84 protein-coding genes, 1 other RNA gene and 2 pseudogenes (1 of these 87 running past the window's edge) are annotated in these 115343 nt (G+C 46.1%); 49 read left to right on the top strand and 38 right to left on the bottom strand.

Translation table 11 applies throughout. The features are described 5' to 3' along the window. Both DXD78_RS10280 and DXD78_RS10275 read left to right on the top strand, forming a co-directional pair. Positions 1–537, top strand: partial view of a GH92 family glycosyl hydrolase gene (locus DXD78_RS10280; RefSeq protein WP_034529654.1) — the 3' portion only. Its footprint begins 1830 nt before the window's first position; only the last 537 of its 2367 coding nucleotides appear in the window; its start codon lies beyond the left edge, outside the window; the stop codon is at positions 535–537. Positions 538–739: 202 nt separating this feature from the next. Beyond that, positions 740–1712 (top strand): annotated as a pseudogene (locus DXD78_RS10275) (transposase). 227 nt (positions 1713–1939) lie between these two features. Here DXD78_RS10275 and DXD78_RS10270 read toward each other — a convergent pair. After that, positions 1940–3448, bottom strand: a complete 1509-nt coding sequence (locus DXD78_RS10270) for a glycosyl hydrolase family 28 protein (protein ID WP_016272940.1) — start codon at positions 3446–3448, stop codon at positions 1940–1942. Positions 3449–3544: 96 nt separating this feature from the next. Then, positions 3545–5908, bottom strand: coding sequence for a glycoside hydrolase family 3 N-terminal domain-containing protein (locus DXD78_RS10265; protein ID WP_370448312.1), 2364 nt, complete (start codon positions 5906–5908; stop codon positions 3545–3547). Between the two features lie 202 nt (positions 5909–6110). Here DXD78_RS10265 and DXD78_RS10260 point away from each other — a divergent pair, with 202 nt between their 5' ends. After that, positions 6111–7325, top strand: coding sequence for a glycoside hydrolase family 88 protein (locus DXD78_RS10260; protein ID WP_009038053.1), 1215 nt, complete (start codon positions 6111–6113; stop codon positions 7323–7325). Between the two features lie 506 nt (positions 7326–7831). Continuing rightward, positions 7832–8962: pseudogene (locus tag DXD78_RS21185) on the top strand (AAA family ATPase); the annotation flags it as partial. 13 nt (positions 8963–8975) lie between these two features. Here the strand turns inward: DXD78_RS21185 and DXD78_RS10240 are convergent. Next, the gene (locus DXD78_RS10240; RefSeq protein WP_034529542.1) at positions 8976–10433 is read right to left on the bottom strand and encodes a glycosyl hydrolase family 28 protein; all 1458 of its coding nucleotides are present in this window, start codon (positions 10431–10433) and stop codon (positions 8976–8978) included. Between the two features lie 138 nt (positions 10434–10571). Between DXD78_RS10240 and DXD78_RS10235 the strand changes: the two genes are divergently transcribed. The 7 genes from DXD78_RS10235 (at position 10572) to DXD78_RS10205 (ending at position 21753) form a co-directional block, all read left to right on the top strand. After that, positions 10572–11966: a glycosyl hydrolase family 28 protein gene (locus DXD78_RS10235; protein ID WP_005832954.1), complete on the top strand. Its 1395-nt coding sequence runs from the start codon at positions 10572–10574 to the stop codon at positions 11964–11966. A gap of 195 nt (positions 11967–12161) precedes the next feature. Continuing rightward, entirely contained in the window at positions 12162–13793 is a 1632-nt protein-coding gene (locus DXD78_RS10230; protein ID WP_005832952.1) for a hypothetical protein, read from the top strand. Continuing rightward, the gene (locus tag DXD78_RS10225) at positions 13790–15715 is read left to right on the top strand and encodes a glycoside hydrolase family 127 protein (protein WP_005832950.1); all 1926 of its coding nucleotides are present in this window, start codon (positions 13790–13792) and stop codon (positions 15713–15715) included. Before DXD78_RS10230 ends, DXD78_RS10225 begins: the two co-directional genes overlap by 4 nt. Further along, complete coding sequence (locus tag DXD78_RS10220; protein WP_005832948.1) at positions 15716–16807, top strand: serine hydrolase; 1092 nt, start codon at positions 15716–15718, stop codon at positions 16805–16807. Between the two features lie 61 nt (positions 16808–16868). Next, a complete protein-coding gene (locus DXD78_RS10215) occupies positions 16869–18812 on the top strand; it encodes a glycoside hydrolase family 97 protein (protein WP_009038057.1) in 1944 nt (647 codons plus the stop codon). A 63-nt stretch (positions 18813–18875) separates the two neighbouring features. Further along, a complete protein-coding gene (locus DXD78_RS10210; RefSeq protein ID WP_009038058.1) occupies positions 18876–20525 on the top strand; it encodes a glycoside hydrolase 43 family protein in 1650 nt (549 codons plus the stop codon). A 13-nt stretch (positions 20526–20538) separates the two neighbouring features. After that, positions 20539–21753, top strand: coding sequence for a glycoside hydrolase family 88 protein (locus DXD78_RS10205; RefSeq protein ID WP_009038059.1), 1215 nt, complete (start codon positions 20539–20541; stop codon positions 21751–21753). A gap of 78 nt (positions 21754–21831) precedes the next feature. Here DXD78_RS10205 and DXD78_RS10200 read toward each other — a convergent pair whose 3' ends face one another. From DXD78_RS10200 to DXD78_RS10150, 11 genes are all read right to left on the bottom strand, one after another. Further along, complete coding sequence (locus DXD78_RS10200; protein WP_009038060.1) at positions 21832–23037, bottom strand: hypothetical protein; 1206 nt, start codon at positions 23035–23037, stop codon at positions 21832–21834. 11 nt (positions 23038–23048) lie between these two features. After that, positions 23049–23693, bottom strand: coding sequence for an ATP-binding cassette domain-containing protein (locus tag DXD78_RS10195; RefSeq protein ID WP_009038061.1), 645 nt, complete (start codon positions 23691–23693; stop codon positions 23049–23051). A 41-nt stretch (positions 23694–23734) separates the two neighbouring features. Further along, complete coding sequence (locus DXD78_RS10190) at positions 23735–25288, bottom strand: DUF4836 family protein (RefSeq protein WP_005826925.1); 1554 nt, start codon at positions 25286–25288, stop codon at positions 23735–23737. A gap of 22 nt (positions 25289–25310) precedes the next feature. Next, positions 25311–26009 carry a 16S rRNA (uracil(1498)-N(3))-methyltransferase gene (locus DXD78_RS10185; RefSeq protein ID WP_009038062.1) on the bottom strand — a complete coding sequence of 233 codons (699 nt, stop codon included), beginning with the start codon at positions 26007–26009 and terminating at the stop codon, positions 25311–25313. 1 nt (position 26010) lies between these two features. Next, positions 26011–26595 (bottom strand): bifunctional nuclease family protein, encoded by a 585-nt coding sequence (locus DXD78_RS10180; protein WP_005832936.1) that lies wholly within the window; start codon positions 26593–26595, stop codon positions 26011–26013. Positions 26596–26621: 26 nt separating this feature from the next. Further along, positions 26622–27878: a nucleoside permease gene (locus DXD78_RS10175; protein ID WP_009038063.1), complete on the bottom strand. Its 1257-nt coding sequence runs from the start codon at positions 27876–27878 to the stop codon at positions 26622–26624. A 314-nt stretch (positions 27879–28192) separates the two neighbouring features. Then, entirely contained in the window at positions 28193–29374 is a 1182-nt protein-coding gene (locus tag DXD78_RS10170) for a class I SAM-dependent rRNA methyltransferase (RefSeq protein ID WP_009038064.1), read from the bottom strand. 43 nt (positions 29375–29417) lie between these two features. Continuing rightward, entirely contained in the window at positions 29418–30041 is a 624-nt protein-coding gene (locus DXD78_RS10165; protein WP_005826911.1) for a 3'-5' exonuclease, read from the bottom strand. A 3-nt stretch (positions 30042–30044) separates the two neighbouring features. Next, entirely contained in the window at positions 30045–30599 is a 555-nt protein-coding gene (locus tag DXD78_RS10160) for a DUF5063 domain-containing protein (protein WP_008665189.1), read from the bottom strand. Positions 30600–30663: 64 nt separating this feature from the next. Further along, positions 30664–32754, bottom strand: coding sequence for a BT4734/BF3469 family protein (locus DXD78_RS10155; protein WP_117652704.1), 2091 nt, complete (start codon positions 32752–32754; stop codon positions 30664–30666). A 96-nt stretch (positions 32755–32850) separates the two neighbouring features. Next, positions 32851–35670, bottom strand: coding sequence for a glycoside hydrolase (locus DXD78_RS10150; protein WP_117652703.1), 2820 nt, complete (start codon positions 35668–35670; stop codon positions 32851–32853). 427 nt (positions 35671–36097) lie between these two features. Between DXD78_RS10150 and DXD78_RS10145 the strand changes: the two genes are divergently transcribed. The 5 genes from DXD78_RS10145 (at position 36098) to trxB (ending at position 42798) form a co-directional block, all read left to right on the top strand. After that, positions 36098–37441 carry an ATP-binding protein gene (locus tag DXD78_RS10145; protein ID WP_005832925.1) on the top strand — a complete coding sequence of 448 codons (1344 nt, stop codon included), beginning with the start codon at positions 36098–36100 and terminating at the stop codon, positions 37439–37441. Between the two features lie 327 nt (positions 37442–37768). Then, positions 37769–38380 (top strand): winged helix-turn-helix transcriptional regulator, encoded by a 612-nt coding sequence (locus DXD78_RS10135; RefSeq protein WP_005832923.1) that lies wholly within the window; start codon positions 37769–37771, stop codon positions 38378–38380. 271 nt (positions 38381–38651) lie between these two features. Next, positions 38652–41156 carry a DNA translocase FtsK gene (locus tag DXD78_RS10130; RefSeq protein WP_005832921.1) on the top strand — a complete coding sequence of 835 codons (2505 nt, stop codon included), beginning with the start codon at positions 38652–38654 and terminating at the stop codon, positions 41154–41156. A gap of 3 nt (positions 41157–41159) precedes the next feature. Beyond that, positions 41160–41810, top strand: a complete 651-nt coding sequence (locus tag DXD78_RS10125) for a LolA-like putative outer membrane lipoprotein chaperone (RefSeq protein WP_081028736.1) — start codon at positions 41160–41162, stop codon at positions 41808–41810. 37 nt (positions 41811–41847) lie between these two features. Next, complete coding sequence (gene trxB / locus DXD78_RS10120) at positions 41848–42798, top strand: thioredoxin-disulfide reductase (protein ID WP_009038069.1); 951 nt, start codon at positions 41848–41850, stop codon at positions 42796–42798. Between the two features lie 83 nt (positions 42799–42881). Here trxB and DXD78_RS10115 read toward each other — a convergent pair whose 3' ends face one another. Both DXD78_RS10115 and DXD78_RS10110 read right to left on the bottom strand, forming a co-directional pair. Further along, a complete protein-coding gene (locus tag DXD78_RS10115) occupies positions 42882–43583 on the bottom strand; it encodes a Crp/Fnr family transcriptional regulator (protein WP_005832010.1) in 702 nt (233 codons plus the stop codon). A gap of 185 nt (positions 43584–43768) precedes the next feature. Then, positions 43769–45958, bottom strand: coding sequence for a glutamine synthetase III (locus DXD78_RS10110; RefSeq protein WP_009038070.1), 2190 nt, complete (start codon positions 45956–45958; stop codon positions 43769–43771). Between the two features lie 416 nt (positions 45959–46374). Here DXD78_RS10110 and DXD78_RS10105 point away from each other — a divergent pair, with 416 nt between their 5' ends. Continuing rightward, a complete protein-coding gene (locus DXD78_RS10105) occupies positions 46375–48696 on the top strand; it encodes a DUF5686 family protein (protein ID WP_009038071.1) in 2322 nt (773 codons plus the stop codon). Positions 48697–48839: 143 nt separating this feature from the next. Beyond that, the gene (coaW, locus tag DXD78_RS10100; RefSeq protein ID WP_005832001.1) at positions 48840–49670 is read left to right on the top strand and encodes a type II pantothenate kinase; all 831 of its coding nucleotides are present in this window, start codon (positions 48840–48842) and stop codon (positions 49668–49670) included. A 3-nt stretch (positions 49671–49673) separates the two neighbouring features. Here the strand turns inward: coaW and DXD78_RS10095 are convergent, their stop codons facing one another. Further along, positions 49674–50495, bottom strand: coding sequence for an alpha/beta hydrolase (locus DXD78_RS10095; RefSeq protein ID WP_009038072.1), 822 nt, complete (start codon positions 50493–50495; stop codon positions 49674–49676). A gap of 196 nt (positions 50496–50691) precedes the next feature. Between DXD78_RS10095 and rpsA the strand changes: the two genes are divergently transcribed. The 6 genes from rpsA (at position 50692) to DXD78_RS10065 (ending at position 55925) form a co-directional block, all read left to right on the top strand. Beyond that, the gene (gene rpsA, locus DXD78_RS10090; protein WP_005831997.1) at positions 50692–52488 is read left to right on the top strand and encodes a 30S ribosomal protein S1; all 1797 of its coding nucleotides are present in this window, start codon (positions 50692–50694) and stop codon (positions 52486–52488) included. Between the two features lie 175 nt (positions 52489–52663). Continuing rightward, the gene (locus tag DXD78_RS10085) at positions 52664–53455 is read left to right on the top strand and encodes a hypothetical protein (RefSeq protein WP_005831995.1); all 792 of its coding nucleotides are present in this window, start codon (positions 52664–52666) and stop codon (positions 53453–53455) included. 34 nt (positions 53456–53489) lie between these two features. Next, complete coding sequence (locus DXD78_RS10080) at positions 53490–54404, top strand: ribonuclease Z (RefSeq protein WP_005832904.1); 915 nt, start codon at positions 53490–53492, stop codon at positions 54402–54404. A gap of 54 nt (positions 54405–54458) precedes the next feature. Continuing rightward, positions 54459–55013, top strand: a complete 555-nt coding sequence (locus tag DXD78_RS10075) for an RNA polymerase sigma factor (RefSeq protein WP_009038073.1) — start codon at positions 54459–54461, stop codon at positions 55011–55013. 47 nt (positions 55014–55060) lie between these two features. Further along, on the top strand, positions 55061–55426 hold the full coding sequence (locus DXD78_RS10070) for a hypothetical protein (protein WP_008665222.1): 366 nt from the start codon (positions 55061–55063) through the stop codon (positions 55424–55426). Positions 55427–55451: 25 nt separating this feature from the next. Next, positions 55452–55925: a hypothetical protein gene (locus DXD78_RS10065; protein WP_009038074.1), complete on the top strand. Its 474-nt coding sequence runs from the start codon at positions 55452–55454 to the stop codon at positions 55923–55925. Between the two features lie 130 nt (positions 55926–56055). Here DXD78_RS10065 and mazG read toward each other — a convergent pair whose 3' ends face one another. Together mazG and DXD78_RS10055 are read right to left on the bottom strand one after the other, a co-directional pair. Next, positions 56056–56880 carry a nucleoside triphosphate pyrophosphohydrolase gene (mazG, locus tag DXD78_RS10060; RefSeq protein WP_034529656.1) on the bottom strand — a complete coding sequence of 275 codons (825 nt, stop codon included), beginning with the start codon at positions 56878–56880 and terminating at the stop codon, positions 56056–56058. Positions 56881–56888: 8 nt separating this feature from the next. Beyond that, the gene (locus DXD78_RS10055) at positions 56889–57935 is read right to left on the bottom strand and encodes a DUF3810 domain-containing protein (protein ID WP_009038076.1); all 1047 of its coding nucleotides are present in this window, start codon (positions 57933–57935) and stop codon (positions 56889–56891) included. 186 nt (positions 57936–58121) lie between these two features. Here DXD78_RS10055 and DXD78_RS10050 point away from each other — a divergent pair, with 186 nt between their 5' ends. Continuing rightward, positions 58122–60755 (top strand): valine--tRNA ligase, encoded by a 2634-nt coding sequence (locus DXD78_RS10050; RefSeq protein ID WP_009038077.1) that lies wholly within the window; start codon positions 58122–58124, stop codon positions 60753–60755. Between the two features lie 77 nt (positions 60756–60832). Here DXD78_RS10050 and DXD78_RS10045 read toward each other — a convergent pair whose 3' ends face one another. From DXD78_RS10045 to DXD78_RS10030, 4 genes are all read right to left on the bottom strand, one after another. Beyond that, positions 60833–63247, bottom strand: a complete 2415-nt coding sequence (locus DXD78_RS10045) for a glycoside hydrolase family 9 protein (protein ID WP_117652702.1) — start codon at positions 63245–63247, stop codon at positions 60833–60835. A 5-nt stretch (positions 63248–63252) separates the two neighbouring features. Then, complete coding sequence (locus tag DXD78_RS10040; RefSeq protein WP_009038079.1) at positions 63253–64182, bottom strand: ThuA domain-containing protein; 930 nt, start codon at positions 64180–64182, stop codon at positions 63253–63255. Beyond that, positions 64179–64673, bottom strand: a complete 495-nt coding sequence (locus DXD78_RS10035; RefSeq protein WP_008665232.1) for a hypothetical protein — start codon at positions 64671–64673, stop codon at positions 64179–64181. Before DXD78_RS10035 ends, DXD78_RS10040 begins: the two co-directional genes overlap by 4 nt. A 354-nt stretch (positions 64674–65027) precedes the next feature. Next, positions 65028–65606 (bottom strand): RNA polymerase sigma-70 factor, encoded by a 579-nt coding sequence (locus tag DXD78_RS10030; RefSeq protein ID WP_008665234.1) that lies wholly within the window; start codon positions 65604–65606, stop codon positions 65028–65030. Between the two features lie 137 nt (positions 65607–65743). Here DXD78_RS10030 and DXD78_RS10025 point away from each other — a divergent pair, with 137 nt between their 5' ends. The 6 genes from DXD78_RS10025 (at position 65744) to DXD78_RS10000 (ending at position 79258) form a co-directional block, all read left to right on the top strand. Further along, positions 65744–66757: a FecR family protein gene (locus DXD78_RS10025; RefSeq protein WP_008665236.1), complete on the top strand. Its 1014-nt coding sequence runs from the start codon at positions 65744–65746 to the stop codon at positions 66755–66757. A gap of 235 nt (positions 66758–66992) precedes the next feature. Beyond that, entirely contained in the window at positions 66993–70394 is a 3402-nt protein-coding gene (locus tag DXD78_RS10020) for a TonB-dependent receptor (RefSeq protein ID WP_034529659.1), read from the top strand. Between the two features lie 12 nt (positions 70395–70406). Further along, positions 70407–72398 carry a RagB/SusD family nutrient uptake outer membrane protein gene (locus DXD78_RS10015; protein WP_005831973.1) on the top strand — a complete coding sequence of 664 codons (1992 nt, stop codon included), beginning with the start codon at positions 70407–70409 and terminating at the stop codon, positions 72396–72398. 25 nt (positions 72399–72423) lie between these two features. Beyond that, positions 72424–73140: a DUF3823 domain-containing protein gene (locus DXD78_RS10010; protein WP_005831972.1), complete on the top strand. Its 717-nt coding sequence runs from the start codon at positions 72424–72426 to the stop codon at positions 73138–73140. 71 nt (positions 73141–73211) lie between these two features. Beyond that, positions 73212–76226 (top strand): glycosyl hydrolase family 28-related protein, encoded by a 3015-nt coding sequence (locus DXD78_RS10005; RefSeq protein ID WP_034529551.1) that lies wholly within the window; start codon positions 73212–73214, stop codon positions 76224–76226. Positions 76227–76255: 29 nt separating this feature from the next. Next, positions 76256–79258, top strand: coding sequence for a glycoside hydrolase family 55 protein (locus DXD78_RS10000; protein ID WP_034529554.1), 3003 nt, complete (start codon positions 76256–76258; stop codon positions 79256–79258). A gap of 106 nt (positions 79259–79364) precedes the next feature. Here DXD78_RS10000 and DXD78_RS09995 read toward each other — a convergent pair whose 3' ends face one another. The 5 genes from DXD78_RS09995 to DXD78_RS09975 form a co-directional block, all read right to left on the bottom strand. Beyond that, positions 79365–79811 (bottom strand): hypothetical protein, encoded by a 447-nt coding sequence (locus tag DXD78_RS09995; protein ID WP_005831967.1) that lies wholly within the window; start codon positions 79809–79811, stop codon positions 79365–79367. A gap of 66 nt (positions 79812–79877) precedes the next feature. Further along, positions 79878–80978, bottom strand: a complete 1101-nt coding sequence (locus DXD78_RS09990; RefSeq protein WP_009038084.1) for a DUF6340 family protein — start codon at positions 80976–80978, stop codon at positions 79878–79880. Positions 80979–81148: 170 nt separating this feature from the next. Beyond that, complete coding sequence (gene secA / locus DXD78_RS09985; protein WP_009038085.1) at positions 81149–84484, bottom strand: preprotein translocase subunit SecA; 3336 nt, start codon at positions 84482–84484, stop codon at positions 81149–81151. 97 nt (positions 84485–84581) lie between these two features. After that, entirely contained in the window at positions 84582–86150 is a 1569-nt protein-coding gene (locus DXD78_RS09980) for an alkaline phosphatase family protein (protein WP_009038086.1), read from the bottom strand. Next, positions 86150–87370, bottom strand: coding sequence for a DUF4105 domain-containing protein (locus tag DXD78_RS09975; RefSeq protein ID WP_009038087.1), 1221 nt, complete (start codon positions 87368–87370; stop codon positions 86150–86152). The genes DXD78_RS09980 and DXD78_RS09975 overlap by 1 nt, the downstream gene beginning before the upstream one ends. Before the next feature lie 505 nt (positions 87371–87875). Between DXD78_RS09975 and DXD78_RS09970 the strand changes: the two genes are divergently transcribed. The 15 genes from DXD78_RS09970 (at position 87876) to DXD78_RS09900 (ending at position 103655) form a co-directional block, all read left to right on the top strand. Beyond that, positions 87876–88607 (top strand): type III pantothenate kinase, encoded by a 732-nt coding sequence (locus DXD78_RS09970; protein ID WP_005831955.1) that lies wholly within the window; start codon positions 87876–87878, stop codon positions 88605–88607. Continuing rightward, entirely contained in the window at positions 88594–89856 is a 1263-nt protein-coding gene (locus DXD78_RS09965; protein WP_005831954.1) for a hypothetical protein, read from the top strand. Before DXD78_RS09970 ends, DXD78_RS09965 begins: the two co-directional genes overlap by 14 nt. A gap of 45 nt (positions 89857–89901) precedes the next feature. Continuing rightward, entirely contained in the window at positions 89902–91227 is a 1326-nt protein-coding gene (locus tag DXD78_RS09960; RefSeq protein ID WP_005831953.1) for a M48 family metallopeptidase, read from the top strand. A 4-nt stretch (positions 91228–91231) separates the two neighbouring features. After that, a complete protein-coding gene (gene lptC, locus DXD78_RS09955; RefSeq protein ID WP_005831952.1) occupies positions 91232–91858 on the top strand; it encodes an LPS export ABC transporter periplasmic protein LptC in 627 nt (208 codons plus the stop codon). Positions 91859–91862: 4 nt separating this feature from the next. Next, positions 91863–93119, top strand: a complete 1257-nt coding sequence (locus DXD78_RS09950; protein WP_005831951.1) for a hemolysin family protein — start codon at positions 91863–91865, stop codon at positions 93117–93119. 122 nt (positions 93120–93241) lie between these two features. Beyond that, positions 93242–95380: a SurA N-terminal domain-containing protein gene (locus DXD78_RS09945; protein WP_005831949.1), complete on the top strand. Its 2139-nt coding sequence runs from the start codon at positions 93242–93244 to the stop codon at positions 95378–95380. A 152-nt stretch (positions 95381–95532) separates the two neighbouring features. Further along, positions 95533–96573 (top strand): 23S rRNA (adenine(2503)-C(2))-methyltransferase RlmN, encoded by a 1041-nt coding sequence (gene rlmN, locus DXD78_RS09940; protein WP_008665254.1) that lies wholly within the window; start codon positions 95533–95535, stop codon positions 96571–96573. 70 nt (positions 96574–96643) lie between these two features. Continuing rightward, on the top strand, positions 96644–97699 hold the full coding sequence (locus tag DXD78_RS09935; protein WP_005831945.1) for a DUF4837 family protein: 1056 nt from the start codon (positions 96644–96646) through the stop codon (positions 97697–97699). Positions 97700–97704: 5 nt separating this feature from the next. Then, positions 97705–98802 carry a 4-hydroxythreonine-4-phosphate dehydrogenase PdxA gene (pdxA, locus tag DXD78_RS09930; RefSeq protein WP_005831943.1) on the top strand — a complete coding sequence of 366 codons (1098 nt, stop codon included), beginning with the start codon at positions 97705–97707 and terminating at the stop codon, positions 98800–98802. Between the two features lies 1 nt (position 98803). Further along, positions 98804–100054, top strand: coding sequence for a sigma-54-dependent Fis family transcriptional regulator (locus DXD78_RS09925; RefSeq protein ID WP_005831941.1), 1251 nt, complete (start codon positions 98804–98806; stop codon positions 100052–100054). Further along, positions 100041–100565 (top strand): LptE family protein, encoded by a 525-nt coding sequence (locus DXD78_RS09920; RefSeq protein ID WP_005831940.1) that lies wholly within the window; start codon positions 100041–100043, stop codon positions 100563–100565. The genes DXD78_RS09925 and DXD78_RS09920 overlap by 14 nt, the downstream gene beginning before the upstream one ends. 4 nt (positions 100566–100569) lie before the next feature. After that, the gene (locus tag DXD78_RS09915; protein WP_005831938.1) at positions 100570–101343 is read left to right on the top strand and encodes a hypothetical protein; all 774 of its coding nucleotides are present in this window, start codon (positions 100570–100572) and stop codon (positions 101341–101343) included. Between the two features lie 4 nt (positions 101344–101347). Continuing rightward, positions 101348–101737 (top strand): preprotein translocase subunit SecG, encoded by a 390-nt coding sequence (secG, locus tag DXD78_RS09910; RefSeq protein WP_009038088.1) that lies wholly within the window; start codon positions 101348–101350, stop codon positions 101735–101737. A 153-nt stretch (positions 101738–101890) separates the two neighbouring features. Further along, complete coding sequence (locus DXD78_RS09905; protein ID WP_005832845.1) at positions 101891–103282, top strand: MFS transporter; 1392 nt, start codon at positions 101891–101893, stop codon at positions 103280–103282. A 19-nt stretch (positions 103283–103301) separates the two neighbouring features. Next, positions 103302–103655, top strand: coding sequence for a PqqD family protein (locus DXD78_RS09900; RefSeq protein ID WP_005831929.1), 354 nt, complete (start codon positions 103302–103304; stop codon positions 103653–103655). Between the two features lie 7 nt (positions 103656–103662). Here the strand turns inward: DXD78_RS09900 and DXD78_RS09895 are convergent, their stop codons facing one another. From DXD78_RS09895 to DXD78_RS09885, 3 genes are all read right to left on the bottom strand, one after another. Beyond that, positions 103663–104712 (bottom strand): DUF4831 family protein, encoded by a 1050-nt coding sequence (locus DXD78_RS09895; protein ID WP_034529662.1) that lies wholly within the window; start codon positions 104710–104712, stop codon positions 103663–103665. Positions 104713–104782: 70 nt separating this feature from the next. After that, positions 104783–105910, bottom strand: a complete 1128-nt coding sequence (locus tag DXD78_RS09890) for a lactonase family protein (protein ID WP_009038091.1) — start codon at positions 105908–105910, stop codon at positions 104783–104785. A 101-nt stretch (positions 105911–106011) separates the two neighbouring features. Continuing rightward, positions 106012–108840, bottom strand: a complete 2829-nt coding sequence (locus tag DXD78_RS09885) for a beta-glucosidase (RefSeq protein WP_009038092.1) — start codon at positions 108838–108840, stop codon at positions 106012–106014. 820 nt (positions 108841–109660) lie between these two features. Here DXD78_RS09885 and ssrA point away from each other — a divergent pair. Both ssrA and DXD78_RS09875 read left to right on the top strand, forming a co-directional pair. Continuing rightward, positions 109661–110059: a transfer-messenger RNA gene (gene ssrA / locus DXD78_RS09880) on the top strand. Positions 110060–110185: 126 nt separating this feature from the next. Then, a complete protein-coding gene (locus DXD78_RS09875; RefSeq protein WP_117652701.1) occupies positions 110186–111391 on the top strand; it encodes a site-specific integrase in 1206 nt (401 codons plus the stop codon). A 50-nt stretch (positions 111392–111441) separates the two neighbouring features. On the opposite strand, the gene DXD78_RS09870 is transcribed toward DXD78_RS09875, so the two are convergent. From DXD78_RS09870 to DXD78_RS09840, 7 genes are all read right to left on the bottom strand, one after another. After that, entirely contained in the window at positions 111442–111681 is a 240-nt protein-coding gene (locus tag DXD78_RS09870) for a hypothetical protein (protein WP_117652700.1), read from the bottom strand. Positions 111682–111700: 19 nt separating this feature from the next. After that, a complete protein-coding gene (locus DXD78_RS09865; protein ID WP_117652699.1) occupies positions 111701–111883 on the bottom strand; it encodes a hypothetical protein in 183 nt (60 codons plus the stop codon). Positions 111884–111997: 114 nt separating this feature from the next. Beyond that, complete coding sequence (locus DXD78_RS09860) at positions 111998–112459, bottom strand: DUF6808 domain-containing protein (RefSeq protein WP_117652698.1); 462 nt, start codon at positions 112457–112459, stop codon at positions 111998–112000. Then, positions 112456–112980, bottom strand: a complete 525-nt coding sequence (locus DXD78_RS09855; protein WP_117652697.1) for a glycoside hydrolase family 108 protein — start codon at positions 112978–112980, stop codon at positions 112456–112458. The genes DXD78_RS09860 and DXD78_RS09855 overlap by 4 nt, the downstream gene beginning before the upstream one ends. A 22-nt stretch (positions 112981–113002) precedes the next feature. Further along, entirely contained in the window at positions 113003–113344 is a 342-nt protein-coding gene (locus tag DXD78_RS09850) for a hypothetical protein (protein WP_117652696.1), read from the bottom strand. Between the two features lie 258 nt (positions 113345–113602). Continuing rightward, positions 113603–114196 (bottom strand): master DNA invertase Mpi family serine-type recombinase, encoded by a 594-nt coding sequence (locus DXD78_RS09845; protein ID WP_117652695.1) that lies wholly within the window; start codon positions 114194–114196, stop codon positions 113603–113605. A 22-nt stretch (positions 114197–114218) separates the two neighbouring features. Further along, on the bottom strand, positions 114219–114830 hold the full coding sequence (locus DXD78_RS09840; protein ID WP_117652694.1) for a recombinase family protein: 612 nt from the start codon (positions 114828–114830) through the stop codon (positions 114219–114221). Between the two features lie 108 nt (positions 114831–114938). Between DXD78_RS09840 and DXD78_RS09835 the strand changes: the two genes are divergently transcribed. Then, positions 114939–115289, top strand: coding sequence for a pyocin knob domain-containing protein (locus DXD78_RS09835; RefSeq protein ID WP_117652693.1), 351 nt, complete (start codon positions 114939–114941; stop codon positions 115287–115289). Positions 115290–115343: the final 54 nt, after the last annotated feature.

The following is a 115343-nucleotide window of genomic DNA, read 5'->3' as shown; positions in this document are numbered from 1 at the left end:
GAGCCTTATGGTTTTTTCCGTTCAAAAGATACCAAATCTGGTAATTGGACTGATTACGGTAACCAACCAGGCACGGGCATGGCTCATCTTTTCAATCATGCTCGGGCACCATGGCTGACACAAAAATGGGTGCGTAAGGTCAAAGCGGCTTATGCTGATGTTACCCCGTATGGTGGGTATCGTGATGATGAAGACCAAGGGCAGATGGGAGCTTTGGGCGTTTTAATGGCGATGGGACTGTTTGAAGTGGACGGAGGCTGCGCTGTAAAGCCTTATTATGAGATAACCTCTCCTATATTTGATAAAGTGACCATACATCTTGACAATAGGTACTATCCGGGAAAGACTTTCCAAATTGTAACTACGGGCAATTCCGACAAAAATATGTATATCCAACGGGCTACGTTTGATGGAAAACCCTGGGATAGGTGTTGGTTCTATCATGAAGATTTTGCTAACGGTGGTGTTCTTGAATTGCATTTGGGTGATAAGCCTAATAAGCAATGGGGAATTGGTAAATTGCCGCAGGATGATTAAAATGCGGAGGTTGCGTCAAAACGTTGACACAACCTCCGTATAGCTTTTCTTATTTGAATAGGTCTTTAATTGGGGATATTCCTAAAATAAGGAAATTTAAGGCAACTAATTCATTGCGAGTTGGTTGCCTTTTTGTCTCTTTAAGCATTCCCCCAAAAAACGGTTTGACGGCCAAAACGGGGGTAATCTAAACTAAAAACACATGGTAAAGATACAAAAAATCTCAGAAATCGAACCTCGTTTGGGTTTTACTGAGTTCGATATGCTAAAAAATATCGTCAAAGTTTTGCAACGAGTGAATTAGGCCGCCTCCATGCTCTGTTTCCTTTCTCGGAATTGGCCCGACAAATGCATTTGAAGTCCTCTGCTTTGGGGCGTAAAAGTTATTTTTCTCCCGAAGGTAAAATAGCCTTGATGGTCTTGAAGTCCTATACCAACTTTTCCCGATGCCACCTGTTATGAAAGCCATCTTGATGTAGGCCGTGCCTACCTTGCTTATAGTAAACTACGTAAACGCAGGAAATCGCAGATTCGTATGATTAAACGCAGGTCACTTACTATCCTCTGATTACCAAAGACGCTTTTCGGTCATACAGACAATCCTTGAGCAAGGGAAGAGTTTATTTGCAGGCAAGAAAGTATCTAACCGTATTGTGAGTATCGACCGGCATCACCTTCGCCCCATCATCAGGGGCAAGGAAACCAAATCCGTTGAATTCGGAGCCAAAGTCAACAATATACAGATAGATGGAATCTCTTTCATAGAACATATCTCTTTTAAGGATTTTAATGAAGGAGTACGTTTGAAAGACTGTATTCGTCTGCAACAACAACTGACCAGGGTTAGGGTCAAGGCGCTTGTGGCAGATTCAATCTATGCCAATAATGCCAACCGGAAATTTTGTACTAAATATCATATAAGTACTTCCTTTAAGCGTAAGGGCAGAGCTGCCAAGGATGAGCCGCTTCGTAAGATTTTACGGTCGGAACTCAGCCGTGAAAGAGCTACCCGCTTGGAAGGAAGTTTTGGAACGCAGAAGCAACATTACTCACTGGCCAGGATAAAAGCCAGAACCAGGAAAACGGAAGTACTTTGGATTTTCTTTGGGATACATACAGCCAATGCGGTATGTATGATAGAAAAAGTAGAGAGGAAAAAAAGGATGGCTGCATAATCAGACTAAAATAAGAAGAAAAGAGGGGAGGTTTTTAACTTCACCTAAAAAAGGCATGTACATAACGCATGGGTGGGAAGAAAAGAATAAGTATATGTAAATAATATTCTATGAAAAAGATAGAAGACCGGGAGAGTTGAACGGAAAAATCAAGAGAAAAGCTCACGTAAAGTAAAACTTTTCTCTTGATTTATTAGAAACGGGAACATTTACTGAATATCCCCAATTTATTCAATGTGTTTGCCTACGAACTGTACGTGTTTCACAAAGTCATTCATTTGTACTTTTTCGCTTAGGGCGTTTATCGGTTCACCGTAATAACTTACATTCTCAAAAGTAACGCCCGATATATTGTATTTGTCATCAATCCCTTGTAACAAAACAGTTCCTCCAGCTTTAGGGCTATTCTTTGTACCGTATGTATATATGTTGCGGAAAGTTACATTGTGTATATATGGACCACTAGATGGAACTACTACGAATTCTCCATATCCACAACTACCTGGACCACGCCGTCCTGGGCCAGTTTTGATATTGTTGGGGCGCGGCTTCTCTATTGGACGAGTACCAACCAACTGAAGGGCAGGAGTCATTTTAATTAAATTATAAGGTTTGTGCCCATTGATTCTGATATTTTCGAAGCAGAGGTTCTCCATACTCATTTCACCTGTGGGGTGTAACCAAAATATTTGTACCCGGTCACGGTCAGGGAAGTGGATGACATCAATATTTCGTGCCGTGAAGTTGCGGAATGCCGGACAACTACTTTCAGTAGCCATACGAAATACATTGGCAAAATCTACCCAAAATACACAATTCTCTACCGTGATATTCTCTACTGACTTAGAATGACTTTCACCTCCTGCACGAGTGATGCCTTTGGGGGAAACGGAATCATCGTCCGTACGAAAGAAGCAGTTGCGTATCGTTACATTGCTGGAATTGCAAGGATCTACCCCGTCATCATTTCCCACTCGCGAACCGGCCAAACGGATATGGTCAATCAATACACGGTCGCAATCTTGCGGAACAATAGTCCAATAATAAGAGCCTTTCAAAATAATATCTTTCATCACCAAGTTATTGCAATGTTTGGCATTAATCATATAATCTGTTGGACCGGCATTGTGTTCCCAATCGGAACCGTCTAAAATGCCACGACCGCAAATCGTAATATTGTCACCAGTTGCTTCTATTCCTGCATTGACTACGGCACCTCCTGCTATATATAGTGTCTGATTGTCGGTAAGTTTTATTAATCCATTTTTCGGATTATGTTCACCCGGACCATAGTAAATTACATTCGGGTCATCTTTGGAGGGAATACTTTTTTCCAATTCATTACTGAAGAGAATCAAAGGGCTGTTACAACCGTCTGGTTCAAAAGAAATGTCACAAGGAGTATCTAGCTTAAAAGTAGCTATGTTTTTATTTACCGATGGACGGATGCCGTATTTGTCAGGCAAAATATTCAGTTTGCTCAGTTGGAAATTACTTTTTACAGTAATCGTTACCGTACCCGAAAAATCGAAGTAAGCAATTGAATATTTCTTGTCGTGGTGTTGTGTACTGGCTGTATATACCGGTATAGTTATGCCGTTGACTTCAACTGTATAATCAGAGGACAGAGGTTCGGTTTGTGGTACCGGATAACTAACTACTTTGGCTCCGATGTTCATGCTTGTAGCAAAGATTAGCACAAAGCTCAAAATCAATTTTTTTAATAATGTTTTCATAATGTATATTTTGTTTATATATGTTTTGTTATAATATATAGAATGGAATTGACTCTTCTTTCTTGTCTATCGCTATTTATCTCAGTCCGGATGTTCCTATTGTGCAATCTCAAATTCTCCTTTCAAGCGGATGTCTTTTGATGAAGAACCAATCATGACTTTGAACATGCCCGGCTCAACGGTGAAATTCATTTGTTTGTCCCATATCCCCAGCTCTTGTGGTGTGAGTTCGAAATGTACGGTATGCGATGCTTCCGGTTTTAGAGTGATGCGCTCGAATCCTCTCAGCACTTGTGTATAGGTGGTTACGCTGCTGACTTCATCGCGCAAGTAAAGCTGTACCACTTCATCTCCTTCGCGCTGACCGATGTTCTTGATGGTGCAACTGATGGAGATGTTGCCTTGTACTCCTTGTTTGGATGGAGATATTGCAAGGTCACTATATTGGAAAGTCGTATAGCTTAGTCCATGACCGAAGGGGTAGAGCGCACCATAGACAGAAGTCTCGGAGCTTTCATCAGAACCGGGCTTGAAAGGAAAAGCAAAGGGTATCTGCCCAACGGATTTAGGGAAGGTCACGGCGAGGCGTCCTCCGGGGTTGTAGTCACCAAACAGTGCTTCGGCTATGGCTTGTCCTCCGAATTCACCAGGAAACCAGGCATGGATGATGGCAGGAACATGGGTAGCGGCGAAGTTGATGGATGAGGCGCGTCCGTCAATCATTACCAATACCACTGGTTTGCCTAATTGGCAGATTTTTTTGAGTAATTCTTTCTGTCTGCCGGGCAAGTCCAATGAAGTGCGTGACCTGTCTTCTCTTACGGTAAGTTCGTTTCCTCCTAATACCATTACGGTAACTTCCGCTCCCTTTGCCGCCTCTATGGCTTCTTCCATCATTTGCGCTTCTTGGGCAGCCTTGGGAAATTCAAGGACTTCGCTTTCGGGGAAGTGGGGGTCGATGATGTCGCATCCTTTCTTATAAACAACGTCTGCTTGGGGAAGCATCTTTTTGATACCTTCGTAAATGGTGGTAATGTGTGCGTTGGCTGGGCCATATCGGCAGATTAGCTGTTGTCGCTCGTCGGCATTTGGACCGATGACGGCTACTGAGCGTATCGACTTGGAAAGTGGAAGTGTCTGGTGTTCGTTTTTGAGGAGTACTAACGATTGGCGTGCGGCTTCCAGCGCAAGTTGTTGATGTTCGGGACTGTGTACTATTTGTCCGGCTCTCTTTTCGTCGCCACGATAAGGGTTGTCGAAAAGTCCGAGCCAGAACTTCACGCGTAGAATCTCGGCAACACGTTGGTTGAGTGTTTCTTGGGAGATTTTTCCTTTCTTTACGGCACTGCGCAGCGGAAGGATGAAGTCGGCAGGTGGTGTGAAATGGGTGCGGATGTTGAGTCCGGCATTAACGGCTTGCGCTACGGCATCTTCATATCCGTTGGCCACTTGATGTTTGGTGGAGATAAATTCTACGGCTTCACTGTCGGAAACCACATAGCCTTTGAATCCCCATTCTTGTCGAAGAATTTCGGTGAGGAAATGATAACTGCCTGTGATGGGTTCGCCGTCATAGTCGTTGTACGAACTCATTACTCCCAGCGCACCGGCTTCGTGGAAGGCCACTCTAAAAGGATCGAGATAGAGTGTGCGCATTTCTCGGGGAGCTACGTGGGGGTCGGTACGTGTTTTTCCGTCACGTCCACCTACCGGTATGCTATAGACGGCAAAATGTTTTGGGGTAGAGACCAGCTTGTTCTTTTGTAGGCTCAGAATCATTTGCTTTCCCATTTGTCCTGCATGATAGGGATCTTCGCCATAGGTTTCTACGCATCGTCCCCATCGGGGATCTTGTGCGATGTCGAGGATGGGGGAGTATATGTTGGTATATCCCAGTACGGAGGCTTCACGGGCTTCAGCTTCGCCTATTTGGGCTATTAGTTCTTTGTTCCATGTAGCTCCTTGTCCGCATTGGGCAGGAAAGTAGGTCGCCCGGTCATGGCATAGCCCCCGGATGCCTTCGTTGGTGAAATCTACCGGGATTCCCAGCCGTGTATTTTCTACGAACCAGCGTTGAATGGCGTGCTTCGTCTTTACGTGGTGTGCATAGGGGAAAGAGTATGCAGACTTGAAGCTGCCAAGCCCATTGTGCTCTTCATCAATATTCCCGATGCCATCTTTCCATACTTCGTTTTTCCAGTTATCACTTGGAAGGGCGTCATTGAGTACGCGGCCTGAACCATACAGTGTAGCCATCTGGCAACTTTTTTCTTCGAGAGTCATTTGCGAGAGCAGGTTTTGCACCCTTGCTTCAAGTGGGGCGTAGCTGTCTTCGTAGATGTCCTTCACGCCATTTTTGTTAAAGTCAATCCATCCTTTGTGATAGATGTTTTTGACGGTTGACTTGTCCTTCTCGTAATCGAGTATCGAGTTGCTCCACAACTGCTGGCTGCAAATCATGGATACAAGGACGGTTGTTAGGTATCTATTCATACTGATAAAACAATTGGTTGATGTTTTTTGATAATATACGTATCAAGCAGGACTGTTACCTAAACCTGATAGTTAATTTGCCGGGGCGATTGAGTATTTCTACTTTTTGGTTCGTAATTTCTTATATGCTTATAAATTATATCATTAATAAACTTGTTACTTACTAATTATGCAAAAACATTTTAGATTGAGGAATGCGTTATTTGCAGGATTACTGCTTGCCGCATTTGGGTGTTCTTCCCATACCCATCCTACCACTGATTTTAATGTGGATTCTGCTATTGCTTACTGTAGCTGTCAGGCTATAAAAACTCTTGAAACGCTTCCTGATGTAGATTCGATTCCCAATACGATTGATAAAGGACAGAAAAAATGGCAGTATGCTCATGTAGGTTCTTGGACATCTGGCTTTTGGCCGGGTACATTATGGTATCTTTACGAAGCGACTCAGGATACGGTATGGTTGCATGCAGCTGAAAATGTTACTCGTATTCTGTTGCCGGAAGCTTATCGTAAGGCTCGTTCGCATGATTCGGGATTTATTATGATGCCAAGTGTGGGTAATGCTTATCGTCTTACGGGCGATACTATGTACGCTCAAGCACTTCATCATGCGGCAGATTCGTTGGCCGAACTCTATAACCCCAAAGTGGGTACCATATTATCTTGGCCGGGTATGGTCAAAAAGATGAATTGGCCTCATAACACCATTATTGACAATATGATGAATCTTGAATTGCTTTTTTGGTCGGCCAAGAACGGTGGTAACAAATGGCTGTATGATGTAGCCGTAAAACATGCGGAAACAACCATGAAATATCATTTCCGTACGGACCATTCGTGCTATCATGTTGCGGTTTACGATACACTGGACGGTCATTTTATTAAAGGCGTCACTCATCAAGGATTGGCTGATAGTACAATGTGGGCTCGTGGTCAGGCCTGGGCCATCTATGGTTATACGATGGTTTACCGTGAAACTCGTGATGTACGTTTTCTTGAAGTAGCTTGCCAATCGGCCGATGCTTATCTTCGTCGTTTGCCTGAAGATATGGTACCATATTGGGATTTTGATGCGCCAATGTCACCATTGCTCCCTCCTAAAGACGCATCTGCTGCTGCTGTTACGGCTTCGGCGTTGATTGAACTTTCGGGCTATGTAAATGATGAGATAAAATCACGCCATTATCTTGATGCAGCTATAGCTATGTTGGAGAATCTCTCCTCATCGGCTTATCAGTCGGGTACGGTTAATACAGCTTTTTTACTTCATTCTGTAGGCCATATGCCTCGTGGACGTGAGATTGATGCTTCGATTATGTATGCAGATTATTATTATATAGAAGCACTTTTACGGCTTCGTACCGTAAATAAAGGCGGATGACTTGCTACTGCGTCCCCTTCATGCCCCATTGTCAAAGTCAGGAAATATTCTAATGTCGTTTTGATAAATGATGTGTTAATAGGGCAAACATGTGTGGCAGAGCCGTAGAAAGGAGAATTACAATGAGCAAGAAAGATAGAGACATAGCCCTCTTCGTGGCATTCTGCATTGAAGAATACGGAGCGGCTAAAGGAATGATGGACGATCAGGTACTTTTTTAGCAAAGGCTCACTATAGTGAGCCTTTGCTAAATATAAGGAGTGAACAGAAGAAACATATACGGCTCTTTCATTTAAGGGAGTTAAAGGGTGTTAGAAGCCGATAGTATAGCTATACATCAACAGAACTATCGGCTTTTAACTCCTAAGCTTGCAGGGTGATAACTCCTTCTAACTTCCGATAACTCCCTTAAATGAAAAAGCCATGAGAAACATGGGAGATGTTTGTGAATATAATAAGTAAAATTCCTACCTTTGTCTTTATAACCATTGATTTTCTCCATAGCCATGTTAGAAGATTACAGAAGATACCCGATAGGAATACAGAACTTTCAACAGTTGCGCAACAACGACTGTGTGTATGTAGACAAGACGGAACTGGTTTATAGACTGACACATACCGACCGGGTCTATTTCCTCAGCCGTCCCCGCCGTTTCGGCAAGAGCCTCTCGTGTCTACGCTCGAAGCCTACTTCCAAGGAAAGAAAGACCTTTTCGGAGGGTTGGCTATGGAGCGCTGGGAGAAGGATTGGGAAAGCTATCTGGTGTTGCACATCGATTTCAGCCTAACAAAATACATGGAACTGACCGACCTTACGGGGCAGCTTAATCTCTTCCTGCACCGGTGGGAAAAGATTTATGGAAAGGATGAAGCGGAAAAGACCGCTTCCGAGCGTCTGCAAGGCATTATTCTGAGAGCTTCCGAGCAGATCGGCAAGCAGGTTGTCGTGCTGATTGACGAGTACGATGCCCCCTTGTTGGACAGCAATTCCGACACCGCCTTGCAGCAACAGCTCCGCAACGAGATGCGGAAGTTCTTCAGCCCCCCTCAAGAGGTTGGGGCAGTATCTTCGCTTTCTCTTCATCACCGGCATCAGCAAGTTCAGCCAACTGAGCATCTTCAGCGAACTGAATAATCTGAAGAACATCAGCATGCACGATGATTTCAGTGCACTCTGCGGCATCACCGAGCAAGAATTGCTCACAGACTTGAAACCGGACATCGAGCGAATGGCCAAGGCAAACAATGGGACTTATGAGGAAGCTTGCGCTCACTTGAAACGGCAGTACGACGGCTATCATTTCAGTAAGAATTGTGCCGACATCTATAATCCGTTCAGCTTGTTCAACGCTTTCGATGCAAAGGAGTACAAGAACTTCTGGTTCTCTACGGGCACTCCTACCTTTCTGATTGATATATTGCAACGCACGGATTTCGATGTGCAGAGCCTGGACGGACTTACGGCTACCGATGAACAGTTCGATGCGCCTACCGACCACATTGTCGACCCTATTCCGGTACTTTATCAGAGTGGCTACCTGACAATAAAGGGGTATGACCCTGCTTTCCGTCTTTACCGGCTGGCCTATCCCAACGGCGAAGTGCGTTATGGTTTCACGGAGTCCTTGCTTCCTGCACTCAACAAGCACATCATTTGGTAAATGTCACCCCTTCCACATGTTCGCCGATGAAGAAGCGTGCCATGTCTCCCATCTTGTACCATTTCGGTTTGCCCGGCATGTCGTCGTAAATAGCTTCTCCGTTGATTCTGAGATTCTCGAAGCGGATGTTCTTCACTTTCCGTTCTTCGTTGTAGCCGGCAATGATGGACAGTTCGGCGTTCTCTCCGTTGTAGGTGATGTCCTTGAAGAGCACGTTCTCAATCCCTCTGCCCGGAGCCGCACAATATTTCTTGTTAAAGAAGATGCGTAGGTTGACAAGTTGGCCTTGACGGAAATCTTCTATGCGGATATTCTCGAAACGCACGTTGCGGACCAAGTTGTTGTCTCCTACGTTGATGGCCATACAGCCTTGATAGTCTATCTGCTTTTCTTTATGGTCGAGGATGTCGATATTGATATAGTTCAGGTTCTCCATTACTTCTTGACCTTCGGCATCGCCGTGCAGTCCGATGAAGATGGGATGGGCCACGTCCGCCCAGAGGGTGGAATTCTGCATGGTGATGTTCTTGCATCCGCCTTTGAAGCCCATACAGGTGGCATAAACAGTGGTACAGTCGTCCGAGTTTCTGCAAAATACGCCATCGAACAGTACATTGTTGCTGGCAAACACGTTCATCCCGTCGCCCCATCCATAGGAGCTGATGGCCTTTACGTTGCGTATCGTCACGCTGTCTGAGCCACCGGTGGGGCATTGGGTGGTAATCAAGCCTTCTACCCGGATGTTTTTGGAGTTGATGATGCTGACTCCTGCTCCACGTCCTTCGGGATGTACTTCTCCCCGGCCGAAGATAGTTACATTTTCAGCATTCTTTGCTCGTATGCACCCTCTGACGATGGCTCCTCCGGAAATGTATACGGTTTTGCCTGAAGGTACATCCAGCGTGTCGCCCGGTAATTGGTGTATGCCCGGACCGAAATAAATCAAGTTGCGGTTCTTTTTTAATTTCTTCGGGTTCATACCCGGTTTCAGAGGATTGTTCCGGTCTATCGGATTGGCGAAGAGGTGCAGGTTGTGGAAGATGTCGCCGTTCACTTCTATCGACAAGTTGTGGGGAGAGTTCAGCTTGAAAGTAAGCGTGTTGCGGCTGACCTGCGGAGTGATGCCGTAGGAAAGAGGACGTATGCGGGCTGTTTCTATCTCTTCCTTATGGGCGGTGACCGACACTTCCACTTCACCATCGAAGTCGAAATAGCTCATGGAGGCCAGCTTTACATGGTGCCGGGCCTCTTTTACTTCGTCCACTTTGACGGGATAGGTGGCTATCGTTTGCCACTTTCCACCCGGTTGGCGCACCTTGACGGTGAAGTCGTCCTTCAATTCCGCTTCCTGAGGAGCGGGATAGGTGATTAACTGGTTTTGCGCGCCGATAGTCTGAGCGAATCCGAGCAATAAGCCGGAGATAAGGATTAGTTTTCTTAGTTTCATTGGTAATAGCATTATTGTTGTTTTAAGTAGAAATACGTTTTCTACGGGATGTTCACTTAGTAGGGCTAATGAAATTTGTGCAAATTAAGTGCTTTTCGGCTTTCAATCGTATATTTTGTGTAGAAAACGATGGAACTTATGAAACAGATTTGCAAATTAGTAGTGATGTTATTGTTGGCCTTTACCGCAGGAGTACAGGCACAGTTAGTGACATATCCTGAAAGTTTAAATCCGGGCATGCCCCATAATGACGACTACACGGTACGTGTACGCATCCCCGGCGGTGAGTGGAAAGACTTGTTTGAATACAACGTACAGGTAGATATGGACAACGTGCAGAATGCTTCCATGGTACAATTTGATATGGGAAGTGCTGTAGAGGTAATGGTGAAGAAGAACAATGGCAGCGTGCGCGAAGTGACCATACGCCCTTTGAGTAAAGGTATTGAATACAAGCAGATACAAAACGCCATTCTTTTCACTTTGGAAAAGCCACAGTATCTCTCTATTGAATTTGATGGCGACCGGTTGCACAATCTGCATCTCTTTGCCAATCCTTTGGAAACAGAAAAATATGATAAAGAGACAAAAGGCATCATGTACTTCGGTCCGGGAGTCCACCGTCCTAAAGACTTACCTAATAATCAAATCCGTATTCCCGGTAATACCACCGTGTATCTGGCACCGGGAGCGGTAGTCAAAGCGAAACTTCTGGTAGACAAAGCGGAAAATGTCCGGATTATCGGACGAGGCATCTTGGACCATCCGATACGGGGCATTGAAGTGACTGACTCAAAGAATGTGCTGATAGATGGAATTACCGTAGTGAACCCTGATCATTATACCGTATTCGGAGGCGGTTCAACGGGAATCACCATCAAAAACCTGAAATCATTCAGTTGCAAGGGTTGGAGTGACGGCATTGACATGATGTGCTGCCGCAGTGTGATGATTGACAATGTCTTCATGCGCAATTCGGACGACTGCATCGCTCTGTACAATCACCGCTGGAACTGGTGGGGAGGTTCGTCCGACATCACTGTGCAGAACTCCATTCTTTGGGCAGATGTGGCACATCCCATCAATGTAGGCGGCCATGGCGACCCCGATTCACCTACGGGAGAAGTAATAGAAAATTTGACTTTCCGCCACATCGACATTCTGGAACATGACGAGGATGACCCGATTTATCAAGGTTGCATGACAGTGGATTGCGGTGACAAGAACCAGGTCCGTAATGTTCTTTTTGAAGATATCCGGGTAGAGAATATTCAGGAAGGACGGCTTTTCTATGTCAAAGTACGCTTCAACGGGAAATATGATAAACAGCCGGGAAGCGGCATTGACGGCATTACTTTCAGGAACATTACGTACACAGGAGTAGGAGAGAATCCATCGTTGATGCAAGGACTGGACAAAGAACGAACCGTGCAAAACGTGACGTTTGAAAATGTAGTAATCAATGGAGAACGGATGAAGGACCTGAAAGGAGTAGTAACCAATGAGTTTATAAAAGGAATTAAAATAAAGTGAACCATAAGAGCCAGTTTAAATTTTCTTCAAAAAGTATTTCTTCAGCTTCTTCCCAAGCTTCTTTCCGGTCTGTTTTCCTCTTTTTATTCGTCACATAGCCCGCTATGCTCCTCATAAAAACAGAAAAACATCCTCAGAAAGAACTCTCAAAATAATGCTGAATAAAATTTGAACAGGCTCTAAAACCAAAGAACCATGAATAGATATAGACTGCTTTTTTCAATAATCCTCTTGCTTTACTTCTCTCCCTGCCTGCGGGCAGGAGAGTGGCAATGGTCTGTGACTCTTGACGGATTCGTCTCCAACGAAACGAACCGGAATCCTACGGCTTTCTTGTGGATACCCGCCGACTGTATGCAGGTGAAAGCAATTCTTGTAGGACAACACAATATGAGCGAAGAAACTCTTTTTGACAATCCCCTTTTCCGCGAGAAGATGCAGAAGCTGGGAATCGGCTTTGTATGGATAACACCCGGCATCGACCAGCAATGGGATGTATCGAAAGGCACACAACGGATATTCGAGAAAATGATGGCCGACTTGGCAGACGTCAGCGGATATAGCGAACTGAAAAATGTCCCTATCGTGCCCATAGGCCATTCGGCCATGGCTACTTATCCCTGGAACTTTGCCGCATGGAATGCGGAACGTACCTTGGCCGTCATCTCCCTGCACGGCGATGCTCCGCGTACGAACTTGACCGGCTACGGGCGTGAGAATCTGGAATGGGGACGTACCCGTAATATCAACGGGATACCCGGACTGATGATTGAAGGAGAATATGAATGGTGGGAAGCCCGGGTAAATCCGGCACTGGCTTTCCGCATGATGTATCCTGAAAGTTGCATTTCGTTTCTGTGTGATGCAGGACGGGGACATTTTGATGTGGCAGATGAAACAGCCGCATACATCGCTCTGTTTCTGGAAAAGGCTGTCTGCCTGCGACTGACGGATGAAGTGACGAAAGACGGTAAAGTAAAACTGAATCCGATAAACCCGACCAAAGGCTGGCTGGCAGAACGCTGGCATCCCAATCAGAAGAAACGAGCCAAAGCTGCTTTCTACTCACAATATAAAGGCGATGTGCATGACGCTTTCTGGTATTTTGACCGTGAAATGGCAGAAGCGACTGAAGCACGGTATGTGCAAAGTCGCGGTAAGGAAGAACAGTATCTGGGATTTGAACAAAGCGGCAGTCTGCTGGCATACGACAAGAAACAGCATGTACGTGTACAGCCTCGCTTCAATCCGAAAGCCGATGGAATTACTTTCCATCTGAAAGCCGTATGTACGGATTCCCTGAGAACGAAACTGTCTGACGAACACGCAGATGCAACGCCGACAATCAGTCGCATCTGCGGACCGGTAGAAAAGGTAAATGACACGACATTTAAGGTATCTTTCTATCGGATGGGTATGGATAACCCACGCCGCACCGGTGATATATGCCTGCTGGCAAGCCAGACAGGAGACCGGAGGTATAAAAGTGCCGTTCAGGAAGTCAGTATCCGCATCCCCTACCGGAATACGGCAGGAGAAAGGCAGCATATACTGTTTCCGGGACTGCCCGATGTGGAAACAGGAAGCGGGTCTCTATCTTTAAAAGCCACAAGTGATTGCGGACTGCCGGTCTCTTACTACATCAAAGAAGGTCCGGCCGAGATAGAAGGAGACCAAATTGTATTCACTCCTATTCCTCCTCGCAGCAAATTTCCGGTAAAAGTGACGGTAGTTGCCTGGCAATACGGCGTTGCAGGTAAGGTGCAGACGGCCGAGCCGGTGGAACGTAGTTTTTATATAAAGAAAGAATTAATAAAAAGGTTATGAGAAATAAGAGTTTAATCCTAATGACAATTTGTGCGGCTCTATCAACCGGTCTTTCCGCCCAATCCGTTTATCCCGGACAGCATGCCGGAAAAATGAAAAAAGTGACGACCGCACCGATGCAGGTAGAAAGTTTCGACTTAAAGGACGTGCGTTTATTGCCAAGCCGCTTTCGCGACAATATGATGCGTGATTCCGCTTGGATGACTTCCATAGCAACCAATCGTTTGCTGCACGGTTTCCGCAACAATGCCGGAGTATTTGCCGGGCGTGAAGGCGGATATATGACCGTAAAGAAACTGGGTGGTTGGGAATCGCTGGACTGTGAACTGCGCGGACACACAACAGGGCATTTACTATCAGCCTATGCGCTCATGTACGCATCTACCGGAAGTGAAATATTCAAGTTGAAGGGCGACAGCCTTGTTACAGGTCTGGCAGAGGTACAGGCGGCTTTGGGAAACGGATATCTCAGTGCATATCCGGAAGAATTGATTAATCGGAACATACGTGGGACAAGTGTATGGGCACCCTGGTATACACTGCACAAACTCTTCTCCGGATTGATTGACCAATACCTCTATGCAGATAACAAACCGGCATTGGAAGTTGTGACCCGCATGGGCGACTGGGCTTATAATAAACTTAAACCACTGGATGAAGCCACCCGGAAAAGGATGATACGGAATGAGTTCGGCGGTGTGAACGAATCTTTTTATAATCTTTATGCCATCACCGGCGACGAGCGTTATCAATGGCTTGCCGAATTCTTCTATCACAATGATGTGATAGATCCGCTGAAAGAACAACGCGATGATTTAGGTACCAAGCACACGAATACCTTTATTCCAAAAGTTCTTGCCGAAGCACGCAACTACGAGCTGACGCAGGATAACGACAGTCGGAAACTGACAGATTTCTTTTGGCATACCATGATAGACCACCATACCTTTGCACCGGGATGCAGTAGTGATAAAGAGCATTATTTCGATCCACAACAATTATCCAAACATCTGACCGGATATACCGGTGAGACTTGTTGTACGTACAATATGCTGAAACTAAGCCGTCACCTGTTCTGCTGGACGGGAGATGCCAAAGTTGCCGATTACTACGAACGTGCACTCTATAATCATATTCTTGGACAACAAGATCCTGAAACGGGAATGGTATCCTATTTCTTGCCCTTACTCTCCGGCTCTCACAAAGTTTATAGTACCCGGGAGAATTCCTTTTGGTGTTGTGTAGGCAGTGGTTTTGAAAGTCATGCCAAATACGGAGAAGCTATCTATTGTCACAATGAAAAAGGAATTTACGTGAATCTCTTTATTCCGTCAGAAGTAAACTGGAAAGCAAAAGGAATAACTCTGCGTCAGGAAACAGGTTTCCCAGCAGAAGAAAACACTACATTGACCATCCAAACAGACAAACCTGTCACCACTACGATTTATCTGCGCTATCCCTCATGGAGTGAAGGCGTGAAAGTAAACGTCAACGGGAAAAAAGTATCGGTAAAGCAGAAACCGGGATCATACATTGCTGTAACCCGCCAGTGGAAAGACGGTGATCGCATTGAAGCCAATTATCCGATGAGCCTGCAGCTGGAAACCACTTCTGATAATCCTCAAAAGGGAGCTCTGCTATACGGACCGCTGGTATTGGCCGGCGAATTGGGAACAGAAGGTATGCAAACTCCGGCACCATTCTCTGATCCGGCATTATACAATGATTATTATACTTACGATTATCATATCCCGGCAGGATTGAATACGACATTGCAAGTAGACTTAAAACATCCGGAACGCAACCTGCAACGTACAGGTAAAGGACTGGAATTCAAAAATGCGGAAGGTACTATATTGAAACCTCTGTACGATGTGCACCATCAACGTTATGTTATATATTGGGATTTAAAAACAAAGTAGATGAAAAAGAATCTTCTTACAGTTTCTCTTTGGGGAATTTATCTTTTATTCCTGTCATGCCGCCCTGCCAGTAATAGGCAGGCGGTTTATAATTTTGCACCACTCGATTCCATTATTACCGGTTGGATAGACAAAGAGTATTATCCCGGTGCAGCCATTTGCGTAGTTAGAGATGACAGCATTATCTTTTGGAAAAACTATAAAGAATTCACTCCCGATACCAAAGTCTATGTAGCCTCTGCCGGAAAATGGGTGGCAGCTGCAGTCATCGGAGCGGTAGTAGACCGTACCGATTTGGATTGGAATGATAATGTAAAGAAATGGATTCCTGAATTTAAAAACGACGTAAAAGGAATGATTACTTTACGTCAGTTGCTTTCGCACACATCAGGCGTTCGCCCTTACCTGCCGGAACCACGCGTAGACAATTACAATCAGCTGGATTCGGCAGTCATGGAGATTCTTCCACTTGACACGGTTTTCACTCCCGGCACTCGTTTTGAATATGGCGGACTTGCCATGCAGATAGCCGGCCGGATGGCAGAAAAAGCGATGAATAAAGAATTTGAGGAATTATTCCAGAAATTAATTGCCCGACCTTTAGGAATGAAAAGCTCTCACTTCACGCCCGTGAATACGGATGGCGGACACGCTCCCATGCTGGGTGGAGGTCTCTGTACCACTTTGCACGACTACATGCGTTTTCTTGATATGATCTACCACAATGGCGTATTTGAAGAAAAGCAAATACTGAAACCCGAAACCATACATGAAATGCAGGCAGACCAGGTGGGAAATGCGGAAGTTCACCCGGGTGAATACGTAGAACGTGCACTGAAAAAATATCATACCGGTATATACGGTTTGGGAGAATGGAGGGAACTCATTGATGAAGCAACAGGAGAAGCCTATCAGATCAGTTCACCGGGTTGGGCCGGCGCCTATCCATGGATCAATAAACAGGGCCGGGTATATGGATTCTTCATAGCCCATGTACAGGGAAGTTCACAAAAGGAAGATGGTTTCTCGTCATTTTATGGAAGTCCCGTCATTTCACAAACTGTCTCGAACATTATTTCCCTAAAAAGATAGAATACATTGAGTATCCCCATATCTTAAATCGTATTTATATAAAAACAATAAATACGAGGATATGAAGACTATCGGCTCAACAATTATTATGTTAGCTCTCGCTTCTTCCCTTTTTGCGGACAATGGCAAGGAACTGAAGCTGGCATCTCCTGACGGAACACATGAAATAGTATTTTACCAAAAGCAGGTTTCACCTGCGGTAAACGAACTTTGTTATCGGGTAGATTACAAATCACAACCCGTAGTCAATGAGTCGCGTGCCGGGTTGGAACTGGACAACCGGATATGGGAAATGGCTTTGGGAGTTCGAAATCTGAAACAGCCTGCCTGCTGGATGGACAATCTGGAAGTGGACTCCGTGACTTACCAGCTCGAAACAAACCTCACCTGGCAGCCGCTTTACGGTGAGCGTAGCAGTGTACGCGATCATTACCGGGCCGGCACCCTTTGTCTCTCCAAGAAAGACAACTCCGGTTATCGGCTCAATATAGAGGTACGTGCCTATAATGAAGGAGTGGCTTTCCGCTATTTCTTCCCGGAACATCCGAAGGCTATCTTTCATAAAGTAGTAGGTGATCTCACAGAATACGCCTTACCGGCAGGCACAAAAGCATGGACTGAACAATGGGCACAGGCTTTCTTCGAACGCCTGAATATCGATGATATCAAACATCCGGTGGAACGTACCCTTACGTTTGAACTCCCGAATGGCAAATGGGCCGCACTGGCAGATGCGGATGTAGACGACTGGTGCCTGACCAAATACCTCGTCTCCACCGATAAGAAGAACACGTTGACTTCTGTAATGTATAGCCCCGTAGATGTGGTGACCTATTATGCCACTCCTTGGAAGATAGTCATGGCAGCCGACAAACCGGGTGAATTGCTGGAACACAATGATATCATCCAGAATCTGAATCCGCCGTGCGAAATTGCCGATGCTGCCGCATGGGTGAAACCGGGCAAGATTATGCGCGAAACGACTATCACCACCGAAGGGGCTATTGCTACCATCGACTTCTGTGCAGCACATCATATTCCGTATATGCTTTTCGACTGGCAATGGTATATGCCCTGTACTTCACATGACGGGGATGCTACAAAAGTGGTTGACAAACTGGATATGCCCCGCGTAGTAGCATACGGTAAGGAGAAAGGAGTTGGCATCTGGGTGTACGTCAACCAGCATGCACTCATGAAACAAATGCGTGAACTCTTCCCATTGCTACGCCAATGGGGAATTGTCGGAGTGAAATCCGGTTTCGTACAATACGCCAGCCATCGCTGGGCTACCTGGTTGCACGACATGGTCCGCTTGGCAGCAGAGAACCATCTGCTGATGAATATCCATGATGAGTATCGCCCTTCAGGCTTCAGTCGTACTTATCCGAATTTATTGACTCAGGAAGGTATTTGCGGAAACGAAGAGTTTCCCGATGCAACTCATAATGTCACGCTTCCCTTCACTCGCATGATAAACGGTGCAGCCGACTATACGATCTGTTATTTCGACAAACGGCTGAAAACGACTCATGCCCACCAACTGGCAGCATCGCTCGTGTTCTACAGTCCGCTGCAAACTATCTTCTGGTATGACAAACCGTCGTTCTATCACGGAGAACCGGAAATGGAATGGTTTGAGAACTTGCAAACTGTATTCGACGATACGAAAGTATTGGATGGCGCTCCCGGCAAAAACATAACGATGGCCCGTCGTAAAGGGCAGGAATGGTTCTTGGGGGCGATGACCAATAATGAAGGTTCCGAAGAAGAAATTCCTTTGGATTTCTTGGATAAGAATAAAGTCTATCTTGCTTCTGTCTATACCGATGGCGGCGAAAAGGTGAAGACACGCACGCAGGTGGAATGCAGTTATTTATTGGTGGATGCTTCCATGACGATGAAGTTTGACCTGAAGCCCAGTGGCGGTGCTGCGGTTCGTTTTGTACCGGTGGAGGCGAAAGAGGCGAAGGGATTTAAAAAATATAAAGGAAAAATATTATAAAGGTTTGGGTGTAATTCTCCCTTTGAACGTATAGATGATAGATTATTCAAAGAAGGTGTTGTTATGGTAAAGATGTTTTTTATACTGTTTGGAGTACTTGCATTTTGTCAGGCTGTATGTGGACAGTCCGTTTCCAAAGTTTGGGTTGCCGACCGGAAGGATGGGACGTATATGAATCCTGTTCTGCATGCCGACTATTCCGATCCGGATGTGTGTGCGGTGGGAGATGATTTTTATATGACCGCTTCCAGCTTTAATTGTACTCCGGGGTTGCCCATTCTCCATTCCAAGGATTTGGTGAATTGGAAACTGGTAAACTACGCGTTGAAAACTATCGAACCGGAAGAATTCTATAACAAGCCTCAGCATGGAAAGGGCGTGTGGGCTCCTTCCATACGTTACCATAACGGTGAGTTCTATATTTATTGGGGAGATCCGGATTTCGGCATTTTTATGGTGAAGGCTAAAGACCCGCAAGGTGAATGGGATAAACCGGTATTGGTAAAGGCCGGAAAAGGCATGATAGACCCTACGCCTTTGTGGGATGAAGACGGGAAGGTCTATCTGGTTCATGCGTGGGCCGGAAGCCGTGCAGCTTTCAACAGTGTCGTCACGGTATGCGAAATGAATCCGGAAGGAACCAAAGTCATCAGCGAACCGGTGTTGGTATTTGATGGCAATGACGGGGTGAACCATACGGTGGAAGGCCCCAAATTCTACAAACGCAATGGGTATTATTATATATTGGCCCCTGCCGGTGGGGTGGTTACCGGTTGGCAACTGGCACTCCGTTCAAAGAATGTTTATGGCCCTTACGAAGTGAAGAGGGTGATGGCGCAAGGAAGTACGGACATCAACGGCCCGCATCAGGGCGCTTGGGTAGAGACGAATTCCGGTGAATCCTGGTTTGTACATTTTCAGGATAAAGCAATGTATGGGCGGGTCATTCATCTTAATCCGGTGAAGTGGACGGAGGGTTGGCCTGTCATTGGTGAAGATAAGGACGGTGACGGTTGCGGAGAACCGGTAAGACGGTATCGGAAACCGAATGTCGGGAAGACATATCCGGTAGAGACTCCGGCAGAGAGTGATGAGTTCAATTCCCGCCGGTTGGGGCTGCAATGGGAATGGCATGCCAATTATCAGGATGCTTTTGGTTTTACTTCCGATTTGGGGTATATGCGTATCTATGGGCATGTGCTGTCCGAGGACTTCGTGAATTTCTGGGAAGTGCCGAATCTGTTGTTGCAAAAGTTTCCGGCAGAAGAGTTTGCTGCCACGACCAAGTTGAAGGTGGTGGCTAAAGCTGACGGACAGCAATCCGGATTGATTGTGATGGGATGGGACTATTGTTACATTGGAGTGGAGAAGCAAGGCGACAGATTCGTGCTGAAGCAGGTGGTCTGCAAAGATGCCGAGCAACAAAATAAGGAAACTTCTACCCGTTTGATGGAATTGCCGGTAAGCCGGAAGCTTGAAGCCGGACTGTTCCCCAATTATGAACGGGACATCTATTTGCGGGTAAAGGTAGGTAAGAATGGGGTCTGCCATTTCCATTATAGTTTGGATGGAAAGAAATATCAACCGGCCGGTGAACCGTTTACTGCACGTCAAGGCAAGTGGATTGGCGCTAAAGTCGGTTTGTTCAGTACGGCTCCGTTCGGTAAAGATAGAGGTTGGGTTGATGCTGACTGGTTTCGCATAGAAAAATAAAAAGATAAGATAAATGAAAACAAAAACACTATTGGCAGGCTTGGGACTATGTTTGCTTGCTGCTTGTTCAATTTCAAAAGAGGAGTTGATTGTTGATAAGGAACTGGATTATTGTAATCGTCAGGTGCATCGTACTTTGGACATCATGCGTGGAAAGGGAGGTAAGATTGACTATACGATGATGCCTCGTAATATCTTGGATGGCCAGTACGACTGGAATTATCGCAAGGCTACGAAAGATGAATGGTGCAGCGGCTTCTGGCCGGGTATTTTGTGGTATGATTACGAGTACACCGGTGATGAAAAGATTAAAGAGGAAGCGGAGAAATTCACAGCTTCTCTGAAATTCCTTTCCGAAATCCCGGCTTTCGACCATGATTTGGGCTTTTTGGTCTTTTGCAGTTATGGAAACGGGTACCGGTTGACCCATAATCCCGAATACAAGCAGGTGATTCTGAATACGGCAGATTCATTGGCTACCTTGTTCAATCCCCGTGTAGGCACTATCCTTTCGTGGCCGCGCAATGTGGAGATGTTCGGTGGGCATAATACGATTATGGATAACCTGATTAATCTGGAGATGTTGTTCTGGGCAGCCAAGAATGGCGGTAATCCATATCTGGCAGATATAGCCGTCTCTCATGCCGATAAGACAATGAAGTACCAGTTCCGTCCGGATTATACTTCCTGTCATGTAGCAGTTTACGATACGCTGACGGGGGATTTTATCCGGGGATGTACCCATCAGGGATATGCGGACAATTCAATGTGGGCCCGTGGGCAGGCTTGGGGAATTTATGGATATACTACTGTCTATCGTGAAACAAAAGATGTCCGTTATCTGGATTTTGTGCAAAAGGTGACGGATGTATATCTCAAGAATTTGCCGGAAGATTATGTGCCGTACTGGGATTTTAATGACCCTGCCATCCCGGATGCTCCACGTGATGCATCGGCTGCCGCAGTAGTAGCTTCCGCATTATTGGAGCTTTCTACTTATCTGCCTGGTGAAAAGGGGAGGGAGTACAAGGGTGCTGCCATAAAGATGTTGAAAAGTCTTAGTTCGGATAAATATCAGAGTAGAAAAAGCAACCCCTCTTTCTTGTTGCACTCTACCGGACACTGGCCTGCCAAGTCGGAGATTGATGCCTCTATCATCTATGCTGATTACTACTATATGGAGGCATTGTTGAGGCTGAAAAAGCTGGATGAAAAGGAAAACGGATAAAGTTTGTTTCGAGTGTTGGGATAGGAGCAATACCCTGATTTTCGGGACTTATCTATCTGTTTTCCGATGAGCCTGGCTTTATCTTCTTAACCTGATGAGGTTACTGACTTTCCGTTGTATTGCCAGTACGTTCAGCAGTGATACTGCCAGAAACAGCAGACCGCTGGTCAATATGCATGGAAGCAGTGAACCGCTCTCCAGTTGCGGGAAGAGGTTTTGGACTACTTCTATATAGTAACTGCGTACCCATGCCACGCAGCCGATGGCGAGGAGCAGTACCAGTACATTCAGCCCTACTGTCAGTATATAATAAGGCGTGGCTACCCGCGTCGGGCTATATCCTATCAGCAGCAGGTTTTCCAGTTTTACCGTATTCTTTTGGAGAAGCAGGAAGATGCTCAGCATCAGGATGTAGAATGACAGAATGCTGATGAACAATCCTACGCCCACGACGATAGCCGTAATGAGGCGCAGGAAATAAGTTGTCTTTCCGGCATCCAGATTGTTGCCTTCGGTTTCGTAATTCTTTTGCTGGAAATAGTCGGTGATGGCTGTGTCGGTAGGATTCTTCACTTCCACAATAAGTCGGGACGGTTCAGCTTCTTTTTCCGGTGCAAAATTCTTGTTGGCCCAGTCCATGAAGGATTGGGGAACGAGAATGGTATTCAGCCGGTTGGAGAATCCTACAATGTTGCCTTCATATTGTTCCACACGTCCGTTGCCCCGCATCATGATGTCCATCTGTACCAGACTCATCAAGCCTTCGGAGAGTTTCGGCAGACTCCGGCTTTGTGCAAAGCCAAAGTTGTAGAGGTTCAGATAATTGCGCGGAATGATGATGGGGATTACCCGGGCATCTTCGTCAAAATGCCATTTCTCCAGACTGACATCCACATATTCGTCGGGTACAGACTCGAAAAACATCTCCGTTGACAGACGGATACCGGCTTCCTGCATACCGAGTCCGGCAGAAACCTTGAACAGGGAAGGAGTGAACGCGCCTACCCCCTTAGTAAAAGGTTGGGCTTTCAGGTCCTTTATCTCATCTTTGGAGAAGGTATTGCTTTTCCCGGCAAAGCTGCCCAAAGTACTGATTTTCTTGGTAGCAATGATATAATCCTTCTTCATGAAACTGTCCCCTTCCGTAAAAACGGGAAGGACATCACGATAGAATTGTACGCTCAGCAATACAATCATCATGCCGAAGAGATTGGCGAGGAAAAAGCCTGCCAACTGTCCGACACTGATGTGCTGGCGGAGAAGTTTCCAAACAAGTCGGTTCATATTAGCCACATTTATAATTGATAAATTTCATCATAATCCAATTCCAGATGTTTGCCGATGGAAGTCACTATGATTCCCGCTCCTTGGCGGCTGGCTTCTTCTGTCAGCAGCCTGCCCATGATTGTTCCGTTCTCGTTATCTAGATGGCTGACGGGTTCATCCAGGAAGATGAAGTCGAAAGGCTGGCAGAGGCTGCGGATAAAGGCGACTCTTTGTTGCTGGCCGAAAGATAGCTTCCCGGCTTTTTCGTTTACCTTGTCGGCAATGCCGATTGCCTCGAATAGGGTAAGGACTTCTTTCCTTTTTTTGAAGTTGGTAAGCCGGTTCTTCAGTTGTATGTTTTCGATGGCGGTAAGTTCGGGAAAGATACGCAACTCCTGAAAAAGAATGCTGAGGGAGTGTTTGCGTATATCTGTCCAGTCATTGACGGAGAGTGAACGGATATTGCGCTCATCAAAGTTGATGATTCCCTGATAATCGTTGCGGTAGCCGTAAACATAGCTGCAAAGCGATGATTTTCCGGTGCCCGAAGCGGCTTCTATGAGATAACGTTTCCCTTTGTGGAACGTAATGTCCCGATGCCATACGTCTGAGGTAATGGCATCACGGTCGGCAAACACTTGAGGTAGTGTTTGCCGTAGGTGAATCCTATTCATGAGTGGTATTAATCCTTAATCTCTAATCCTTAATCCTTAAATTACATTCCTGCAAACTGCTTGATAAAGTCCACAATCTGTTTCAGTGCATTAACATTCTTGTTCTTCAGCTGCAGGGTGACAGTTGCCTTGTCCTCGTTGCCGACAGCTTCCAGATACGAGATATTGCCGAGCAGCGAGTAATAGGTGCTATACTCTTGTCCGCCAAATCCAGCTAGCATTTTTACAACGGGCAGGTCAAGTACGGCTTCCGCATTGATGACAAAGGCTGTGCGCTTGCCTTTCAAACTGGAAGCGAAGTCCGTTTCTTTGGCAGACGGGTCAGCGGTCTTGCATGCATTCTTATACAGCAGTTCGTCATTGGTGGCGTACATCTGTTTGTCTCGTATGCCGAAGAATATGTTGATAGCGCGTGATTTATAGACATATTCATTCTCATTCAATTTCACGATGTCTTCGCCGCGTTTCAGTCCCAGTTCGGACTTTTTCTCATAAAGGGCTTTCAAGGGAGCGTCGTTCTTTACGCTGGCATAGGCCAGGAAAGAAGGATTGCTGTTCATGGTTACATTGATAAGGCCTATGGTCAGGTCGTTGTGGAAAGCACTGAACAAGTCTTTTACTTCAGCGGCTTTGGTAATGGAGAAATCGTTGCGGAACTGCTCATTCTCTTGCAGCACATTGTAGAACTCTTCTCCATTGATACCTATGCTGAATAGCGCCAGGGTAGATTTTGGGAAATACTTCAAGAACGTGTTTTCGATGGGACAAGTACTTTTGATTTGCTTTTCGAAAAGTGCTTTCAATTCTGTGTTCTCGGTATAGCTCTCTACTTTCAGTTCTATTTTCCCTTTTTCGAAGGAGAGACTTCCCAGCATCTTCAAGTCTTTCAGGTCGATATTGTGGGATATTCCGTAATTCAGCGGATTGGCGTATGCACTCAGCAGGCTGGAAGGAGAGATGAGCATATTGATGTCTCCATCCTGCTTTTGCATTTTCTTGAAAGCGGTGTTACTGTTGATGCTGTTTTCTCCGGTCTGTTTCAGCAAGGCGGGAATTCCTTCTTTGACTTTTTCCAGTTGCGATGTGCCGGTGTAGTTCACCACCATAAGCGTGGTAGGAGTGAAAGCGAGCAATGCCCGCTTGTTGATTTGTGCAAAACTGTAACCGTCCGCTTCTGCCACATGGCTGATTATCTGTTCTTTCTCCGTAACTTCCAGAAGCTTCAGCAAATCATCCTCACTTTGAACCTTGGCTACCATGGTGGTGTAGGGGAACGAGGGAGCGTTGAAGACATAAATCGGCGCATTGACGTCCACTCCCGATTTGGCAGGGTCTTTCAGTACAGCCTCCAATTGTTGGAAAGTAGCTGCATTCATATCGCTTTTCAAGGCATCTGTCAGCTTTTGCAGTGCTTCTTTAGTCTCTTTATCTTTGGTACCGGCCTTGTCTGCCAATGATTTTAAATTGACAGCGATGACTTGCGAGGCATCGGAAGGAATAACGTTGGTGTATTCTGGCTTTTTGGACGAACAAGCGCTTATCAGCACGATGAGCATTGCCAGTACTGAGAAGTGGAAGAATAGGTTCTTTTTCATATAGTTTTTGTTTTAGTGAGTATCATTGATTCTGTAAATTGAGGATGTGGCAGGCAACCAGTGCCGCCGTCTCTGTACGCAACCTTGATTTTCCCAAGCTGATGGGGATAAAATCGTTTTCCGTCGCCTTCCGGACTTCCTCTTCGCTGAAGTCTCCTTCAGGACCGATTAGTACGAGAGCGTCCTCTCCGGGATGTACCATATCCTTCAAAAGCGGTTTTTCGCCTTCATAACAGTGGGCGATGAATTTCTGACCCGGAAAAGGCTGTGTGATGAACTTGTTGAAGTCTGTCATTTCATTCAGTTGGGGCAGGCGTGCCTTGAGCGACTGCTTGATGGCAGAAACCAGAATTTTGGAGATGCGCTCCGTCTTGATGACTTTCCGTTCCGAGAAACGGCAGTTCAGGAATGTCAGTTCATCAAACCCTATTTCCGTCGCTTTCTCGGCAAACCACTCTGTACGGTCCATGTTCTTGGTAGGTGCCATGGCAATGTGCAGATGACCTTTCCACAAGGGGGCTTGCGGAAGGGTTTCCAGAATATTCACCAGGCAGCGTTTGTTGGTAGCCGTACTGATTTCGGCGCGATAGAAGCAGCCCTTTCCGTCTGTCAGCATAACCTCGTCGCCTGCTTGCAGGCGTAAGACCCGTACGGCATGTGCTGCTTCCTCTTCGGGCAGTTCTGCGTGGGTCTGTATGTCGGGAGTATAGAATACGTGCATGTTACAAATTGTTTTTGAGTTGGTTGATTTGGTCTCTTATCTGTGCGGCTCGTTCGTAATCCTCTTCTTCGATTGCTTTCTGCAGGGCTGTTTTCAATATGCCTATTGTGTCTTCCTGCAACAGTTCGTCTTTGTCCGGCTCGCTGCCTCCCATAGGGTCGGTGGTGCTTTCGCCGGTTTTCAGACATTCTGTTTCGAGAATCTCTTCGTAGACAAAGATAGGAGCATTCATGCGCAATGCCAGGGCGACGGCATCGCTGGTACGGGCATCAATCCGGAGAATAGTCTCTTCGGCTTTCATGTAAAGGTAGGAGTAGAATACTCCGTTGTCTACTTTATAGATAAGAATACGCATCAGTTTTACACCCAGCACCTCAAGAACGGAAGCAAATAGGTTATGGGTCAGCGGACGGGGCGGTACAATACCTTTCATCTCGATGACCATAGCTTGTGCTTCGGTGGCACCTATAATAATCGGAAGCTGGCGTTTGCCACCCACTTCACCCAGTACCAGGGCATAGGCACCCGCTTGCGCCTGGCTGTTGGAAATGTTTAGTACTTGTAGTTCTATCTTTTTCTTATTCATACCTATTAAATCAACCTGACTCTCAATCAGTTTTTCTCTATTTTTTCCGGATTATGTTTATAGCGGAACACCATTCCAAATAGCAGACCAATGACTAAAGCATATCCTGCAAAGATAAGCCATACCGGTGTCCAGTCGCGGCTTACCAGTCCTCCGCCTTCGGCATATACCGAGAAGGCATCCACCACGGCTCCGCTGGCATAACCTCCGATGATGGCTCCCACACCGTTCGTCATCATGAAGAACAAGCCTTGTGCGCTGGCACGGATACTGGGATGTGCCTCCATTTCTGTAAACAGCGAGCCCGATACATTGAAAAAGTCAAATGCCATGCCGTAGACAATCATCGAGAGAATGAGCATCCAAAGTCCGCTTCCCGGGTCTCCGAGGGCAAAGAGCCCGAAACGGAATACCCATGCAAACATACTTATTAACATAACACGCTTGATTCCGAAATGTTTCAGGAAGAAGGGGATGGCAAGGATAAACAGCGTCTCACTCATTTGCGAGATGGAGAGCAGGATGACGGAGTGTTTTACACCGAACGAATCTGCATATTCGGGTATGGAAGCAAACGAACCCAGGAAAAGGTCGCCGTATGTGTTTGTTATTTGAAGGGCGGCTCCCAGCAGCATGGAGAACAAGAAGAAGATAGCCATCTTCTTGCGCTTGAACAGCACCAGTGCGTCCAGTCCGAAAGCGGAGAGCATCGTTTTTCCTTCGCTGCGCATGGGGGGGCAGGCTGGCAAAGTGAAAGCATAAAGTCCCAGCATGGCTGCCGATATGGCTGCCACATAGAGCTGTGCCGAACTTGCCTTGAACCCGGTGAGGTCCACAGCCCACATGGCACAGATAAAGCCTACCGTTCCCCATACACGGATGGGAGGGAAGTCTTTTATCAAATCCATCTTATATTTTTCCAATGCATTGTAGGATACGGTGTTGGCCAGAGATAGTGTAGGCATGTAAACGAGCATGTTGAGCAGCATGGCCCAGTACATGTGGTTGTATGTGGTGGCAGTTGAAGCATAAATCAGAGCACCGGCACCGATGAGGTGGAGTATGCCATAAAGGCGTTCGGCGTTTATCCATTTGTCGGCGATGATACCGGTCAGTCCGGGCATTATCAGTGAGGCTATACCCATGGTTGCAAAGATTGCTCCGATTTGTCCGCCTTCAAAATGTAACGTACCGCCCATGTAACCACCTAATGAAATCAGCCATGCTCCCCAAACGAAGAATTGCAGGAATTGCATGGCAGTGAGTCGGAATTTGATGCTCATAATATTAGCTTTTTATGTTTTGAATTATGTAATAGATGCAAATGTACAATGAGACTAGGAGAAAAACAAGTTCTGTACGGCTTTTTCTTCAACGAAAGAGATTAATGAGGGATGGGTTTTGGGAAGGAATGTATTATAAAAAAAGAAGGGTATCTATCCCAGACACCCAATCTTTATTAACCTTAAATCTAATACCATGAAAAACACAGTGCAAATATACACGGTTTATGTTATATAACATGCTGTTTTGGCGTATTTCTGCTTTTTATTAACTCTATTTAAGAAAAGCAGGCTAACAAAGCCTGCTTTTTCCTTTATTCTACATATAGAACCAGTCCTTTCAGGTATTCCCCTTCCGGATGATAGATGCTGACCGGGTGGTCGGCAGGTTGCGTCAGTTGGTGCAGGATGCGTACGCTGCGGCCGGACATGGCAGCGGCTGTGAACACGGCGGTGCGGAAGTTTTCTTTGCTGACGGCTTGCGAACACGAGAATGTGAAGAGGATGCCGCCGGGCTTGATTTTCTCGAAAGCCTTGACGTTCAGTTTGCGGTAGCCTTGCAGGGCATTGCGCAGAGCATCGCGGTGCTTGGCAAAAGCAGGAGGGTCAAGAACTATCAGGTCGTATTGGTCGCCCATGCGTTCAAGGTATTTGAAGGCATCTTCTGCATAGGCGGCATGGCGGGTGTCACCCGGGAAGTTCAGTTCGATGTTCTTGTTGGTCAAGTCGATGGCTTTGGCGGAGCTGTCCACGGAATGCACCAGTTTGGCGTCTCCACGCATAGCATATACGGAGAAGCCGCCGGTATAGCAGAACATATTCAGTACGCTGCGGCCTTTGGCATAACGTTCCAGTAGCGAACGGTTCTCGCGTTGGTCTACGAAGAAACCGGTTTTTTGGCCTTTCAGCCAGTCGATGTGGAACTTCAGGCCGTACTCCATGGCTACATTGTCCGTGCTGCCGCCTTTCAAGAAACCATTCTCCGGATAGAGGTCGGCCTTGAAGGGAAGGGTCGTCTCCGATTTGTAATAGATATTGTCAATCTGGCTGCCCATCACTTCGGTAAGGGCATCGGCAATGGCCATGCGGTCGAGGTGCATGCCGGCAGAATGTGCCTGCATCACTGCGGTACGGGCATAAATGTCGATAACCAGCCCCGGCAGGTTGTCTCCCTCCCCGTGCACCAGGCGATAGGTGTTGTTTGTCGGGTTTCCGGCTATGCCGATACTGCGGCGCATGTCGTATGCTATGCTGAGTTTGCGTTTCCAGAAGTCCGCATTGATTTCTTCTTCTTGACGGAAGGTCAGTACGCGTACGGCGATACTGCCAATCTGAAAATGCCCTTTGGCTATGAATTCCTTTTTGGACGTGTAGATTTCAACAACTTCCCCTTCTTCGGGCTCTCCGTCGAAATGTGCGATGGCGCCGGAAAACACCCACGGGTGAAAACGCTTTAATGACTCCTCTTTATTGGGTTTAAGGTATACTTTGTACATATATATATATAATGTGATTAATGTGGTAATCTGATAATGTGCATCACATTACCACATTATTATTGGCTTCTATCTCAAAATCTCCTGTCCGTTTCAGTTCTTGCAGCTTGTTGTAGATGTTGAGGCATGCCCAGGCATCGGTGGCGGCATACAGTTTCTGCGGTTCGGTCAAGGTTTCGGCTTCCCAGTTGGAAAGGCGCTGGCTTTTCGAAATCTTTTCCCCGAAGAGGATGGCGTATATCTTCTGCAGGCTTTTGTCCTGGATGCCGAAAGCGCGGACATATTCCTGCAATTCGATGCAGGCATGCTGTTCGAAGGGCGCGCGTTTGTGCAGCATCATGAAGTCGTCCCGCAAGGAAAGGCCTACTTTCGTTACGCTTGGGTTTTCCAGCAATGTGATAACCGGCAGAGTCAGTCCCGTCAGGTTGAGGCGGAACAGAAAGCAATGTTCCTCTGAGGAAATCTGCAGCAGGGCTACCTTGTGTATCTGTCCTTTTGTGAACGACGGACGGGTTTCGCTGTCTATGCCCAGCAACGGGCAGGACTTCAGATAGGCGACTGCCTTTTCCGCTTCCCATGGTGTCTGTACGACATGTATCTGTCCCGGAAAGGCGGCTTTGGGCAGGTCTTTCACTGTTTCTTTATCTATTGTTCTTTTGATAACCATAATTTAATATTCAAAGTCTGCGGTTTCCTCCTCTTCATCCTCGCCTTGCGCATACTTCACCTCGTGCAGGGCACGCAGGGTGTTGACAAGCTTCTGTCCCCAATGGAGGCGGAAGTTTTCCTGGCAGATGGCAAGCGAATCGTTCATCGTCTCGTTGAAACCCAGCTGGAATACGAAGATAAAGTCCTTGATGTCCTGGTATATGTCGGCCAAGTCTTCGGAAATGTTCCTGGTGATGGGCTGGTCACTATACTTCATGTCGGATACGAATACGTCCAGGTAGTCGTCTTTCTCGGCCAGGATATTGGCGAGGTTCATGCGGAGTACCTCATAGGTCTCTTCGGTGACGAATGTTTCCGGCGCCTCGTCTCCTATGGTTTCGCACTCGGGCAGCATGGAGGCCTTCAGGTAGAGCAGCGGAAGTATTTTTAAGGAGGTATCGACGAACGCGGAACGTTTCACCCCTTCCGCTTGTTCCAGAAACTTACAAAACTCGGCGGCTACGGTCACAAACTCTACGGCATTCCGGTCGAATATCACTTGACTTTCTTTTTTCATATCTTCTTGATTTGAAACGCAAAGATAGCGCAAACCGAAAGTAGAAGCAAATTAATTGGCAGGATTATTCTTTTTTCACTACATGATATTCTGTTCCTCTTGTCTTCCGGCGGCTGCTGATGCCCAGTTTGTGGAGTGCACGTCCGAACAGAGCCACTTTATTGATGGACAGCCGGTCTTTGGTCTTGGTTTGCAAGAAGGAGAGAATCTCCATAGGGGTCATCCAGTCTCCTTCCTCTTCATTTTCGGCGGGATGGAAGTGGCAGAGGAAGAGCTGTTCCAACGGTGTGGGCTGTTCAAACTCCCGGTTGGTCTGTTTCAAGATGGCTTCGTCGGAATCGTCCAGCCAGTAGCGTTCACCTTTGGCTATGGCATCCATGGCTTGTGCGTAGAGTTGCCGGTAGTTGATGGTGACATTGGTATGGATGGGGCCGGTGACTTCGATGCAGATGAAACGGCGGCTGCCGCTGGGGTCTGTCAGCAGGTCTTTCTGGTTGCTGGTTGCTATAAAGGAGGCGTAGCGTCTTATTTCCTGGATGGCGGTGCCGTAAGGCTTGCGCAGGTTTGCCACGGGTTTCTGCAGCAGATGCTTTAGAAAACCTTGCTGATTGACGCTGATTTGGTCGAATTCGTCGATGTTTATCAGGAAAAAGCGGCCGAGGCTCCGCTCTGCGTCCTGCTTGCTTTTGAAGTCGATACTGTCGGTATATCCGAAGCGCAGTTCGGGTGGCAGCAGGATGCGGCAGAAGGTACTTTTACGATAGCCTTGGGCTCCGACCAGTAGGGGAGACGTGTTGTTTCCATGCTGACGGTCGATGTTTTGCCAGTGCGCCGTCATGCTGAGAAACCAGCGGTAGAAGAGTTCCCGCCAGTACGGATTGTTGCAGGGGACGAGGTCGGCCAATGCGCGGATACGGTCCTTGCCGTCCCAATGTCCGGTGCTGTTCAGATATTCTTCGATGGGGTTGTACAAGGGAATGGCGTCCGAGTTGAGGTAGCGTGCCACATCTCTGTCCCATACGCTGATTCCTTCTTTCAGGGCATTCTGTCCGATACTGCTTCTTACCCGCTGGTCGGCAGGGCGGAAATGGAAGTGTATGGAGTCCCGTTGGCGGAATTCCAATTCTCCCAGCACGGTGTTCCAGCGGAACTCATAGCGTCTGTTCATGAATTCTTCCAGGCGGAAGGCGGTGATTTGGTCGCGGGTCATGCTGCTGCGGGTGCCGAAGCCTTTGCATTCGCGGTAGAGGTTGTGCAGGGTCATGCGCACCAGTTGTTCATCCGCTTCGCGGTAGTAGTGCATCATGACTTGACGTACTGCCTCTTCTTCGGGAATGCCGGCTTTGTAGCAATGCCCGGCAAGCAGGTAGAGCAGGGGGCGAAGGTCATCGCCCCGTTTCCAGTTTTCCAGCTCTTCGAAGGTACGGTTCAGGGCGGCTTCGAAGAGGATGGAGAAGGTTTGGGAGGCCGGATAGCCGGGGGCAATGCGCATCAGCGGGTTTGCTTCGGTCTGTTTCCGTTGGCCGAAGGTGGGCTCGTCGGGCACGGACAAAGGCTGTTCCAGACAGAAAGGGACGGCAGACGGATTGTAATAGGGACGGTCATCGAGCGTCATGCGGCAGCTTTGCTCCACGGCAGGTTCTTTCAGTGTGATGGGGTAGGGGAGCAGGGGCTGGTAACAGTTTACGGCGAGCCGGTAGGCAGCGGTATGAAACAGCCTGATTTTTTCTTCCTGCCTGGGGCGCGAACCGTCGGGGGTGGCAAACAGTACCCATATTTTTACGCTTCGTCCGCTGCTTCCGCAAAAGGCGGCAAAAGTTTGCGGCAGCAGGGCCGCCTGGCGCTTTACTTGCTCCACTTCCACGGCATTGGCCAGGTGGTTGACTTCAATCTGTACCAGTCCGTTGTAGGTTTTCAGGTATCTTTCCCCCTCTTTGCTGCGGGCATATTCTGCGGCAGGGCAGATGCGTGGCAGTTTGTCTATGCAGGGGTAGTGTCCGTTGCTTCCGGTGATGTGGGGAATGAGGCTGCGCAAGGCGGATATGTGTCCGGCTTTGTTCTCGGTTTTCATCTTCTCCATCAAGGTGTCGCTGGGCCATGTGCTGAATGTCTCTTTGCCGGTTTCACGAGCGGTGCGTATAAGGGTAAGTTTCATGAGTTGCTTGCTGTATTAAAGTTTGCAAAGCTACTGAAAAATGACGGGACAGCCGAGGAAAAGTGGAATTATGATGAAACTTCTCATACTTATTTTTTATTCTGGCTGTACGTCGTAATCCGACTGGTTTTTCACGCCGACAATGTCTTGCTTCTTCACCTCGGTTGTTAATATGTGCTGCAACTGCTGTGAGGTCAGCGTCTCGGTGGGAGAGAACTCAGCCGACTTCATATAGCTTAAAATGGCATTGCGCAGCTGACCTCCTTCCGGAGTGTGGCGAATTGCTTCGAGATTGCTCATACAAACCAATACCTTACCGTTGTCTACGGCAAATTCGAACAGCAAGCCTAACTTGTGGTTCCGTTCCACATTGTCTACTACTTGGATAAGCGGCTTGTATTCGTGGCGCGTAGCATTCAGAATAAAGGGGCGGGCATGGCGTACGATGCTCCACCATTGCCAGTTGCTATGGCACTCGGTGGGGAACTGCCGGAACAAGGGATGTTTCTCGTCCATCAGCAAGGAGAGGGTGCCCGGCGAAACTTCGCGGCCGGCGTTTTCCGAAATGCTTTTGAACATGGCATAGTTCCAGTAGTCAGGAGTAAAAAGTCCGCCTACACTCTGTTCTTCAATGGCTTTGTGGTCGGGTATAAGCAGTATCTTCCCTCCTTGGCTCAGTCTCTTTCGCGCCTCGTCATCCAAGGACTGACAGATGAAGATGTCCGCTTCGCTTTCCGGTGTCCGGTCGGGGTATACCCATAAGTTATAATAGTTATGATAATTCCCGGTGGTCAGTGTCAGTCGCAATTGGGCAGGCTTGTCTATTTCGGTAAGGGTGCTTTTCAACTCGCCCACCTGCATTGCTTTTCCTTGCTCTACATGGGCGGGGACTTTGCCTTCGCGAACAAAAGTTACGCTGTCACTCAGGCTTTCCAGACGCCAGCATAATGCATCAGACCATGGTTGCTCTTCGTAATTTGTCAGGGCGAGGCCTATGTTCAGCTCTTCTTTGTTGCTGTAACAGTAGGTGTCCATAAGCGCCAGCGGTACCACCGGAGCACAAAAGCCGCGGAATGTTTCGGGAGTGACAATGCCTTTGCTGTCCATGAAAGCATCCAGAATGCCTACCAGTGCCGAGCCTTGTCCGGGAAAGTCTTGAAGGTCGAGCATCTGGAATCCACCTAAACCGGCAGTGCGCAGGCCGTATTCAATATCAGCCTTGTAGCATTCGACGGCAAACCGGCCGGTGGCCTGATGGAATGCGTCAATCTGGTTCTGCAGTCCATTTTCATTGAGCCGGTCACGGAATATCTCCAAGTTATATGGATGCAATACGCCGGTGTATTTCTCCAACTCCTTGTAGTCGGGATAAATTTGGAACTGTCCGGTTTCGTGACTGATGACCGGTCGGGGAGATTTCGCTATGGCAGCAGTATAATCCGCACGGGTATTGGGACGGGTGTTGTTCAAGATACCTCCCTTTTCGGCATCGACAAAGGCAAACGAACTGCGTACGTGCGTTGTATAGCCTTCGCCTCCTCCTACCCGGCAGGTTGTCAGATAATCTTCACCGTCTATGGCACCTCCCCAACCCAGGAAGTTGTTGGAACCGAACGAATAGAGATGGCGGTTGTCATGTTTTCTGAATCCGTCCAGCCAATTGCGCATCAGGTCAACGTCGCCACCCAACTCGTTGCCCAGTCCCAACATGGTGAATGAGGGGTGATTGCCCATGTAGTCGAGGGTCATATAGGCTTCGTTCAGCAAGAAGTCATTCAGGCGATGGTTGTCCGGTGAAATGCTTCCCCATAAAGGCAACTCGGCCTGGAAATAGATACCCTCGATGTCGGCAGCGGCAAAAGCGGCGCGGGGCGGGGTGTAGGAATGGCAACGGTAGTAGTTGATGCCATAACTCTTGGCTGTCTGAAAAACTTTTCGCCAGGACTTTACATCCATCGGCGCATATCCGGTAAGTGGGAATACGCAAGCGTCGTGTTTGCCGCGCAAGAAGGTCTTGAAGCCGTTTATGGTGAACTGAGTACCTTCGGTGGCAAAGTCGCGCATACCGAAATCTGTTATTATATTGTCTTTACCCTCGTTTGTGGCAAGGGACACGTTCAGTGCATAAAGTGTGGGGTGGAATTCGCTCCATGTCTGCATCCGGTTGCCCATGTCGAGCGTCAGTTCTATCTTATTTTCACCTTTGCTCAAGCCGACTTGTTTTTCCATGTCCGGTAACAGGTGTTCTTGTTGGGTGTTCCACGTCTTGGCAGAAAGGGTCACTACGCCCGATTGCTCCGAATCGCTGTATATGTTTACATGGATGCGGGCCTTTTTCTCCTTTACAGATGGGTAGACTTGTACCTGCTTGAGATAGGTGTGTGGGGTCGCTTCGATGTAGAAGTCGCCCAGAATACCGTTCCAGTTGGTTTGTGTGCCGTCGGTCCAGGCATGCGAGCTTTGGATTTCGGCTGGTACGGAGCTGGGGGAATTGTCAATGCGTATCTTTATATGGTGGCTGCCGGGTGCCAAGGCCGGCAGGCTATAGCAGTGAGGTGCATAGATATGTCCCAACGTGCCGACGCTGTCCCCGTCTATCCAGAGAGTACTGGGCTTTGTACGTTCCATGAAGAGTATCAGGCGTTTCCCTTCCATCTGTACGGGAATTTCAACATCTTTTTCATATTCTACGATGCCGGAGTAGGGATAAGTCCGTGTCAACTGGGAGGTTACATTGGTGGGATGCCTGCCGTCTCCCAACTTGTTTTCATCCGTCGTACCGGGCAATGTGCAGTTCCCTAATGAACTGTTCCAATTTCCTGATAAATCGATTCGTTCTCTTATTGTCTGGAATTCTTTTTTGTCTGTACATGATGCCAGACATGCCAATAAGCATAATACAATGAAATTTCTCATAAACTACCTGTTTTTCATGGCCGGTGATTGATTGACCGGTTGCAAATATAGGGCATTGCTCCCGTCTCTCTGTATACAAAATGTTTCCAATTATGTGACGGGATGTTTTTTATTGCTATCTTCATGCTTGATATTAGTGTTGTTGAGTGTTCGTCATTATAACCAATCTTTTCACCATACGTCGTTACTCTATTGATTTTTCCGTGTGCTGCAACCGGTAAAAGTTTTTCTGTCTTTCAATCTTGTTCTGCAGTTCCTCTTCGGTGGGCATATAAAGCATGCATTTGGATACTGTTACTAAATTGGAAAAACGGCAATTTGTGTAGGCGTAAATCTTGGAAAAGTGGCATAAATCCTTTATATTTGCAATGGAAAAGAGGCATAGTGTGATTATTGCATTTAATAATCGAATAAACAAGAATAGGTTATGATAAAAAGAAAGATAGATGATTACATTCGCAATTACTACGAAACTAACCGTAACGCCCTGCTTATTACTGGAGCACGACAAATAGGTAAGACATATTCCATTCGTCAGTTCGGTAAGACGTTTAAAAGTTTCATTGAAGTCAATTTCGTCGAGATGCCCGAAGCGGTGGATTTGTTCAAGGGAGCAAAGAGCAGCGGTGATATTCTGCTCCGTCTATCGGCAATCACCTCCGTGCCGCTCATCAAGGGTGAAACGCTCGTCTTTTTCGACGAAGTACAGCAATGTCCCGATATTGTTACGGCAATTAAGTTTCTGGTGGATGACGGTTCGTATCGTTACATCTTGAGCGGTTCGTTGCTGGGCGTAGAATTGAAAGACCTGCGCTCGGAACCGGTTGGCTACATGGGTGTAAAGGATATGTTCCCACTCGATTTCGAGGAGTTTATTTCGTGTGTGGGTATAAATGACGCCGTTATCGGGGCATTGCATGAGGCATGGCGGAATCGCACTGCCGTCGATGAGTTTGTCCACGGCAAAATTATGGAGCTGTTCCGGCTCTATCTTGTTGTGGGCGGTATGCCTGCGGTCGTGAGCAAATATCTCGAGAGTAACAACCTGCAAGAGGTGATGACTGTGCAGCAGGATATCATTCGTCTGTACAAACGTGACATCGCCCAGTATGATCCTAATAACAAACTCTACATCGAGGAGATTTTTAATCTTATTCCCCCTGAGCTAAACGCTAAAAACAAACGCTTCATACTGAAACGATTGAATGAGCACGCAAAGTTCGACCGGGTCGAGAACAGTTTTTTATGGCTGACGAACGCGGGCGTGGCGCTACCCGTCTATAATGTGGAGGAGCCGAAAATGCCGCTCCTGCTTGCACGTTCACGCAATCTGTTCAAACTCTTCCAAAGTGATATCGGACTGCTGGCCAGCCAATATGCCGAGGGCATTCAGATGCGGATTATAAAAGGTGATAAGGACATCAATTTCGGTTCAATTTACGAGAATGCCGTAGCGCAGGAGTTGGTGGCTCACGGCATTGTTCCCTACTATTACAACAACAAGAAGCGCGGTGAATTGGATTTTGTTATTGAGCTTGAGGGTAAGGTACTGCCTATTGAGGTAAAATCAGGTAAAGATTACGAGACACACCGCGCTTTGTCCAACATCATGGATTGCGAGGAATACGACTTCTCCGAAGCAGTTGTGTTCAACAACGGTAATCTGCGCGTCGCAGGTAAGATTATCTATGCCCCGATCTATATGGCGATGTTCTTCGAGAAAAGCAATGTTGCTCCGACTTTTTATAAAGTGGATTTATCGGGACTGTAAAGTGTTCTATTCGGAAAATAATGCTTGCTATTGAAAAAGATTAGCATTCCTTTGCCAAGCCCCCTGCTTTTCATTATCTTTGCCTCTGTAGTTTGTAGTTGCGCACAGTCGTGGAATGTCTTTCTCATAGTTGTGAAGAAGGTGTATCACAAATATGAAGAAGGTAAACCACAGCTGTGCGCATCTTTTTTTGATAAGCTTTCAGCAGAAGGAAGAACGCTTCTTTGCGTAAGGAAGACCCATGCTCTGCCTAATGAAAGCCGGTACTTTGCATGAGCGAAACCTGCAGACAGCAACAGAAATGAATCTAAAAATGGAGGAAAGAATATGGCAATTTTATTTGATTGGTACGAAAACCCGAAAACGAAGGATAAACAAGGGGAAGAACTGACCCTGCATCCCCGGATTAAACTGAACGGCTCCACGACGACCGATGAGCTGCGCAGGCATATACAAGAATACTGCTCGCTGACCGAGACGGATGTACTGGCGGTACTCGATGCTTTGTCGCATTTTGTGGGACGCGAGCTGGGGGAGGGCAGGCAGGTACATTTGGACGGCATCGGTTACTTTGTTCCCACGCTGACCTGCACGGAACCGGTGACACTGGAGACAAAGCGGAAAAGTACTAAGGTGAAGTTGAAAAACATCACTTTCAGACCGGACAAGGCGCTGCGCAGTGAGATAGGAGTATTGAAGGTAAAGCCGCTGAAATTGCGGAATCTCACGAAAAAGAGGCTGACGGATGATGAGGTGAAGCAAAAAGTGGTGAACTATCTACGTAAGAATGAGTTCATCACCCGCAGTGTTGTACAGTCGATTTGCGGCATGACCCGCACGACTGCGACGCGGCAGATTCGTCGTCTTTGTGAGGAGAATGTGTTGGTGAACAAAGGGTTGCAGAAACAGCCGATTTATTTTTTGAAGGAAAAAGAGTAGGTTGATGCGTATAGGGCTTGCATGGATTGCGTCATGTAGGCAAAATCTGCCTGCATGCTTGCATGAGGTCTGCTTGCATGGCGCAATTTGTTGTAAATTAGTGCGATATGTCATTTCATGCAAGCATGTAAGTAAAACATGCGATAAAACTACAGTTGTAGATTAGGAATACCTATAATCGGCAGACGAGAAATTAAAGAATGAAAACAACGCGGCAGAAGGATAGTTTTTATTATTTTTGCAATCAATTCTCAATAGTTATTTAAAAAATATGGCAAAGAAAAATTCAACAGCTAAAGATACGGAGCTGTCACTCTCGTTTTTTGGGAAAGTGGCAGCGTTATTTAGAAGTGAAACTGTTCATTTCGTTATCGGCTTGGTACTGGTAATCTTTTCGGTTTATTTGTTGCTCGCCTTTTCGTCGTTCTTTTTCACGGGAGCGGCAGACCAGAGCATCATTGACGGAGGCAGTGCGCAGGAGCTGATTTCCACCAATAATGGGGTGAAGAACTACGCCGGTAGCCGCGGTGCGCAGTTGGCCAGCTATCTGATAAATGATTGTTTCGGTGTATCGTCTTTCCTGATTCTCGTGTTCCTGGCTGTGGCGGGATTGAAGCTGATGCGGGTGCGTGTGGTGCGCTTGTGGAAGTGGTTCATCGGCTGTTCGTTGATGCTGGTGTGGTTCTCGGTATTTTTCGGTTTTGTGTTTGTAGACCAGTACAAGGACTCTTTCCTCTATCTGGGCGGTATGCACGGATACAATGTCAGCAACTGGCTTGTGTCTCAAGTCGGTGTGCCGGGAGTATGGCTGCTATTGTTGGTAACTGCCATCTGCTTCCTCATCTATCTGAGTGCACGGACTGTCATCTGGTTGCGCAGATTGTTCAGTCTCAGCTTCTTGAAGCGTAAGGAGAAGGCGGAAAGCGTGCAGGGTGAAACGCCGGAAGAGTTCAAGACCTCTTGGGGTGCAAAGGAAAAGACTACTGCTCCGACACCGGAAGCTGCGGAGCCGGAAAAGGTTCTTGAAAAGGAGGAGGAGGTTGCCACAGAGGAAGAAGAGGACGAACCGCTGAATGAAATCACCCTTGACTTGGGTGGAAGTGATGGAAAGGTAAAGCCTGCCAAGTCTGCGGATGAGGACGTTACCATGACTTTTGAGACTCCTGCACCGGAGCCGGTACCCCCTTTTCGGGAACAGCCGGTAGAGAAGGAGCCGGCATTCCAGGTTGAGAAGGCTGAAGAGGAGGAGTATGTGGGAACGGAGAAGGAGCCGTACAATCCCCGTCTGGATTTGGAAAACTATCATTACCCCACAATAGACTTGATGAAGCATTACGATGACAATGGTCCGACCATTGACATGGTAGAGCAGAACGCGAACAAGGATAAGATTATCAATACTCTGCGTAGTTTCGGTATAGAAATCAGTACCATTAAGGCGACGGTAGGTCCTACGGTGACGCTGTATGAAATCACTCCCGAGCAGGGCGTCCGCATTTCGAAGATACGCGGTCTGGAAGATGATATTGCCCTCAGCCTTTCGGCGCTCGGCATCCGTATCATCGCTCCCATTCCGGGAAAGGGTACGATTGGTATCGAAGTGCCCAACTCCAATCCGAAGATTGTATCCGGTCAGAGTATTATCGGCAGCAAGAAGTTTCAGGAGTCTACTTACGACTTGCCCATCGCACTGGGTAAGACGATTACGAATGAAGTGTTTATGGTGGATTTGTGCAAGATGCCGCACGTGCTCGTTGCCGGTGCTACCGGTCAGGGTAAGTCCGTGGGGTTGAATGCCATCATCACCTCCTTATTATATAAGAAGCATCCGGCAGAGCTGAAGTTTGTGCTGGTAGACCCCAAAAAAGTAGAATTCAGCATCTACTCCGTGATTGAGCATCACTTCCTCGCGAAATTACCCGACGGGGAAGATGCCATCATTACGGACGTCACGAAGGTGGTGCAGACTTTGAACTCCATCTGTGTGGAGATGGATACTCGCTATGACTTGCTGAAAGCTGCCCATGTGCGCAATATCAAGGAGTATAACGAGAAGTTCATCAACCGTCGTCTGAATCCGGAAAAGGGGCATAAGTTCATGCCTTATATCGTAGTCGTTATCGACGAGTTCGGTGACTTGATTATGACAGCCGGCAAGGATGTGGAACTGCCCATTGCCCGCATCGCCCAGTTGGCGCGTGCCGTAGGTATACATATGATTATCGCTACACAGCGACCGACAACAAACATCATTACGGGTACGATTAAGGCCAACTTCCCGGCGCGTATCGCCTTCCGTGTATCGGCAATGGTCGATTCGCGTACCATCCTCGACCGTCCGGGAGCCAACCAGCTGATAGGCCGCGGTGATATGTTATTCCTGCAGGGAGCTGACCCGGTGCGTGTGCAGTGTGCCTTTATCGATACGCCCGAAGTGGCGGAGATTACGAAGTTTATCGCCCGCCAGCAGAGTTACCCCACTGCTTTCTATCTGCCCGAATATGTGGATGAAAATGCAGGAGGTGATTTGGGGGATGTGGATATGGGACGTCTCGATCCTTTGTTCGAGGATGCAGCCCGTCTCGTTGTTATTCACCAGCAGGGTTCCACATCGCTCATTCAGCGTAAGTTTGCCATCGGTTATAATCGTGCCGGCCGCATCATGGACCAGTTGGAGAAAGCGGGGATTGTGGGACCGGCGCAAGGTAGTAAGGCGCGTGAGGTGTTCTGTATAGATGAGAGCGACCTGGAAATGCGGTTAAACAATTTGCAATAAGGAATGGTTATTTATAGAATGATGAAATTTGATAAGCTTTTACTTGGTGTGCTATTGCTGTTGTTTGCTGTGCCGATGTCGGCACAACAACCGGATGCCAAGAATATATTGGAGCGTACAGCCGAAGCCTTTCGGAAAGCGGGAGGGGTGAAGCTGGCGTTTACCGTGAACGAACAACAAGGCTCTTATGCGGGAGTTCTCTATCTGGAAGGTGAGAAGTTTGTGGTTGAGACCGAGGGAATGAAGACTTGGTTTGACGGACATACGCAGTGGAGCTATGTGGCTTCGGCAGATGAGGTGAATGTATCGGAACCTACGCAGGAGGAATTGCAGACTCTCAATCCGTATGCTTGGTTGTCCCTCTACAAGCAGGGATACAGATTGAAGTTGAGCAGTGTCGGTGGTAAGCAAGACAAGTCTGTTTATTACATCACCATGACTGCTGCCGACAAGAGGAAAGACCCTGAAAGTGTCTATCTGTTTGTGACAAAGGATACGTATCGTCTGCATCAAGTGGACTTGGCACCACGGGGGAGTAAGTATATGACTACTATCCTTATTAATAACTACCAGACCGGACAATCCTATCCGGATAGTTTCTTTGTCTTTGACAAAAAAGCCTATCCTACAGCTGAAGTCATCGACATGCGCTAAATAGTAAATTGTAAATAGTCAAATAGTAAATAATATAATGATGGAAACAGAAAAAGTAAAATGTCTGATTATCGGTTCGGGTCCTGCCGGCTATACTGCCGCTATTTATGCAGGCCGTGCCAATCTTTCACCGGTACTTTATGCAGGATTGCAGCCCGGTGGCCAGTTGACAACCACTACTGATGTGGAGAATTTCCCCGGTTATCCCCAAGGTATCGGAGGTCCGGAATTAATGGAAGACCTGCGGAAGCAAGCCGAACGTTTTGGCGCAGATTTGCGTTATGGAGTTGCTACCGCAGCCAATCTTGCTGAAGCACCTTACAAGATTACGATTGATGACGAAAAGATGATTGAGGCTGAAACGCTGATTATTGCTACAGGTGCCGCTGCGAAGTATCTGGGGCTGGAGGATGAAAAGAAATATGCGGGAATGGGTGTCAGCGCTTGTGCCACTTGTGACGGTTTCTTCTACCGCAAGAAAACGGTAGCTGTTGTAGGGGGTGGAGATACTGCCTGCGAGGAAGCTGTTTACCTTGCCGGACTGGCTGCCAAGGTTTATCTGATTGTCCGCAAACCTTATCTTCGCGCTTCCAAGATTATGCAGGAGCGTGTGATGAAGCATGACAAGATTGAAGTACTGTTCGAACATAATGCCGTAGGCTTGTTTGGAGAGAACGGTGTGGAAGGTGTACATTTGGTACAGCGTATGGGTGAACCTGATGAGAAGCGCTATGATGTAGCTATTGACGGTTTCTTCCTGGCTATCGGCCATAAACCCAACTCAGATATTTTCAAACCTTATGTAGATACGGACGAAGTAGGTTATATCGTCACCGAGCCGGGAACACCGCGTACGAAAGTGCCGGGCGTATTCGCCGCCGGAGACGTTGCTGATTCTCACTATCGTCAAGCCATCACCGCTGCCGGAACTGGTTGCCAGGCAGCCATTGAAGCGGAAAGATATTTGTCTGCGAAAGGACTGATTTAGTGATTAGTGATTAGGGGTTAGGATGGTAACAATGTGTTTTTATTATGCTAACCCCTAATCGCTTATCCCTTGTCACTTATTCCTTATCCTATCTTGCTGATTTTCTTCAGCTTTTCTTCGTCTATGATTTTGATTTTACGTCCGTCGATGGTGATTAACCGTTCTGTGGCAAACTGTGACAACGTACGTATGGCGTTGGAAGTGGTCATGTTTGACAAATTGGCCAGATCTTCACGCGAGAGATAGATACTCAAGGTGGAGCCGTCTTCCTCCAAACCATAACTTTCTTTGAGGAACAGCAGGGATTCTGCGAGTCTTCCGCGGATATGTTTCTGCGTCAGGTTTACGGTACGTTCATCGGCAATGCCCAAGTCAACGGACAATTGCTTGATGAAGAACATGGCAAGGTCGTTGTTTTGTGTGAGCAGAGTCATCAAGGCAGTCATGGGGATTTGGCAAACAAGAGACGGCTCGAATGCAGATGCTGCCGTGACATAGTCTGTTTTTGCAAAGTAAGGGCGGTAACCGAAATATTCGACAGGTTTAATCATACGGATAATCTGGCTTCTACCACCGACTCCGTCTTTATAGATTTTGACCTTTCCACTCAGCAGACACATCAAATGCGTAGGTGTCTCGCCTTCGCAATGGATGACTTCGTTTTTTTTGTAGTTCTGGAGTGTGAAGTGGTTGGCGAGGAATTCCCGTTGTTCGTCATTCAGGGGAGACCATATATCTGCAATCAACTCCGGAACATTAATATCAGATAAGTTTACTTTTACCATAACTGCTGCAAAACTGTGTTATACAGCACAAATGTAAAAAGAAAAAATTAAATATTGCACAAATGTGACAAAAAGATGTATGTCAATGTGCTAATGTGGCAATATGCCAATGTGCTAATTGGCTGCGCTATGCTTATGCTGTGTTCTCACGCCGCAGGTCATTAGCACATTGGCATATTGCCACATTATTTTGTGAACAGCAACTCCCTATACTTCGGAAGCGGCCAGATTTCATCATCAATTTCCATCTCGAGGTGGTCGATGTGATCACGGATGCTTTCCAGATAAGGACGTACGGTTTCTTCGTAAGCGAAAGCCTTGTCTTTGTAGTTATCCATGTGATTGGCCACTTTGCGGGCTTCGGTCATTTCGCGTACTTGTACCTTGATGGCGGTTACGCGTTTGGATATTTCGCGTACAAGTTCTTTCCGGTCGGCACTGAGAACCTCGTATTCTTCGGGAGAGAAAGTCTCGCGCAAGCCGCGGAGGTTTTCCAGCAGACGGTTTTGGTAGATAACAGCAGTCGGTACAATGTGGTTGATGGCAAGGTCGCCCAGTACACGGCTTTCTATCTGTACCTTCATGGTGTATTTCTCCAGTTCCACTTCCAGGCGGCAGGCAAGCTCCGTTTCGTTGAAGATACGTTCGCCGATGAGTACGGAACGGGACTGGTTGTCCATATAGTGCATCAAGGCTTCGGGAACGTGGCAGATATTGGTCAGACCACGGCGGGCGGCTTCTTGTTTCCATTGTTCGGAGTAGCCGTCGCCCTCAAAGCGGATAGGTTCGGAAGCAAGGATGGTTTCTTTCAGAATGCGGAAGATGGCTTCATCCTTGCCGACTCCTTCTTCCATCAGTTTGTCGATGGAAACTTTGAACTCGTTCAGCTGGTTGGCCATAGCTGCATTGATGGCAATCATGGCAGCAGCACAGTTGGCGGATGAACCTGCGGCACGGAACTCAAAACGGTTACCTGTAAAGGCGAATGGGGAAGTGCGGTTGCGGTCGGTGGTATCCAGTAATATTTCAGGAATACGTCCGATGCCTAATTTCAGTGTCGTTTTTTCTTCCGACGTCATCTTGCTGTTGCTTATCTGGCGGGCTATCTCGTCGAGGATGGAAGATAACTGTTTGCCCAGAAAGATGGACAGAATGGCGGGAGGTGCTTCGTTGGCTCCCAGGCGATGGCTGTTTCCGGCGCTCATGATGGAAGCCCGCAGCAGGTTTTGGTTTTTATACACCATCATCAGCACGTTCACCAGGAAGGTAAGGAACAGCATGTTCCCTTTCGGATTCTTGCCCGGTGCAAACAAATTGATACCCGTATCGGTGCAAAGCGACCAGTTGTTGTGCTTGCCGGAGCCGTTCACGCCGTTGTAGGGTTTTTCGTGAAGCAGTACGGCGAAGTGATGCTTGCGTGCGATGCGTTTCATCAGATCCATCACAAGCTGGTTGTGGTCGTTGGCAAGGTTGGCATTCTCAAAGATAGGCGCCAGCTCAAACTGGTTGGGAGCTACTTCGTTATGGCGGGTCTTGACCGGGATACCCAGTTTGTGACATTCGATTTCCAGTTCTTTCATAAAAGCTGTGACACGTGGGGGGATGGAGCCGAAATAGTGGTCCTCCAGCTGCTGGTCTTTGGCCGAGGAGTGTCCCATCAGGGTACGTCCGGTCAGACAAAGGTCCGGGCGGGCATTGTACAGTGCCGAGTCGACGAGGAAATATTCTTGTTCCCAGCCTAAATTGGTATAAACGCGTGTGATATTCTTGTCGAACAACTGGCATACGTCTGTCGCTGCTTTGTCTACGGCTGCCAAGGCTTTGAGCAATGGAGTCTTGTAGTCGAGCGCTTCGCCGGTATAAGAGATGAAGATAGTGGGGATGCAAAGTGTGGTATCTACCACAAAGGCAGGTGAGGAAACATCCCAAGCAGTATATCCTCGTGCTTCGAATGTGTTTCTGATACCTCCGTTGGGGAAAGAGGATGCATCCGGTTCCTGCTGGATGAGCAGTTTGCCGGAAAAACGTTCGATCACTTCTGTTCCTTCGCCGAATTCGATGAAGCCGTCATGCTTTTCAGCAGTTCCATCCGTTAGGGGTTGGAACCAGTGCGTGTAGTGGGTGACGTTGAGGGATTTTGCCCAACTTTTCATGCCGTTGGCAATCAAGTCTGCCATTTCGCGGTTGATGGGAGTGCCTTTTTCAATGGCGTCGGTTACGGCTTTGTAGGCTTCACGGGGCAGGTATTCCTGCATTTTCTTACGGTCGAAGACATGGCTGCCGTAGTAGTCGGACAGTTTGTTTGAAGGGGTGGTCACTTCAAGAGGTTGCCGATTGGCAAGTTCTTGCAAAGCAAAAAATCGCATTTTTGACATATAAGTCTCTCCTTTTATTGGTTGTTGGGCGCAAAAATACATGTTTTTTCTGAACTACCCCCTCTTTTTTAGGGGGTATTCTCGAAAATATTAGTGTTTTTTGAGAATAGACCCCCTGAAAAAGCCTGCTTGTTATGGAAAAACGACCCAAAGCTTGCGTTTGTTACATGCCATGATTAGTAATCTTTCCGCATCACGATTAGTAATCTTAGTGCGTCGTGATTAGTAATTTTCATGTGTCACAATTACGAATCATTCTGTACATGACACTTGTGGCACCCTTTTTATAACAATTAATATAGGTTCGTATTTATCTCGCACAAACTATGTGTGCTTGTGTATTATTGTCTCGCGCGCGTAACATATGTTTTATAATAAAGGGTGTCACAAGTGTCATCCCCACTTCTTTATGGAACATGTTTTTGCATTACACAAATTCTTCCGTATATTTGTCCCGATTCTATAAGGAGAAATTGCGGTTGAAACGTTTGTTGTTTATATGGATTTGGATTTGCTTCTTGTTTTCTTTTGTACAGAAGGCAGGGGCGGAGCGTGTATCTTATCCGGTTGACAAACATGTGAGTTCGGCAGACTCCATCATGGAGAAGGTCATCTTCTTTGCCCCCCTTTATGAACGTATTATTGAAAGTTACAAGGCTGAGCTTTACATAAAGGGCTGGGTGAATATCCGTAAGAAGAATCATATTCTCCGCTACATCCCTTCCATGTTCCGGCCCAAGAAAGGGGTGCGGGAATATATGATGGAAACTTATAGCGATTTGCATTTTACTGCTCCCGACATCTATGACCAGAAGGTAAAGGCAAGTGTCGGTACTGCTTCCGAGTTTTGGGAAATGGACGGACGGCTGCCGGAATATTTTCACATCAACATCTATTCTTCTACCTTATTATATGACAAACTACTCTCTCCTTTAGCACCCAATGCCAAAAAATATTATACCTATCGGATTGATACGGTGATGGGGGAACGGCATGCCCTTCAGTATAAAATCCGTTTTATGCCAAAAAGCAAAAGCTTTCAGCTGGTGGGCGGTTATCTGATTGTGAGTGATAACGTGTGGAGTGTACGCGAGATGCGTTTTTCCGGACGTAATGAGATGGTGCGGTTCAATAATCTGGTGAAGATGGGTAATGTGGGCGATTCGGACGAATTTCTTCCGTTGCAGTATGATGTGGATGCAACGTTTCGTTTTTTGGGAAATGTGGTAGATGGCACTTATGAAGCTGTACTCGATTATAAGAACATCATTCAGAAAACTTCTGGCAGTGATATACGGAGGTCGGTGAAGAAAAGTAAATATGACTTGTCCGATTCATACACGTTGCGTACTGATACGAATGCTTATCTACGTGATACTGCTTACTTTAAAACTTTGCGTCCCATTCCTTTGACTCCGCATGAGGAGACACTGTATCAGGATTTCTTCTTGCGTCGGGATACGCTCGCCCGGAAAAAGAAACCGGTGAATAAGAACTTGGAGTTTTGGGGGCAGATTGGAGATGCATTGATCAGTCGCTATACGGTAGACCTTGATAAATTGGGGAGTGTGCGCTGTTCACCGTTGATTAATCCTTTTCTTTTGAGTTATAGCGGCAAACATGGAATTTCGTATCGGCAGGAATTCAAGTACAACCGTATATTCAAGGGCGACCGCCTGCTGCGAATTGTTCCCCGGATAGGTTATAATTTTAAAGAGAAAGAATTTTACTGGAGGGTGAAGTCTGATTTTGATTATTGGCCTCGTAAGCGTGCGGCATTTCATCTGGAATTTGGTAATGGTAACCGGATTTATAGTAGTGATGTGCTGGATGACTTGAAAGCTATTCCCGACAGTATCTTTGATTTCAACCAGATACATCTGGATTATTTCAAGGACTTGTATCTGAATCTGCGCCATAGCTGGGAGATAGTGAACGGCTTGTCGTTGGACATCGGTATATCCATGCATAGACGTACGGAAGTGAACCGTTCCAGATTTGAACTTAACTATCCGAGTATGCCATCGGTGAAATCAGCGACAAACACAAGTTCCGGCGGTTCTTCGTTCTTTCCGAATTTTGACCCGACTATCCTGAATAAGTTTCGTCATACTTATAATAGTTTTGCCCCCCGTGTTCGTTTGTCCTGGACTCCGGGACAATACTATTATATGAACGGTGACCGCAAGGTAAATCTTCATTCCAAGTACCCTTCCATTTCGGTGGATTGGGAGAGGGGAATCAGTGGGGTATTGCAGAGTAGCGGTTCGTACGAGCGTGTGGAGATTGATTTGCAGCATCAGATTTCTTTGGGATTGATGCGTGATGTTTATTGGCGCTTTGGTTGGGGAGAGTTCACCAATCAGAAGGAACTGTACTTTGTGGACTTTGCCAACTTGCGACGTTCCAATCTGCCTATGGGTTGGAGCGATGATATTGGCGGGGTGTTCCAGTTGCTTGACGGACGTTGGTATAACTCTTCCCGCAAATATATCCGTGGACACCTTACATACGAAGCACCTTTCCTTCTGCTCCGCCATCTGATGAAATATACCCAGTATGTATTGAACGAACGTCTGTATCTGAATGCACTGGTAGTACCTCACTTGAAACCTTATCTGGAAGTGGGGTATGGCATTGGTACGCATATCTTTGACTTTGGTTTGTTTGCCAGCTTTGCCAACTGGAAGTATCAGGAAATAGGCTGCAAATTCACCTTCGAGCTGTTTAACCGATAGTAATGTGCCAATGTGATAATGTGCCAATGACCTGCGGCGTGATGGCGCAGCATAAACATGGCACAGCCAATTAGCATATTGACACATTAATCAATTGTCAATTATTGATTCTTTTGTAACTTTGCTGCAAATTACTTGGAGCTATGGGTATAGTAATAGGAATAGATGTGGGTGGAAGTACCACGAAAATCGTTGGAATCAATGGAGAACAGATACAGTCTCCAATGTTTATTACGGCTACCGACCCGGTGACTTCCTTATTCGGAGCATTCGGTAAGTATATTTATGACAATGGTATACAGCTGGCCGATGTGGAGCAGGTGATGCTGACGGGAGTGGGAAGCGCATTTGTCAACAGCCCTCTATATGGACTGCCTACTCGCAAAACGGATGAGTTTATTGCCAATGGTTTGGGAGCCAGACATGCAACGGATATAGACCAACTGATTGTAGTCAGCATGGGTACCGGCACTTCTTTTGTGAAAATAGACGGAGACAAGGTGCAGCATATTGGTGGCTTGGGGATTGGTGGAGGTACCTTGCAGGGATTATCGAGGTTGCTGTTGAAAACTCATGATATTCATCAGGTGTCCGAGTTGGCTGAGAAAGGGGATGTAACTCGTGTCAACTTGCAGATAGGTGATATTTGCAACACTGCTTTGCCTGACTTGCCGGTGAGTGCTACCGCCTCTCTTTTCGGAAAAGCGGATAGCAATGCTTCTCAAGAAGATATTGCCTGCGGTATAATTTATACGGTACTTCAAACCATTGGAGGAGCTGCTGTACTGTCAGCTTTGAACAGTCCTATCAAGGATTTCGTTCTGATAGGAAATCTCACCCAACTGCCCCAGTGCCGGGAGGTGTTTTCTAAAATGGAAGCCATCTATCATGTACATTTTCATATACCGCCCTATGCTGAATATAGAACAGCAATAGGAGCGGCATTGGCATATATAAAAGAAAGGCAAGGGTAGTGGTTACTTCTTGCCTGCCTTCTTCATATAGCTGTTTATCAAGGTACATGCGGGAGCGGCCACCGTACCATGGTCAAATCCCTCCATCTGATAGAGGGTGGTTTTTTGTCCCAATGCTTTGAGGAGGGCATACAAATGAGCGTTTTCCTCATAGCGTGCCAGCATTTCCAACTCTTTGTCGCCAGTGATAAGTATCATGGGTGAAGCGTCCTTTCTTACGTTATTGGAAGGAGCATATTTATCTATAATCGGAGTGTCGGAAGGCAGTCCGCGTTCTTTGCGGATGGTATAATGAGTGGTGGTCTGTCCGCTGATGGGGAAAGCGCCTGCCAGGCTGTTGGCATCAATATTCCACTTTGCCAGGTAACTCTTGTCCAGATTGAGCATCAGGCTGAGATAACCTCCTGCCGAATGACCGGCTATGTATATTTTGTCTTTATCTCCTCCGAATTCTTCTATATTCTCGAAAGTCCAAGCAACGGCCTCTGCGGCATCTTCCGTGTAGGCAGGATTTTGGGCACGCGGGCTGAGTCGGTAGTTTACGGCTATCACGGCGTAGCCTTGCTCCAGGAACTCCTTCGGAAAATGTTTTTCTCCGGCTTCCAGTCCTCCGCCGTGGAACCAGATAAGGGTGGCAAATCCTTTTTTATCAGTAGGATAATGGAGGTCGAGCTTACAACGCTCCAGCTTATAACTGTCCTTTTCGCCGGGATGAAGATAGGAAATGTTCTTTTGCGTACGGTAGTTGTTGTCCGTTGTCTGATTTTGGCTATAACATAATAATGTATAGCAAATGATGGAAATGCATGCGATTATCTTTTTCATGATAAATTATTGAGATTATGTATAAATGAAACGATGCAAAGGTAACATTTTTTTTATTCTTTAATTGATTATTCCACTGCTGTTTTGAATGCTTTTTGTTTTGTAGTTCAAGAAAATACTTCTATCTTTGCGCCCGATTTACAATGAGTCAACATAAAGTCTCACTTAATTAACGAGTTAAACAATTTATTTATTAATGGAAAATTTAAAGAATGTAGCTCCTATTGAAGACTTCAACTGGGATGCTTATGAGAACGGCGAATCAGTAGCCAGTGCAAGCCACGAAGAACTGGAAAAGGCGTATGACAATACGTTGAACAAGGTTAACGACCGCGAGGTAGTTGATGGAACCGTAATCGCAATGAACAAGCGTGAAGTAGTTGTGAACATCGGTTACAAATCAGACGGTATCATTCCGATGAGTGAATTCCGTTACAATCCTGAACTGAAGGTTGGTGATACTGTTGAGGTATACATCGAAAATCAGGAAGACAAGAAAGGACAGCTCGTTCTGTCTCACCGTAAAGCTCGTGCTACCCGTTCTTGGGATCGCGTAAACGCAGCTTTGGAAAACGAAGAAATTATCAAGGGTTACATCAAGTGCCGCACAAAGGGTGGTATGATTGTAGACGTATTCGGCATCGAAGCTTTCTTGCCGGGTTCTCAAATCGACGTGAAGCCTATCCGCGACTACGATGTATTCGTTGGCAAAACTATGGAATTCAAGGTTGTTAAGATCAACCAGGAATTCAAGAATGTGGTTGTTTCCCACAAGGCTCTTATCGAAGCCGAACTGGAACAACAGAAGAAGGAAATCATCGGTAAACTCGAAAAAGGACAAGTTCTCGAAGGTACCGTTAAGAATATCACTTCCTATGGTGTATTTATCGACTTGGGTGGCGTAGATGGTTTGATTCACATCACAGACCTTTCTTGGGGCCGTGTCAGCGATCCGAAAGAAGTGGTTGAACTCGACCAGAAACTCAACGTCGTTATCCTTGACTTCGATGATGAGAAGAAGCGTATCGCTCTCGGCTTGAAGCAACTCACTCCGCATCCTTGGGATGCACTGGATGCTAACCTGAAGGTTGGCGACCACGTGAAGGGTAAAGTTGTAGTTATGGCTGACTACGGTGCATTCATCGAAATCGCTCCGGGTGTTGAAGGTCTGATTCACGTATCTGAAATGTCTTGGTCACAACACTTGCGTTCTGCACAAGACTTCATGAAGGTAGGTGACGAAGTAGAGGCAGTAGTCCTAACTTTGGACCGCGAAGAACGTAAGATGTCTTTGGGTATCAAGCAGCTGAAGTCTGACCCGTGGGAAACTATCGAAGAGAAGTATCCTATCGGCAGCAAGCACACTGCAAAGGTTCGTAACTTCACTAATTTCGGTGTATTCGTTGAAATCGAAGAAGGTGTTGACGGCTTGATTCACATCTCTGACCTGTCTTGGACGAAGAAGGTTAAACATCCGTCTGAATTCACTCAGATTGGTGCAGACATCGACGTACAAGTTCTGGAAATCGACAAGGAAAACCGTCGCTTGAGCCTTGGCCACAAGCAACTCGAAGAAAATCCCTGGGATGTATTCGAAACTGTATTTACAGTAGGTTCTGTACACGAAGGTACTATCATCGAAATGCTGGATAAGGGTGCTGTAGTTGCTCTGCCTTATGGTGTAGAAGGCTTCGCTACTCCGAAGCACCTCGTTAAGGAAGACGGATCACAAGCTCAGTTGGACGAGAAGCTTGAATTCAAGGTAATTGAGTTCAACAAGGACGCTAAGCGTATCATCCTTTCTCACAGCCGTATCTTCGAAGATGCTGCAAAGGCAGAAGAAAGAGCTGAAAAGAAGGCTGCTACTAAGAAGTCAACCGGTAAGAGAGAAGACGTTGCTCCTGCTATCCAAAACCAGGCTGCATCCACTACTCTGGGTGACATTGATGCTTTGGCTGCCTTGAAGGAACAGATGGAAGCTGGAAAGAAATAATTACTCCGTTCTATAAATGAAGGAAGGGTACTTGCGCAAACAAGTGCCCTTCTTTTTTATGATTTGTCAATAGAATTTTATGGAATTAAGGATGGTTTTTCCATAAATGTTTATCTTTGCAGGGTGGTTACTTTTGCAATCATAGAAATATTCAATAATTTAATTTTCATTTATTATGAAAAACATGTTCAAAAATGCAGGGAAGATGGTGTTGTTCACTTGCCTGTCGCTGATGTTACTAACCGCATGCGGCCAGAAGTCTAAACTCAAGCTGGCTATCGCAGCTGCCAACAAACAATGTCCCATGGATATGGGAGCTTCCGGCGAAATATCCAGTATTACTTTTGATGGGGCGGATGTGGTATATGTACTGCTTATGAATGAAAGTTTCCTCAATATAGACGCTTTGAAAGAGAATCCTGATGCAATGAAGTCTGCTGTGACTGTTATGTTCGGTAATCCACAAGGGTCCATTAAAGAGATGCTGGATTTGGTTGTCGGTACTGATTCCGGTATAAAGTTCATATATAAAGGAAAGACATCCGGTAACGAAGTGGAATGTTATCTGACTACTCAGGACTTGAAAGATATATTGAATGGCGGTTCAACTGCTGAAAGCAGTGATAAGAAGAAACTGGAAGAGCAAGTGAAGATGACCAACGTATCGTGCCCGATGCAGGTGGATGAAGCCACTATGCTCAATAAACTGACAATCGAGTCGGATAAGGTGCTTTATCATTATACGATTGACGAATCTGTAGTACAGATGTCTGCTTTGAAGGAAAATGCCGAACAGATGAAGGCAAATGTGAAGAACTCTTTGAACTCCTCCGATCCAGCCTTGCACATGTTCTTGGAAGTATGTGTGAAGTGTGATAAAGGGGTGGGCTATCTGTATAAAGGGAATAAATCCGGAGAAACTTTTGAAATATCCTTTGGAGTTTCAGAGATAAAGGCTCTTCTATAAATCAAGGAGTAGAAATCAGTTCGGAAGGTTTGGAATGGAAAAATTTGAGTTACATATTCTTGGTTGTGGTTCCGCTTTACCCACAACGCGTCATTTCCCTACGTCTCAAATTGTGAACGTGCGCGACAAGCTGTTTATGATTGATTGTGGGGAAGGGGCGCAGTTGCAGTTCCGTAAATCACATCTGAAGTTTTCGCGTTTGAATCATATCTTTATCTCTCACTTGCATGGAGACCATTGTTTTGGCTTATTGGGACTGATTTCTACACTTAACCTTTTAGGACGTACAGCCGAGTTGCATATCCATTCTCCAAAAGGGCTGGAAACATTGCTGACACCTATGCTGGATTTTTTTAATAGGCAGATGACGTACAAGGTCCTTTTCCATGAGTTTGATACGAAAGAACCGATGCTGATTTATGAAGACCGTTCGTTGACGGTTACTACTATTCCTTTGCGTCATCGTATGCCGTGTTGTGGCTTTTTGTTTGCAGAAAAGCGGCGTCCTAACCATATTATCCGTGAAATGGTCGATTTCTACCAAGTGCCGGTATACGAATTGAATCGTATAAAGAATGGGGCCGATTACGTGACACCGGAGGGAAAAACTGTTTCCAACAACTTGTTGACCCGCCCTTCTGCTCCGTCCCGCAGTTATGCTTATTGCTCGGATACCATCTATCTTCCTTCTATCGTAGAGCAGATAAAAGGGGTTGATTTACTTTTTCATGAGGCGACATTTGCGAATGAGGATGCGCCACGTGCCAAAGAAACATTTCATACAACTGCTGCACAAGCGGCTGAAATAGCCAGGAAGGCTGAAGTGAAGAAGTTGTTGATAGGACATTTTTCGGCACGATACGAAGATGAAAATATCTTGCTTCAAGAAGCATCCGCTATTTTTCCGGATACTCAGCTTGCCAAAGAAACACTTTGTGTATCGGTATGAATTAAACTTTTCGTATCTTTGGCAGTCTAAAACAACAAATGCGAATAGAAATTTATGACCCCTTCCTATAATGAACGCGAAGTGTTGGCTCTTCTACAAGAAGAAAGCACACAAAAGCGGGGATTTGAGATGATTGTTACCCAATATAGCGAGCAGCTGTATTGGCAGATTCGTCGTATGGTCCTCTCTCATGAAGATGCCAATGATTTACTTCAGAATACTTTCATTAAGGCATGGACTAATATAGATTATTTTCGGGCAGAGGCTAAACTCTCTACCTGGCTCTATCGCATAGCCTTGAATGAATGCCTCACTTTTCTGAACAAACAACGGGCTGCTTCCACAGTATCTTTGGATGATCCCGAGGCAGATGCACTTCAAAAGCTTGAAAGTGATCCTTACTTCTCCGGTGATAAAGCAGAGATGGCTTTGCAAAAAGCCTTGCTTGCCTTGCCGGAAAAACAACGTATGGTGTTTAATTTGAAGTATTACCAGGAAATGAAATACGAAGAGATGTCTGATATATTCGGTACTTCCGTAGGTGCCTTGAAGGCTTCTTATCACCATGCCGTGAAGAAAATAGAAAAGTTTTTGGGTGAGGAGTATTAAACCTTTGCTACAAAACAATGTCTAATTAAACAGAAAGGAGAAAGCTTATGAAAGAAGAAGATAAAATACTGAAAAAGATAGGGACGGAAAATCCTTTCCGCGTTCCTGACGGCTACTTTGAGAATCTTACTTCAGAGGTAATGAACCGGCTTCCCGAAAAAGAAAAACTCACTGCTGTACAGACAGAGCCTACAATGTGGCAGAAGGTAAAGCCTTGGTTGTATATGACCGCCATGTTTATAGGTGCGGCATTGATTATCCGCGTGGCTTCTTCGGAGCATACTCCATCTGTAGAGCGTATGGCTGCTGATGATACGGAAACAGAAATGGAATATATTAATATGGCCGTAGAGAATTCCATGCTGGATGATTATTCATTGTATGTTTATTTGGCAGACTCTGATGCAGAATAAGGTAACAACACTCAACTATTTAAAAATGAAAAGACTGATTGTTTTATTGGTTATGATATGTGGCATGATGCCCCTGCTTTGGGCTAGTGATGGATGTGATCAGCATCTGTCACCCGAAGAGTTTCGTGCCAAACAAAAAGCGTTTATAACGGAGAAAGCCGGGCTGACGAGTGAGGAAGCAGCTAAGTTCTTCCCATTGTATTTTGAATTGCAAGACCGGAAAAAGCAGTTGAATGACGAGGCTTGGAAATTGCTCCGGCAAGGGAAAGATGAAAAAACAACCGAAGCCCAGTATGAGGAAATTATGGAAGGTGTGTATGATGCCCGTATTGCTTCTGACCGGTTGGACAAGACCTACTTTGATAAATTCAAGAAGATATTGTCTTGTAAAAAGATTTATCTGGTGCAAAGAGCTGAAATGCGTTTCCATCGTGAACTGCTGAAAGGCATGCATAAAAAGGGAGATGGCCCCCAGCGAAGACCGCAAGGGAAAAAATGAGTAGTGAATGAATTACAAATAAGGAAGGTTGCCACGATGGTGTGAGCAACCTTCTTTTGTTAATGAGAGATACCTCGTTTTAGCCTTGCTAAACCTCTACTTTAGTTCCCTAAACCTTTGCTTTAGCCAGCTAAACCTGACCTTTAGAAGAATCATCTTGTTTGCTTTCTTTTTCCAATGCTTTCGCTTCATTCCATAGCTTGTCCATTTCTTCCAGCGTCATGTCATGGAGGTTTTTGCCCTCCTTGATGCTGTGCGCTTCTACATAGTTGAAGCGGTTGATGAACTTCTGGTTGGTCTGTTCCAGCGCATTGTCCGGATTGATTTTGTAGAGGCGGGCAGCGTTGATGAGGCTGAACATGACATCGCCGAATTCAGCTTCAGCCTTTTCTTTATCCATGTGGGCGACTTCAGCCTGGAATTCTTGGATTTCTTCTTTTACCTTATCCCACACTTGCTCGCGTTCCTCCCAGTCAAATCCTACATTGCGTGCCTTGTCCTGGATGCGGTAGGCCTTGATGAGCGAGGGTAGGGCAGCGGGTACACCGCTCAGCACTGTTTTGTTCCCATCTTTTTCCTTCAATTTTAGCTGTTCCCAGTTTTCAGAAACCTGGTCTGCGGTTTCGGCCTTTACATCGCCGAAGACATGGGGATGGCGGAAAATAAGTTTCTCACAAAGACGGTCGCATACGTCTTTCATATCGAAATCACCGGTTTCGGAGCCTATCTTTGCATAAAAAGCCACATGCAGCAGCACATCGCCCAGCTCTTTGCAGATGTCATTCTTGTCATCGCGTATCAGGGCGTCACAAAGTTCATAAGTCTCTTCGATGGTATTGGGGCGCAGGCTTTCGTTGGTCTGCTTGCGGTCCCAGGGACATTTCTCGCGCAGCTCGTCGAGTATGTCGAGGAAGCGGCCGAAGGCTTCCATCTGTTCTTTTCTTGTATGCATGATTTTGAAATTTAGTTTTTCCATTCTTCGTATGAGATAAGCAAGCCTATTACTTCCGAATAGTTCTTGCGTCCGCTTTGAATCTTGTTTCCTTTAAGGTACAAGTCGTAGATAAAGTTCTGGATGTCTCCGATGAGCGGACTGTATTTCTCCATCCAGTATTGCTGGTTCTTTTGGGCCAGTTCTATGATTTCAGGACGTATCCGGTTGAAAAGTTCTGCGTATTCTTCTTCGCTCATCAGTCGGCGGGCATTGCCCAGCACATGTGAGAGCACGGAAAGGTAGCCGCTGAAACGAATCTCTTTCACCTGCGAACGGGTGCAGACCTGGTAAGCGTAGAAGTTGGCTTCTGCCTCGCTGGTGATGCCTAAAAAGTGTGCCAGCTCGTGGGCATAAGTAGCAGGATATTGTGGTGGAAGCAAATCGCCGTTCAGCGTGAATTCGCAGAAGAAAGGTCCCATGCTTCCCGTAACACCGACCATGGAAATGAACGGAGTGAAAAGCATGGTCTTCACGCGCGGAGAGGAGTGGGGAGGGCGATGTATCCCCAGCGTATCGCTGATTTGGTTGTATCCGTGTACGCTTTCCCGGCAGACCAATGGTTCGTCAATGGAGGTGACATCTGTATAGGAAGCATTCAGCTTGTCTATATAGTTGTCTACAAATGACTGAAAGATTTCGGGAGTATAGGCAGTATAAGGAATGTTTGTCCTGCCATAGAAATCTTTCTGTGAGTAGTTCAGTCCCCATGCCAGATAGAACCATGCATATATCCACAGCAAGTATTCCATTTCGTTCAGCAGAATCTGTTTCCACTTTTTCTTTTGGATATAGCGTGCCTTGATTGGATTGAAAAGAAGTCCGAGTACACTGAGGAAAATAAACAAGTCGCCTATGGCAAAAGGCATGAGTTTTGAAAAGGAGGACAAGAAATGGGAAATCACCGGATATACAGACTGTGCATATACTTCTCCCAATATTGGAATGAGCTGCGTTGCCCATACAACAGACAGTAATACGATTAATACGACATACCGGATTTTCAATTTGTCTCTCATTTTTATTTTCAACCTACCATTAAGAGGACTATCGACCTCTAACTCCTAAGCCCGGAGGGCGATAACTCCCTTTAACTCCTACTAACTCCTGACTCATTTTGTAGGGACAAAAATATATATTTAAATTTTAATTCATTAATTTTGCGCCCGTTATTCGCAATAAATTAATTATAGAGATTTAAAAACATGGAATTAGCAAGTAAGTACAATCCCGCTGACGTGGAGGGAAAGTGGTACCAGTATTGGTTGGACCACAAATTATTCAGTTCGAAACCCGATGGTCGTGAGCCTTACACCGTCGTCATCCCGCCCCCCAACGTCACCGGTGTGTTGCACATGGGACACATGCTTAATAATACCATACAAGATATTCTGGTACGCCGTGCCCGCATGGAAGGCAAGAATGCCTGCTGGGTGCCGGGAACCGACCATGCATCCATTGCTACCGAGGCCAAGGTGGTGAACAAACTTGCCGCACAAGGCATCAAGAAGACAGACCTTACCCGCGACGAGTTCTTGAAGCATGCCTGGGAATGGACTGACGAACATGGCGGCATCATCTTGAAGCAGCTCCGCAAGCTGGGTGCTTCTTGCGATTGGGATCGTACAGCTTTTACTATGGATGAGAAACGCAGTGAAAGCGTGCTCAAGGTTTTTGTTGACTTGTATAACAAAGGTCTGATTTATCGTGGTGTCCGCATGGTGAACTGGGACCCTAAGGCACTGACCGCACTTAGTGACGAGGAAGTAATCTACAAAGAAGAGCACAGCAAGCTGTACTATCTGAAGTATATGGTAGAAGGTGACCCCGAAGGACGTTATGCAGTGGTTGCTACCACCCGCCCTGAAACCATCATGGGAGATACAGCCATGTGCATCAATCCGAATGACCCCAAGAATACCTGGTTGAAGGGTAAGAAGGTGATTGTTCCGTTGGTAGGACGTGTTATTCCGGTTATCGAGGACGATTACGTAGATATAGAGTTCGGTACCGGTTGTCTGAAGGTAACTCCTGCCCACGATGTGAACGACTACATGCTGGGTGAGAAGTACAATCTGCCGAGCATCGACATCTTCAATGATAACGGAACGCTTAGTGAAGCTGCCGGCTTGTATATCGGTATGGACCGTTTCGATGTGCGCGAGCAGATTGAGAAGGACCTGGCTGCTGCCGGTCTGTTGGAGAAAGTGGAAGCCTATACCAACAAGGTAGGTTTCTCCGAACGTACCAACGTGCCCATCGAACCGAAACTTTCCATGCAGTGGTTCCTGAAGATGCAGCACTTTGCCGACATGGCTTTGCCGCCGGTGATGAATGATGAGTTGAAGTTCTATCCTGCCAAATATAAGAATACGTACAAGAACTGGTTGGAAAATATCAAGGACTGGTGTATCAGCCGCCAGTTGTGGTGGGGGCATCGCATTCCTGCTTATTTTTTGCTGGAAGGTGGTTATGTAGTGGCTGCCACTCCCGAAGAAGCCTTGGCATTGGCAAAAGAGAAAACGGGTAATGCAGACCTTAAACTGGAAGACCTTCGTCAGGATGAGGACTGCCTGGATACTTGGTTCTCCTCCTGGTTGTGGCCCATCTCTTTGTTTGACGGTATCAACAATCCGGGTAACGAGGAGATAAACTACTATTATCCTACCAGCGACTTGGTGACCGGTCCGGACATTATCTTCTTTTGGGTAGCCCGTATGATTATGGCAGGCTATGAATATGAAGGAAAGATGCCGTTCAAGAACGTTTACTTTACGGGTATTGTCCGTGACAAGCTGGGACGTAAGATGTCCAAGTCGTTGGGTAACTCTCCCGACCCGCTGGATTTGATAGAGAAGTACGGTGCCGACGGTGTGCGTATGGGCATGATGCTTTCAGCTCCTGCTGGCAATGACATCCTCTTTGACGATGCACTGTGTGAGCAAGGACGTAACTTCAATAATAAGATATGGAACGCTTTCCGTCTGATTAAAGGTTGGGAAGTCAGTGCGGAAGTTCCGGTACCGGAAGCTTCAGAACTGGCAATACGCTGGTTTGAGGCCAAGCAGAATGAAGTGGCTGCCGAAGTGGCTGATTTGTTCAGCAAGTACCGTTTGAGTGAAGCGCTGATGGCTGTTTACAAACTGTTCTGGGACGAATTCTCTTCCTGGTATCTGGAAATGATTAAACCGGCATACGGCCAGCCCATCAACCGGAAAGTGTATGAAGCAACTATCGGTTTCTTTGATAACTTGTTGCATCTGCTCCATCCGTTCATGCCATTTATTACAGAGGAGTTGTGGCAGCATCTTTGCGACCGTACAGACGGTGAGAGCTTGATGGTAAGCCCGTTGTCAATGTCGGCATTGGTAGATGAGGATATCATCCGGGAGTTTGAAGTGGTGAAAGAGGTTATCAGCAATATCCGTTCCATCCGTTTGCAGAAGAACATCGCCCAAAAAGAGACACTTGAGTTGCAGGTTATCGGTGAGAATCCGGTTGTGGCATTCAACGCGGTTATCATGAAAATGTGTAACCTTTCCTCCATCAATATAGTGGAGAACAAGGCCGACGGTGCTGCTTCCTTCATGGTAGGTACTACGGAATATGCCGTACCTTTGGGTAATATGATTGACGTGGAAGCCGAGATAGCCCGTATGGAGGCCGAACTGAAGCATAAGGAAGGATTCTTGCAGGGTGTGCTGAAGAAACTGGGTAACGAGAAGTTTGTGAATAATGCTCCTGCCGCCGTTCTTGAGATGGAACGCAAGAAGCAGGCAGATGCTGAAAGTATCATCAAATCTCTCAAGGAAAGTATTGCAGCATTGAAAAAGGCATAACTGTCCATCACATAAAACAGAGAAAAAGCTCCGGAACCTTCAACTCCGGAGCTTTTTTTAGCGGTATAATGAACTGTTTATTTGAACAGTTCTGCTACGCACCACATCAGGCGTGCGGTGGTGTGTGTCCAGATTTCCTTGTAAGTGCAGTTATTTTGTATCGGGAAGTAGGGTTCGTCCTCATTTTCGAATGTTTCGATTCCTACGGGCACGGCTCCCACAACATTTCCGGCGTATGCCCCGTAAAGCGGCGGATAGTCATATCCGTCTCCATAAACGGTACTCATGGCAAACGGGTTGTAGCCTAATATGTATTCTACCTGGCGGGTTGCAATATCCCTTAACGCTTTATCATTGAATAGGCGTGCAAGAATAAAGGCAGCCTTGGCTTTGCCCATGACAACAGCGTGGAATCCCCTGAACTGATAGGCGACGGGGAAACGGCGCAGATAGAAATCCTTCGAGAGAGGGATGCCGTTGCGCACTTGTGCATTGTATTCTTCCAGGCTGGGAAGCCCTACCTGCTCACCTTCGTGGTATAGATTTTTATAATCGGTATTATCCACCTCGTATACGGCGCTTGGCAGTATGCCATACGGCTCAATCAGTTGTGAAATCCCGCGTAGATAGTCTGCATAGGCTTCACAGGATGCCTTCCACAACGGGGCGTCCGGATGGGTAGGGGCATCTGTCAGTAGCATCGAGAGTCCTTCGGTCATCAAGTGCTCTTGGCTTTGGTGATAATAGGCCAGGATACGTTTTTTCCGGGAAGATTCATAGAAGAAACCTCGTAGGGGGATTTTCCAGTCGGTACGCTTTTCCAACTGTTGGCTCGCCATGACGGTACGTGCCAGCCGGGTTGCCCAGTCCAGATAGTAAACATCTTGTGTAAGGCGGTACAAACGCATGGCTGTGACGGTGGCAAGGGCATAAAGTTCGGTTTCGTTCTGTTCCGTCCTTTGCGTATCCAGCAGGTCGATGGCGAATTGGAAGTCCTCAATGGCACTGTTCCGGCACCACCGTGCAAACACTGGGTCTTTCTTTTCAAAATGAGGGGCGGCGAGTGCGCAACTGGAAGCGGCTTTCAGATTGTCCGTAGGCGTATTTCGTGCTTCTGTCTGCATGTCGTCTTTGTCACCACGGATATTCTTTGTCCAAATGCCGATAATCAGTCCACCCAGTCGGTAGCCGTCACCGAAGCGGGTACGCAGAATCCAGTTCACTCCCCAGCGTGCCTCTTCCAGCAGGCGTTCGTAGAAGATACTGTCTTTGCCTTGTACGGCACCGGCCATATCGAGGAGGGCGATGCACGATTCGGCTGTATTTCCCGTTCCTTGAGTCAGGTCGGCTGCATCGTGCCATCCTCCGGCAATGCTCATGCTCCGTCCGTCGGGATGATAGGCGAATACATCCTGATGGCATTCCTGATGAATGCCGGGCTGGTCGAAACCGCAACGTTCGGAAAAGAAGAAGTTCAGCGTGTGCCAGGCGGTAGACAGGTAGGCATCATTTCCGATGGGGAAAGGCTTTGATTGTACGTCGCCGATGGAGAGGAAGTATTGTCCGGGCGTATTGAAACTGCTGAAGTCCAGCACAAGAAATCCTTTGTCCTGCTTCTTGTCCTGATTCAGAGGACTGGCCGTACTTTGATAAACGGTTTGTCCCGTGGCGGCATCGTGCAGGCTGAAAGCCCTTTCCGGCATGTGCTGCACCAAAGCCTGCTTGCGTGCTCCCGGCTTGTATCCGCTGTGGCAGTAGGCCATTGCATCTTTTCGCGGGTCGAATCCCCGGCTGTTTTCCGCTTCTACCTTTTCGATGCGCATGTCGTCTATGTATAGGCTCATGTGTTCGCTGGCTCCTGCAGGAGCACCTGCCAGCATGATGTTTACCGAAAAGCCGGTGACACAGTCACGGTATAGGTCCGGTATTTCCCATATGATGTGTTGCCATTTGTTGGGATAGACAGTCTCGAAGTGTTGTCCTTCAAAGCGTCCGGGAGTCGGCATGATTTTCTCTCCTTCATTGTATAGGGTGAATCCGGCAAAGGTCAGATAAACGCCCGGTGCATCCACATATACCCAAACGGAAAAGCGGTTGTATTCCCGCAAGTCTTCCCGGTCGAGGGGACGGATAATCTCCGGGGTGGCGTAATTCCGGTTTGTTGGATTCTTCTTGCCCAAGGAGGCAGGAGTGTCCAGACGGACACTTCCTTTGCCTGAGACAGTGACTTTACGGTCCACATGTATGGTTCCGGGTCCGGTGTGGCGCAGAGCGCCGAAATCTTCGGCCAGGGGGAGTACCCTGCTTTTCAATACCTTTTTCTTTTCCCACCGCGTCAGTCCGGCGTGTGCGAGATTGGCTTTCATTATGCGGTGCACATGATTGCTTTGCTGTAATTGTTTCTCCAGTTCCGTATCGGGTTTCCATGGAGCTTGTGCTTGTGCCTGCATGCAGCAGCATGCCAGCAGCAGTGTTCGGATGATGTGTTTCATGGTATTCAGTGTTTGGTTTCAGGGTAAGCATGAAAAGGAGCCTTGAACTCCGGACGTAATGTATAAGTATCCTTCAGTGGGAAATCTGCGGGAACTTCTTGGGTGACGGCGCCGGTGGCAGCCCATTCGCATCCCCGGAGTAAAGTCACCTGGAAACCGGTGCAGCGCATGGAGTAAGTCATGTTCGGGTCGTTGCCGCAGTGCCCCAGGAGGTCGACGAATATGCGCCCTTTTCCGTAGCTTACTGTCCACATCAACGGTTCATGCCGTCCGCGTTCGTAGGCGGTTGCCAATATTTCCATGTTTCTTACCGGACCGCGTAGGCGGGTATATATCTCGTCCTTGAAGTGTTTCCATTGAGGAGGCAATCCTTGCAGGATAGGATGATGGGGGGCGCGGTGTTCTATGACGGTTTCGTGCTGCAAGCCGTGGTAGCCGGCATACCCCGGAGAGTAGTCGTAGACGTATTGTCCGTCTTTCCAGTACAGATACGGACCGTCCTTTTCGTTTCGTCCGTCCCATGCCCCCATGCCTATTATCTCGTTGTATTCTTTCCAGTCGGCCATCGGGACGACGGAAGAATGTATCACTACCACACCGCCTCCATCGGCAACGTATTTCTCGAAATTCTTGCGTACGGGCTCTGTCCATGTAGCTCCGCCGTAGTTGATGACGATTAAATCATATTGGTGGAAATCGGGTTTGAAGGTGGCGATGTCTCCACCAAAGTCGGGTGTAAAGGCAAAATCCACTTTGAACATTCCGCTGTTTTCCAATATCTGCTTCATGGCTTCGCAGGCGCCTTGCCAATAATGGCTGCCGTCCTGCCCGGCTATCATCATGGTTTTGATTACTTTCTTTTGCTGTGCGTGTGTGTGCGAGGCAGCTCCTATATAAATAAGGAGTACCAGGATAAGTGTCAGTCTTGTTTTCATTTTCCGGAAGATTTAAAGTTTTTGCCAGTAGGGTTCCATTCTATACGGTCGTAGCAGCGTGTGGTGCGCAGATTGTAACCTTGTTCGTCTACGCTGAACTTTCCGTCTTTGAAGTAGGATATGTAGAGCTCGGAGATGCCGTCCTTGTTGCGGTCTTCTACAAGGAGATTGTACTTGTCGGTGACATAAATCTCGTCGGAAATGTATTGTATTTCTTTGGTATAGTTGTCTACGATTGCATAGTAGGCCTTGAAAAGGTCGAAAGTGGGGTAGTGTCCGTTGTCACGTCCGAAAAGCATTACTTCTTCAAGGGCATCGTCCCCGTCCATATTGGCAAATACGGATTGCTGAAAGGAAAATCCCGGTTTTTGTACTTGTGGAGGAATATTGTCCCATCCTTCCTGATGGGCTGTCACTGAAAATTGCGCTTGTGCATGGATGACGTACACCAGCGCTGACAATAGGATAATCAGTTTTCTCATTGCGTGCATTTTGAGGTTATGATAATAATAGGGTTGCTTCTTGCTTATATGACCGGTGGCCCGGAGTTTTCCCTAACTTTTTTTAGAATAATTAATGAATACGGGATATATAGGGACTTAGTGCCTCTCCCAGCAGGACTGAACCGGTCTGACCCGTATACTGAGAGGTCATAACATCCGCATCCTTTCCATTAAAACACCCGGATGTTTTGGGGTAATACATCCGGGTGTTTTGGGTGAAAACATCCCCATGTATTGGGGTAAAACATCCGGATGTTTTGACCTCTCAGTCCTATACTCTTTAGGGCTAAGTCCCGGTGTGTAGCCGGCAAGGTATAGGGGACGTTCTGCTTTTGTATGGTCTTAATGCGAGGTGAGCAGGTGCATCAATATCAGTGGCAGATAATCTTTCAGCTTGACCCTTAATATCTTCAAAGCCTGCTGAATGCGGTAGTCTACCGTTTTGGGGGAAACGTTGAGTAGTTCGGCAGCTTCCTTGTAACTCAGATTCTGGAAACGATGCATGATGAAAGCTTCCCTATAAGTAGGCGGCAGTTCGTTGATGGCCCTTTGTATATGCTTGCTTAATTCGTTGATTTGATAGATATCCACCTCCTGCAGCATGGCGAACATTCGTTCATAGTAAGCGGTGTCTGCCCGTTGCTTCACTTCATTTTGGGCAATCCGGGTCATGCAACGATGGTAGACAGCCTTGAACAGATATTGCTTGAGCGAATATTCGATAATGGGTCTTTCGCGGTTTTCCCAAAGCCATAGCATGACGTCCTGAACAATCTCTTCTGCATCTTCCAACCGGACAAAACGATAGCAGTAGGTGCAGAGCACTGAATAGTACTTTTGAAATAACACATCAAAAGCACTTCTATCTCCTTTTTGTATGGCGGATAATAAAGATGTATCTTCTAATGGTATGTTTCTCATAGGGTGGGGGTTCATTATTGTTGGGCAAAAATAGCTTTTTTTCCTATTATAATCTAAGTATATAAAATATTTTTAGTTTTTTGTTTAGGAGTTCTTTTCACCCGTTTGTCTTTAGATTAAAGCTAGCAATAAAAATTATGGTAAAAAGAGAGGGAATGGAGAACCTGCTTCTCAGGTATTATGAAGGAGAGACAACGGAGGATGAAACTGCTCTGGTAAAGGAGTGGCTGGAAGCATCGGAAGAGAACCGCAGGACAGCCCGCCAGGTTCAGACACTCGGTCTGGCGGCGGACATGGCGCAGATTTCATCCAGGCTGGATGTAAAGAAGGCCTTGGAGGATGTACATCGTAAGATGAAACAGAAAAAGGTCAATAGGTATCAGGTATTATTTAGAGGGATGCAACGGGCGGCCGCCATTTTATTCATCCCTTTGATGGTATCGTGGTCTATCCTTTATTGGGACAAGGATAAAGAAGAGATACATATGATGGAAGTCAGGACAAATCCGGGAATGACTACTTCTGTCGAATTGCCGGATGGAACGGAAGTCGTTCTGAACTCGTCGTCGTCGTTGCGCTATCCTTCCCGATTTGCCGATGATAAAAGGGAAGTGAAGTTGGTGGGTGAAGCATTCTTTTCTGTCGCAAAAGATGAAAAGAAGTTCATTGTCGGCACGCTGAACAATTCCAAGATAGTGGTACATGGAACGGAGTTCAACGTAGAGGCTTACAAAGGGAGCAGGACGGTACAGACCACTTTGGTTTCGGGTAAAGTCAGTTTCTCCTATGTGAATAACGGCAGGAGAAATAATGTAATGATGATACCGGGGCAAAAGGTTATTTATGATATAGTGCGGGAAAAGGTCGTTGTGAAAGAAGTCAATGTAGACGTGGAAACATGTTGGAAGGACGGACGCTTGATTTTCAGGAACACTCCGTTTGAAGATATATTGAAGAGTTTGAGCAAAAGATATAATGTGGAATTCATTCTGAAAAAGGCTTCATTGAAGCAGAATTCCTTTACGGCTACATTTACCAAACAACGTTTGGAGCGAATATTGGAGCACTTCCGAATATCCTCGAATATTCATTTCAAGTTTGTTGAAGATGGTGATGTGGATGCCGAGAGACAGGTAATAGAAGTTTATTAACCCTTTAAAAAGTAGTATGATGAAACACAAGTCCGTTTAGAAAAACATGCAGGAAAATGTTGGCGCATTTTCCTGCATGAAACACAGTAACTTTTAAATATCTGTTTGGCGACAGATAAAGTAACTTTATTTTTTCACTAGAAATCAATACAAAATTATGAAAAAACACTATTGTATCCAATCATTTAGGGCAAAAAGTGTCCTGATGAGATGCATGAAAAAAATTCCTCTTGCTATGAGATGCACATTATTTATGTTGTTTTGTTTGGTTGGTATGACTTTTGCCAATGAAGGTTATGCTCAAAAGACAATGGTAAACATTGCTCTTGAGAACAAGACTGTTGATGAAGTACTGACGGAGCTGGAACAAGGTACCGAATTTGTTTTCTTCTACAACAACAAGCAGATTGACGTTAAGCGCCGTATATCGGTCCGGGCAAATAACAAAACCATATTCAAGGTTCTGAATGATGTATTCAAAGGAACCAATATAGGCTATAAGATATTGGACCGTAATATAATCCTTTATGATAAAGCTGTAGGAGCTGATGGGGTACAGATAGCTTTGCAGGCTGCGACGGTGAAAGGTTCTGTGGTCGATGCAACCGGTGAACCGGTGATTGGTGCCAGTATCTTGGTGCAGGGAACTACCAACGGTGTCATAACAGACATTGACGGTAATTTCATTCTGACCAATGTGGGCTCTGATGCTACTCTTATAATAAGCTATGTAGGTTATAAGACACAAAACATAAAGGTTGCAGGCCGAAATTCGTTCAAGATAGTTTTGGTAGAAGATGCTGAGATATTGGATGAAGTGGTTGTTGTAGGATATGGTGTACAGAAGAAAGAATCACTGACCGGTGCCATTGCAGCCATTGGTGCTGATGAAATAGCTACGACCAAGACCGAGAATCTGATTAGCAATATTCAAGGTAAGATGCCGGGACTATTGATTCGCCAGAAAACCGGAGAGCCGGGAACTTTCGACAATATGGTGAGCATTCGCGGTTATGGTGACCCGTTGGTGGTAATTGATGGTATCACGCGTGAAGGTACTGAAGAACTTGCACAGCTGAATTCTGAGGATATAGAAAGTATCTCTATTTTGAAAGATGCTTCTGCCGCTATTTATGGTATGAATGCGGCTAATGGCGTAATCATTGTTACTACCAAAAAAGGTGTGGCCGAAAAGACCAGAGTATCTTACTCGGCATTGTTCGGTATGAAGAATGCCACGGGTATGGAAGAAACGGTAGATGCTTATACTTATCGCATGTTGGCCAATGAAAGGGCACGTAATGACCAGGCTGCCCCTGAATACACTGACGATATTCTGGAACTGTATAGAACCGGGGCTAAGGGTTATACAGACAATAACTGGATTGACATGTTTATGAATAAACTGGCGTTCCAGCAATCGCATACTGTTTCTGTGAGAGGCGGAACGGATAAGGTGAAATATTATGTGAGCTTCGGCTATAATGGCGATAATGGTTTGCTGAAGAGTGGTATCCAATACTATCATAGATATAATCTGAGAAGTAACCTGACTGCAGAGCTTACGAAAGGGCTGAAACTGAATGTGAATCTGTCCGGGCGTTGGGATGAAACCCAAAGGCCGAGAGAGGATTTTATGTGGACTTTTAAGACTTTGATGGTTAATGACCGTGGTATCGGTACTCATACGATTAATAATCCCAATCATTTGTCTGCAATCGGTCCTGAAAACAAGAATCCTTTTGCGTTGGTTGATCCGGATATAGACGGTTATCGCAAGAACAGAGGCCTGACGTATTCTGCCGATGTGGAATTGAATTGGCAAGTTCCTTTTGTAAAAGGGTTGGCATTGAGTCTTTTGGGGTCATTTGACGGTAACAATCGTAACAACTCTTCTTTAAATCGTTCTTATCCGTTGTATGATTATTATACAGATGCGCCTGCCGGTACGGGAGGTAGTACTGATGCTTATTCCAATACGATGAGAATATATCAGAAGATTTATGGCAGGTTGCAGGCTAATTATATGCGTTCTTTCAATCAGCACAATTTGAATGTGACAGCTGTGGCAGAGTTGAACAGTACACGACGCGATGAATTATCCGGTTCCCGGCAATATTCAGAGTTGTTTACTAATGATATTTTGAATCAGGCAAGTCCGGGTACAGCTACCAATTCAGGGTATCGTAGTTTTGGCCGTTTGGCAGCCTATCTGATGCGTGCGAACTATGATTATGCCGGTAAATACTTGTTGGAAGTAGTAGGGCGTTATGATGGTTCTTATCGTTATGCTCCTTCTAAGCGTTGGACGTTCTTCCCGTCGGTAAGTGCCGGATGGCGACTTTCGGAAGAAAGTTTCATCAAGGACAATTTGCCGTTTATTACTAATTTGAAAATCAGGGGTTCTTTTGGACAAAGTGGATATGATGCCGGTGATCCTTTCCAATATGTATCTGCTTATAATTCGGCTTCTAATGGTTATGTTTTTGATGGTGCCAGCCAGATTATGGGTATGGTAGCTCCTGGTGTAGTGACTGACCGGCTTTCTTGGGTTACATCTTCTATTTCCAATGTAGGTCTGGATTTTGACTTATGGAACGGTAAGTTGAGTGGTACTATCGAGTGGTTCAATCGTAAGAATGAAGGCATTTTGGCCGACCGTGCACAATCTGCTCCTGATACATTTGGTGCAAGTTTCCCGAAGGAAAATCTGAATTCTAACCGGAACCGGGGTTTTGAGATTGAATTGGGACACAGAGGACAAATCGGTAAGGACTTCTCATATTCAGTAAGTGCTAATTTTACGTATGCCCGTGAAAGAAGTCTGCATGTGGAACATGCAGAATATACCAGTTCTATGGATAGATGGCTGAATGGAAAGGAAAACCGTAACAGTAATGTGATGTGGTTGTATAAATACGATGGCCAATATACTTCTTTGGAACAGTATGAAACGGCTCCTTTGATTGGTGGGAACTTGGGTAACTCTAAGATGCTTCCGGGTAGTTACAGATTGCTTGACCTGAATGGTGATGGTAGAATTAACAGCAGTGACCGTGTTCCGGAGTTTTGGGCAACCGGTGCAAATCCTCCTATCCAGTATGGGTTGACTTTGGCGGCTTCTTATAAGAATTTTGATCTCAATATGCTGTTTCAAGGAGCTTCCGGTTACTCCATCGGATATGCCAATGATGATGTTTGGGGATATGGTGGCAAGACAAATAAATCTTATTTAATTGCGAAATATGTAGATCGTTGGCATCCTGCAAATATAACAGATGATCCGTATAATCCTGCCACACAATGGGTAGCCGGCTATTATCCGGCATTACGCCACAATTTCTCTAATACTTCGGATAATGGTAGTAGATGGAATTATGGTATTTCCGTTTGGCTTCCGCAAGCTACTTATCTCCGTTTGAAGAGTATGGAGATCGGTTACAATCTGCCAAAATCATTTATGAAAAGAATCGGGTTGAACAGTGCCCGTATCTTTGTCAATGGTTCAAATCTGCTTACGTTCTGTAACAAGGCTTTGAAGGATGCTGACCCCGAACGTGAGGAAAGGGATTGGGGAGCCAACCTGGCATATCCGTTGATGAGAACTTATAACTTTGGGTTAAACATAAACTTTTAATTCTGAAATACCATGAAAAAAAATATTTTATCGATATTCTCGTTATGTGCATTGATGGGATTGTCCGGTTGTAATGCCTTCTTGGAACTTGAACCGCTGGATAAAGTGTCTCCCGATCAGTTATTGGAGACAGAAGGTGGTGTAAAGGCACTATTGGCAAACATATATACCATGATTCCTATGGAAGATTTTAATTATCGTCCGAATGCTGGTTTTAATCAACGCGGTTATGATGGTGTGAATGAAACTACTAATTTAGCATTTCTTACCGACGAAGCTACCCGTAGTGACGGAGGAGTGGATATAGGTTATGAAGGATTCAATTATTGGCCCTATGGAGATATTCGTCAAGTGAATATTTTTATGCAAAATGTAGAAAAAGCCAAAGAAGCAGGAACAATTTCTGTTGCAGATGCGGATCGTATGACTGGTGAAGCCCATTTTGCACGTGCTTATATGTATTATGGGCTTGTAAAAAGATATGGCGGCGTTCCTCTGATTGACAAAGTGCAGGACGATGATTATGCCGATGGTGGACCGGGTGCTGTGGCAGTTCCCCGCAGTACAGAGTTGGATACTTGGAAATTTGTATTGAATGAGTGTACCCTTGCTGCTGCTACCTTGCCCGATGCGACTTCTGGTTCGGATTTGTATCGCGTAACCAAGTGGGCAGCTTATGCGTTGAAGTCAAGAGTTGCACTTCATGCAGCTTCTGTAGCCAAGTATTGGAATCTGGCACCTTTGGCTGGTGAAGCTGTCACTCAGAAACTGGTGGGTGGAATGACTTCTGCCGATGCCGATGCATTCTATAAAGAATGTATTGAAGCATCTAAGTCCCTTATAGAGAATTCCGGTAAATCTCTTTATAAACCTGCTCCGGCTACTGTTAAGGAGGCTGCATCAAACTTCCAGGCCTTGTTCCTGAATGACCAGAATGAAGAGGTCATTTTCAGTAAAGCGTATCTTAATGGAACAACCAATACTAATCAGGGACATAGCTATGCTCAGTTTAATATCCTTCCTCAAGTCAATCCGGGCGCTCTGAAATATGGACGTTTCAATCCGATGTTGGAAATCGTTGATTTGTTTGAAGATTATACGGATGACGGCACGGGAAAAAGTGCAAAGATTGTAACTCGTACGGATGGGAATGAAGATGCTTATATCCCTAATTTCCATAATATGAATAATGCTTCTGTAGTGAACACCTTGATGTCAGTACCTTTTGTTAAATATAACGATTTGTATGAACCGTTTGCCAACAAGGATGCACGTCTGTTGGCAAGTGTGGTTGTGCCGGGTTCATCTTATGCCGGCACTGAGATTATTATCCAGGGCGGATTTATTAAGGACAATAATAGCTATGTGGCTTATTCAAACGAGTCTACTCAGAAAAATGGAACAACATATTATGCTTTAGGAGCCGAAGGTGAAACCATGTTCTCTGGATTTAATAATGTGAACAGTGGTGAGGATGCTAATTGGACTGCTACAGGTTTTGGAGTTCGTAAGTATATGCCCGAGGGCGAGAGCATGTCTCCCGACCGTCTTTCGTCCACTACCTCTTATATTGATATGCGTTTGGCAGAAGTCTACCTGAATTATGCTGAGGCTGTTGTGGAAAATGGTAGTGGATTTGGCGATAAGGAATTGGCTGAGAACTATTTGAATGCTTTGCGACGTAGAGCCGGACATACCGACCGGATATCTTTGACATTAGAGAGTGTTTTGAAGGAACGTCGTGTGGAGATGGCGTTTGAAGGAAAGCGTTTTTGGGATATGAATCGTCGTAGGGAATTCCATACTGAGTTCAGCAATAATAGAATTCGTAAAGCTTTGGTGCCGATGCTTGACTTGCGTGGTGCAGAGCCTAAATATGTCTTTGCAAGGGTGAACTACTTTGGTGACGAAACAAGAGGAGGGCGTACTTTCCAGAACATCAACTACTATAGGGGCATACCTAATATTGCCACGAATGGTTTAGTTCAGAATCCAGGTCATTAATTTGAATAATATTAAGTAGAAAGTTATGAAAAAGATATTGTTATTTGTGTCATGCTTCTTATTTGCATTGACATCTTGTGAAATTGATAATTATGAGGGACCGGATGCTTCCATACATGGTTCTATCCTTGACGAACAGACAGGTGAACTTGTAGGTTCTGATATGGAAAACGGTAATGCAATTAAAGTGAGGGAGCATGGATTTACTAATGCTACGGATCAAACCTGGTATATCACAAATACCGGAGAATATCGTAACAATATGGTTTTTGCTGCCACTTATGATGTTCGTTTTGAAAATGGGAATTTTTATCCATTTGAAGTGAAGGATTTTGTTGTTAAGTCAGGGGATAATGTGTATGATTTCAAGGTTATTCCTTATATTCGCGTCAAAAGTCCAAAAGTAGAAAAGAATGGCAATGTAATTACTGCTACATTCTCGTTGGAAGCTGGTAAACAAGAAGTGAAATTGAAAGAGATTCAGTTGTTTGCTTTTTCAGATATGTGGGTAGGTAACAATGTGAAATTGACGTTGAATGGAGGGACTGATAAGCAAGTGTTTAGTCCGAGTACTGCTATAAATAGCGCTGATATTTATACATTGTCCATCGATCTGGGACAAAATGCTGATGTCTTGAAATACAGCAAGAATTATTATTTCCGTATTGGCGCTCTGGCTGATGTTTCGGGTGTGGGCACTGTACGGCATAATTATGCGCCGGTAGTAGTTATAAAATTGTAATTTATAGCAGAGGGAGACGTTCTGCTTGACGGCAGAACGTCTTTTTTTATCCATACATTAAAAATAAGACCATGAAGAAATTGAACACGATTATTTTAATTTTGCTGGGGATGATATGTACTCAGTTGTATGCTGTACAATTGAATTCGATTTATCCTCTAAAACCCAATGACTCCGAAGCTTTTTATTTCACTCCCGAGAACTATCCTATAAAGGCGGATGGAAAGATGGATGTATCGGATGCTTTGCAGGCAGCGATTAATCAAGTGAAGAAAGAAAAGAATTTCGGAATCCTTTTTATCCCTGAAGGTAAATATAAAATCAGCAAGACCATTTATATTCCTACGGCTATTCGTTTGATTGGCTATGGAAAGAATCGCCCGGAATTTATTCTGGCTAAGAATTCTCCGGGTTTTCAAGAGGAAGTAGCTGATGATAAAGGAAAAGCTAAATACATGTTCTGGTTTACGGGAGCCGTTGTCAAGGAAGGTGAGAAACCCCGTGATGCCGGTGCCAGTACGTTCTACAGTGCCATGTCGAATATCAACTTGCGCATAGAAGATGGTAATCCGCATGCAGTGGCGCTACGCACACACTTTGCCCAACACAGTTTTATCAGTTATGTGGCCGTATACATAGGTAAAGGCAAGGCTGGTCTGTTCGATGTGGGCAATGAGTTGGAAAACGTTGCTTTTTACGGGGGAGATTATGGCATTTATACGACAAAAGCCTCTCCCGGATGGCCGGTAATGATGGTCGACTCTTATTTTGAGGGACAACGTGTAGCTGCTCTTCGTTGTCAGGAGTCCGGTTTGGCAATGGTGAATCTGTATGCCAAGAATGTTCCGGCTGTATTTGATATTGACCCTAATTATTGCGACAAGTTATTTTTGGAAAACAGCTATTTTGAAAATGTAAGTGGTCCGGCAGTGGTGATTACCAACGAGAACAACAGCAACAATCAGATAACCTTTCGCAATGTATATTGTAAGAATGTACCGACCTTGGCGAAATATACCCGTAGCAATACGGCCACCCATGTTGCTCATAAAATCTATAAGGTAAAGTCATACGACCACGGCTTGCAGATGGATAACATGGTGGATATGCCGGAATATGAAACGTTGGTTGATATTGAACCGATACAGAAGATGCCGGTTGCCCAACTGATGGACATCCCTGCACTGCCTGCAATGGCAACATGGGTAAATCTGCGCGAATTCGGTGCAAAGGGAGATGGGGAAACGGATGATACGAAGGCCATCCAGGAGGCTATTGACAAGTACGATAATATCTATGTGCCCCAGGGCTGGTATCGCATTACCGAAACTTTGAAGATGAAGCCCGATACCAAGTTGATAGGCCTGCATCCTTTTGGCACTCAGTTCCGGCTAGACGAAAGTACTGCTGCATTCAGTGGTTTTGGCGGTCCGAAAGCGATGGTGGAATCTTCGGAAGGCGGTGCAAATATGCTGATGGGCATTGGTATCAATACCGGCGGTTATAACTATCGTGCTGTAGGTGTGAAGTGGATGGCAAATGCAGATTCTTATATGAATGACGTGAAGTTTGTAGGCGGGCATGGCGGTTTATGGAAACCTAAACCGGGTGTTGAGGAACCACGTGGCCGGTGGAACAGACCGGCTCGTATCAGTTCTCCCGATAATCCGGTAGCGGCTTCGGGCATGGATCTTGCTTGGGACAACCAGTATTGGAGTCTGTGGGTGACCAACAACGGTGGTGGCACCTTTAAAGATATCTGGACAGCAAGCACATATGCCACCAATGGTTTCTATGCCAACAATACTTCTACTCCGGGGCGTATCTATGCCATGTCCATCGAGCATCATGTAAGAAATGAAGTACGTTTCAGCAAGGTGTCCAACTGGAAGGTGTATTGCATGCAAACCGAGGAAGAGAGCCGCGAAAGTACCGATTGCCAACCGATAGAGATGGACGACTGCAAAGATGTGACCTTTGCAAACTTGTATATGTTCCGCGTTATCCGTGTCAATGAACCGTATCACAGTTCTGTACGTATCCGCAATTGCGAGAACATCGCATTTCTGAACCTGCATAACTATTCTCAGATTAAATATACGAATAACATTGCAGTGTTCGATGTCAACAAAGACATTGACATCCGCCCGTGGGAACTTTCTCGCTTGATTGTAACCGGAAAAGAACCTCATCAGCAATCGTTAGGCAATGAAATAGGTAAGGTGAACCAATTGGCTTCCGATTTGGAATTTGCCGAAGGCATTGCGCGCGACAGTAAAGGTAACATTTACTTCTGCGACCATCGGATGCGTCGTATCTTTAAGTGGTCGGTAGAGACAAATAGCTTGTCGCTGCTGGCAGATTTCCCGTGGAAACCCTCCAACCTGGCTTTTGATTCAGAAGATAATCTATTGGTATTGTTCAGATATGATGCGCAGCCGGGATATCTGATTAATGGTAAGCCGGAGGAAATGCCGGTAATGCCTGATACAAAAGGTACTTCTTTCAGCGGATATGGTAATTCCGCATATACAATGAGAGTCTACTCCATTGACCCGGAAAATCCGGAAGAGACCATCAAACTGTTGCCGCGTGTTCCGATGGGTCAAGTGAAGAACGTGTATAAGGCTCTTTATCCTTCTAACCGTTGGAGAGACTTCCACGATTTCAATGCGGTGTCGGTCTATGTTCCTGAAATGTGCTTCCTGGCACCGGATGGAAAAACTATCATTCCTCATTATTTCGACTTGTCACGTAGTTCTTCCCTGCTGGAAGCCTATCCGGGAAAGCCTTTCTATACATCTGATGAATATGACCGCAGAATGGTGAAGATGGATGTGGCCAATGACGGCACGCTCTCCAACTTGAGCTATTTTGTGGAGCAGGGCGAATTTGGTTCTGCTGTAGATAAGGAAGGGAACTTGTATGTGGCTGACGGAGAAATATATGTATTTGATAAGGATGGCAAGAAGAAAGGGATGATTCGTGTTCCCGAACGTCCGTCCACATTACAGTTTGGCGGTAAGGATGGCAATACATTGTTTGTCACAGGCCGTTCCAAGTTCTTTGGTGTACGTATTAAATAAGGAAAATCCATATTAAAACAATCTGTGTAATGAGAAATTATCAAATAATGAGATACCTGCTGATAGTCTGTTGGATTATCGGTAATATGCCGTCCGGGTGGGCGGCAGAGGGTGGTTCCGCCTATACGCAAAGACCGGACGATCCGGAAGCATTCTACTTTACCCCGGAGAATTACGGCTTCAAGGCTGATGGAAAGTCCGACGTGACCGATGCACTTCAAGAGGCAATCAATCAGGTGAAGCGCGAAAAGAACTTTGGGATACTGTTTCTGCCGGAAGGAAATTATCGTATTAGCAAGACGATTCAAATTCCCTCATCCATTCGGCTGATTGGTTATGGGAAGAAACGGCCGGTGATTTATTTGGGAGCCGATACACCCGGTTTCCAGACTACTCAAAATTATATGATATGGTTTACGGGAGGGCTGGCACAAGAGGGCAGGAAGCCTTCGGATGCCGGTGCAGGTACTTTCTATAGTGCGGTGTCCAATGTAGATTTCCGTATAGACAAAGGTAATCCTCAAGCCGTCGCCATTCGTGCGCATTTTGCCCAGCATGGATTTATCAATCATTGCGACATTCGGATTGGTTCGGGGAAAGCCGGCATGTATGATGTTGGCAATGAACTGGAAGACGTCAGGTTCTATGGCGGTGAATATGGGATAATTTCCTCCAGGACTTCTCCGGGGTGGCCTATGATGATGGTCGATACTTACTTTGAGGGGCAGAGAAAGGCGGCTGTCTATTCAAAAGAGGTGGGATTTGCCATCGTCAATATGCATGTGAAGAATACGCCCGTTGCCTTTGAAATGGCAGAGAATCTGGCAGACCGTCTTCATGTGGAGAATTCGTTGTGGGAGAATATTTCGGAAGCCGGTGTCAGGGTAAGCGTAGAGGGAAATACTTTTTCGCAATTGAATCTGGTGAATGTGGATTGCAGGAATGTTCCCGTACTGGTGGGCTATGCTCAAAGTGGAAAGAAAGTTGCCGGAAAAGCAAAAATGTACAGAGTCAAGGAGTTTACTTACGGTCTGGTGTATCAGGATTTGAATGATGCTTCTTCTTTCAGGGAAATATGTGAAATAGAGCCGGTGGCAAAACTGCCGGTTACACTTGGCAAGGACCTTCCGGTTCTTCCGGCAATGGAGACATGGGTCAATATCCGAGACTTAGGGGCAAAAGGTGATGGCGAGACTGATGATACGGAAGTTTTTGAGAAAGCTGTCTCTTTGCATAAAAACATCTATGTGCCCCAGGGTTGGTATCGCCTGACGAGAACGTTGAAGCTGTCTCCCGGTACTAAGCTGATTGGGCTGCATCCTTTTGGGACTCAATTTCTGTTGAAGGAAAGCGAGCCTGCATTCAGTGGTTTCGGCGTGCCTGTGCCTTTGGTTGAATCTTCCGAAGGCGGCGACGACATGCTGAATGGTATAGGTATTAATACCGGTGCGTATAATTACCGTGCTGTCGGCTGTAAATGGATGGCGGGTGAGCGTTCGTACTTGAATGATGTGAAGTTTGTAGGCGGGCACGGCACCTTGCGCAAACCGGCTCCGAATGTTTCCGGACAGTCGTCTTACCGCAGGGGCGAGCGTCGAATTAGTTCCCCGTCTTCTCCGGTCATGGAGACCGGTAAGGATATGGCTTGGGACAACCAGTATTGGAGTTTGTGGATTACAAACAATGGCGGTGGGACAATTAAGGATGTTTGGACAGCCAGTACGTATGCTGCCAGTGGGCTTTATATTAGCGAAACGAAGACTCCGGGACGTATTTATGCCATGTCTTTGGAGCATCATGTCCGTACTGAAGCCCGTTTCCATAATGTGGCCAACTGGAAAATTTATGCTTTCCAGTTTGAGGAAGAAGGTCGTGAAGGGCCTGATTGTTATATGGCAGAAATGTCCAATTGTCAAAATATCGAAATGGTAAATGTGTGGATGTATCGCGTTATCCGTGCCTTTATGCCGAAGAGGATAGGTTTCCGCATATGGGATTGCAAGAATATCACTTTCCGTAATATGCACAATTATACGCAGATATTGCCAGTCATAGAGTTTCCTATATATGATATGAATAAGAAGTTGCCCGTTTATTCGTGGGACTTTGCCCGTCTCACTGTTTCGGGTAGCGAGAAGAGCCTTCGCCCTTCCTGCACGGTCATGGACAAGCCTGTGAAGCTGGCTACCGGTTTTGAACTGGCCTCCGGAGCTACTACCGACAGTAAAGGAAATATCTACTTCTGTGAAAACCGTCTGAAGAAAATCTATAGATGGTCGGCAGACACGGAGCAGATTACTTTGATAGCCGATTATCCCTGGAAGCCTTTTACATTGACTACTGATACGCAAGACAATCTGCTGGTTATTTTCCGCTATGACCCTCAGCCGGGTTATCTGGTGAACGGCAAGCAGGAAACGGTAGTGCGCTTGCCGGATGATAATCCGATGTACAGTGGTTGGGGTAACAGTGGCTGGAGTGCTTGGGGGTATTCTTTTAATCCGGATAACGTGGATGCTACGATGAAGCCTATGCCACGTGTCGTTACAGCCGGTATGAAGAATATACAGAAAGTCATTCACCCTTCCAGTCGTTGGAGAGGTGACTTTGACAAGGTGGTTGCCAGTATGCCTGAGTATAGTTTTGTCGCTCCGGATGGCGTGACAATTATTCCGGATACCTATGATTTGGGGCGTTCTTGTGCTTTGACTGTTACAGTTCCCGGTCAGTCAGAACCGGTTTATATTGTAAATGAGATGAATAAAACGACAGTACAACTTTCCGTTGGTGGGGATGGCCGTTTGACAGAACAAGGAATAATATGTCCTTATGGCCAATACAGTAATGTGACCGATGCTGACGGAAATGTCTATGTTGCTGATGGTGAAATATTTGTCTATGACAAATATGGTAAAGAGCAGAGACGTATTCAGATAGAAGAACGCCCGATTTCCTTGGCAATTGGTGGAAGGCAGAAGGATATGCTTTTTGTTACCACCTCAAGTTCTTTCTATGGAATTAAGATACGTTAGGTATTGTATAGGTAAAAAAGAATTAGCCCCTGCGGTCGTTTTATATCGCAGGGGCTAATTTATTATAAGAAGGTCTCTTTTCCTTATAGGCTGATTGTTTGGAATATTATTTTTCCAGCAGCTCTTTCAGAAAAGAATCCAGTTCCTCATCCAATCCTTTCAGTAGCTCTTCATTGACCAATAGAGTATCATCATCCATCAGCAACAGTTCTGCTATTGTTTCTCTATCATCATCCACCAGTACAAAAGAGAATGGTTTCAGAATAGTCAGCTTGTCGAACTTTCCTTCATTTTTCATGTTGCAGAGCAGTGAGGACAAGATACGCTCTACATTTTCGTAGAAATCATCCCCCTCGTATGTCATCCATTCTTCAATGGAAGTATTGGCAAGCTCTTCATCTTCATCATCAAAGATAGACAGTTCGCCCGAATTCTGATTCGGTTGCAGATGAATGTCTGTAACGATAGTCTGTTCGCAACCGCAGGTGTATTTGCCGATTGCTTTTTTAAGAGTGTCCTCCAAGAGTGCTAATGACGATTGACTGAGCTTCATAATAACTTTCTTTTCTTAATGGTTGTTCAAAGGTATAAAAAAAACGGTTATCTCTGCATCATTTGACTAAAAATCATCATCAAATCTGTTCATTTGCATGTTCAGGCGTGCCATTCCCTCTTTTCGTTTCTCCAATTCGTCTACATACATGCTGATAAAGATGTAATAGGAGATGGTTCCATCATGTATTTCGCCTGTCTCTTTTTTGTCTGTCTTGCTTTTCTCACGGGCAAGGGTTTGCGCTTTTAATGCCCATTCCAAGGCAGTATCTATGCTGTCTTGCATTTCGTAGCCCAAAGCGGTGTTATAGGCTGCATACATTTTCTGTTTTCCTTTTTTTGTTTCGTAGGTCTGCTTCCAGAGCTCTACTGCTTTACTCCAATTTTCTTCTTTGGCATATACGGCTGCGTCACGCATATTTACAGAACCACCACTGAAGAGATAGCGGTTACCAGTTTTCCAATAAGGGAGTAGATGTCTTACCGGAACCGTTCCTGCAAATTCAGATGCTTGCTTCACCATGTCTTCTTCGCTGATGAGGCGGGAACGTACTGACGCTTCACCATTTCCTGCCTCTTCCCAGAAAATACTGTCATTGCTGTTGACGGTCACCATAGGACCTTTGCGGTTAGGTAAATATATTCTGACGGTAGGATATACCTTTACATCCACTGTGCCGAGGAACACACCCCAGTCGGGCATATAACTTATCTTGCGATTGGAACGCATTTGTATGTTTTCCAGGGCTATCAGGAAATCTACGTCCAAATTCTGTGTAAGTTCCAGTACTTCATCTCTCGATAATGTGCTTTCGCGGGGATTGATGTCTTTACTCCGGAGGGCAGAGTCGCATATCACAACCTCTTCAAAGTAGTTTTCGTTGGCAAGGGCCTCTGCAAGGGATTCGGTTGTTATTGCGGCGTCTCCATTGTAGTAGTTGGTGAGGCGTGCCACCTCATTCTCGCTTTTTTTCTGTTCTTCCTCACTGATGATGAGTTTGTTGTCCGGTACGTTTGGCATGTTGTTGACAACAGCCACACGTTTCAGTGTTGCCGGGAAACTGACTTCTGCCGGAAGCATATAATCAATGGACAGTTGTTCTACACTCTGGCAGCTGCCTAACAGCAGAGACCCCATCAATAACAGACAATAGTGATATTTGGTCATAGTCTTTGGTTTTGTTCTTTGGAGCAAAAGTACTCTTTTAGCTGAATATTCAAAAGCTGGAACGAATAAAAAATGTGATAATGTGGTAGGAGAAAAAGTGATAGGGTGATAAAAGATACCTGACGGTATCATCTTATCACCCTATCGCCTTATCATTTTATAGCTTTACTTTATGCATTCCTTCCGTGGCAGTTTTTGTATTTCTTACCGCTTCCGCAAGGACAAGGATCATTGCGTCCTACGGTCTTCTCGGCACGGATAGGTTCGCGTCTTGGTTGTTCACGTGTATCTTGTGCCGCAGCGGTCTGCTGGTTCGGGTCATTCAAATCAACCTTCTGTTCGCGATACTTGCTCATATCCTGGCGTTGTTCCGGAGCAGCCTGGCGCACCTCTACTTGACGGGGAGCCTGGGGAGCCTCAGGGGCTTCAGCCGGAGCCTCTTGTACCGGGATTTGTCCACGCATCAAGATAGAGATAGTCTGATTATTAATCTTATTCACCATGGCATCAAACAAGTTCACAGATTCCAGCTTGTAAATCAGCAGCGGGTCTTTCTGCTCGTAACTTGCATTCTGCACGGAGTGTTTCAGCTCGTCCAGCTCGCGCAGGTTTTCTTTCCATGCTTCGTCGATGACGTGCAGCAAGATGGATTTCTCGAATGACTTCACCACCTCCTTACATTCTGTCTCATAAGCTCTCTTCAGGTTGCAGGAGATGTTGTACATACGTTTTCCGTCTGTGATGGGGATAAGTATGTTTTCGTACATGTGTCCCTGCGTTTCGTATACTTGTTTGATGACCGGATAGGCTATCTGTGCCATACGTTCTGTCTTGCGTTTGAAGAGTTCCATGGCAGCGTCAAAAGTTCTGTCTGCCAGTTTTTCTTTCTTCTCATTACGGAATTCCTCTTCGGTGAAAGGTACTTCCATGGCAAGTGTCTGGAGCACATCCATCTTGCAGTTTTCGTAGTCGGGCGCTTCAATGGCATTGGCACAACGGTCCCAAATCATGTTCACGATATCCATGCCGATACGTTCGCCCATCAAAGCGTGGCGGCGTTTGGTGTAGACTACTGTACGTTGCTTGTTCATCACGTCGTCATATTCCAACAGACGCTTACGGATGCCGAAGTTGTTTTCCTCAACTTTCTTTTGCGCACGTTCAATGGATTTGGAAATCATGCCGTGTTCAATCATTTCACCTTCTTTGAAACCCAGTTTGTCCATTACACTGGCAATGCGGTCACTGGAGAACAAACGCATCAGGTCATCTTCCAAAGATACGAAGAATACAGAAGAACCCGGGTCGCCTTGACGTCCTGCACGACCACGTAACTGACGGTCCACACGGCGTGATTCGTGGCGTTCTGTACCGATGATGGCAAGACCGCCTGCAGCTTTCACTTCCGGACTCAGCTTGATGTCGGTACCACGGCCGGCCATATTGGTAGCGATGGTTACAGCACATTTCAAACCGGCAGTAGCCACAATATCCGCTTCCTTCTGATGCAGTTTGGCATTCAATACACTATGTTCAATCTTACGCATGGTAAGCATTTTGCTCAACATTTCAGAGATTTCAACAGAAGTGGTACCCACCAGTACGGGGCGTCCTGCTGCCACCATTTTTTCTATCTCTTCGATGACTGCTTTATATTTTTCACGTTTTGTCTTGTAAACGCGGTCATTCATGTCATTACGGGCAATGGGGCGGTTAGTCGGAATAACCACTACATCCAGTTTGTAGATGTCCCACAACTCGCCGGCTTCTGTTTCTGCCGTACCGGTCATACCGGATAGTTTGTGGTACATACGGAAATAGTTCTGTAATGTAATGGTGGCAAAAGTCTGGGTGGCAGCTTCTACTTTCACGCCTTCTTTGGCTTCGATGGCTTGGTGCAAACCGTCAGAATAACGACGTCCTTCCATGATACGTCCCGTCTGCTCATCCACAATTTTCACTTGGCCGTCAATTACCACATATTCGTCATCTTTCTCGAACATGGTGTATGCCTTCAACAGTTGGTTGATGGTATGCACACGTTCGCTTTTGATGGCATAGTTGGTCATCAGGGCATCCTTCTTTTCAAGGCGCTGTTCGTCTGTCAGCTCTGTTTCGTTTTCCAAGGCAGAGAGTTGCGCTGTGATATCGGGGAGTACGAAGAAAGTGGGGTCCTCTACATTGCTACTAATCAAGTCTACGCCCTTGTCAGTCAAATCCACGCTGTTCATTTTCTCTTCGATAACGAAGTACAGCGGGTCAGTCACCTCGTGCATGCGCTTGTTGTTCTGCTCCATGTAGATTTCTTCGGTCTTCAGCATACCGGCCTTGATGCCTTGTTCGCTGAGGAACTTGATGAGTGCCTTGTTCTTGGGCAGGCACTTGTGACTGCGGTACAAAGCGAGGAAGCCTTCTTCCTGGTCTTTCTTATCGTTCGATGCAATCAGGCGCTTGGCATCGGCCAGGTATTGGGTAGCCAGTTTTTTCTGAGCTTCTACCAGACGTTCCACTTGCGGGCGGAGCTGTTCGAAGAGTTGGTCATCGCCTTTGGGAACCGGTCCGGAGATAATCAGCGGAGTACGGGCATCATCAATCAATACTGAGTCCACCTCATCGACAATGGCATAATTATGTTGGCGTTGTACCAGGTCTTTGGGGCTGATAGCCATGTTGTCACGCAGGTAGTCGAAACCGAATTCATTGTTTGTACCGAACGTGATATCTGCCAGATAAGCTTTGCGACGGGCATCAGAGTTGGGCTGGTGCTTGTCGATGCAATCTACACTCAAACCGTGGAACATGTAAAGAGGACCCATCCATTCGGAGTCACGTTTTGCCAGATAGTCGTTCACTGTTACCACGTGCACGCCGTTACCAGTCAGGGCATTGAGGAATACCGGTAGGGTAGCTACCAATGTCTTACCTTCACCGGTTGCCATTTCGGCAATCTTACCTTTATGTAGAACCACACCACCGAATAGCTGTACATCATAATGTACCATGTTCCATACAGTATCGTTACCACCTGCTATCCAATGGTTCTGGTAGATGGCTTTATCGCCTTCGATGCGTACAAAGTCTTTAGTGGCAGCCAGTTGGCGGTCAAAATCGGTAGCTGTAACCACTATTTCTTCATTTTCAGAGAATCGTTTGGCTGTTTCCTTTACAATAGAGAAAGCGGTGGGTAATACTTCGTCCAGCGCTTTTTCATAAATCTCCAATATCTCTTTCTCGATTTTGTCGATTTGGTTGAAGAGGTCTTCGCGTTTTTCCAGTTCGGTATCTTCAACGCTGGCTTTCAGTTCTTCCACTTTGGCGCGTTGTTCGGCTGCCGAATCGTGGATGTAGGCTTTCAGTTCTTCTGTCTTGGCGCGTAGGGCGTCGTTGTCGAGTTTGGCTACTTCCGGGTAAGCGGCTTTGATTTTCTCCACCCACGGTTGTATTTCTTTCATGTCGCGTGTGGATTTGTTGCCGAAAATCGAGCTTAAAAATTCATTAAATCCCATTATATATTTGTTTTTATTATTATTGCTGAGTTAGTTGAGCGTGCAAAGTTACTGATTTCTATACAGATTATCCAGATTTGCACAGATTATTTTAGAATCAAAAGTCAAGGGGAGATGCTGTACTTGCATTAGGGGCGCGGATGCGCATTACACTTGCCAAGGTAGGGGCAATGCGGTCAATACTGATGGGGGTACGGATGGTTTCAGCCTTCATTCCTCCTCCCAATAAAATGAGGGGAGCAGGAATATCGGCCGTACGTACTACACGGTTATCAGTACTATTTTCCTGCATGATAGTCCAGCCCGGGAGTATTTCAATGAGCAAATCGCCAGAGCGCTTGCGATGAAAACTATTGCGTATACGTTCTATTTGCGGTGACCAGGGGCCCAAAAGCAGGCGATGAGCTGAATATACTTCGCTCACGCCACTAAACTGAACCAGAAATTCGGTAGATTTTTCTTGAATTTCAGTCAGGCTCAACTGCTTGTTCTCAATAAGTTTATGGTTGAGATAGATTTGTTGGTCATAATAAGCTTCCACATATTGTCCCTCGCCATAGGATGCCATGAGGTACATGTTTAGCAGGGCGGCACAGCGGTTCAGGTAGAATTCACCACCCGGTATCCGGTATACGCCCGGGTCGGCTGCTTCCGGGTCGGCATAGCCGGTGGAGGTGATGCAGAAAAGTACGTTGTGGAGCCCAACTTTACGTTCTATGAGCTCTAATAAGGAAGCTATACTACGGTCCAGTCGCACGTAGGTGTCTTGCATTTCCATGGCACATTCCTGCGTACTTCGGTGGTTATAATTTCCTGCGTAGTAAGTCAGCGATAATAGGTCGGGCACGTCATCTTGTCCGATAGTGCTCTTATTCAGCAGCTCTTCGGTCAGCAGGTTGACTTCCTCATTGATGAAAGGGCTGGTTATCAAGCGGCGGAACTTGTTTGTCCGTTCACCATCCAGCTTGTATTTGAATGGCTCGTTGCGCCATTCGGGCAGAAATGTATAGTTGGTAAAAGGAAGTGCAGGTGTCCATACCATATCCTTGATACGGTAGTCAGGAGATTTCCGGTCGTTGTATTGGCTCAGCCACCACGGAAATTCATTATAATAAGTCGTACTGCACCATTTTCCGGTATTGTTATTAAGCCAGAAAGCACCGTTCCCCGCGTGCCCGGCACCCAATATGGCGGCATCGCGGAAAGGCGCGATGGCATAGACCAGACCTTTGTTGCGGGTAGCTATTTTCAGCTCGTCGGCAATAGTAGAGGTCAGTAATTGGGAGGGGGAAGTGCTTTCGTCGGTATAGTTGCCCATGAAGTTGGGGTCTTCTACACAGTTTATGGGGCGTAGTGTACCTGCATCCAGCCACTGCTCTGCAATGATGCCGTTCATGGACGGTGTTGTCCCGGTATAGATGGCGGCAATGGCCGAGGCTCGGTCCGTTCCGCAAAAAGGAAATTCTGCTTGACGGAATACTTTACCTTCACGCAGTAAGCGCTTAAACCCCTTTTCTCCGTATAAGGACGAAAATGCTTCCATATAGTCTGTACGCAACTGGTCAATGGTCAATGTTACCACCAGCTTTGGGGAGGCAGGCAGCGGTTGGGCTTGCAGACCACTGAATGTAAGTGCGAGTATGGAAGTTATCAGTCCTTTTTTCATTACTTTCGTTTGTATGTTAGAATGAGGTTGCTTGCAGAACGTATCAGCAAACACAGTGCCAAAGGTAATACTGCTGGCGGAATTCTCTGCGGAATTATTGTCCAAAGCCCTATAAAAAGTGTTAAAACTACAAAATCAACCAGCATATAGCGGCTTATTCCCCTTTTTCGTACCCTGGATAGCATGAATGGAAGGCAGAAAAGGTGAAATGGATGGAATACAAATAATATATAATTGGGACTTACTGCCGGATGCTGTGAGAATAGTGCTAAAAATGCCAGTATACATCCAGCCATTCCGGCAACCAAGAAGAGTATGAGGTCTATGCCCCAAAGAGTTTTCCCTCTTCGTATGCCGTAAATGCTGATGCCTGCTACAAGTATCAGTAATAGCGAAGCCGACTGCATCGGTGTGATGCCTCTGCTGACGAAGTCGGCTGGTGTTTTACCCGTTACTACGATTTTTTCTTCTTTGGCAACCAGTGGCCGTGCTTGTCCTTCTTTGTCCACAATCTGCGCTTTATTGAAATACTCCTGCATGTAGAAGGGGACGAACATTGCCAGCCGCCGGTTGATGGGTTCGTCTGCTTTGCTGCCCATGCATAGGTCCATGCCGAAACGTGACCACAAATGGCCTTCACTGTATTTATGCAGCAAATCCCTGAAAGAGATTCCCGTACTGTTAGCAGTCATATTGTCAGCGTATTGCAGAGTGCCGTTGATGGCACGCTCTATCTGGTCCCGCGGGCGGGTGGCACAATTGTCGTAGAAAAAATTGTAGCGGTATACTCGGTTTTCAGGGCGGTAGTTCTCTGTCAATAGTGCTATCAGGCGTTCTTTTTCCTCTTCTGTTAGGTTTAACGTTTGTTGCCAGACATCGCGTCCCAGATAGTTGTATTCGGCGGCGAAATGCTCATAATCGGTTACTCCAAGTTGATAATCCGTTTCTCCCAAGGCAAAACGGAAGATGAAGTTAGGGGCGTTGAAGTTGAACATGCCGTAATTGAAGACGGCGTCAATGCCACGTGTATAGTTCTCGTACCGTATGGCAGTGTGTCCGAATAGGGAATAAATCTCTCCTCCTGCAGCGCAAGTCAGTAGGCTGACGCGTACGGAGTCTGTTGCAGCAGTCTTTTGCTGTTGTGTCACCTGGGCATTTGCTGAAGGCAAACAGAAGAAAAAGATTGCTATATATATATGTATAAGTAGGCTTCGTTTCATGCTGCAAACTTACGGAAAAAACTAATATTATCCCAATTTGTGATTAGGAACTAAAGCGGTTATTCGCGTTATCCCGGTCATCTGTGTCCGAAGAATCTTTTTTAATTATGAACTTGATACAATTCTTAATTCGCATTATTGGTTGTTTTGAATCAACTGTCGAGTACGAGTGGTAGGTATTTTCTATTTACAAACGATACGGGTGCAAGAAATAGTGGTATATTGAACCTGATTCAGTCGTATACTGAATGCCATTCAATCGTATACTGAATAGGGCTCAGTCGTATACTGAATGTAGCGCATTTAGCTGTATTGATAATCAGGTGGTTGTGGTATGATGTTGCGGCTTTAATAAATCTCAACAGAATGTAGAAGTGGCATTGTGGTTGTTTGGTGTGGATGTGAATAAGAATTCTTGTGCAGTTGTTCTTCTAATAAAGAGATGGTTTCTGCTGAATTTCAATATTAATGTTATATCTTTGCGCCGCTAAATTTATGCAATACGGTGAATCTCATTATTGATATAGGAAATACAATCGCCAAGATGGCGGTGTTTGATGGTGGACGTATCGTGGAGGTGGTGTATGACTCCAATCTGACGTTGGAACGGTTGCCTGAAGTATGCCGTACATATACGATTGAAAAAGCGATAGTGGCTACTGTCATTGATTTGAGTAGAGAGGTGTTGTCGCAACTGGAAGATATGGCTGTCCCCATTCTGTGGCTCAATGAAAAGACTTCTCTTCCGGTAGAAAACCTCTATGAAACTCCCCGGACGCTGGGGTATGATCGTATGGCGGCGGTGGTAGGAGCCAATGAGCAATTTCCTGGCAGGGATATACTGGTGATTGATGCCGGTACCTGTATCACTTATGAGTTTGTCGATGCTGCTGCCCGCTATCATGGCGGGAATATCTCTCCCGGCCTGCAGATGCGTTTCAAGGCGCTTCATCAGTTTACCGGACGGCTTCCAATGGTGGCTCTTGAGGGGCGGATGGTGCCCATGGGGAAGGATACCGATACGGCTATCCGTGCCGGAGTACTGAAGGGTATTGAATATGAAATTTCAGGTTACATTACGGTTATGAAGCATAAATATCCTGAACTTTTGGTTTTTTTAACGGGCGGGGATGATTTTTCTTTTGATACAAACTTAAAAAGTATCATCTTTGCAGACAGATTTTTAGTGTTGAAAGGATTAAATAGAATTTTAAACTATAATAATGACAGGCTATAGACAAACACTGTTAGTGCTCTTGCTCACGATATTATCAGGAGCGGCAGTCGCTCAAAATAATACAAATTCTCCCTATACACGATATGGATATGGACAGTTATCTGAACAAGGCTCGAGCAACAGTAGGGCGATGGGTGGTATTGCCTATGGTTTACGGGACAAGTATCAGACTAACTTTGCTAATCCTGCATCCTATACGGCGGTAGATTCGCTGACTTTTATCTTCGATGGAGCAGTCTCTCTACAGAATACAAATCTCAGTAACGGTACTCTGAAACGAAATGCCAAGAATTCCAGTTTTGACTATATCACGATGCAGTTTCGTGCAAGTAAATGGGCTGCCATAAGCTTGGGGTTGCTGCCTTATTCAAACGTTGGATACAGTATGGGAGAATATCGGGAAGATACGGAATTTCCAGACAAATCTACTACGGTAAGCTATTCGGGAGAAGGAGGCTTGCACCAGCTTTATTTAGGTGCCGGTTTTAAAATAATTAAAAATCTTTCTGTCGGTGCGAATTTTTCGTATCTTTGGGGAGATATAACAAGAACCGCTGCGGAGACCTTTCCGTCCAGTTCAAGTGTATTTCCTATTACAATACAGTCTAATGTGGCTGTAAAGAGTTATAAGTTGGATTTTGGAGCGCAGTACACTCACCAGTTTGGGAAAAAACATGTTGCAACGTTGGGAGTTGTCTTTTCTCCGGGGCATGATCTGAGTAACGATGCGTACGAAGTTACGCAGACTGGTAATAGCAATACGGGAGCTACTTCGGTAACAAGGGATACTGTCGTTACTTGTGGCATTCCGACAACATTTGGCGCAGGTGTGACCTACGTGTACGACAACCGACTGACTGTAGGCGCGGATGTAATGTTCCAGAATTGGAGTAAAGTGAGTTATATGAACAATGACGAGGCGTTTTGCGACCGTGGAAGAATATCCGTTGGTGCAGAGTATCTGCCGAATCCTATGGGACGAAGTTATTTGTCTCATGTGAAGTATCGTTTGGGAGCTTATTATTCCAAACCTTATTATAAGATAGACGGTGTACGTGCCGCTGATGAATATGGCGTTACTGCCGGTTTTGGATTGCCCATACCGAGAACCCGTTCCGTATTGAGTCTTTCTGCACAATACGTGCGAACCAAAGGAACCCAAGCAGCGTTCTTGAACGAAAATACATTGCGCATTTGTATCGGAGTAACCTTTAACGAACGTTGGTTCTTCAAGCGTAAAGTGGATTAATGGAAATTGAATAGACAAAAATATAACAACTAAAATTTAAATACAATGAAAATTAAGACGCTTGTGGCTGTCTTGCTCCTTTCGGGTGGAGTGACCAGCACTTTCGCACAGACTGAAAATTGTAATTCGAACAGTAGTATCTCTCATGAAGCAGTGAGAGCTGGTAACTTTAAGGATGCATACGCTCCTTGTATGGCTGTATTGAAGGATTGTCCTACACTGCGGTATTACACATTTACAGATGCTCAGAAGATTTTAGTGGGTTTCTTGAGTCAGATTAAGGATAGAAATTCTGCTGATTACAAGAAGTATTTTGATGAGTTGATGGATGTATATGATTTGAGAATGAAGTACATTCCTGAATTCATTGGTAAGGGAATGAAGGGTGTGCCGAGTGTGGCTGATGCCTTGGGTGCCAAAGCTGTGGATTATCTTCAGTTCGCTCCTGCTCCGGACCTTAATACGGCTTATAATTGGCTGAAAGAATCTGTTCATGCTGAAAAGGGTGGTTCCAAAGGTGCGGTGTTGCACTATTTCCTGGATACTTCCATGCAGAAGGTAAAGGCTGATGATAATCATACCGACCAGTTTTTCCAGGATTATATTGATGCTTCCAAGTATGCAGATGACGCACTTGCTGCTGAAACCAAGGAAGCTAAGAAGGCTAACTTGCAAGCTATCAAGGATAACCTCGTGGCCATGTTCATTCAGAGTGGTGTAGCTGATTGTGAATCTTTGCAGAATATCTATGGTCCTAAGGTGGAAGCAAGCAAGACTGACTCCGCTTTCTTGAAGAAGGCATTGAACATCCTGAAATTGATGAAGTGCAACGAAAGCGAAGTTTACTTCAAGGCATCTGAGTACATGTATCAGATTGACCCGACTGCCGATGCAGCTGTAGGTGTAGCATACATGTACTATAAGAAAGGTGACTATGACAATGCCGTGAAGTATTTTGATGAAGCATTGGCTAAAGAAACTGATAATGACAAGAAGGCTGAAATGGCATACGCTACTGCCGCAGCCTTGATGCAGGCCAAGAAACTCTCTCAGGCAAGAAGCTACTGCCAAAAGGCTATGAGCTTTAAGGAGAACTATGGAGAGCCTTATATTTTACTGGCACAGCTTTACGGCTCCAATCCTAACTGGACCGATGAGCCTGCTCTGAATAAGTGTACTTACTTTGTAGTAATTGACAAGCTGCAGAGAGCTAAAGCTGTAGATCCTTCAGTTACAGAACGTGCTAACGAATTGATTAGTACTTATTCCCGCCACACTCCCCAGGCTAAAGACCTCTTTATGTTGGGTTACAAAGCTGGTGACCGTATCACTATCGGTGGATGGATAGGTGAATCTACAACTATCAGATAAAATCATGTTGCTACAACCCATCAACATTGTTTATCATAAAAATGCGAGCATAACCATTGTCCTTGGGGCAATGGTTATGCTTCTTTTATTTTCTTCGTGTTCCGGGAAGAAGAAGGAGCTGGGAGATGCCATTACCGAGCGTGACTCTATGGCAGTGATGGATACCCGCGGGGTGACTACACTGGTTTCTGATTCCGGTGTAACGCGTTACCGCATCAATACGGAAGAGTGGCTGGTCTTTGACCGGAAGAATCCTCCTTACTGGGCTTTTGAAAAGGGGGTCTATTTGGAGAAGTTCGACTCTATCTTCCAAGTGGAGGCAAGTATCAAGGCTGATACAGCCTACTTCTTTAATAAGGAGGAGTTGTGGAAACTGATGGGGAATGTGCATATACAGAATTTGAAAGGTGAGCAGTTTGATACAGAGCTGCTGTATTGGGACCAGCGGGCACAAAGAATTTATTCGGATGAGTTTATCCGTATCGAGCAGCCTGACCGTATCATTACGGGACATGGCTTTGAATCCAATCAGCAGATGACTGTTTACACGATTCGCAAGCCGGAGGGTATCTTCTATGTTGACGAGGAGACTGCCGCAGCAGACAGCTTGCAGACTGATACCATAAATTGATAAAATGGATACCGTTATTTTTTTATTGATAACCATGGCTTTCTCTGCTTTCTTTTCAGGAATGGAGATTGCCTTTGTTTCCGTAGATAAACTGCGCTTTGAGATGGAAAGGAAGTCAGGCGTCACTTCCGGTATCATTTCCTATTTCCTTCGCAACCCGAATAACTTCATCTCGACCATGCTGGTGGGTAATAACATCGCGCTTGTCATTTATGGTATCTTGATGGCACAAATCATAGAGGTGAATCTTCTTGCCGGAATTATTTCCAATCATTTTGTAATGGTGTTGGTGCAGACTGTAATTTCCACTCTTATTATTTTGGTAACCGGTGAGTTCTTGCCGAAGACTTTGTTTAAAATCAATCCCAATCTGATGCTGAGGGTATGTGCCATTCCTTTATTCATATGTTATGTCATTCTGTTTCCTGTTTCAAAGTTTGCATCGGGATTGTCGTATCTGTTCCTTCGGATATTTGGGATGAAAGTAAACAAGGAGGCGTCGGCCAAGGCTTTTGGCAAAGTGGATTTGGATTACTTCATCCAGTCGAGCATAGAGAATGCGGAAAGTGAAGAAGAACTGGATGCAGAGGTAAAGATATTCCAAAATGCGCTTGACTTTTCGAATATAAAGATACGCGACTGTATTGTACCGCGTACAGAGGTGGTAGCTGTAGATCTGACCACTACATTGGAAGAATTGAAATGTCTTTTTGTGGAGTCGGGTATTTCCAAAATCATAGTATATGATGGAAATATAGATAATGTGGTGGGATATATTCACTCGTCGGAGATGTTCAGGAATCCGGTGGACTGGAGGAATAACGTGAAGGAAGTGCCTATTGTACCCGAAACGATGTCGGCCCACAAACTGATGAAACTGTTCATGCAACAGAAAAAAACGATTGCTGTAGTGGTGGACGAATTCGGTGGTACGGCGGGTATCGTCTCTTTAGAGGATTTGGTGGAAGAAATTTTTGGCGATATTGAGGATGAGCATGATAACACATCCTATGTGTGTAAGCAGTTGGGTGAACGTGAATATGTGCTTTCGGCCCGTCTGGAAATAGAAAAGGTAAATGAGACTTTCGGGCTCGACCTGCCGGAATCGGATGATTATCTGACAGTGGGCGGTCTGATTTTGAACCGTTATCAAAGTTTCCCGAAACTGCATGAAGTGATTGAAGTGGATAATTATCAGTTTAAAATAATCAAGGTAACAGCCACTAAAATTGAGTTGGTAAGACTGAAAGTCATTGAATAATTTCATTTAGGCGTAATTTTTTAAAGAATAAATGGATGCGTATTAGCATTTTTTGTATCTTCGTGCGCTAAAATGAACATGTTAGGAAAATAATAATAAACAAATAAATCATATTAACTAAAATGGCAACATTACAAAACATTCGGTCTAAAGGACCTTTATTGGTGATTGTTATTGGTTTGGCGCTGTTTGCTTTCATCGCAGGTGACGCGTGGAAAGTGCTTCAGCCACACCAGTCACAAGACGTAGGTGAAGTGAACGGGGAATCAATTTCCGCTCAGGATTTTCAAGCATTGGTAGAAGAATATACAGAAGTCATCAAGTTCTCCAGTGGCAACAGTGCATTGAGCGATGAGCAGACAAACCAAATCAAAGATGAAGTATGGAGAACATACGTCAATAATAAGCTGATTGAAAAGGAAGCAAAGAAACTCGGTCTGGTTGTATCGAAGGCTGAGATTCAGGCTATCATTAATGCCGGTGTGCATCCGATGCTGCAACAGACTCCGTTCCGTAATCCTCAGACCGGTGCGTTTGATAAGGATATGTTGAAGAAGTTCTTGGTGGACTATTCAAAAATGAATAAGGCACAGATGCCTTCACAATATGCAGAATACTATGAATCCATGTACAAGTTCTGGTCTTTCCTCGAAAAGTCCCTTATCCAGGCACGTCTTCAGGAGAAGTATCAGGCTTTGATTACAAAATCTCTTTTCTCCAACCCGGTAGAAGCTCAGGACGCTTTTGATGCAAGAGTAGAGCAGTCAGACCTGCTGCTTGCTGCAGTTCCCTATTCTTCTATCGTTGACTCTACCATCGTTATCAAGGATTCCGATTTGAAAGCTGCATACGACAAGAAGAAAGAACAGTTCAAGCAATATGTGGAAACTCGCAATATCAAGTTCATTGATGTGCAAGTTACTGCAAGTGCAGAAGACAGAGCTGCTCTCCAGAAGGAAATGGAAGAATACACCGAACAACTTACTGCCAATCCTTCTGACTATACTACCTTCATCCGTTCTACCGGTTCCGAAGCTCCTTATACAGACTTGTTCTACACTACTAAGTCTCTGCCTGCTGATGTGACAGCCCGTTTGGACTCTGTTGCGGTGGGTGGTGTGTTCGGGCCTTATTATAACGTATCTGACAATACCCTCAACTCTTTCAAGAAATTGGCTACTGCTGCCATGCCGGACTCTATCGAGTTCCGTCAGATTCAGGTAGTTGCCGAAGATGCTGAAAAGACGAAGACTTTGGCCGACAGCATCTACAATGCTATTAAGGGTGGTGCCAGCTTTGCTGAAGTTGCGAAGAAGTACGGTCAGACCGGTGAGCCTACCTGGATTTCTTCTGCTAACTACGAAGGCGCACAGATTGACGGTGACAACTTGAAATACATTACCGCTGTCACAACTTTGGGACAGAACGAACTGACCAATCTGGCGTTGGGACAAGCAAATGTCATTTTGCAAGTAACCAACAAGAAGGCTGTCAAGGATAAATATAAGGTAGCCGTTATCAAGCGTCCGGTAGAATTCAGCAAGGAAACTTACAGCAAGGCATACAATGAGTTCAGCCAGTTCATCGCTGCAAACAATACTTTAGAGAAAATGATTGCCAATGCGGAAGATGCTGGTTACAAGTTGCTGGATAGAGCCGATTTGTACAGCTCTGAACATGGTATCGGTGGTATCAGAGGAACCAAAGATGCTTTGAAATGGGCGTTTGAGGCAAAAGCCGGTGAAGTTTCTGGTTTGTACGAATGTGGCGAGAGCGACCGTATGCTGGTAGTAGGTGTTGCAAGTATTGTTCCTGAAGGTTATCGCCCACTGGCTTTGGTAAAGGACCAGTTGAGAGCTGAAATTCTCCGTGACAAGAAAGCAGAGAAGATTATGGCTGATATGAAGGCTGCCAATGCAACTTCGTTCGAGCAGTACAAGAATATGGCAAATGCTGTCAGTGATTCTGTAAAGCACGTTACTTTCTCTGCTCCTGCCTATATCCCGGCATTGCGTAGTAGCGAACCTCTGGTAGGCGCGTACGCTTCTATTGCTGAAGTGAACAAGCTGAGTGCTCCTATCAAGGGTAACGGTGGTGTATTCGTTCTGCAACCATATGCAAAAGAGAAGCTGAACGAAACATTCAACAAGGAAACTGAAGAGGCTAACTTGGCTAACATGCATGCACGTATGGCAAGCCAGTTCATCAGTGACTTGTATATGAAAGCCAACGTAAAAGACCAACGTTATTTATTCTTCTAAGAATAGAAAACCCATATTGAAAAGCCGTCCGGTACTTCCGGGCGGCTTTTTCATTGTCTGTACATTTCATTTTCTACACTCTCCGTTGTCTTTGTGCAACTTTATTCCTACCTTTGCATTTTTGAAAGAGTTTTGTTTTAATGAAAAACGATATGCAGAAACGACCTCTATTGGGCTTGACGCTCGCTGAATTGCAGAATGTGGTGAAGAATTTGGGAATGCCCGGTTTCTCTGCCAAGCAGATAGCTTCCTGGCTGTATGACAAGAAGGTGGCTTCTATAGACGAAATGAGCAATCTTTCGTTGAAGCATCGGGAATTGCTGAAAGAAATCTATGAGGTAGGTGCCGAAGCGCCGGTAGATGCCATGCGCTCTGTAGACGGTACGGTGAAATACTTATACCGGGCAGGCGAGGGACATTTCGTGGAAGCTGTCTATATACCCGACGAAGACCGGGCTACGCTTTGTGTCTCCTCTCAGGTGGGCTGTAAGATGAACTGCAAATTCTGTATGACCGGCAAGCAGGGCTTTACCGCCAATCTGACATCCAACCAGATTATCAACCAAATCAGTTCGTTGCCCGAAAGGGACAAGCTGACCAATGTGGTAATGATGGGCATGGGCGAACCACTTGATAATCTGGACGAGGTATTGAAAGCGCTGGAAATAATGACCGCCTCTTATGGATATGCGTGGAGTCCCAAGCGTGTCACCCTTTCTTCAGTGGGATTGAAGAAGGGCTTGCAGCGTTTTATTGGGGAATCGGACTGCCATCTGGCTATCAGCCTTCATTCGCCGATACCTTTGCAACGTCGCGAGCTGATGCCGGCAGAGAAGGCCTTCTCCATCACGGAGATTGTTGAATTGTTAAGAAACTATGATTTTAGCAAACAGCGCAGACTATCTTTTGAATATATTGTTTTCAAAGGAGTGAATGACTCGTTACCGTATGCAAAGGAACTTCTGAAGTTGCTACGTGGGCTGGACTGCCGGATTAACCTGATTCGTTTTCATGCCATACCTGGAGTGAATCTTGAAGGGGCTGATATGGAAACCATGACTGCGTTCCGTGATTATCTGACTTCGCACGGTCTGTTTACCACTATACGGTCATCGCGTGGAGAGGATATATTTGCTGCTTGTGGCATGTTGTCCACTGCCAAGCAGGAGGAGAATAAAGAAGAATTAATATAAATTATTAACTTAGGTAGGGAGGATATTACGCATTCTTCGTAGCTTTGTGAAAAACTAAAATGATAGAGATATGAGAAAGCACTTGTTTTATTTGAGTATGGTTCTCGTACTGACGCTTTTTTCCGCTTGCGGTGGTGGTAAAAAGGGTGTGTTTACTCCGACCTCCAGCGGTCGTGCGTATGAAGTTCTGGTAGTGGTGGAGCCCGGCTTGTGGGAACGTCCTGCCGGTAGGGCGCTTTTCGATGTGCTTGATTCTGATGTTCCGGGGCTTCCCCAGTCAGAACGTTCATTCCGAATCATGTATACTGCCCCTTCCAATTATGATGCCACTTTAAAACTGATTCGCAATATCATTATTGTCGATGTGAACAAGGACCTCTATACCCAGCCTAAATTCAAGTATGCAAGGAATGTATATGCTGCTCCTCAGTCTATTCTCACTATTCAGGCACCGGACGAGGCTTCGTTCGAGAAATTTGTGGAGGAGAATAGGCAGGTAATCATCGATTTCTTTACCCATGCGGAAATGAATCGTCAGATTTCAGTATTGAAGGACAAGCATAGCGACTATATAGCAACGAAGGTGAAAAGCCAGTTCGATTGCGATGTATGGGTGCCGGGCGAACTGACATCTACCAAGGAGGGTGAGAACTTCTTCTGGGCAGGTACGAATGCAGCTACCGGCGACCAGAACTTTGTAATCTACTCTTATCCTTATACGGATAAGGATACGTTTACTAAAGAATATTTTGTTCATAAACGCGATTCCGTGATGAAGATTAATATCCCTGGTGCCCGTGAAGGCATGTATATGTCGACGGATTCTCTGATGACCGATGTACGCCCCATCAGTGTGCAGGGAGACTATGCACTGGAGGCCCGCGGCTTGTGGCGCATAAAGGGTGACTTCATGGGCGGTCCGTTCGTATCGCATGTACGTTTGGACAAGGCCAATCAGCGTATTATCGTATCTGAAATATTTATTTATTCACCTGATAAAATGAAACGTAATCTGGTACGTCAGATGGAGGCTTCGCTCTATACCTTGAAACTGCCCGGCAGCAAGCAGGAAGGTGCGGAAATTCCGGTAGGCGTAACCTCAAAAGATACTACTAATAATAAGTAATAAAAATGGAAGACAACAAAATAAGAGTCGGCATTACACAAGGCGACATTAATGGTGTAGGGTATGAAGTGATTTTAAAGACGTTTGCAGACCCGGTGATGCTGGAATTGTGCACGCCGATTATCTACGGTTCGCCTAAAGTGGCAGCTTATCATCGTAAATCATTGGACTTGCCTACCAACTTCAGTATCGTCAACTCCGCCTCCGAAGCGGTTCCCAATCGCTTGAGTGTAGTGAACTGTACGGATGATGAAGTAAAGGTTGAGTTCTCTAAACCTGACGTTGAAGCTGGTAAAGCTGCACTTGGTGCACTGGAAAAAGCCATTGAGGAATATAAGGAGGGAATGATAGACGTGATTGTCACAGCTCCCATCAACAAGCATACCATCCAGTCGGAGGAGTTTGCCTTCCCCGGACATACGGAGTATATAGAGCAAAAATTGGGAGATGGCGAGAAGGCCCTTATGATTCTGATGAAAGATGACTTCCGGGTAGCATTGGTGACCGGACATATTCCCGTTAAAGAGATAGCCGGAAGCATCACCAAAGAACTGATACAAGAAAAACTGAAGATATTCAACCGCTCCTTGAAGCAGGATTTTGCTATCAGCGCACCGCGTATTGCAGTGCTTTCGCTGAATCCGCATGCAGGAGACGGCGGATTGCTGGGAACTGAAGAGCAGGAGATTATCATTCCGGCCATCAACGAAATGGCTGCTAAGGGTATGCTTTGCTATGGTCCTTATCCGGCAGACGGGTTTATGGGCTCAGATAACTTTACCCATTTTGATGGTATCCTGGCCATGTATCACGACCAGGGGCTGGCACCGTTCAAGGCATTGGCTATGGACGAGGGCGTGAACTATACTGCCGGCTTGCCGGTGATACGCACTTCGCCTGCTCATGGCACGGCCTACGATATTGCCGGGAAAGGAATCGCCTCTGAAGATTCATTCCGGCAGGCTATCTATGTGGCAATAGATGTGTTCCGTAACCGCCAGCGTGAGAAAGAGGCACATGCAAATCCGCTGCGCAAGCAATATTACGAGAAACGTGACGATAGCGACAAACTGAAACTCGATAGTGTAGAAGAAGATTTGTAGAATGACAAAAGCGGAAATACAACAAGTAAAATTACGTTTCGGCATTATCGGCAACAATGAAGCGCTGATGCGTGCCATTGATATCGCTATCCAGGTAGCGCCCACCGACTTGTCTGTACTGATTACCGGAGAGAGTGGTGTGGGAAAGGAGAGCTTTCCGCAGATAATACACCAGTACAGCCGGCGCAAGCATGGACAGTACATTGCCGTGAACTGTGGAGCCATTCCCGAAGGGACGATTGACTCGGAACTGTTCGGTCATGAGAAGGGCGCATTTACCGGGGCTATCGGCGAACGGAAGGGGTATTTCGGTGAGGCCAACGGCGGAACAATCTTCCTTGATGAAGTCGGCGAATTGCCTTTGCCTACCCAGGCACGCTTGTTGCGTGTGCTCGAGAGCGGTGAATTCATCAAAGTAGGTTCTTCTAAGGTGGAAAAGACCGATGTGCGTATTGTTGCCGCTACCAATGTAAACTTGACACAAGCCATTGCTGACGGACGTTTTCGTGAAGACTTGTATTACCGTTTGAACACAGTTCCTATTCAGGTCCCTCCATTGCGCGAACGCGGTGAAGACGTGGTGCTGCTGTTCCGAAAGTTTGCTTCGGACTTTGCAGAAAAGTACCGTATGCCTGCCATTCAGCTGACGGAAGACGGCAAGCAAGTGTTGCTGGGCTACTCATGGCCGGGTAATGTGCGCCAGTTGAAGAATATCACCGAGCAGATATCCATCATTGAGACCAATCGTGAAATCAATGCATCCATACTGAAGGGCTATCTGCCTGAGCAGAACAATATGCAGCGCCTGCCTGCCTTGTTTGGAGTGAAGGAGGACAAGAGCTTCGGGAGTGAACGGGAAATTCTCTACCAGGTTCTGTTTGATATGCGCCAGGATGTAACGGACTTGAAAAAGCTGGTGCATGAGATTATGGCTGAAAGGGGAACGGTAGCCAATCCGGCGGTTGCCACATCGGCCTACTATACGCCGGCTACTCCGGCGGTGGTACCTCCGGTAACATCCAGTGTCCCCACCATTATACATCCTTCGGTAAAGCCGGTTACTCCGGTGGACGATGATTTCCAGGATACGGAAGAATATGTGGAGGAGTCACTCTCCCTGGATGAAGTGGAGAAAGAAATGATACGTAAGGCGCTTGAAAAACATCACGGCAAGCGTAAGAGTGCGGCTCAGGATTTGAATATCTCTGAGCGTACGTTATACAGAAAGATAAAAGAATATGGATTGGATTAAAAAAGCGGCATTTGCTTCCTTGTTGGTAAGCTTGTTATTTCTGGTGAATTCATGTAGTATGAAGTTGGGACTTGCTCCGATAAGCTCTATCGACTATACAAAGGTAAAAACGATTTCCATTGCCGATTTCCAGAACCGGGCAGAGTATGTATATGCACCGCTGGCAACAGAATTTAACCAGAAAATGAAGGATATGTTCATTCAGCAGACTCGCCTGCAACTGGTGAATTCCGGAGGAGACCTGGAAATAGACGGAGAAATAACCGGCTACAATCAATATAATGAATCGGTGGATGCCAGCGGCTACTCTTCGAAGGTGAAGGTGACGCTGACTGTCAACGTGCGCTACACCAATAACACGAACCATGAGGAGGACTTTGAACAGCAGTTCTCGGCTTTCCAGACCTATGATTCCTCAAAATTGCTGACCGAAGTGCAGGACCAGCTGATAACCTTGATGGTGAAAGACATTGCCGAACAGATTTTCAATGCAACTGTAGCTAACTGGTAAACTCATGACGCCTACCCATTTGCAACAATGGATTCAGCATCCCGAGACGCTGAATAGGGATACTTTGTACGAGCTTCGCACATTGGTGGCACGCTATCCTTATTTCCAGTCGCTCCGTTTGCTCTATCTGAAAAACCTCTATCTGCTGCACGACATCAACTTTGGCGCGGAGTTGCGCAAGGCTGTGTTGTATGTGGCAGACCGTCGTGTGCTGTTTTACTTTATAGAGGGTGACCGCTATACTTTGAAATCCCGGAAGGTCTCGTCGCTGTTTTCCGGCGATTTGGAGAAAGAGCCGAGTGTGGACCGTACCCTTTCCTTGATTGACGCATTTCTGGCTACTGTTCCCGAAGAGCATTCACAGCATACGGAGCTGGATTATGCGGTGGATTATACGGCCTATTTAATGCAGGAAGAACCCGGTGTGGATGCAGAAGATGAGTCGGAAGTGCCTAAACTGCGCGGGCATGAATTGATAGATGACTTTATCCAAAAGAGTGAGTCTTCGGATGCCTCGGATACGAGAAGGGAGTTTCTTGTAGAGAAGGAGGAAGAGACTGAAGAAGAGGAAGAACCCTCAGTATCGCCGGTAACGGAAGAGTTGGACGATAGCTGTTTTACGGAAACTTTAGCCAAAATCTATATAAAACAGCACCGATATGACAAGGCGCTTGAAATTATTAAAAAATTAAGTTTGAATTATCCAAAAAAAAATGCTTACTTTGCAGACCAAATCAGATTTTTGGAGAAATTGATTATTAACGCTAAATCAAAATAACAAAATGTATTTATTATTAGTTATCTTAATGCTGATTGCATCTGTGCTGATGTGCTTCATTGTATTGATTCAAAATTCTAAAGGAGGTGGTCTGGCATCAGGCTTTTCATCATCCAACCAAATTATGGGTGTGCGCAAGACTACGGACTTTTTGGAAAAAGCAACCTGGACTCTGGCAGCTGTCATGGTAGTCTTCAGTATTGTTTCTGCTTACACTATTCCTTCTTCCACAGGCAAGGGCGGTGATGTGATTCTGGAACAGGCGCAACAAGAAGAAAAAACTAATCCTTATAACATGCCCGTAGGTACAGAAGCTCCGCAATCGGAGGCCCCTGCAGCTACAACTCCGGCTGAAGCTCCTGCTCCTGCAGCAGAAGCCCCTGCAGCAGAATAAGATAAGGATATTGCGGATGACTCCCGCTTGGAAAAATAAGAGAAAGGTTGATACTGAAAAGGTGTCAGCCTTTTTTCGTTTTGATGAAGTATTTATTTACCTTTGTCAGTAATTTATGCAATCTGATTAATAAATTGAAATCCAAATAGTACAATGACAGAACAACTCAAACTTAAATTGAATGATTCCAAGGCTACCCGTTGGGGGGCATTGGTGATTGTTGCCTTCACGATGATGGCAGCTTATTATGTAAACGACGTGGTAGCACCGTTGAAGACAATGTTGGAAACGGACTTGGCTTGGTCGAGTACCGACTTCGGATTCTTTACCGGTGGTTATAGTTTTCTGAATGTTTTTTTCCTGATGTTGATTTGGGGAGGATTAATCCTCGACCGCTTTGGTATCCGTTTCACCGGAAAGCTGGCAACTATCCTGATGGTAGGTGGTACAGCACTTGAATACTATGCAATGACGGGACTTGCCGGTGCCGACGCGACTTTATTCGGAATCAATGAAATATTTGGCTATAAAACGGGTGTGTTTGTTGCTTTTGCCGGTTATTCCATTTTTGGAGTAGGAGCGGAGGTCGCCGGTATTACAGTTTCCAAAATCATAGCCAAGTGGTTTAAGGGGAAAGAGCTTGCCACGGCTATGGGGGTACAAGTTGCTTTAGCACGTATCGGTTCGCAAGCCGGTTATGCCGTAGCCATTCCTTTGGCCCGTGCTTTCGGTATTTCCACACCGGTGTTGTTGGGTTTGGTTCTGTTGTTGGGCGGTATGATTGCTTTCTTCATTTTTGCAGTGATGGACAAGAAGCTGGACAAACAGATGGAAGCTGCTGCCATTGCTGCCGGTACGGAAGATGAGGAAGAGAAGTTCTCTTTTAAGGATGTGAAGAATATTCTGGTCAATCCCGGTTTCTGGCTGATAGCATTGCTGTGTGTATTGTTCTACTCTTGTGTATTCCCATTCCAGAAGTTTGCTTCCGAGTTGATGATTATCAAATACGGTATCAATGAGAATGTGGCCGGTACATTTGCCGGACTTCCGGCATTGGGAGCGCTGATTCTGACTCCGGTCTTTGGTGGTTTCATTGACAAGCGGGGCAAGTCCGCATCTATCATGCTGCTGGGCTCGGCCATGCTGATATGTGTGCATTTCATTTATGCTATTCCCGATATAAACTATTGGCTGGTAGCTATTGTGCTGATGATAATTTTGGGTATCGCTTTCTCGCTGGTACCTTCTGCCATGTGGCCGGCTGTGGCCAAGATATTCCCGGTAAGCCAGTTGGGTACGGCATACGCATTGATTTTCTTTATCCAGAATATCGGTCTTTGGGGTATTCCTACATTGATAGGGTGGGTGCTTGATGCCTATTGTATATCCGGCAAGAAACCAGATGGAACGAATATGTATGACTATACGGTGCCTATGTGCATTTTTACCGGTATTGCCTGCTTGTCCCTTATAGTGGCTCTACTGCTGAAGAAGGCAGACAAGAAGTATGGTTATAAGCTGGAAGAGCCTAATATTCAGAAATAATAGGAAAAGCGGATACCGTATGATGGAAATACCCGAAGGAAAAGTAAGTCTGTTGGACGCTGTTCCGGTCCGCTGTGGACATATAACAACCGAATGGGAAGGTGAGTGCGCCGTACTCGCCTACCCACGGTTTAAATACGAATGGATGCGTCGTTTTTTATTGCCGAAGGGGATGTCTCCTGACATCCATGTGAGGCTGGAAGAACACGGTACAGCTGTCTGGAATCTGATAGATGGACATCGTACCGTGCGCGAAATCATCTCTCTACTTGCCAGGCACTTTGGGGAGGAAGAGAATTATATTCCCCGGGTCACCGCCTACGTAATGCAGTTGCGTAAGGATGGATTTATCCAGTTGACAATCCGGAATTAGAATTCCTTTATTCCCTATCCACTTTTATCAATCCTCCCGTTGCCGTATCAAACAGCACTTTGATGGTAGAATTCTTGTTGAACAGTACCGGTGCGAGGTATTCTACGGTGCCGAATTGGGTAATGGGAAGTTGGTCGTCAAACAATTTCTTATTGTTATACATCAATGTCACTTGTGCCTTGCCCGGAAGGTTATAGGCTACACCGTCCACTTTCTTTTTGCCTTCCTCGGTGGCAGATACATCGGGACTTTTGAGGTCGGTGACGCTGATATAATACGGTTCACCGGCAAGGTCATTATTGGCCACCACTCCCAGCTTTCGGGAAAAACGGAAAGCCACCTCATCTTTCATCTCTTTAGGCGTCAGCCGGATGGTGAATGTCTTGGGTTCTTTCTTTATTTTGCCCGAGAACATTTCCGTCATAGCCGTTTCCTGCTGGTTCAGATTGTCAAGCATCAGCTTGAGTTGGGCGCCGTCCTTGGGCATATTGTCTGCTTCGCCGCGCAGGAGGGCATTCTTGCTTTCGCGGATGCTGTATATTTCCTTGGCCACCAGCTCGGCCATCTTGGCACTGGAGTTGGACATCAGTATTTCTTCCGTCAGAAAACTGCGTGGGTCAATGCTGCTTTCGGTGGCTTTGGCTTCGGGCGTCTTGGCAGCAGGCTTACCGCTGAACGGAATGTTGATGGAGCGGACAATTCCGTCTTCGGTAAGCTCCATAAGGGGTGCTACGGTCTTGTCTTTCATCTTCACGAAATAGACGTTGTCCTTATCCGGTACACCGGCTATGCGGGTTTCTATCTTATCCAGTGTCCAGAACTCCTCGGGTTCGGCAGACACGTTGTTGAGACGCAGATAGCGGTCGGCATATCTGCAAAATTCTCCGGGAGTGTAGGTATGCTTGGTGGCTTGCAATACGATTTCTATTTCTGTTTTGGGTAACATATAGGTCACTCCGTAGTCTTTGCCACGCATCACACCGGTGGTTACGTCTGTTTGCGCCAGGGCAGTGGTAGACAAGAACAGAGCTGAGAGCATCAATATATTCTTCTTCATAATGTACATTCGTTTAGACTGATTTAGCTAAGGGACAAAGTTAATGAAGTTATCTTTGCTAAATATTGCTTTATAAATTATTAACAGAGCTGACGAACTGTACGCAAACCGGCATGTCGACTACAATGTCCTGATGAGTATCTTCCAAGAGTCCGGTAACTTCGTTTCGTTTGTATACCTGAATGACATTGCTGTCGCGGCAGGCGGCAAGCAAGTATTTACCGTTGGGCGTGATGTTGAAGTTGCGGGGATGGATGCCGGTGGGCTGATAACCTACCTTTGCCAAGGTCCCATTTTCGGGATTCACGGCAAAGATGGCGATGCCGTCTTCTTTCAGACGGTTGCTGGCGTAGAGGTATTTCCCATCCGGACTGAGGTGGATGTCTGCACTTCCACGGGCGGCTACGGTGTCGGCTGTGATAGTCTGTATCTGTTCCAGGCAGCCGTCGTCGTAACTGAAGGCAATGACCTTACCGGACAGTTCGGTGATGAGATAGGCAAACTTCCCGTTAGGGCTAAATGTCAGATGGCGCGGGCCGGAATCTGCCTCAATGCCAACGGCTTCCAGAGAAGCATGAGGAATAGGGTTGTCGGGGTGCATCACAAAGCGCAGGATGCGGTCGGCACTGAAGTCGGTGGCGAAGATATACTTTCCGTCCGGTGAAAAGACCGTGCAATGGATGTGGGGAGTGGCTTGCCGTATGGCGTCGGGACCGGTGGCAGAGCCTTGAAAGAGCGTGTCTGCAGGAGCCAAAGTGCCGTCTTTCTGTAAAGGAAAGACGGACATGGTTCCACCGCTGTAGTTGGCAGTCAACACTTCCCGGCCATTGGTGGCCACGTAGCAGGGGTCGGCGCCGAAGGTGGGAACGGTGTTCAGCAGGCGCAGTTCTCCCGTTTCCCGGTCTAAGGAAAGGGAGCTGAGGGCTGCTGTGCTGTCGTTCATTTCACTGACGGCATAGACAAATTCGCCATCTCCCGAGGGGACGAGGTAGGAGGGATTGGGCAATGCCGCTGAACTGAGCGGAACGGCTGTTCCCGTCTCCTGATTAAAGCGGAAGGTATAGATACCCTTGCTTGAGCCATTCGTGTAAGTACCTATTAGCATGGCGAGTTCGTCCTGGTCACCGTTAGTGCCCTTTGGAGAAGAGCCACATGCTGTCAAACCTAATCCGAGCATACAGAAAAGAAGTGTTTTCATTAATTTAATGTGTTAATGTGCCAATATGCTAATGTGCTAATTGGCTGCGCTGTATATGCTGCATGGTCATTGGTACATTAGCATATTGGCACATTAGCACATTAAAATTTAACTTCGGCAATACTGACGCGGTCATCGTTCAGCACGATGCGGAGGTCGCTGGCGGTAGTGCCTTTGAACGGATAGGAAATCAGTTTGCCGTATTCGCTGACGGTGCCCGAATATACGGTGAGGAACTGTCCGCCACCGCCCGAGAGCTGGATTTCGAAGGTTGCCGGCAGGTTGTTGTCACGTGTAAAGGCAATGGCAACTTTATCTACCTTGGCTCCGTTCTTCAAGGCAAAGGTAATATAATCTCCCTTATTTCCTTGCCATGCGGTATTGATTTTTTCGTCGAGCACGTTTTCGGCATCCTCTGGGTTGGTGCTGGCACTCACACGCTTTGCTGGTTTTTGGGCTTCAATGGCTTTGGCACGGGTCTGGTAGTCTTCTACGGTCAGCGTTCCGTTCAGGCGGATGTCTTCGGAAGAGGCGCCGGCCATGAGCACGAAGTCGCCGGGTTCCACCACCCATTTCATGTCGGCGTCCAGAAGCTCCAGGTGCTTGCGGTCGATGGTGAAGGACAGCTCCTGGGCTTCGCCCGGTTCGAGGTGGATGCGCTGGAAGCCTGCAAGATTCTTTTCGTAGGTGGTGATGCTGCTCAGTACGTCGCGGATATAGAGCTGCACTACTTCATCTCCGGCACGTTTGCCGGTGTTGGTCACCTTCAGGCGGACGGTGGCAGACTCGTTCGGGGTGATGACTCGGGGGGTGATGTCGAGGTCGGAGTACTCGAAGGTGGTGTAGCTCAAGCCGTAGCCGAAGGGGTAGAGTGCTCCGTTGATGCGTGACATGTTGCCCGTAGGTCCCGGATTCTTACCGCCGTCTATCTGTGAAGAAGGCTTGCAGGGGAAGTTGAAGGGGATTTGCCCTACGGTCTTGGGGAAGGTCACCGTCAGCTTTCCACCGGGGTTGTAGTCGCCGAAGAGGATGTCGGCCAGGGCTGTTCCGCCTTTGGAGCCGGGATACCAGGCTTCGAGGATGGCGGGGACGAACTTGTCTGCCCAGTTGATGGAGAGCGGGCGTCCGTTGATGAGTATCAGTACGACGGGCTTGCCCGTGGCTTGTATGGCTTGAAGCAGTTGCAACTGCCGGCCGGGCAGGTCGAGGCTGGTACGCGATTTGTTTTCGCCGCAGGTGCGTTGTCCGCCGCCCAATACTACGATGGCAACATCAGCTTGACGGGCATTTTCTACGGCTTTGTCTATCTCGGCTTGTTCGTCGTCGGTCAGCGGATAGTCTATGATTTCACTTTCGGGCCAGTGGGCGTCCACCAGGTCGCAGCCTTTGGTGTAGAGCACCTCTGCCTTGCCTTTTGTCTTTTCTTGAATGCCTTCCAGCACAGTGGTCACTTCTACGGCAAGTGGGCCGTAATGGGTCAGCGCGTAGCCTTCTTCATTGGCATTGGGACCACAGACGGCAATCTTCTTGGTGGAGTTGATGTCTAAGGGCAACAGCTCACCGGCATTCTTCAGCAGAACGATGGACTCGCGGGATGCCTGCAAGGCGATGGCTTCGTTCTCTTCTTTTTCCACTTCACGGTCGGCACCGGCAAGGTCTGTCTGGTAGGGGGCATCGAACAGACCGATGAGGAACTTTACCCGGAGGATGTCGCGCACACGGTCGTTAATGACTTCTTCGCTCAGTCCGCCTTCCTTCACCAGTTCGCGGAGGGGAAGGACGAAGGAGTCGGGCGAGCGGAAGGTACAGCGTACGTTCAGCCCGGCTTCCACGCTTTGGCGGACGGCTTCTTTCATGTCTTTGGCGGTGCCGTGCTTGGTGTAGAGGTATTCTACGGCGTCACTGTCGGATACGACGTAGCCACGGAATCCCATTTCGCCACGCAGGCGGGTGGTGAGCCAGTAGTAGCTGCCCTGTACGGGGATGCCGTCGTAATCGTTGTACGAACTCATTACGCCCAGCATGCCAGCTTCCCGGATGACGCGTTTGAAGGGGTAGATGTGTATGTTTTCCACTTCGCGCGGCGACATTTGCGGGTCCACGCGTGCCATGCCTTCGCGGGCGCCTTTGTTGTTACTGTAAGCGGCAAAGTGCTTGCCGGTGGCGGCCACTTGGTGGTTGTGCTGCAAGCCGCGCACCATTTCGATGCCCAGTTCGGCTACGAGGTAGGGAGATTCGCCGTAAACTTCTTCGTAGCGTCCCCAGCGCTGGTCGCGTCCTACGTCGAGGATGGGGGCGTAGACGTTGGTGTAGCCCAGCATGCGGGCTTCGCGTCCGGTGATGAGTCCTACTTGGCGAATCAGTTCACGGTTCCAGGTATGTCCCAGTCCCAGTTGGGTGGGGAAGTTGGTGGCGCGGTAGCTTTCCACGCCGCGTATGCCTTCGTTGGTAAAGTCTACGGGGATGCCGAGACGGGTATCTTCCACAAAGAACCGTTGCACCTCGTTCAGTGCCCAGGCGTGGCGCGAGGCGGGCCAGACGTAGGCATTGTCCGAGGGAGGCAGCCCCCATTGCTGGAAGCCGTTCAGGTGTTCGTCGATGGCGCCGATACCGTCTTTCCAGAGCAGCTCTTTCCATTCGGGGGTGGGGAGGTCGTCTTTCAGTACGCGTTTGTAGCCGTAGAGGGTGACCACTTGGCAGGTCTTTTCGTCCAGCGTCATCTGTTGCAGCAGGTTTTCGATGCGTGCTTCGAGCGGGGCGGAGGGGTCTTCGTACACGTCTTTCACTCCGTTTTTGTTGAAGTCTATCCAACCTTTGCGGTACATTTCACTTTTCACCGGCTTGTAGGTTGCCGGTGTTTTGGCAGGCTTTTGTGCGCAGAGCAGTGTGCTTCCTCCAAGCAGCAGGGTTAGGGCAATAAGGTTCTTCATGATATGTTCTAAAAATCTCTTGGTTATTATTGTTTCTTTTGTTGACAAAAATACGGCTAATGTGTGAAATAAAGGGATAAAATAGTCCGAAGTATCGGCTTTTATTGTCCGAAGGGTCTTCCTCTTACTAAAAATATCCTCCAAGACGCTACCGGGGAATTCAAATCATTATTAGACGAAACATATCATTCACTTTTAAAAAGAAAGAGAGAACACTATAATAACCTGAAAAGTAGATGCAATCGCGGTGTATACAAGTATTACGGCTACATCTGTTAAACGAGGGTGTATTTATATAATAGGAATCTGTTGACGGAATTGTTGCTTGTACGGAAGAACTTTCTTTTCAACCTTGGGATGTCTAAACCCAACCTTGGTTTAGACATCCCAAGGTTGGGTATGGAAAAACCAAAGTTTGGGATAGATTGCTTCCTTAATTCTTTCCGGTTTTTCAGTTAACTTCAGAGACTTTTTCCGTTAACTTCCCATCTCTTTTGTGCAAATATCCATTACAGAAGATAGATATTCCCTCTTGCAGGGGGTAATTCCGTCAACGGATACTGGCTTTGGTAGCTGTTTGAACATTGATGACAATGGGGTGCACATATTCTATGTATGGAAGATTATTGTTTTTATCACGAAAAGTCAGTATTAGCTAATATTTGTAAATATATGGTGATTGCTAATAAAAGAATATGTATCTTTGGGCCAAAGAAAGCGGTAGAGGATGAAAAATAAAGTAGCATTTATCCCTTTTTCACCCTCCCTACTTAGCAATGAGTTACGCAATCTTTTAAATTTCAGACCGTTACAAAGTCATGGGGTTGACTGGATTTGACAGCGGGCAGAAATGGTAAGTAAGCATGCAGTGCGTCGTTGATTTGCACTTTAATCTCAGTCCTCAAAATTTTATCTGGCGAAACTCGTTACGCTCTCGCTGCTTAATCGAAGTATAGTAGATTGAAGCTTAATCCCGGCACCAGGTGCTGGGACGTGACATCACTCGGAAGCTGTTGCTCCGAAGCATTCCGATAAAGTGGTGCAGTCAAATCGGGGATAGTTCGTGTCAGCCTCGTGGCGCGGGTGAAAATTTAGAGGATAAGGCAACGGTTGATGGCTTTGGTTCTGCCGCTGCACGAAAATTTAGGCAAAGATAAGCATGTAGAAAGCTTATGATTTCCTCGTTTGGACGAGGGTTCGATTCCCTCCAGCTCCACTAAATATTATAAACCGCTTATTTATAGCGGTTTATTTATTTAATAAATGTCTATTTCTATTATATAAATGTCTGTTTTTGTATGTGGTTAGTAAATCGTCAAACTATTAACAACAAAAACAATGTGAAATGGGAAGAAGACAAATGGCTATTGTGTTGCCTCATTTGGTCGACAATGGTGGTGACTTATCGAAAGATTGGTTTGTGGAATACTCTGTCAGAGATCCATATACCGGAAACATGAAGCGATTTCGAGAGTATTCTGGATTTAAAAAACTGAAATCTGCCGAAGAACGCTATGAGTTGGCCAATACTATTATTGCGAAATTGCGAACGAAGATGGAAGAAGGTTGGTCTCCATTCGGTCGTGAGAAGGTGACGTATGAAGATGCGTTGCTTGTGCAGAAGTATGCCGAACGATGGGGCAGGGAGAAAGAGAGTGTTGTGACTATCCGTACTCACCTTTCCGAGTTCCTTTTGAGGAAAAAAAACAGTGTTACAGAAAAGTCTTACCAAACTTATCGTTCAAAACTTCGCATATTCTGCGAATGGACTGAGCAATGCAGGCTTGATGCGGTACATGTGGGTGTCATCAGCGAGGAACATGTATGTGAGTTCCTTCGTTGCATTGCTGAAGATGGTAACTTGAGTAGGCTTACGATTCAGAAATATGCCCAAATTCTTCATGCTTTTTTTGACTATCTGATAAAAAAGAAACTATTGAAGAATAACCCTGTGTCTAACATCCCCAATATCGGTATTGTGGTGGACAAGGCTCCACGTCCTATTCCAGAACAAGAACGTACAAAAATAATTGCTGTCATGCGCAAGTACGATCCTCAGTTGTTACTTGTCTGTCAGTTGGAATATTATTGTGCCATTCGCCCTAACGAATGTCGCTTGTTGCAAGTAGGAGATGTAGACTTTGAAAACAAGGTAATAAGAGTTCCACAAGACAAAAGCAAGAATAGGCAGACAGAACATGTGTGTATTCCCAGGCAATTATATAATGCCATGTTGAAGGCAAAACTGAATGAATACAATCGGGATTTATACTTGTTCGGTGCGAAGGGAGTTCCTGGCGTGAAGCCATTAGGAAAGAATAACTTCAGAAATCGATTCAATGCATTTCGGAATAGGTTGGGATTGTCAGCTGAATACAAATTGTACAGTTTCAAACATTCGGGTGGGGTAGAGTTGGTTAATGCTGGTGTTGACACATGGGAGTTACAGCGGCACTTCCGACATAAATCAATTGATACAACCGAACGGTATGTCCGCAAGAATTTTGCGATAAATAGTGATAAAATAAAGAATCATTTCCCAGATATGTAGATGCGTATTATATTAGGAGGCTAATATTAGCCTCCTACGCTCCTACAGTCCTACATATTATCTTCCATATATTCTTTCAACCGATACAACCTGTCAATCGCCGGATTGTAGAACGGGTCCGGATAGTGCTGGTTTATGTCGCAGATGTTGGCGTGGACGTACATGGAGGTGTCGATGATGTGTTCCGACTCGCTTAATGTCACTTCCTTGGGCAATTGGGTTGTTTGTGCCCATTCGATTATTGCCTTGACGGATTCCTCGTCGTAAGCATATTTACTTTCTTCTGCCATAGCTACTTTATATAATCATTTATAATTGAAAATACGCGTCGTTCGCCATATCAACGGCATCCTCCAGACTGCCGCCACTTTCTTCCACAAATGCGACTATCGCATTTATGAATTCATCAAAGGAGGCAACACCCTCACCCAAAGTCCTGGCATTGTATTCCTCCTCTGTAAAACCTATATTCTCTATCAATTCCGTTTTCATTGAAACAAGCAAATACCGTTTCTTTTATAAATATGAAAAGCCCCGACGGAAGCCGGGGCCACTTATCAAATGAATGATAAGTAAAACTACTACAGCAACAAAGGTATGTTTTTTCTACCACATAAACAAATTATAACTCACCCCACCACCGACATAAAAACCACCCGGATAGCCATATCCTACCTGCAACCCTAATCCCCAGCGCTTCTTCTTCGACTTGACAACCACCGGATGATAGATATCATTCGTCACCGTCTGATACACAGTCTTCGGATACACCATCATACTATCCAGCCGAGGGTCAACATATCCACTTACCACAGCCCGATACGAGCTGTCTGAATACACTACTTGTCGGCGATGGAGCAAGGTATCACCTATCCGTGTCGTATCATCCGGCACGAAACGCCAGAACACAGCCATCGGTGCAGAGATAAGCATCGTATCTACCTTGACAACCGTCTTTATCTTCGTCTCTACACGAACTTCAGCCGGAGGCTGCTCATGCGGACGGAACCAAACCACTATACAAGCAATTGCCAGCAGTACAATTAATATCCACGGTAACTTTTTCATTCCTCGAATCTCAAATCATTAATCCGATTCATCCAACCTCTCTTAAATTTATTGTTCGCCGGACGTTTTTTGCATATATCCTCGATGAAATCGAACCGTGCAATCTTGATCTGGTCGAACAACTCACGCGGGTTCCTGGCATTCACCGCAGCAAGTGTCTTAGGACCTACTATTCCATCCACAGTAACACCAAGCAAACGTTGAGGAATCTTTATTCCGTGTGCACCGGATGCCCACACCCAATCGACAAGGATATTTGCTACGGACTGGCTTGTTATCAAATCTGCCTTCCATCTGTCCCAATAATGCGGCTTGAGCACCCGTTTAACGACATCCTCACGGGTAAGCAGATGCAGGTCATCCACGTCTATATCACCGTCACCGTCCTTGTCATAGCCGCATGACTTCCACGTACCGATAGTCACCCCCATATTCGTAGCACCTCCAAGGTCTGCCGGGTCATTCACGAAACCGCCTTCCCACTTTAGGATAAACGGTGCAAGTTGATTCACATTCGCCATTTCAATTTTCCTCCTTATTCAATTAATACCCATTTTGCGGTTCTCTATCACCGCACTTCTTTCTCTCACACCGTTTCAGTGCCAGTTCCAGTTTCAGGTCAGAATTAGTCTCCTTCAGTGTAAACAGCTCATCCTGTGCCTTACGGAGCCGGTCAGTCTGCTCCACAAACCGCTGTTCCTTCTCCGAAAGCTGCTTCTGCAGGAACTCGTTGTACTCCCGTAATGCCTTGAACTCCTCGACATCAGCATGTGCGTCCTCAATACGCGCATTGGTCTTGCGCGACATCCACCACTTAATAAGCTGCTTGATGCCCTCGATGCCACCGAGGGCGGTCACCAGCATAACCCAATCATTCATATCCATTTCACCAATTCATTTAATAATCTACTAATAACCATTTTTTGTCCGACACCGCACAAATGTACATCAGGCAAAATCAAACAAGTTGTTGAATTACAATTTTCCACTGACATTCCGTGACAGCAAAAGTAATTGCTTCCACAACCTTGAAAAAGGACATAAAAAAAGAGCTCGATGACAACGTAAGTTGCCACCAAGCTCTTGGTGTTTATATGCATTTCTACAAGCAAATACAGGAATTTATATTTGAAATCCGATTACTTATTGCATCCTTTTTAAATGGTCATCCAATGTTTTAGGATTGCATTTCAATTTTCTACAAATGGCAGCTTTAGAATATCCGTATTCAAGCATAGTTTTAATCAATCCTTCTTTGCCCGTCAGCTTGTAATGCGAGTTATGCCCACCCTTATGCCGCCCTAATTTCTGTCCTTCGGCAACACGCCTGGCAAGACCTTCTTTGGTCCGTTGCGAAATCAAATCACGTTCAATCTGAGCTGACAGACCAAAAGCGAAGGCAAGAATCTGAGACTGTATATTGTTACCCAACTCATACTTCTCCTTTACAGTCAGAACAGTGATTTTTTTTTGCATGAGAGTGTTTAGAATGCTCATCACTTCCATCAGACGACGCCCAAGACGACTAATTTCAGAGCAAATAAGGGTATCACCCTTTTTAAGTTTTTTCAGCAAAGCGCCAAGCTTCCGTTCTTTTGCAGACTTGGTACCGGATATGGTTTCCGACACCCATTTGTCTATTTGCAGTTCTCTTATCTTACAAAATTTCTCTATCTCAAATTTCTGATTCTCAACCGTTTGTTTATCTGTACTGACTCTAATATACGCGTAAATCATTTTTCACGCAAAGATATAAAACTCAATTACAAGGTAGAAAATAGCACATCCTTATAAGATGCCTATCCAAAGTTATCGGATTACATTGCAGCCTTCTACAAATGGCGGCTTTGGAATATCCGTATTCAAACATCTTTTTTATTAGCCGTTCCTTTCCAGTCAATTTATAATGGGAATTCTGAACACCTGGTTTTCGCCCAAGCTTCATCCCCATGGCTACCCGCCTGGCAAGTCCGGCTTTGGTTCTCCTTGATATATCTTCCCGCTCTCTTTGAGCAAATAAGACCTTTAAAAACGTATCTTGCACAGAATCTGAATCATCTTTAATAAGCTTGTCATCACGGATTTCCACAATATTGGCTTTGGCAATCAGACAATGAGATATGATAGCTATAACCATATACGCACAACGTCCAAGTCTTGAAAGTTCCGTAACATATATGGTATCGCCTTGGTCTATCGTATTCAGTATCTTACCTAATTTCCGCACATTGGGATGCCTGGCACCAGACACACTCTCTTCAATCCACTTATCTATAATGAGCCCCTTGCGCTTGCAATATTGCATAATCTCGTACCGTTGGTTTTCAACGGTCTGTTTTTCACTGCTGACCCGTATGTAACCGTAATTCATAGGATTCTGTTTTTCTCCTTTAAAAGTAAGAATTTATATGCAATTAATAAAGTATCGAACATAAAGTTTTCATAATCCGGAGGATTCGCCCCTTAAATGTACAGAAGTATGGCAGAACAAGATATTAAAGAAAATGAGATGACTTCAGTAAGTAGTGTGGACTATGTGCGAGGCTTGAAAGGTAAGGACAGCGTGCTTATCGCTCCCGGTGATTTGTTGAGTGCACTGTTTAAATATAGAGGTTCAATTAATGACGCTAATATTGCAACGAATACTGGTTATTATAGAATAAATAGCGGCATTCAGAACATGCCATATGATGGTTTTGGAATCTTGTTGGTGTTTAAAGCCCTCGATTACATATTACAGATATACAGTGGAGGTTCGAGAATTTTAGTGAGGAAAGCCAGTGGTGATAATGTTAGTTGGGGAGACTGGAGGTCAGTAACTCTTACCTAATCTGGAGGATTAATTGCACCCTTCTATTTCTTGCCGAATCCTTTGCCCCTTAAA

It is taken from the genome of Bacteroides sp. D20, from assembly GCF_003436255.1.
Classification (GTDB): domain Bacteria; phylum Bacteroidota; class Bacteroidia; order Bacteroidales; family Bacteroidaceae; genus Bacteroides; species Bacteroides uniformis.
Note: the sequence above shows the minus strand (reverse complement) of the source record. Positions and strands in the feature narration are given on the sequence as shown.

Excerpts from the sequence above, each read along its gene's own strand:
- DXD78_RS10270 (WP_016272940.1), bottom strand. The coding sequence starts at position 3,448 with ATGAAAACATTATTAAAAAAATTGATTTTGAGCTTTGTGCTAATCTTT.
- DXD78_RS10265 (WP_370448312.1), bottom strand. The coding sequence starts at position 5,908 with ATGATTTGCAGCCAGCAGTTGTGGAGCAACTCGATACTCGATTACGAG.
- DXD78_RS10260 (WP_009038053.1), top strand. The coding sequence starts at position 6,111 with ATGCAAAAACATTTTAGATTGAGGAATGCGTTATTTGCAGGATTACTG.
- DXD78_RS10240 (WP_034529542.1), bottom strand. The coding sequence starts at position 10,433 with ATGAAACTAAGAAAACTAATCCTTATCTCCGGCTTATTGCTCGGATTC.
- DXD78_RS10235 (WP_005832954.1), top strand. The coding sequence starts at position 10,572 with ATGAAACAGATTTGCAAATTAGTAGTGATGTTATTGTTGGCCTTTACC.
- DXD78_RS10230 (WP_005832952.1), top strand. The coding sequence starts at position 12,162 with ATGAATAGATATAGACTGCTTTTTTCAATAATCCTCTTGCTTTACTTC.
- DXD78_RS10225 (WP_005832950.1), top strand. The coding sequence starts at position 13,790 with ATGAGAAATAAGAGTTTAATCCTAATGACAATTTGTGCGGCTCTATCA.
- DXD78_RS10220 (WP_005832948.1), top strand. The coding sequence starts at position 15,716 with ATGAAAAAGAATCTTCTTACAGTTTCTCTTTGGGGAATTTATCTTTTA.
- DXD78_RS10215 (WP_009038057.1), top strand. The coding sequence starts at position 16,869 with ATGAAGACTATCGGCTCAACAATTATTATGTTAGCTCTCGCTTCTTCC.
- DXD78_RS10210 (WP_009038058.1), top strand. The coding sequence starts at position 18,876 with ATGGTAAAGATGTTTTTTATACTGTTTGGAGTACTTGCATTTTGTCAG.
- DXD78_RS10205 (WP_009038059.1), top strand. The coding sequence starts at position 20,539 with ATGAAAACAAAAACACTATTGGCAGGCTTGGGACTATGTTTGCTTGCT.
- DXD78_RS10200 (WP_009038060.1), bottom strand. The coding sequence starts at position 23,037 with ATGAACCGACTTGTTTGGAAACTTCTCCGCCAGCACATCAGTGTCGGA.
- DXD78_RS10195 (WP_009038061.1), bottom strand. The coding sequence starts at position 23,693 with ATGAATAGGATTCACCTACGGCAAACACTACCTCAAGTGTTTGCCGAC.
- DXD78_RS10190 (WP_005826925.1), bottom strand. The coding sequence starts at position 25,288 with ATGAAAAAGAACCTATTCTTCCACTTCTCAGTACTGGCAATGCTCATC.
- DXD78_RS10185 (WP_009038062.1), bottom strand. The coding sequence starts at position 26,009 with ATGCACGTATTCTATACTCCCGACATACAGACCCACGCAGAACTGCCC.
- DXD78_RS10180 (WP_005832936.1), bottom strand. The coding sequence starts at position 26,595 with ATGAATAAGAAAAAGATAGAACTACAAGTACTAAACATTTCCAACAGC.
- DXD78_RS10175 (WP_009038063.1), bottom strand. The coding sequence starts at position 27,878 with ATGAGCATCAAATTCCGACTCACTGCCATGCAATTCCTGCAATTCTTC.
- DXD78_RS10170 (WP_009038064.1), bottom strand. The coding sequence starts at position 29,374 with ATGTACAAAGTATACCTTAAACCCAATAAAGAGGAGTCATTAAAGCGT.
- DXD78_RS10165 (WP_005826911.1), bottom strand. The coding sequence starts at position 30,041 with ATGGTTATCAAAAGAACAATAGATAAAGAAACAGTGAAAGACCTGCCC.
- DXD78_RS10160 (WP_008665189.1), bottom strand. The coding sequence starts at position 30,599 with ATGAAAAAAGAAAGTCAAGTGATATTCGACCGGAATGCCGTAGAGTTT.
- DXD78_RS10155 (WP_117652704.1), bottom strand. The coding sequence starts at position 32,754 with ATGAAACTTACCCTTATACGCACCGCTCGTGAAACCGGCAAAGAGACA.
- DXD78_RS10150 (WP_117652703.1), bottom strand. The coding sequence starts at position 35,670 with ATGAGAAATTTCATTGTATTATGCTTATTGGCATGTCTGGCATCATGT.
- DXD78_RS10145 (WP_005832925.1), top strand. The coding sequence starts at position 36,098 with ATGATAAAAAGAAAGATAGATGATTACATTCGCAATTACTACGAAACT.
- DXD78_RS10135 (WP_005832923.1), top strand. The coding sequence starts at position 37,769 with ATGGCAATTTTATTTGATTGGTACGAAAACCCGAAAACGAAGGATAAA.
- DXD78_RS10130 (WP_005832921.1), top strand. The coding sequence starts at position 38,652 with ATGGCAAAGAAAAATTCAACAGCTAAAGATACGGAGCTGTCACTCTCG.
- DXD78_RS10125 (WP_081028736.1), top strand. The coding sequence starts at position 41,160 with ATGGTTATTTATAGAATGATGAAATTTGATAAGCTTTTACTTGGTGTG.
- trxB (WP_009038069.1), top strand. The coding sequence starts at position 41,848 with ATGATGGAAACAGAAAAAGTAAAATGTCTGATTATCGGTTCGGGTCCT.
- DXD78_RS10115 (WP_005832010.1), bottom strand. The coding sequence starts at position 43,583 with ATGGTAAAAGTAAACTTATCTGATATTAATGTTCCGGAGTTGATTGCA.
- DXD78_RS10110 (WP_009038070.1), bottom strand. The coding sequence starts at position 45,958 with ATGTCAAAAATGCGATTTTTTGCTTTGCAAGAACTTGCCAATCGGCAA.
- DXD78_RS10105 (WP_009038071.1), top strand. The coding sequence starts at position 46,375 with ATGTTTTTGCATTACACAAATTCTTCCGTATATTTGTCCCGATTCTAT.
- coaW (WP_005832001.1), top strand. The coding sequence starts at position 48,840 with ATGGGTATAGTAATAGGAATAGATGTGGGTGGAAGTACCACGAAAATC.
- DXD78_RS10095 (WP_009038072.1), bottom strand. The coding sequence starts at position 50,495 with ATGAAAAAGATAATCGCATGCATTTCCATCATTTGCTATACATTATTA.
- rpsA (WP_005831997.1), top strand. The coding sequence starts at position 50,692 with ATGGAAAATTTAAAGAATGTAGCTCCTATTGAAGACTTCAACTGGGAT.
- DXD78_RS10085 (WP_005831995.1), top strand. The coding sequence starts at position 52,664 with ATGAAAAACATGTTCAAAAATGCAGGGAAGATGGTGTTGTTCACTTGC.
- DXD78_RS10080 (WP_005832904.1), top strand. The coding sequence starts at position 53,490 with ATGGAAAAATTTGAGTTACATATTCTTGGTTGTGGTTCCGCTTTACCC.
- DXD78_RS10075 (WP_009038073.1), top strand. The coding sequence starts at position 54,459 with ATGACCCCTTCCTATAATGAACGCGAAGTGTTGGCTCTTCTACAAGAA.
- DXD78_RS10070 (WP_008665222.1), top strand. The coding sequence starts at position 55,061 with ATGAAAGAAGAAGATAAAATACTGAAAAAGATAGGGACGGAAAATCCT.
- DXD78_RS10065 (WP_009038074.1), top strand. The coding sequence starts at position 55,452 with ATGAAAAGACTGATTGTTTTATTGGTTATGATATGTGGCATGATGCCC.
- DXD78_RS10055 (WP_009038076.1), bottom strand. The coding sequence starts at position 57,935 with ATGAGAGACAAATTGAAAATCCGGTATGTCGTATTAATCGTATTACTG.
- DXD78_RS10050 (WP_009038077.1), top strand. The coding sequence starts at position 58,122 with ATGGAATTAGCAAGTAAGTACAATCCCGCTGACGTGGAGGGAAAGTGG.
- DXD78_RS10045 (WP_117652702.1), bottom strand. The coding sequence starts at position 63,247 with ATGAAACACATCATCCGAACACTGCTGCTGGCATGCTGCTGCATGCAG.
- DXD78_RS10040 (WP_009038079.1), bottom strand. The coding sequence starts at position 64,182 with ATGAAAACAAGACTGACACTTATCCTGGTACTCCTTATTTATATAGGA.
- DXD78_RS10035 (WP_008665232.1), bottom strand. The coding sequence starts at position 64,673 with ATGCACGCAATGAGAAAACTGATTATCCTATTGTCAGCGCTGGTGTAC.
- DXD78_RS10030 (WP_008665234.1), bottom strand. The coding sequence starts at position 65,606 with ATGAGAAACATACCATTAGAAGATACATCTTTATTATCCGCCATACAA.
- DXD78_RS10025 (WP_008665236.1), top strand. The coding sequence starts at position 65,744 with ATGGTAAAAAGAGAGGGAATGGAGAACCTGCTTCTCAGGTATTATGAA.
- DXD78_RS10020 (WP_034529659.1), top strand. The coding sequence starts at position 66,993 with ATGAGATGCACATTATTTATGTTGTTTTGTTTGGTTGGTATGACTTTT.
- DXD78_RS10015 (WP_005831973.1), top strand. The coding sequence starts at position 70,407 with ATGAAAAAAAATATTTTATCGATATTCTCGTTATGTGCATTGATGGGA.
- DXD78_RS10010 (WP_005831972.1), top strand. The coding sequence starts at position 72,424 with ATGAAAAAGATATTGTTATTTGTGTCATGCTTCTTATTTGCATTGACA.
- DXD78_RS10005 (WP_034529551.1), top strand. The coding sequence starts at position 73,212 with ATGAAGAAATTGAACACGATTATTTTAATTTTGCTGGGGATGATATGT.
- DXD78_RS10000 (WP_034529554.1), top strand. The coding sequence starts at position 76,256 with ATGAGAAATTATCAAATAATGAGATACCTGCTGATAGTCTGTTGGATT.
- DXD78_RS09995 (WP_005831967.1), bottom strand. The coding sequence starts at position 79,811 with ATGAAGCTCAGTCAATCGTCATTAGCACTCTTGGAGGACACTCTTAAA.
- DXD78_RS09990 (WP_009038084.1), bottom strand. The coding sequence starts at position 80,978 with ATGACCAAATATCACTATTGTCTGTTATTGATGGGGTCTCTGCTGTTA.
- secA (WP_009038085.1), bottom strand. The coding sequence starts at position 84,484 with ATGGGATTTAATGAATTTTTAAGCTCGATTTTCGGCAACAAATCCACA.
- DXD78_RS09980 (WP_009038086.1), bottom strand. The coding sequence starts at position 86,150 with ATGAAAAAAGGACTGATAACTTCCATACTCGCACTTACATTCAGTGGT.
- DXD78_RS09975 (WP_009038087.1), bottom strand. The coding sequence starts at position 87,370 with ATGAAACGAAGCCTACTTATACATATATATATAGCAATCTTTTTCTTC.
- DXD78_RS09965 (WP_005831954.1), top strand. The coding sequence starts at position 88,594 with ATGACAGGCTATAGACAAACACTGTTAGTGCTCTTGCTCACGATATTA.
- DXD78_RS09960 (WP_005831953.1), top strand. The coding sequence starts at position 89,902 with ATGAAAATTAAGACGCTTGTGGCTGTCTTGCTCCTTTCGGGTGGAGTG.
- lptC (WP_005831952.1), top strand. The coding sequence starts at position 91,232 with ATGTTGCTACAACCCATCAACATTGTTTATCATAAAAATGCGAGCATA.
- DXD78_RS09950 (WP_005831951.1), top strand. The coding sequence starts at position 91,863 with ATGGATACCGTTATTTTTTTATTGATAACCATGGCTTTCTCTGCTTTC.
- DXD78_RS09945 (WP_005831949.1), top strand. The coding sequence starts at position 93,242 with ATGGCAACATTACAAAACATTCGGTCTAAAGGACCTTTATTGGTGATT.
- rlmN (WP_008665254.1), top strand. The coding sequence starts at position 95,533 with ATGCAGAAACGACCTCTATTGGGCTTGACGCTCGCTGAATTGCAGAAT.
- DXD78_RS09935 (WP_005831945.1), top strand. The coding sequence starts at position 96,644 with ATGAGAAAGCACTTGTTTTATTTGAGTATGGTTCTCGTACTGACGCTT.
- pdxA (WP_005831943.1), top strand. The coding sequence starts at position 97,705 with ATGGAAGACAACAAAATAAGAGTCGGCATTACACAAGGCGACATTAAT.
- DXD78_RS09925 (WP_005831941.1), top strand. The coding sequence starts at position 98,804 with ATGACAAAAGCGGAAATACAACAAGTAAAATTACGTTTCGGCATTATC.
- DXD78_RS09920 (WP_005831940.1), top strand. The coding sequence starts at position 100,041 with ATGGATTGGATTAAAAAAGCGGCATTTGCTTCCTTGTTGGTAAGCTTG.
- DXD78_RS09915 (WP_005831938.1), top strand. The coding sequence starts at position 100,570 with ATGACGCCTACCCATTTGCAACAATGGATTCAGCATCCCGAGACGCTG.
- secG (WP_009038088.1), top strand. The coding sequence starts at position 101,348 with ATGTATTTATTATTAGTTATCTTAATGCTGATTGCATCTGTGCTGATG.
- DXD78_RS09905 (WP_005832845.1), top strand. The coding sequence starts at position 101,891 with ATGACAGAACAACTCAAACTTAAATTGAATGATTCCAAGGCTACCCGT.
- DXD78_RS09900 (WP_005831929.1), top strand. The coding sequence starts at position 103,302 with ATGATGGAAATACCCGAAGGAAAAGTAAGTCTGTTGGACGCTGTTCCG.
- DXD78_RS09895 (WP_034529662.1), bottom strand. The coding sequence starts at position 104,712 with ATGAAGAAGAATATATTGATGCTCTCAGCTCTGTTCTTGTCTACCACT.
- DXD78_RS09890 (WP_009038091.1), bottom strand. The coding sequence starts at position 105,910 with ATGAAAACACTTCTTTTCTGTATGCTCGGATTAGGTTTGACAGCATGT.
- DXD78_RS09885 (WP_009038092.1), bottom strand. The coding sequence starts at position 108,840 with ATGAAGAACCTTATTGCCCTAACCCTGCTGCTTGGAGGAAGCACACTG.
- DXD78_RS09875 (WP_117652701.1), top strand. The coding sequence starts at position 110,186 with ATGGGAAGAAGACAAATGGCTATTGTGTTGCCTCATTTGGTCGACAAT.
- DXD78_RS09870 (WP_117652700.1), bottom strand. The coding sequence starts at position 111,681 with ATGGCAGAAGAAAGTAAATATGCTTACGACGAGGAATCCGTCAAGGCA.
- DXD78_RS09865 (WP_117652699.1), bottom strand. The coding sequence starts at position 111,883 with ATGAAAACGGAATTGATAGAGAATATAGGTTTTACAGAGGAGGAATAC.
- DXD78_RS09860 (WP_117652698.1), bottom strand. The coding sequence starts at position 112,459 with ATGAAAAAGTTACCGTGGATATTAATTGTACTGCTGGCAATTGCTTGT.
- DXD78_RS09855 (WP_117652697.1), bottom strand. The coding sequence starts at position 112,980 with ATGGCGAATGTGAATCAACTTGCACCGTTTATCCTAAAGTGGGAAGGC.
- DXD78_RS09850 (WP_117652696.1), bottom strand. The coding sequence starts at position 113,344 with ATGGATATGAATGATTGGGTTATGCTGGTGACCGCCCTCGGTGGCATC.
- DXD78_RS09845 (WP_117652695.1), bottom strand. The coding sequence starts at position 114,196 with ATGATTTACGCGTATATTAGAGTCAGTACAGATAAACAAACGGTTGAG.
- DXD78_RS09840 (WP_117652694.1), bottom strand. The coding sequence starts at position 114,830 with ATGAATTACGGTTACATACGGGTCAGCAGTGAAAAACAGACCGTTGAA.
- DXD78_RS09835 (WP_117652693.1), top strand. The coding sequence starts at position 114,939 with ATGGCAGAACAAGATATTAAAGAAAATGAGATGACTTCAGTAAGTAGT.